Raw genomic sequence first — 115343 nt, 5'->3', positions numbered from 1 at the left:
TTTCATGTGGTTACTTTATAACTTTCAAAATCTTTATTCCACAATTTTTGCTTTTCCACTGCTTTATTTAATCATAATAAATTCGCAGTTTTCATTTAACCTTAATAATTATCTTTATCTTAGTAGGATACCTAATAGAAAATTTCTATTTATTTCAGATATCAATTTAGTTTTGAAAGTTACTTTTTATTATATGGCTGGGATTTTCTTCATAAGTTCAGTATTAGGAATCTATGAGTTGAGATTTAATAATAGTTGGAGTCCAGAATTAGTTACTTTTTTTAAAAATACGTTTCAAGCTATACCAAATACTAATTATTCTCCCGTATTTCAAACAGGGCTTGCCTTTCTATTTTTCTTTTTATACTTATTGACTATTGGGAATTTATTTAATTTTTTGTTTGTGTTACTAAAAAAGAAAGGAATTAGCTTTTTAATTATATTTGGAATGATTGGGCTGCAAGCGTACTTTTTTAAATCACCTACAAATAGCTTAATTAAAATTATGATGCCTATTAATCATTATTTGATTTATTTTGAAAGAGCAAATGGCCAGTTTATTTCAATTTCTATAAGTTTTTTGTATTGGCTATCCCTTTTAGTAGCTAACTATTCATCTCTATATATACTATACAAAAATACTAAACTAGGAGATTAAAATGCATAGCAATTTACGGTTTCAAAGAATCTATTTCGCACAATTAAATGGCAAAAAATTTATCGCATCAAGCATTATATTAATTTTAATTATTTATATTTCTACATTAATAGATGTCGGTGATCAACCAGATTTAATTTATAAGTCAATCATTAACGGTATTCCCTACCAAGATTTTTCTTTTTTAACAATTATAAGATTTTTAGTATTACATCTAACCTATGTTTATGGATTTTCGGCAGCGTCTAGTTTTAGTAACAATTCCTATTTGTATCTAGCCATTATCAGACTTAAGAGTCGATGTAATTTGTATTATAACTCTATTTTCTTTTCTTTAATTCTATCCGTACTATATTGGGGAATAGCAGTTACTATTCTTGTGGTTTATTTATCTGCTTTTACGCTTTTCAATAGCAGCCTATCCGAAATTTTTTTCTTATTAATTTCAAAAGAAACAATGCTATTTTGCCTATTAAATATGCTTACTAGTTTTAGTCTTATAAACATTTTTATTCTGGTTAAAGCTCAGTTAAGAAAAGAGACATTAGCGTTTGGAATCATTGTTTTTCTACTGATAATTTATATATATTCATTTTTCATTTTTGGAAAAAATCATTTTTTATTTCTTAACACAGGAATTTTAACTGTTTACAGAACTAATTTATTCTTATTGGAAAAAGAATCATTAGTGCCAAATCTTTTATGGTTTAGTATACAAAATTTAATCATAGGATATCTAAATTTGTTTAATCTGAAGAAATTAGGAGTGGAGTGATATTAGTGAAAACTATAGAAAGTGTAATACAATTAGACAATGTGAGTATGAAATTTAAGAAGCATATCATTTTCGAAGATTTATATTTCCAGTGTCAAGCTAAAGAGATAATTGGTATCGTTGGTGAAAATGGATCTGGAAAAAGTGTATTATTTAAACTTATTTCTGGATTTATTATTCCAGATAAAGGAAATATATCTGTGAATGGTATTAATATAACGAGAAATAATGCACTACCTGATAAATTAGGGGTACTTATAGAGGAACCACCTTTTTTAGAAGATATTACGGGATTTGAAAATCTTAAATTACTTTCTAGTATTAAAAATGAGATATCAGATGCAGATATATTTGAAGTACTAAAAGAAGTAGGACTAATCGATAGAAAAGATGAAAAAGTTAAACATTACTCTTTAGGAATGAAGAAAAAACTTGGGATTGCTCAAGCAATTATGGAAAAACAAGAAGTAATTTTATTGGATGAACCTATGAATGCTTTAGATGAGGAAAGTGTTGAAAAAATGCGTTCTTTATTTAAGAAAATAGCTACTAAAGGAGCTACTATATTAATAGCTAGTCATAATAAAGAAGATATAAATAAACTCTGCGATAAAGTTTATAGAATAAAGGATAATAAATTAGAGAACATAGAATTTAAAACTCAAATAGAAAATTAATCTTATTGTTTTGTATAGTCATTCAAATAGCATATCGTCTTCTTAGTTATTTAAATATTCGTAGAAAACGATATGCTTTTAATACTTAAAATAATATAATTTCTTTTCAACTGTTTCAGAAAATCTATTTGATAGAGTCTACTCATCTCTACCAAATTCAATGTTTTTTAAGCGTTAATTTGATGATAGCTTGCTTCAGCAATCGTATTATACATAAAGTTTTTTTATAATGAAAAAGTGGTAGGCGTGGTTATAAATGTTAGCTCTATATACACTTTTAATCGTTGTAATCTTAACTGTTTGGCTATAGTGATCTTTATCAGCAGCAGTGTCATTAACTTCATATGTATAAGTTGTTTTTTTCTACCCAAGCAACTAATGGCAAGGTACAATGGATTATAATAGATATTATCAAATATGTGTATTGGCTAGTGGTCGTTTTTATATTTTACAAATAGAGAATAATCGAAAAAAAGTTAAGGGGCTATCATGTTAGAATTAAGCAAATCAGAATATCAAATTCTTTACTATTTTTATGAATTCAATCAGGCTTTAACTAAACACGAACTATTAGAAAGACTTCCAGAACTAAACAAAAATACGACTGCTGCTGTGATAAGAAGCTTATTAAATAAAGGGTATTTAAAAGTAGAAGAGATTAAATATTCTCAGAACGTATTAGCACGGGCTTACAGGCCTAGTATTCCTTTTATAAATTTTATAAAAGAAGAGTATGGGGAAGTGGCTGTAGAAAAATTAGTTAATCATGCAGTAAACTCTTTAAAGACCAAAAAGCAAACCGAATACTTTTCCAATCTTATAATTGAAAGAAAAAATGCCATAAATAAGAATAGTTGAAAATTTCATATTTTGTAGACTATTCAGGGAATAAAAAAGGGTCAGAAACTTAAAAGTTTTTGACCTTTTTTCCTAAAGAACTCTTCAAACGTTTAGTCTGGAGACATAATTTATCGTTTCAAGAGCTTTAATTGCTTCAAAAACAGATCCGCTTGTTTGCAGTATAATTTTAGCTATTATTTTCTAACTAGCACTAAACTTTCTTCGAGCATGCTATTATAATCAATTTTCGTAGTAGAAAGTCTTGTATTTACATTGTTAAAAAATGTATTGACAATTTATATGCAATTAAATTATATTTAATTGACCTTCTGGCTTAACACTCAATTTAGAAGGATAATGTTTAGGGAGAGAGAATAGTGCAGGGAAAGAAGAATTATTTTAGAAAAGGGATCGTTGGTAGCGTCATCATTCTATTGACGGCTATTGTGATACCATCTACAATAGCTGTTGCTGAAAGTATCGGGGAAATAGATTCAAAATATATGGACTCTGAATATCCTTATTTAGTTGATTCTGAGGAACAAGTAGCTAGCCCTCAAGAGCCAACAGAAATTATAGAGGAAAGAACGGAAAATGAAGTCGTTTTAGACAATCATGATGGTACTTTCACAAAGAAAATCTATCAAGAACCCATTTATACAGAAGCTGAAAACAGCGGAAAGTTAGAGGAGGTACAGACCAATCTAATAATAGAAGATGGGGTTATTCAACCAGATAATGTGACAATACCAACAACGTTTCTTCCAAAAATGGAAAAAGGATTGTATCAGATTGTAGGAGACGGGAGCGAGAAGATCTCCTTTTCATTTAAAGGCGCTTCAGGAGTAGCCAAAGAAAGTAAAGAACAAACGAGTGAAAAGAATCAATTAATAGCAGATTCTTCAGGAGAGGTAATTGAAGATAGCTCAGCAGCAAACAGCCAGATGCATACGCAAGAAACAATAAATGATCAGGAAGAAAAACAAGAAAAAATATATGGTGAAGAAGTATCAATCGTCACAGAAGATCGGGATGTTGAAATTTCTGAAAACGAAGCTCTTTACAAAAATGTTTTGCCAGAAATTGATTTTCGTCAAATGGTGTTTAATCAGTCAGTAAAAGAAGATTTAATCATCCATAGTGTAAACGATTACCATAGTTATTATTTTGAAATCGAAACATCACTAAATCCAAAGGTAGAGGATACTGGAGAAGTAACATTTCGAACGAAAGACAACAAATTTATTTATGAGATTCCTCGGCCGACAATGACGGATTCAAATTTTGATGAGCAATTGGGGTCAGGCATATCAAATGAAAGTAATTATTTTGAAGTGATTCCGTTAACAAAAAACTTGTATCAGCTTGTACTTCGAGTAGATAGTGATTGGATTCAGTCCACGGAACGAGTATTTCCCATTTATATTGATCCAAGTATTACTTATAACAAGCTGCAAGATGCCAATGCTAGACAAGCGAATGGAGGTACAAACTATAGCGGAGCAAGTTTATGGCGCCCACAACTAAAAGCACACACTTTGTGGGTAGGAAAATATCAAGATACACAAGCGAATCAAGCTTATTTTAAAACAGATATGAGTAAGATTAATCAAGCAACCATTCAAAAAGCGCAGTTTAAAGTATATAATGTTTGGCATTCATATGATAACTTATCTAATGAGCTGTCTCTAAATGCTGTTAATCAAAATTGGGACCCAAAAAAAATTACCTGGAACAACAAACCTTCGCACACTTATATAACTAAAACAAATGTAAAAAAAGCTCAGTGGGCTACTTTTGATGTCACAACACTTGTTCAAGAATGGTCAACTGGAAAGCGAGTTAATTATGGGATCAGCTTAACTACTAAGAATCAAGATGATCATTGGAAACAAGTAGTTGCAGAAGAAAATAGTACGAATATTCCATATTTTGAGATTACTTATGCATATAATAAACCAGTAAAGCCTACTGTCAAAGGTATAGCACATGATAATCAGAAAACTGGACATTTAGAAATAAGTTGGCCAAAGATAAACGGTGCAACAAGTTATCAGATTATCTTATCAAGTGGAAAAGAAAATTTAGCGTTTCCTGTTGGTAATGTCACTTCTTTTTCAACTAAAGGGAAAGGAATTTTTCCCACTGATAAAGAAATTGCGGAAGGGATTTCTCGCTACCACACAGATGGAAAAGGGACTGATTTAGCTCTTGATCCGAGAGAATTTTATGAAAACGTAGATGCAGAAGGAGCTGCAAATAGTCTAAAAGGAATATCAGGATATGATGTGAGAATTGCTGCAGTCTACCCTGGAGGTATTAGTCCTCAATCTGATTATGTACGTACCTATCTTCCAATAGGAGCACCCAAAGGCCCCATTGCAAAAGCCTATAGTAATTTAACTGAAGAAAATAGTGGTTATGTTCAGTTAAGTTGGGAAGAGGTTCCTTTGGCGGATAGTTATGAAGTATTAGTTTTTAACGGAAAAGATTATCAAACTTTCGATGTAGGAAATACATTAACTTGGACAACACAAGGAAAAGGTATTTGGCCAACCAACGAAGAAATTGCTGTAGGAAAGTACCAACTTCATACCGATGGTAAAGGTTCCGAGTTAGCCAAAGATCCACGACCAGTGTATAAGAATGCCGGAACACAATATGCGGCGAAGACAAATTATTGGTTTCGAGTCAGAGGGTATCGTAAAGACAATAAACATGTAAAAAGTAATGACTCTGCAGCAGCAACGCCAAGCATACCAGATAGTCAGGCGGATAAGCTGGGTATGACTGATTTTTGGACAAGTATTCCAGTTCGTGGTGGTCAGATCAATGCAGTAAATGGAAATTTGCTTGTAACGGAAGAAGATTTTAACTTAGAAGGTCGTGGAATCTCGATTGGCTTAACTCGTACATTTAATAGTTTCAATCAAGAAATGGGTATATTTGGTAAAGGTTGGTCTTCAACTTTTGAAGAAAGACTGATTGATAATGTACAAAAAAATGAAATTTATTGGATGGAAGCGGATAATAAGCAACACGTTTTTAAGAAAAAAGAAGCTGCTTATCAAGCACCACCTGGACTTTTTTCTGAAATTAAAAAAGAAGCTGATGGAACTTATACGAAAACAGAAGAAGATAAATCAAAGACCATTTACTCTAAAACTGGAAAATTGGTCAAAGAAATTGATAAGAATCAAAATACCACGAATTACACCTACGATGCCGCAGACCGTCTGATAAAGATCAAAGATGCAAGTAATCGTGAGGTTATTCTAAACTACTCGAAAGATGGCTCTTTGGTAGAGAGCATCCAATTACCAGAAAGTAAGACTCTCTCATTTCGTTATGATAGCGAAGGGAAATTAATTGAATCAAAGACGGCCCGAGGGAAAACCTATGGTTATGGTTATAATGAGCAAAAGCAACTAATTTCATTGTACGAGCCAAAACATACAGATGAACATCCCCAAGAGACTAAATATGTTTATGAAGACAATAAAATCAAAGAGATAATTGATCCGGTACAAAAGAAAACGCAGATTGCTTATAATACAACTGAACATGTTACTACTGTCACTAATGAGAAAGGAAAAAAAACCGCTTATTATTATTCAAAGGCAGGAAATCCAGAGAAGACGATAGAAGATATCGAAGGATTAAAATTAACCACTTCCTATCAATACGAGTCCAATAACTTAATGAAAGAAATCAATCCAAAAGGACAAGCAGAAACGTATACTTACGATGGAGAAGGAAACATTCTTACCTTCACAGATGCGTATGGTACAGAGACGTACGCATATAATAAGAACAACGATATTGTTACAGAAACAGATACAGAAAATCGTAAAACTACTACTGCATATGATGGAGCAGATGCATTATCAGAAACGATAAATGATGCAAATACTTCCTCGTTCACAATGTATGATCGCTATGGGAACATCTTGAAAGAGAGTGCTTCTTTGGGAACGGGTGAAAACATGGTGAAAAATAGTGGGTTTGAATCCGGCAATACAGAAGAATGGTATCTTTCACAAGACAAAACCCGTGCCAAAGGATCGATGAGTATTGATACCAAAGAACGAGCACCTGGTTCGCTAAGCGGGAAATATGCAATCAAGATCCATTCTGAACCCGCAAATAATGATCGAAAAACACATAGCAGTACGTCTATCGCCCAACGATTTGATGTCGAACCAAATACCACGTATACGCTCAGTGCAGACATCAAAACAGCTAATATGAAAGCTTCTCAAGCCTTTTTAGATGTATGGTTTATTAAATCAGATAACCAAACTGGTGATGGGTGGCGGAATAACCGAGAAACGGCAATCCAAGGCAATAGCGATTGGGTTCGAAGACAAGTTACTTTTACTACCACAAAAGAGACACGACGTATCGGCATTTATTTGAAAAATGAGCAATTGGCTAATGAAGCTGGCAGCGGCGATGCCTGGTTTGATAATGTGCAGCTGGAAAAAGGCAGCACACATACTGGATATAACCCGGTACTAAATAGTGGGTTAGAGGAAGCAACAGGGTTACAAGAAATTCAGCATTTCTCTCTTTCTGGAACGAAAACGAACTTGCAGTTATCAGATGAAGCTTTCTCTGGAGAACAAGGATTTGAAATGACAAGAAAAAGCGGAACAGAAGGGAATGGCTATATTGCCCAATACGTCTCATTAAATCAACAGAAAGCTGAACCAATCACTATTTCTGCTTTATCTAAAGCCAAAAATGTGCAAGCCGGGGATAAAAGTGCTGCCCATCAAGACTACTCACTGTGGGCAGATATTATCTATCAAGATGGATCGAAAGAATTAAGACATGAGAAATTTCCGACAGGTAATCAAGATTGGAACCGTGCGGCTATTGCCGTACAACCAAAACAGCCAATCAAAGAAGTCAAATTATTGTTTATGTTCCGAAATCAGATGACTGGTACTGCGTATTTTGACAATCTTCGTATCATGGAAGGGAGCAGGCTAACTGAAAGTGAGTACGATGTTGCTGGAAATTATGTGGTTGCTCAATATGATGAAGAACTTAGAAAAACAAGTTTTACCTATGATACATTTGGAAATCGTTTAAGTGAAACAGATGAAAAAGGACAGCAAAAGAATTTTCAATACGATAAAGACAATCAATTGGTAGTTACTCGATTGGCGAACGGGACAGAAGTGAAGTATACGTATGATGATAACGGGAATATAACGAAACGAGAGATTGTTGCGAATGGCATAGCTCAAAGCCATGGGTATAGTTACGATGCTGATGATAAAACAACCTTGTATCAGGATCCATTAGGTCGCAAGATTTCTTATGAATATGATGCCAGCGGGAATGAAATTGGTGTGAACATGCCCAACGGTAATCAGATTAAGAATGAATATGATTCGGCAGACCGTCAAACAAAAGTTTTGTGGGGGGCTACTCCTGCTTATAGCTTTCAATATGATCCTAATGGGAATCAAACTAAGGTTACAGATCATCTCAATCAAGTAGTAACTGATAAAATATATGACGATGCAAATCGAATCACTAAGGTTCAAGAGCGCGGGGGAACCATCAGTTATCAGTACAAAGACAAGCCAACAAAAGATAATAAAGGAAAGACAGATAAAGTAGCCGATGTCACCATAAATAAGGGAGCGTATTCGAGCAAAGTTAGCTATGAGTACAATGCGTTGGATCAAAACACTAGTGTTAGTGATGGCGACAACAAGTATAGATTTGATTATGACGAGTTTGGAAATAAAACGCTCTACACCGCAGGAAATGGTTCTATGTCAAACTTTAGTTATGATCAAACGAATAAACTTACAGAAGTAGCAATCGGAACTAAAAACCATATTCAAGTGTTAAAAGAGAGTTACGCATATGATGCGACAAGTAATCGGACGAGTATCGTGCATACAGACGGGAAAAAGACAACATACAGTTACGATTCCACTAATCAATTGACTAAAGAAGTCTTACCTAACGGAGAATTACGGTCTTACACTTACGATGGATTTGGGAACCGAACAAGTGTAACTATCAACAACGCAACTCATCAAGCAACTTTTAATGCCGGAAACCAGTTGATTAGCTTCAATGGTCAAGCACTAACCTATGATGCAAATGGGAATCGTCTAAGTGATGAAAAATATAACTACGCTTGGGATCAAGCGGATCGCTTGGTAGGGGTGACGAAAAATGGAGAAAACCAACCATTTGTCACATACACTTACGACGAGGACAACCGACGATTGTCTAAGAAGGTTAATGGAAAGATAACGAACTACCATTATGATGGTGATAGTATTGATGTGCTGTATGAAACAGATACGAATGGGCAAGTTTTACGTCATTATATCTACTCTGATGATAATATTCGCTTAGCTATGAAGAGTGGGAAAAACACGGTATACTATCATTACAATGGGCATGGTGATGTGGTTGCATTGACGGACGAAAACGGCCAGCAAGTAGCCAGTTACACTTACGATGCGTGGGGAAACGTTCTAACCAGTGAAGCAAAAACGGAACTAGCGAAAAGCAATCCTTATGGTTATGCCGGATATACGTACGATGCTGAAATCCAACAGTATTATTTAATGGCACGGTATTATCATCCGGCTCATGGAGTTTTTACCTCTCTTGATCCTGATCCAGGGGACGAAGATGATCCATTGACCATGAATGGATATACTTACGCGGACAATAATCCGGTGATGAATGTTGACCCTGATGGGCATTGGGTTTGGTTTGCGGTTGGTGCTGGGTTTGCGGCTTATGATGCATATAAGACTTATAAAAAAACAAAATCATGGAAGAAAGCTGGCTGGGCAGCGGCGAAAAGTGCAGCGACTTCTGCGGCCTTTGGTGGTGCTTTCAAAGTTCTCGGGAGAGGTCTAAAGTTTGCTCGATCAGCTTCCAACCTAAGATGGTCTAACGTAACTAAACGAGGTTCTAGTGTTAAAAATATCAGAGTTAACAAATCTGTGAGAAGTTTTGGTAAAGCACTTAAGAAAAGTGGTTACAAACAAACAAAAACATATTCTAATGGGAAACGAGTAGTACATTATACAAAAAGTAATAAAAGATATGTTTATAGAGGGAAGGCAAAGTCAGGAGATCACACTTATGACTATTTTAGCGGAATAAAAAATGCCAAGGGTAAAAATAAAGTTATTAAAATTAGAGTCCGTAGGTGGTAATATGACAGATTATGAGTATATAAGAGAAAACCTTAATAAATTATTTAATCTAAAAAAAGATATGTATTCAAAATTTTTCCAACAAGAAAAATTTTATAATTTTTTTGGTGATTCAAATATTTCAATTGCAGATATAAATAAGATATTAAAATTGATTTTTAAAACTGAAGAAAATATTTATGTTTATTATGATGATTACTTCTTTAAATATAGTAAGAAGTGTTTTTTCGATAAAAAATTGTTAAAAAATTTCTTGGGGAATTATACAAATGATACAATGTATCCTTTTATGATATTCTCTGAAAATTTTGATAGATTCCTATATATGGACACAGTCTTTGAAGATATATTCCTTTTAAGTATAAAGTCTGAAAAGTTAAAAAATAGTATAGAAGATTTTCAGAATAACTATGATTTTATTTGGGTATCAAATATCAATAATCTAGATCTTCAACAGAGATTTGTTTCGGGATTATATATAACAAAAAAGAAATTAAAAAAATTAACAAGTATCTATTCTGATCAAGGTTTTTGAGGTTGTGTTGCAAAGCTTGAAAAATAAACGGACTTGCCTAATTTTCAACCAATGGATTATGCTGTTTTGAATGACCTTTCAATTTCATTCCAAGTAGAAAAGTCGAAGAGGGTAATTTCTCTTCGACTTTCTTTGTATAAAGCGGAAACCACTTCAATGCTTTTGGACTATAGATTTGAAAAAAATCATTACATTCGCTGTTCTTTGTATGATCTCACTTGCTTTGATAGGTGGAATCTTATTTAATGTGTCAAGTGAGCCTGAAGTTGTAAAATCAGCGGAAGTTCAGAATATTTCTGAAGCAGTTTTTAAATGGAAATCGGTTGTGCAAGAAGATGACATCAAATACTTAAGAAATGATAGTAGAGCTAAATTGGATTTTTTAGGAGTTGTACCGCGACTTCAGCTTTCAGCTTTCAGAGCAGTAGCTCATTTTATCGATGATAAAAATGTTTATTTTCAACTATTATCTGCTAAAAGAAAAAAAGGAGAGCAGGAAAATCTTAATGAAAATATACCAGACCAATACTTTTCAATTAGTTTGACTGATTTCAATAAACTACAGAAAGCAGGGGATATTACAATTGAACAAATTGTATTTTTAAATCGAAAAGATGAAGATTAGGAATTAAGTGTATTTTTGATCGTACCGCACTATTTGATTAATTTTTTGAAATTTAGATTGAGATCGAATCAAGCATACCTCTCACTTTAATATACCCCATAAAAATGATGATTTTGAATTATGATATTCTTTTTCATGAAACAGATTGAAGAGAGTTAATTATGCGAAAATCAATTCTTAGGGTTATGACGGATATGCGTGCCATTAAATACTATTGAAATCTAAAAGTAGTATTTAATGGCACTTTATTATATAGCTTGTAATGTTTGACTTTCTTGATCCTGATGGGCATTTTTCGATAGTAGCTGGCATAAGGATTTATATAAATGTAACAAGGTTGTCCGGAACAGGTATAGGTTATTATTTAAGCTTCTAATAAAATTAAAAAATCTACACCAAATCTTTCTTATAGCTCGTGAGGCCTTATAAAGGCATTAAGGGATGTAGAATAAAAACTATAACTATAACAAAAAAAAATCTCTATAAAAAATGATAGAATACACAAAACAATGTTTTTGATAAAGAAAAGAAGCCGCGTGTTGATATCGATTACAGTAATCACAGTAATGCTAAACGTCATCCCCATGTTCCACACAAGCACAGCTGGAACAATAGAAATGTAAATGGCCAAAAGTACCCAAGATATAATAAGAAATTTAATAAAAGGAGATAATGTGAATTGTGGAGTTATATAAATAATTCGGATGAAGTAGGATATTTGAATGAAAAGTATGGAAATTTTCATGATTCATTTGTTGAAAAAATGGAGTTTTACTCGGATATGATACTAAGTTTAGATGGATCGCTATCATATGCTAGTGTTAGTATGTTAACCAGTGAAGAAGGTATGGAAAGTGATATGTATGAAAACGCAAGTCTATTATTGTTATTGAGTTCTCTAGAAACATCTTCAAAGGTCGTCCTCAAATTTCAAGGAGTAATAGATTTTAATTATAATTTTTCATTTAGAAGCGATAATCTGCTAGATGAACCTACTTTAGATTTTAAAGGTTACAGATTTCATTTTAAAACTAATTTATTTAACGTATCTTCAAAAAATTTGGCGTACAAAATTATTTTATGACCTACTTAACTCACGGAATTTTTATCTAACTAAATATCGATTAAGAGAATCTATAATGTGTATGCCCACTTGGATAGTAATCCATTGAATAAATTTAATTCATATGGATAAATTCCGGTAACAATCACTACTTGGGTAGGATTTTTCGTTGCTATAAAAATTACTCGAATTGTTATAATATGGATTGTTGAGTTTCTTTATGTTTTCCGATTAGTTAAAAGAACGCGGGACGGTCACAGATCTTAGAGCTATCATCAACGACGAAAAAAAGTGCAGGTGCATATGATGAGAGAATTACCATTAAAAGATAACCTAACAATCTTAACTACACCCACAGAAAACAATTTATGTATATTTTCAAAAGAAAAATCTACTATTAAAATTTTTGAAGAAGATAAAATAATTCATACTTTTGAGCATGAACTGTTCGAACAAAAGGAAATTAAGATTCATGAGATTATGATGTATAAAAATGAGTGGTATCTATTTTTTTCGATGGTTGATGAAGAGGCTATCTTTATAAATAATTCTATTACTGTATTAGGAAATGGAATACTAAATATAGTGCCATCTCCAAGCGGAGTATTAGTTGCGTATAATGAAGAAGGAATACTATCCGCTGAAAACGATTGGGCTCACTATGGATTAGTAGAATTCAATATAGATTTAAATAGATTTAATGCGGTACTCCCTCATCATTTAACTTCGACATTCATTGATCTAGGGGCTATATCTACAATATCCGCTAATGGTGATATCTTTTTAATCGCATATACTGATGTAGAAACACAAATAATGATTAAATGTAATTTGTATAGCCATTTAACTGAAGTAAAAGAAATTGGGTGTGACGCTACTATATTTGAACTTCGACAATTTAATGATTATATTTGTGTTTTTGCAGAAGATTCCATCTACTTATTTGATAAAACTATGTGCTGTATTAAAAAAATAGATATTAGTGAAAAAGTAGGACACGAGATATATAATGTTTATTCTAGTAAAAACAATATTATTTTTGAAACAGAGGAAATGTATATTGTAGCCACTATGGGTGAACTGCTAAATAGCATAATATAGTCTAAAATGTTATCATCATTCTTTAATCATTGAATTTACCAATGAAACTGCAGCCTAATATGTGAGAGATTAAAGTCAGACCAAGAGTTAGATACAATGGATGATGACTAAATTATATGAAGAATATGGTGGGGTGCGTTGAAAAGTGCAGCAAATTATGTGGTTTATTTGTTAATAATATCCAAATGATTAAATCATCAAGGTGTTGAGGAATCTATTTAAAAGAGTGTTCAGAAAATAACTATTTTTTGAGCACTCTTTTTAGATACCATAATTGCAGTGAAGATTTTTATTTTTATGTCCTTAAACTTTTAAATTAAATGATTGTTCATTTGAAAATCATTTTTATAAGTATTTGGACAAATTCTTAACGGGGTCAGAAACTTAAGAGTTTTTAGTTATCAATCTTATATCAAAATTACAATGCTTGTGATTACATAGGGAAAAGTATCTTAACCCATATCGGTCAAGATACTTTTTTAGTTTAAAATAAGTTTGAGAGCGTTTGAATCATTCTCATTTTAAATATTTTTTCAATATCAATTGAAGCTCTTTCAAATAGCTGTCCTTTAACTCTTCAGGATATTCGACTGTTATACAATTACCAAAGCGTAATAGATAATGAGTCATATAAGGAAGTTCTTTTTGATTATATCCACCAACGATGTAAGAAATGCCATCCTTGATCTCTAAGGACATGTTAGGATAGTTGTGTTTATGAAAGATTTCTTTACCAAATGCCGTTAATCGACAACGAAAAGGTATATCATGAAAATTTTGTTCATATTTTTTTTGAATTTGGTTTAGTTCTTCAATAGAAAACGACTGATCAAATTCTTCTAAGATCTCACTCGCTACAACACAATCACTTCGGTAAGTTCCCCAATGGTGGGTCGTAAAATCGTAGGCACTAAAAAACCAAATCCCGTTTCGATAGAAAAGTTCATTACTTTGCAGTATTGTTTCAATTTCTTCAAACTGGGCATAGGTCACTTTTATCGCTTTTTCATTTAGGATAGAATCAAGTATTTTGGCTAGATTTGTTTGTGTTTTTAATGGCGCTGTATTGTAGTACTTTACAACAGTTAAAAGTGTTTCTATCTCTTTTTGCTGCTTGCTTGTTAAAGTAACCATGAGTTTTGATTGGATATGTGTATAGGATTTATCAAAAGGAGTGCTAGAAAGCAGTTCTAGTGCTTTCAAGGCAAAAAAAATCGCAAAAATTTCATTTTGATCAAAATAAATAGGCGTTAATAGTGACTGATCCATTAATTGATATCCGCCGCTTCTCCCATAATCGGAGTACAAAGCAAGCCCCATTTCTTCTAAAGATTCAATGTCACGTAAAGCAGTACTTTTAGAAATATTAAATTCTTCCATAAGATCTTTTAAGTTGAAAAAATTTTTGTTCTTTAAAAAAATCAATTCTTTATTTAGTCGCTCTGACTTTTTCATAGTCTCTCCTTAAACGGTATCATGTTCTGACACCTTTTCGTAGTATAGTAAGTATATCAAAAGAAAAGAGGTAATTACATGAAAACTTTACTAATTAATTCCCACCCTGAATTCAACAAAAAAACAACTTATTCAAGTAAGCTACAAGACTTATTTTTAGGTAAGTTTCATGAGCAATTTGATCCAAACCAAATCACTACTATCAACCTTTATGATATGGACATTCCAAGAGTTGAGCAAGGTCAATTATTAGCAATTTGGGAGAAAAAACGAGTTGGAGAGAGCTTAACGCAAGATGAAATAAAAATTGATGAGACTTCTACGACTCTGTTACAACAATTTAAAGATCATCATAGAATCGTGATTGTGTCCCCCCTTCATAATTTCAATGTGACGTCTCGTTTGAAAGACTATATGGATAATATCTTGATTGCTCGTGAGACATTTAAATATACCGAAACAGGATCTGTTGGTTTAATGGTCGATGATTATAAGATACTTTTCCTGCAAGCAAGCGGTAGTATTTACACAAATGATGACCGATATTCTAAAATGGACTTCTCATACAATTATCTCAAGCAGATGTTTGAGGAAATCATGGGGTTCTCTAGACTTGGGATTGTTAGAGCACAAGGAACAGCATTGTTGTCTGAGTCAGAAATTATGATGGAGGCTAAACAAATGCTGAATTATGAGTGGGATCTTTTTGTATAGACCTAACTGATCTAGTTCACAAATCTACTACTGAGATTGAGGAATAGTAATGATAAAATTGATTATTAGTGATATGGATGGAACTTTTTTGAATAGTGATAGTAAGTTCAATCAAGAATATTTTAAAAAGATTCATCAAGATATGAAGAGAATGTACATCACGTTTGCTGCATGTACAGGAAAACAATGTGAACGAGTAGAAAAAATTTTTGGTGAAGAATTATCAAGGGATATATGGATATTAGGTGATAGTGCAACACGGATAAAACATAAAGGAAACTATATCTATCAGTCATTGCTTCCTAATAAAATAGGTTTAGATATTATCGCTAAGTTAAACGAAATTGCAGACGACTATGTAATTATAGCCTGCACACCGACCGCCGCATACGTAAAAAATACGACAAGAGACCAAGATATCAAAAAGGCGAGAGGCTCATACGAGATCTTAGAAACCTTAGAAAATCTTGCTGATATAACAGAAAATTTCGTTAAAATTACTGTATACGATCCGCAATTACGCTCTTTTGAAACAGTGAAGGAATTGGCAATATTTCAGGATAGAGCCTATGTTGTTGCTTCAGAAGCAGCATGGATCGATATTTCGAACTTAAATGTTCATAAAGGAACAACAGTTGCCCAACTTCAATCGATTTTGAACATCGATAAATCTGAGACGATTGCATTTGGTGATGGGTTTAATGATATCGAACTATTTTCTCAAGCAGGTATCAGTGTTGCAATGAAAAATGCTTTTGAGGAAGTCAAAATACAAGCAGACTTCATTACTAAATCAAATGACGAAGATGGCGTATTACGTGCGATCGAAAAATTTATCACCCTCTAATAGTTTGTAATTTTTTAAATATCATTGTAAGACAAATTATCATATTTACTTTATAGAAATTAATTGGTTGATTTCGTCAATAGGAAGGAAGAAAGTGAAATGAAACAAAGAATTGATTATTATAAAACAGCACCTGATGGAATGAAACACTTGTTGGAAGTGGAAAAATACTTAAGTAAAACAGAGATTGATAAAAATCTACGAGAGCTTATTAAAATTCGTGCTTCTCAAATCAATGGCTGTGCTTTTTGTCTAAACCTCCATAGCAGCGATGCTCGAAAATTAGGGGAAACAGAACAAAGAATCTACTGTATAAGTGCTTGGAGAGAGTGTAATTTTTATACGGATGCAGAAAAGGTCGCTTTGGAGCTTACAGAAGCTATAACATTAATTTCAGATTTAAAAGTTCCTGAAGACTTGTATGCTCGTGTACGCGATTACTATGATGAAAAAGAATATGTTGATCTAGTATTATTAATTACTCAAATCAATAGTTGGAATAGAGTGTCCATTTCTATGGGGAATTTTGCGTCTAACCAAAAGTAAAATTATTATCAGAAGCCGAAGAGGATCTTTCCTCTCGGTTTTTTTTTATAGAACAAGAAAAGAGGGTCAGAAACTTAACATTTATATCTTTTTTTCGATACCATATAGAAATTGAGAATACGAATGTAATAAGATTAGTTAATTTAAAATAGAAAAGAAAGATTCGAGGTGAGAGAAAATAGCTAATAAAGTGTCAAAGCTTTTTTTAGGCAAAGAAGCAGTTACGTTACTGAAGTACAAAGTTATATTTCTAAAGAGAGTACTATAGCAAAGCAATACATTTATTTCTTTTTAGTTATTGTAGTTTTCTTCATATATATACTAATTAATAAAACGTTTAAACTGAAATCAATAGTCACGACATATATTTTTTTTGAGACGATATTGATGTTAAAACCTGTTACTAAGTTTATTTCTAAACATATTTACTTTAAATTTATCACAAAATTTAAAGTTGAGGATCTGGGTATAATTTACTTCTCATCATATCTAGAAAGAGCAACCTCTGCAGTGTTTAAAATTAGAAATACTCGATTTAAAAATAATTTATTTCGGGGATACGGGCTTTTAATTATTCTTATTCTCATATTTCTAAAAATTAAGTTATATTGCATTACTATGGTGCCTGTTTCTAAAACTGTTATAAAATTTTTCCCCAAAAAGATCCTTTTCATTTTATCAAATTTGCAACCAGATACTTTATTGATAATAGTCCAACTGGTATTAGCGACTTCAATAACCGTATATATAATATCTTATTATTCTAAAATATTCACAATAATTTCGTTGGTTGATTCTGAGTATAATCAACTTAGATGTTTAAATTAAGATTAATGATTTCCCTTTATTTTTAGTTTATATTATTACCTTATCTTTTTTTATAACTTTCAAAAGTGATAAAATAAATATATTTTAAAGATAGAACACATGTTGAAAATAGAAAATGGTCACATTCACGCTGAGATGAATGTGACCATTTTTCTGGTTCTACCAACACTAAATGTCAAAGAACAGGTTATTTAACTAATCAATTCGAGTAACCATCTGGGTATTTTTTTTGCCATCCCCAAGAATCAGAAATAATTTCCTCAATTCCACTATACTTAGGCTCCCATTCAAGAATAGTTTTAATTTTTTTGTTTGAAGCTATTAAAGAAGAAGCATCTCCAACGACACTCGTAACGATTTCAACTGGGATTTTTTTCCCTGTAACTTTTTCAGCTGCATTTATCACTTCTATATTAGAGTAACCTTTCGAGGATCCTAGATTAAAAATTTCACTCGCACCACCACATTTTAAATATTCCAAGGCTAATATGTGTGCTTCAACTAAATCTAAGACATGAATGTAGTCACGTACACAGGTACCGTCATGAGTAGTATAAGTGTTCCCAAAAATGGTTATCTTTTCTTGCCTTCTCTGAGCCACTTCTAGAATAATAGGAATCAGACGAGGACGCACTTCACCAAGTGTAAAATCCTTTTTAGCCCCAGCGACATTAAAATAGCGCATAGAAACAAATGTCATGTTGGATGATCGGCTAACCCAGTCCATCATTGTCTCCATAATTACTTTAGAGCATCCGTAGGGATTTATTGGTGCAGTAGGTATTAATTCATGAACAGGATTCATTTCTGTATTGCCATAGACTGAAGCAGACGAAGAGAAGACAATATATTTTATGTTAAATTCCTGCATGACTTCAAGAACAATCTGTGTTCCGTAAACATTATTGTTGAAATATTTTAAGGGCTGTTCGACAGATTCACGACCTAGAGATAAGGCAGCAAAATACATCACAGAGTCAATATTTTCAGTTTCAAAAACAGAACGCAGTAACTTTTTGTTTCGTATATCTATCTCGTAAAACTTTGCTCTGTCATGAACAGCTTCTTTAAATCCAGTACAAAGATTATCAACGACTACGACCTCATATCCCTGATTGATAAGCATATCCACTGCATTTGAACCAATGTAACCCGCACCGCCTAAAACTAAAACTGACATAAGGACCTCCAATGTAACACTATTTTTGTCAGCCAATCTGATTAATTGATTAACTGGATATCATTTATTTTAATTGACGAACATAATTTTAGACAATAACAATTAATGAAATGGGTAAAGTTTAAGTTTATAAAGAATTTGTATTTCATTATTTGAATATGTGATACTTATAGTTTAATTTTGACTACTTTTAAACGCTGCACGCTCTTGCTATTAACTCATGTTTGATGCCTTATATGTGGAGATCATTGATAAATGAACTTGAATAGAGATCACTTAAAGATTCGGTTGTAATTTGTGAGTATATGAAACTCGCCGCAAGCTTCAATTCTTAGAATATAGTTTTTTAAATCAAATTTACTCCGGATTGCTTTTCGATAGAAACTTATATTAGATAAATTAGTTGATATCCATTTTAAAACTCCAGTTACCTATATTTTGATTACCATCTTTAATTACCGATGAATCGAATTCAAAGAAACCATTTTTAGAATAGAATCGTCTGTTTCGTTCAGTATTAGTAAATGTGATGAAATACTCTGTTCTTTTTTGGGGCTTATTTTCTTTTATATATGGTAAAAGACAATCATTGATCATTTTACTTCCATAGTTTTTCCCTCGTTGGGAAGAGTCTACAGCCAATGATTCTAGCATCCACGTTTTTCCTGCAAAACTATTTACAGCTTTATGCCCGGTGCTTAACAGTTGTAATAGTGAGAAAATTTTGCTTATAGGAGCCATTGTTAATAGTTTTACTCCACCAGATGTCATATAATCAAAGAAATTTACTTTTTTATCACGAGGACTAACTAAGATAGCAAAAGATCTAATTTTATTGTTTTCAAAACCTAAAAAGACTGTATTTTTCTTACTATGAGCATAGATGTAAACTTTAAGAGCTTCAGTCAAAAAATCAATAAAAGCTTCGTTACTTTCAAATTCGTTGCGAATTTTACCCACAAGAGGGTAATCAGAAAAACTAATAGCATTCATTCTAGCTGCTTGATAAAGGTAGGATTTCTCCATTTTTTTATATTCTATCATTTTTGCCCTTCACTCCTAATCATAATTATGTAGTAAATATGTTTATAGTCATAAGTTTAATCTACTGATTTTTTCAATACAATATTCAATAAGTAGTACAAGTGTCGCTTAATAGACAATCTTTATATGTAGTGTACAATACTGAATAAAAAGCTTGTGAAAAGTATTTTCTTATATACATAATTATATTAGCGTTAATATTTATGCTGAATATTCCCATCGAATATATGTAAACAAATGGAGGTATATATGAAAAGCACTAATGAAGATCCTCGTGTTAGAAAAACTAAGAAAGCTTTACAAGAAGGTTTATCAGAAATCATGATACGCAAAGAGTTGAGGAAAATTACAGTTAAAGAATTGTGTATCAAATCGGATATTCATAGAGCTACATTTTACAGTCACTATAAAGATATATATGACTTATATGAACAAATTGAAGATAGTGTTGTGAAAGATTTGAAAGAGATAATGGATAAACAAAAAAATGGAATGACAGAATTTTTTAGGCATGTTGTTGAGTACATTATAAACAATAAATCAGTATGTAAAATGGTATTTAGAAACGATTACGACACAAAATTCTTCTCAGATTTAACCAATTTTTTGGAAAAATCTGTTTCAGATGAATGGAAAGAAGTATATGGAGACCATGCTGTGGGCTTTAAGATGAATCTGTATAGTGTTTATCATATAAGTGGCTTTCTTTCTATGATAAAATCTTGGATAGAATCCGAATTTAATTGTCCTAAGGAAGAGTTTATCGGTATGCTACTATCTATGGATATAAATTTTGAATACTATTTATCTAAAAATATTGCAACAGAGAAGCTATAATTTATTGTTCACCTATGGATAAACAATTACACTGATACAACGCTTTGACTGAACAAGGAAATTTAAATCTAGTGAAAGTGATACCGAATTCCACATTGACAGTTTTTGAGAACGAAAGATATTTAAGATAAGACTTTGATAAATTAGGGAAATTTGAAGAGTTGAATGATTGGATAGTGTAATTTTTATTAATCACAACCTGATTCTTAAAATCTGTAGTAACGAAAGATGTCCCTGGAAATACTATCGTTGGTGGCAATCCTGCTAGAGTAATTAGAGAAATAGATGGAGTAGATAAAGAGCTTTGGAACAGGAAATTAAAAGAATATCACTTAAATAAATCTAATTTTCAATAGATTTCAATTAAGTGTTTAGTATAAAAGTTGGTATGAAAGTAACTGTGTTTATATTATTTTATCGATTTGCTGAATCAATTCAGATACTAATTATTGAAGTTACAAAGATAAATAAGAGACGACGAATTTAAAGTGGATAATCCTGGTCTTGGTGATGAATAAAAATTTAGTTGTAAAAAATAAGTTAAAAAGTAATAACTTGATAATAATATATAGGTGATTGGTAAGTGTAAAAGAGAGTTCAGAAAATGCTTAATTTCTGAACTCATTTTTTATATAAAATAATTGAGATCAATCATTTTGTTTTGTGACCATAGAATCGTAAATCACTCATTTTTAGATTGAAAAATCATTTTATGGTTGATTGAATAATTATTTGATTGGGTCAGAAACTTAATAGTTTATGACCCTTTTTACGGATAACTCATAAACAGAATTATTTATAAAAGATCTATATTTAAGATATTTTAAATATGGCCAATAAGATGGTCTCAAATATAAGACCTAATGCAAATTTTATTTAAAGGAGACTATAATGAAAACTGCAAGATTAGTTTCAGAAAATTAGGAATGAATTTAAAAATGTTTTCGGTTGTGTTTTTTATCACAATGATGCTCAGCTGAAACATTTATTTAGAAATTTATAGGAGAGTAAATAATGAAAAAGAGAGTTATAACTACTACTTTAGCTGCGGGATTTATTCTAGTGTTTGCAGCGGAAGCTCATGCGGATACAATCAATGGTCATCATGTTACACGTTTAAGTGAAAGCCGAGCAGTTGATGATAAGGGAGATAGATGGTCTAAGGACGGCAATGTCTGGTTCAATGATGAAACAAGAGAATACGGCAAGATCGTCTCCGATTCATTAGAATCAATACAAGGCTCATCATATTACCCTGAACTAAAGGAACCTGACTCAGACAAACCGAACGAATTAGTTCAAATACAAGTACAAGATGAAGGAACATCGGTACACCAACAAATGTTAACAACAGTAGGTACCACAGAATCTAAATCAAACCAAACAAATGAATCAACAGTAGAAAGTCAAACGGGAATGACTGTTGGAGCAACTGTAGAACAACCAACAACAACAGATCCGACATTAGGAACAACAACGATTAAAAAAGGAGCCGTACCAACCACAACAGAAGCAACACAGCCCGAAGAAGATACAAGAATGGCTGGTACCACAAAGACAAGATCAAACCAAACAAATGAATCAACAATAGAAAGTCAAACGGGAATGACTGTTGGAGCAACTGTAGAACAACCAACAACAAAAGATCCGACATTAGGAACGACAACGATCACAAAAGAAGCTGTACCAACCACAACAGAAGCAACACAGCCCGAAGAAGATACAAGAATGGCTGGTACCACAAAGACAAGATCAAACCAAACAAATGAATCAACAATAGAAAGTCAAACGGGAATGACCGTTGAAGCAACTGTAGAACAACCAACAACAACAGATCCGACATTAGGAACGACAACGATCACAAAAGAAGCTGTACCAACCACAACAGAAGCAACACAGCCCGAAGAAGATACAAGAATGGCTGGTACCACAAAGACAAGATCAAACCAAACAAATGAATCAACAATAGAAAGTCAAACGGGAATGACCGTTGAAGCAACTGTAGAACAACCAACAACAAAAGATCCGACATTAGGAACGACAACGATTAAAAAAGGAGCCGTACCAACCACAACAGAAGCAACAAAGTCCGAAGAAGATACAAGGATAGCCGAAACTAGTGGAAAAGGATCGAACCGAACAAATGGATCAACATCAAAAGAAAAGACAAAAACGGATGTTGTAGCGAAACCTGTTAGGTTTTTAAGTTCAGCTAAAAAAAGCGTTCCCATGAGAGCTATCAAAAAAGACACTGCTTTTTCTAATATTTTATCTAAAAACAACGGTCATACTTTCCCAAAGACTGGTGAAAGTACGCTATTTTCCAATATTTTACAAGCTGTAGGTTTTTTAGTTATAAGTGTCCTAGGTGTAGTTAGCATAAGAGTGAAGAAAACAAAGAACTAATCAATTTAATTAATTGATTTGGATAATAATTTTCTCCAAACGTCATCTGCCGGGTACGCAGAAACTGTATAGAAATCAAAATAGGCAAAGACTGAAGCTATTGTGATCAGTCTTTGTCTAGATTCTCAGTGAAAGCATAATCTTTAGGTGCCATAGAACATCAAAAATAGAAAAGGAGAATAATTTATGAAATGGTTTTTTATGATATGCACTTTAGTATTACTCAGTTTTATTTAGAAATGTATCACGTTTTTAGAGAGGGATAATGCATGTTTGGAGAAACGATTAGAGAAATACGGCTAAAAAAAGGATTTAGTCAAAAAGAAGTCTATAGAAATATTATCTCAAAATCATATGCGATTGAATTTGAGAAAGGGAAACATAATATATCTTCTGATGTCCTTATTAAGATATTAGAAAACTTGTCTATGGATATTAGCGAGTTCTTGTTTATTGCCAATGGCTATAAATTAAATGAACAAAATCATTACACTTCTCATTACGCCAACCTATCTAATAAGCAAGACATAAAAGGATTAGCGTTACTTTTAAAAGAACTAGAAAGAAAATCAGGACAAATAAATGCGATCAGAGTGGCTGAGGTACGCTCGAGAATAAGAATTTTACAGCATTTAGAAGTTTATGGAGTATACAATACCGCTGTCGTTTTAGAAGAAGATAAGCAACTGATTTTGTCCTATTTAATGGGGATTGAAAGCTGGACGCTTCAAGAAATACATTTATTTGCCAATACACTAGATTTTTTAGATCACGAATTTATATTTATCTTTTTTAAAAGAGTTTCTAAACTGCTGGAGTATTATATTCAATTTGAGAAAGGCAGAGAAGTATATTGTGGTCTCCTGATTAATATTATTGAATATACATTTGTAAAAAATCAGTATGAGTTTGCAGAAGTTTTACTTACCCAATTGGGGTTGTTATCCACCAGTTTCCAAGACTTTTTTTCGAGAACGCTGTACAAATTTTTTGAAGGATTACTGATTATGAGGACAGTCAATGAGGAGCAGGGAAGAACAATGGCAACAAGAATGCTAGACATCATGGTTGAACTTGATCAAGCACCTTTATCAAAAATGTTCTCGTTATTGTTGGAGTAACATGCTGATTCCAGTGTATTAAATCTATGTTGAAGTTAGAAGCTACTAAATATAATTTTTAAGACAGCGCCATGCAAGGTGACTCATAGATAGGCGCTTTGTGTAAATATAGTTCAAAAAGTATAGGGGATTACAGAAGCAAAGGTTCAAAAAACTAAAACGTTTTTGAACTCTTTTTTTTATTGCTTATTTTCATAGGTTTATAAAAGGAAAGTGGAATTCAGCAAATCTGGAAAGTCCGAAATACCAGACCAAAATGATTCGAACAAACGAGGTTTGATAAACTATACATTGTGCTTAATGTCACAATAGTGTTCCGGCAGAACTGGTTTTCTGATGATTTACTTTGTAATCAAATCTAGGACATTGACATTGGCCATTTTTCAATTATGGATGGGATGGAGTCGATTTGTAACTGAGTTTATTTTCGTTGCTTTTCAACAAAGGGTAATGAGAGAGTGAGTAGCGACTATCATCGTCTAAGTTAGCAAACAATATAAAAAACTATCGAAAGATAGAAGTATAAATAATTAAAATGAGAGAGGGAAGAAGTGTATGAGAGAAAGAAGGAAACAAACAAGAATCGGAAGGTATATTGAAGAGCATAAGAAAGGGTGTGTCCTAGCTCTTGCTGCACTGGGAATGATCTTTTCATTTAGTGTGGGCGCCTATGCAGCGATTGCAACGACGTTTCATTTTTTGGGGACAAAAGATGATTCCATAAGAATTGCACAAGTTTTAAGCGCTTTGGGGATAGAGATTAAAGGTCAAAAAGCCCAAATAGCACAACTAGTCCAAGAAAAAGCGGAAGCTGAAGCAGCAAAAGCAAAAGCGGAAAGTGATTTACAAGCGGCCAATGAAACAATCGAAAACGTGCAAGCCCAAAATAGTGAAGCTTCTGCTGCTGTAAGTGGTGCGAACGCCAATGTTAATAAGGTAGCGCAATATGCAAAAGATTTAGAATCTGCAAATACGAAGCTAAAAGATTATGCGAACGCAGTTGCTGCGGACGCCGGTTTAAGCGATAGCTCCATAGACGTCGATAATACCAATGATGCGTTGAGTCAAGTGGACAGTGAACTGCAAGCCGCAATTAGTAAAGCTAATGACAGCAATGGAAGTAAGGAAAAAGCGCAACAAGCTGTCGATGAAGCAAACAAAGCAAAATAGCATAGAATCTCTAAGATAGATTCGGTTTTCCCTGCAATAGTCGTGCTGCTTGAATAATTTTTTGAGTGTATAATAGAAAAACGAGTGAACATACGCTTATATTTTAGGAGCAATGTTTCCTTTCGCTGGGAACTATTTATAAAGAAAGGTATCTAGAAAATGAATCCTCTCTAGATACCTTTTTTATGTACTTAAGTAGGAAGATCGTTTTTTATGGTAGATTCAATCAAAATTGTTAAGGAAATTCTCTTGTATCAATAATCATTTTTTACAAAATTAAAGAATTTACACCTTAGAGATTTTGGCAGTTCAAGGCTACTCGTTTATTTTCTGAACGAGTAGCTTATTTTTGTATCTATAGAATCAGATACAACTCATTATTCACTTAAAAATCAGATTTGTGAGTATTAGAACAGCTCATCAAAAGTGAACAGAAACTTAAAAGGTTTTGATCCTTTTTAGTTACTTATTTCATAACTCCTTAAGTAATTCAATAACTAGATCAAAAAGGTATTATTTCAGAGAACAGTAGAGTATACTCCATGGATTTTTTGCCGAATGAAATATACAAATCATTATTGGCAGCTAAATATGTTGCGCAAAAATAAATTTCGGATAATGGAATGTGCATTATGAAACTATTAAAAGAGTGTTCAGAAAATGACTAGTTTCTGGACCCTCTTTTTTTATGACAATTGAAGCACGTAGCTTTCGTTTTGTGTCTATTGATATACAAAATATTGTTCATTTAAAAAGAAAGTTTATAGAAATAGAGACACTTTAATTGTTGCGGAAAGAACATATGTAACAATACGTAACTACTGTTGCGTATTTTGTATTGTTTTTTGAACAAAATTCAACAAACGTAATGAAAGATGGGATTATCATTCAACCTATCGGTAAATCAAAAAGATCCTCTAGAAAAAAGTGGCGAGCGCTCGGATTATTTTTGACGGATTGCTAGAAGTTGATATTGAAAGCAATCAGAAAGTACATTGTACGTGTTAAGAGAGAAGGATTCTATAGAGCTGAGTTTATTAAATCAATTGTTCAATATATTTCAAGTGGGAAAGGAAATAATAAGACTGTTGATTATTATAAATGCTAATTTATAAAAATTAAGAAAAATCATTTTAATTTATTTTCCTGAAAACGCCTAATAAATCAGCATTTACAAGTCTGTTTTTGAATTTTTTTTATTTTGTAGTTTTTTTTTGAAAAAAAGGCATTGACCTTAAACCTGGTTTAACCCGTATATTAATTTGTGAATTAAATATTTAATAATGAACTATCTCACTTTTATGAAATGAGGAAATTATATTGAAAACAAAGAAAGAACGAAAGAAACACGCAATCCGATGGATTCTATTTACGGTAATCCTAAGTCTTGGTTTTTTTTATCAAACAGGCTATGCAGATGAGGTGAATAATTTTTCGATTCAAACGTTAGATGAGGATGGAAATGTAAATGCGCAAGGCTATTACCATTTCGACGGTCTGCCGGGAGAAAAACGTGAAGTTTCTATTAGGATTTATAATGCGTCTGATGTAGCAATTACGGTAAAAGCTGCGGTGAATCCCGCTTCCACCAATGAAAATGGTATCCCTGGTTATTTGGCAGAAGACACGTACGATGATTCATTAACGCATCGAATGGATCAATTGGTCAAGATTGACGAAGCAAAACGTACGATTCCAGCGTTAGGTTTTGTCACCATGAAAGTAGTAGTTTTATTCCCAGAAGAAGACTGGGCGGGAGACATTCTCGGAGGGATTCGGTTTACGGAAGAAGTTAAAAATATAAGCGAACAAACAGTAGTTCATGAAGTTGCGTACACCGTTGGTATTTTGTTAAACAAAAAAGACGGGGAAACAGTTGAAAATGACTTGCATTTACAAGACATTACAACAGGACAAAGAAATTATCGAAACTTTATTGAAGCTAACATTCAAAATAGTGCAGCATCGATTGTTCGCAATATGAGTGTTGAATCTACTGTGACTGAAAAAGGGGGGGAAGCAGCGATTTATACGTACGATGTCTACGATCTTCGCATGGCGCCCAATTCTAATTTTAATTTTGGTATACCAACGGGGGAACGACCCATAAAGGCTGGGGACTATGTTCTTAAAATGAGGGTAAAAGCAGATGGGAAGGAGTATCATTTTGAAGAAAATTTCACGATTGCCGCGTCAGAAGCCCGCCAGTTAAACCAAAGTGCAGTGAATATTGATGAGAGGACGCCTTATCTATCTTATCTGATTTTAGGGGGAATTGGACTTCTTATTCTCCTGATTATTGGCAGATGGATTAGAATTAATGGGAGAAAGAAGGCTGAATCGCTCTAAAAAAATGCTGGTTTATAGTGTTCATCCAGCTGAAACCGGAAGGGGAAAAATACTAAATCAATTGAGAATAAAGGAGAATAAGAAAGCAACACGTACGAACAAAACAAAGAAAAAACAAAAAAATTGGAGGATGAACAATGAAGAAAACAACAATCACAATAGCAGCAGCACTTTTAGCGGGAAGTATGGGACTAGGTACATTAATTAGTCAGGCAGCAGAAGTAGAGTATGAGGATGCGACGAACGCAAGGACAGAGGGAACGGTGATTATTTTAGAAAATGATTCATCTAATCCGGTGATTCCAGATCCAGAAAATCCAGGAGAAGAAGTAGATCCTGAAGTACCAGTTAACCCCCACCCAGGCCGACTAAGAATCAATTATGTTTCAAACTTTGATTTTGGTAAGATTCCGAATATTTCAAGTGAAATCGTTCAAGAGGCACGATTGGACCATGTATTTTCTGGTACATCAGAAGAAGGACGGGTACCATTTGTCGCAACAGAAGATCGTCGTGGGAGTGATCGATTAGGCTGGGAGCTGCAAGTTTCACAGCCTAAACAATTGAGTGATGCAAGCGGACATGAGCTGCAAGGAGCAACGATCACCTTGAGTGGTCTGCGTTATGTGAATCCCACATCAGCTACGCCCATTGCGAATCAAAACGAGATTGTATTAGGAGAAGCCGCACAAACTTTGGCAACCGCCAATGCTTCACAGGGTGCCGGTGCATGGACACTAGCTCTGGGGAATGCGAATGCAGAAGGACAGACTGATGGCGTTGTCTTACGTATTCCAGCCAATACCACAAAAAATGATACGGCTTACTCAACTGCACTAGTTTGGGAGTTGGTCGCGGATCCAACAAACGCATCTGGAGAATAAGGGGATGTCCCCTATTCTCCAGTACAGAAACCAAAGAGAAAGGGATAGTCCAATGAAAAAAGTCTTACTTGTTTTTGTGTTGAGCCTAGTTCTATCAACTCATTTTTTATTTCCCGCGATCGTTGTGGCCACTGTGATCGAAGAGTCTACGAGTGAATCTGATTACGAAGAAGAGATCCAAGAAACTAGTAATAATCAGGAGCAGCAGGGAGAAGAATCGGAGACAGAATCAGATGGATCCTCTGATCAAACAAGTGCAAAAAATCTGGAAGAGTCATCAATTGAAGATACTGTCGAGGGAGTTATTGAAGATCAATTGCAAAGAAATCAAAGATTAACTAGCATTGTCACTAGCACAATAAGTGATTGGCACATAGATGAACCAATTCTAATCGCTACTATTAATATGGAACTTACGACTGCGTTTAACGGAGTGAATCCCGGAGCGTACAATGTGGCACGTGTTTATGGAATCAGTAATCAGTTTTCAAGATTTAGTGTTCGAGCGGTTGATGCGCATGGAAATGATATCAGTGCTGCCTTTTTTACGGACATTAGGTCTGATTATGTAGATTTTCGAACGAGAGCAGATAGTTCTCCAGGAAATGGTTGGATTACTCTTGAAATTTTTGGTTTTGTTAATAAACATGCGCCTGTAGATATTATCTTTGACGGTTTAGGAGGATATTTCGATTTTGGGGAACTTACTTTCGGAATATTTGTCGTAAATATGCGTGGCGATACGGTTAGAAGAGAACCGGATGTGACATCCAGTACACGTTTAATGGCCTTGGGGGGAATACTCAATGTAACTCATATTGATGAGTCTGGAAAGGAGATAGGTGATGCTGAGTCAAATCTTGGGATGCCAGGGGCGGAATATACAACAGAGGCTTTAAATTTGGACGAATTTTATCTTCTAGAAATCAGAGGTGAAGCTTCTGGAAACTATATTTTAGGAAGAGTCATCGAAGTGACCTATGTTTATGCGAAGAGTGCATTGACAGCAGAAGTTGTGCCTCAAACAATTGATTTAGGTGGTCGATTGACGGAAAGTCAGCTTACCCAGGCCATAACCAATGTTTCGCTTAATGGAGGCTTGTTATCAAGTGATGAGTATACCCTTAATATAAATAAATCTCCAGATACGAGTATTGTCGGAACAACAACCAGTGCTTCTGTAGTATTAAACCACAACAGAACTAGTCAACAATTAATACTCGAGATACCAATTACAGTTACTTTCGGAAACGCCATAAGATTCAGTGGGTTTAATGACTATAGTGCTGGGATCTACACTTGGCATTCCGACATTGGAATTATCACTGCTCGAAGAGGAACGACAAGCACGACAGGAAATGTACACAACAATTTTTCTGGTATTTATTATAACTTTAGCATACATGATTTAGGTGATAACACGCGGCGTGTCATAGGCACTGATACGTTGACCTATTCGTATGATGTAAGAGGAACTCAAACGATTGCTTCAGCTGTTTCTGACTTTGGGAACGGTTTTGGGGAGACAAATGCTAAAGTTGGCGATATTGTCGAAGTCTATCATCGTGAACCTACACGACTCAGAAAATATGACGCCCCCCATTCTGAATCTGAAAGAGTAAATAGCTTGAATAATCGTGCATATTTTGAATTGACAAGTAATGGATACAGCCTATTGACATTTGATCGAGCACACCCAAATCCTACCACTATTCAGTTAGGAATGTCTGAAAAAGAATTGGAGGCAAACATATCAAAATATTTAGATCTTTCTGACACCAGTCATGTCTCGATTAGCGGTTTTCAAGAATATCCGGATACATCCAAAATCGGACAAGTAGTCGGAATTATTCGTGTTGAAGAACGTTTGAGTACTGGGAAATTTATTCTACGTGATTATGAAGTGCCTTTTACGGTTGAACCAGGTCGGCTGGAGCTGGCTAATGTAACGAATGGAAATTTTAATTTTGGAATCATTGAGCAATCAAGCCGCCATCAAGAGGTAGCGGCCAAGGGTGAACACGCACCAACCATTACGATTGATGATTACAGCAATACTACGCAATGGTCCATTTTTGTTTCTGCTAGTCCATTTGTGAATTCAGAAAAGCAAGTGTTGACTGGGGCAACGATGATACTCAAAGATTTAAGTGTCCAAGAAACGGTCCATACGGGGTTAACGGTTCCGTCAAAAGACATTGTATTGAGCCACACTCCGAAGTTAGTTGGGGCAATGAGCAATCCCAATGAATTATATGAAGGAGAACATGGTACAACAGAGATTCAAATTGGGGAAGTAATGAATGGATCTTTGACAGGCGTTCAATTGAGATTGCCGGCGAATACGCCAGTGGATGATGGGACGTATCGCTCAGTGATCACTTGGGAACTAGTGGGTGATCCTACGTTGGGAGGAAGCGAATGAAGAAAATACTAATCGCACTCTTTTTCAGTATAATTTCTCTTTATATGAATTATTCAAATTCTTTGCCAAGCGTAGAAGCATCTACTTATGAGAATCAAGCGGGGGTACAATTTTATCAGAGAGAAGAGACAGTAAGTTCTGAACAAAATGAATTAGATAGTCAACCATCAGAAATAGATATTCAGAAGAGTCTGCCACAAACAGGAGGAGTAATTTCTTCAATGAGCTTTTTGGGAGGCAGCGTAATCTTAATAGTTTGGTTAATAAAAAAGAAAGAAAAGACAAGTTGATTTTTTTCGGTACTATATGTTTTGGTGTTTAACAATATGAAAAAATATAATAGAAACATATAGTACCTTAATATCTTAATAATAAGCAATTAAAGTAACGTAGTAGTTTTAACATCATTTTATAAAGGAATATCTTGATAATCGAGAAATAATAGATTGCAAAAGTGTAGTGTTTAGGAAATCATTCCTACGATAAATAATACTACATACATGATGAAACTTTGGGAACGATTACTTAGAAAATGTTCATTTTAATCCCTCTGCTTTGATTGTTTTCATAGATAATGATCAGTTACAGAAGCCAAAAAAAGTAGTAGTCAATCGGCCGATTATTTTCTAAACCTCCGACGATGTACTGTGCGACTACACTGGAGTAATCGGCAGAATCTTGTATATCGTCCAATAACTGATTCAAGTTATTTTCATTATAGTCATATCTATCAACAGTTAGCACCCCACCAAAGTATAGTTCACTTGGTTCCGTAAGTTGATCCTTAGAAATAGTGTTATTGGGTATGTCTATAAAGCCAATTTCTTCTGTAATGGTATCAAAATGATCTCCAGTAAATAATAATAAAAAATTTGTTGGATTATTTAATAGCGAAGAAACGTGTTCTTTTTTGTAGAGATCAAGGGGTTCAAACTTCGAAAAAGGAAACCCTAAATTTAGCTTTTTCTCTCCGTTTAAACAATGATTGATATGAGCAATATCTTTTATTCTGGTATTAAGTACTTTTGATACAGCATTTAATTGTTTGATCCAGTTGTCAACGGTAATAAGAGTATTGTTTAATATTTGGTTTCTTTGATCCAAATCACCATTTAAATGAAGGGTTAGATCGGTAATGGGAATTTCTAAGTTTCTAAAAAAAGTAATATCAACTAACTGTAATATAGAATGAGCATCAAAATATCTGTAGTTATTCTCTTCGTCTCTACTCAACGAAATTAGTTGTTTTCTTTCCCAATACCTTATAGTTGACGGTTCAATATTGAATAGATTAGCAATTTCCGTAATCGTTCTCTTTTTATTTGAGATAACAATTCCTCCTCTTTTTTGTAACTTATAGTGATATATGAGTAGTAGAACACATCATCTTCGACTTTGAAATTTGATTAAAGTAATCTTAACTTTCTAAAATACTATAAACAAATAGACCATATTCTTCAACTCTATTTAAAAGAATAGTAATGCATTATTTTAATTCTATCAACTAATCAGTCAGGACATTATGAAAGTAAAAACGCAATTCTTCTATTTTGTATAAATCACCAACTGTTGATTTTGAAGGTTTAAAAAATCAACAAATTCGTATTTTGAAATAAAGCGAAGGGTAGTATTAATGAGGTATAGATTCAAGGGGAATTAATAAGCTGTAGTAGGAAATGAATAAAGAAACTCATTTTCTATAAAAAAAGCATTGTCATTGAATTGAGCTTTCTTACCTAAGGATAAATAAAAATTTACAAATACTTAAAGGTTCTTCCAATCCACTTAGATTATAGATCTTATAGTACTTGGCATTTGGATAACGAGTGAAATATCAATTATTTATTAAGAGGACGATTGCTTTTTAAAAACTAGACCTCAAACCAACTTTAATGTGTATAGTTCAGCGCAACAAACAACTTGCGTTTTTCTTTTAATTTTCAAATAGGTCATTGTTCACCTGTAAAGGAAGCATCTTCTTTCAGAGGCTTTCATCTAGGGAAAAACAATAAATGAAACCGGCTTATAGTATTGATTTCATTTTGGAAAGGACGAAAATTATGATCGAAATCAGTAATCTATCTGAATATATCAAAGAATTTCAATTTGAAGAAAAGCAGTTAAAAGCACATCCGTTGATAAAAAATTATATTGAAAATCAAGTTCAAAAATTAAAAGAATTGATAGAAGCATTAACGTCCGCGAATTTTTGGATTGATATTCCAATAATTATGGGAATAGATTCTAAGTTAGTATTATTACGAGAACTCATTATCACTATTGAAGATTTTGATTTTTCAGACGAAGAAGTGTTAAAAATAGTAGAACAAGATTATCCATACTACAATAAAGAATTATGTGGATATAAATTGAATGATGTAACTAGCCATTCACTAATTTTTAAAATAAAGTGATCTGGAAAAAGAATCAAGGAAAAGTAGTCTTTTATAATATATTTTGAAGTCAGGTATGGAATCCTATGAAGACGTAATAAAATTTCTAACCGAACGATAGAGGACAGACGTGAAAAATTGCGAGAAGCTAAACGTGCTTATTGAATCCTATGCACTTACCAACTATGACACGGGAAAAGCAGAATTGGTCAAAGGTAATGCAGAAATGATCTATCTTATCATGAATCTGGGCATCTCTTCGACGTTTGGTCCACATCGGGAAGACTTTCACTAACTATCATTTAACAAAGATAGAAACTTTCATTCTTTAAATTTTGTTCTGGGGTTGTTAAAAAACAAAGAGGAACTATTATTACATAATACCAAGTATCTTATAAAAATAATGATTATTTTTGGTTGAAGGAACTCTGTCCTTGCTTGAAAAGTATTTACTATAGAATACATTATTACTACAATAGATGAGATATAAAAATAGGTGGTTAAAAAAATACCACGATGGAGTTGGCAGATGAAAAAGAAAATTTTTTCCTACATATCTTTGGCAAGTTTAATAGTACCTTCTTTTTTTGTTCCCATTGTGAATGTTCGATCAGATGAGCAACAAGAAAGTGTAGCACAAGCAACTAATGAAGAATCTGAAAATATGAGTAATTCGATTACAACGCTGGATTCTTCAACAACGCAAAGTGAATCTTCTGATACTTCGACAGAAGATAATAATGAATCCACGGAAGAAACAACAACGCAAAGCTCTTCTAACAACGCAAAATATTCTGGCGAAGATCAGGGGAATAGCCAAGTTGAAAATGAGACGACAAGTCAAAGTTCTGCAAATCCATCTGAGGTCGCAGTAAATAATGATCAAGAAGATTTTGCAGCTTGGCTTCCGGATCCAGCACTACAATCCGTAGTTGCTAAATCTTTAGGTATAGATGTGTCCGAAATCACGAAGGAACAGATGAGCAAACTTCAGACTCTCTATATCTACGCTGCAGATTCCGCTATTGCTGATTTGACAGGCTTGGAATATGCAACAAATCTATCATCATTTTATATGAGCGGCCAAAATCAGGTTACTGACTTTTCCGTTCTCACTTCGTTAAATAACTTAGTTTATGTATATTTGATGGGTGCTAATGTAACGGATGATAATGTACCAAACTTTGGTGCCAATTTAACTAGATTAAATCTTAGTTCCGCAAATGTAACCGATGCTGTATTTTCAAAAATAGTTAATATGAAAGGACTAGAGTCGCTAAGTTTCGAGTCCAATATGAATATTACGACAATTGCACCTCTGGTTGCATTACCAAATCTAACAGAATTAAGAATACAGTTCTGTGGCGTGACAGATTTTACTGTGATAAATGAGTTTCCCAAATTATCAAACTTAGCTGCTTATGGCCAAAACACAGGAAGAAATGATGCGATTACTTCATTATCTGCAAAAGAGTTAAATTACGATCCCGATAATCAATCATTTTTTGTTCCATTTTCCATTATGCCTAATCGTTTAACAAATTTTGATGGATATCAGCCTCCTTTTACAAAATCGAATAGTACTAGTCAGACGTACTTTGATTTGAATGGTGTACAGGTACCCTCCTCAAGATTAAGTATTACAGAAGATGGGATTACTGTATCTGGGGTTACTCAAAGTGAATTTGAAAGTATCGAAACAATGGAGTATAACGCACGACTGAATAATCCTGCCGGATCCTATGCTCAACCAGATGGATATAGTTTTTACGCCATTTCTTCAGGAACCTATTTGCACCAATTTTCGATCAATCATCAAGAAGCCGCTGCAGATGTTACGGTGAGTTATATTGATACTGAAGGGAATGAATTGAAGCCTTCTCAAAAAATTAGCGGTAATATTGGTGAATCTTTTGATGCAACAACGCCAGAGTATAAGTTAGAAATAGACGGGTATACTATAAAAGAAGTTCAAGGTAATCCGACGGGAACCTTCAGTGATACAGCGCAAGAAGTGGTGTACGTATATGAACGCAGCGATGCAGCACCAGTCACGGTGAAATATCAAGATTCCGAAGGGAATCAGTTGGCAGACCCAACGGTATTAAGCGGAAAAGTAGGGTTACCATATACAATCGAAGCCAAAGAGATCCCAGGGTGGTATGTAGTAGAAACCCCAGATAATGCTTCAGGCACCTTCAGTGACACAGCGCAAGAAGTGGTGTACGTATATGAACGCAGCGATGCAGCACCAGTCACAGTGAAATATCAAGATTCCGAAGGGAATCAGTTGGCAGACCCAACGGTATTAAGCGGAAAAGTAGGGTTACCATATACAAGCGAAGCCAAAGAAATCCCAGGGTGGTATGTAGTAGAAACCCCAGATAATGCTTCCGGCACCTTCAGTGATACAGCGCAAGAAGTGGTGTACGTATATGAACGCAGCGATGCAGCACCAGTCACAGTGAAATATCAAGATTCCGAAGGGAATCAGTTGGCAGACCCAACGGTATTAAGCGGAAAAGTAGGGTTACCATACACAAGTGAAGCCAAAGAGATCCCTAGTTGGTACGTGGTAGAAACCCCAGATAATGCTTCAGGCACCTTCAGTGATACAGGGCAAGAAGTGGTGTACGTATATGAACGCAGCGATGCAGCACCAGTCACGGTGAAATATCAAGATTCCGAAGGGAATCAGTTGGCAGATCCAACGGTATTAAGCGGAAAAGTAGGGTTACCATATACAAGCGAAGCCAAAGAGATCCCAGGGTGGTATGTAGTAGAAACCCCAGATAATGCTTCCGGCACCTTCAGTGACACAGCGCAAGAAGTGGTGTACGTATATGAACGCAGCGATGCAGCACCAGTCACAGTGAAATATCAAGATTCCGAAGGAAATCAGTTGGCAGACCCAACGGTATTAAGCGGAAAAGTAGGGTTACCATATACAAGCGAAGCCAAAGAGATCTCAGGGTGGTATGTAGCACAAACACCGACAAATACTTCAGGCACGTTTAGCGACACAGCGCAAGAAGTGGTGTACGTATATGAACGCAGCGATGCAGCACCAGTCACGGTGAAATATCAAGATTCCGAAGGGAATCAGTTGGCAGACCCAACGGTATTAAGCGGAAAAGTAGGGTTACCATATACAAGCGAAGCCAAAGAGATCCCAGGGTGGTATGTAGCACAAACACCGACAAATACTTCAGGCACCTTCAGTGACACAGCGCAAGAAGTGGTGTACGTATATGAACGCAGCGATGCAGCACCAGTCACGGTGAAATATCAAGATTCCGAAGGGAATCAGTTGGCAGACCCAACGGTATTAAGCGGAAAAGTAGGGTTACCATATACAAGCGAAGCCAAAGAAATCCCAGGGTGGTATGTAGTAGAAACCCCAGATAATGCTTCCGGCACCTTCAGTGATACAGGGCAAGAAGTGGTGTACGTGTACGAACGCAGCGATGCAGCACCAGTCACGGTGAAATATCAAGATTCCGAAGGGAATCAGTTGGCAGACCCAACGGTATTAAGCGGAAAAGTAGGGTTACCATATACAAGCGAAGCCAAAGAGATCCCAGGGTGGTATGTAGTAGAAACCCCAGATAATGCTTCAGGCACCTTCAGTGATACAGGACAAGAAGTGGTGTACGTATATAACACTAAAGCGCATAATCCTAAGAACAATGGTAATTCAAATAATCATTTACCAAAAACTGGACAACAGATTAAAGGACAACTGATTTTAAGTAGTGTCGGAGCTTTGTTAGTCACACTCGTATTTGTAGCAATTAAAAAACGTAAAAGAAGTAATCGATAAGAGGAAGAAAGAGTGTTCAGAAAATGATCGTTTCTGGACACTCTTTTTGAATCAAATTTCTAATAATACTATTCGATATTGTGTATAGAAACCTACAATGAAATCTATGTCTAGATAAAATAGGAGTCGCTAAATATAAGAATAATTCATTTAAGGAATTGCAAACTTTAAAGTTCTTGATTCATTAATGTTTCACCTGTTTTTCATTTTTGATTAGGCTCTTTTTATTATGTTCATTTAAGCTAACGGTATAATTTTTTTGGAGGCTGATTTTTCATTGATAATTAAAATTTATTTATTGTGAATGATTATAAAAAGTTCTGAAAATACTAAAATAATAAAGGGAGTTTGTCAAATAATATAGAGAAGATAGCTCATTAATCAATCTGAAAAACACCTCTAGGCTAGAGATATAGCTTAGAGGTATTTTTATGACTAATTATGGTAAGATTATTAAATAAAAGTTGTCTTCATTTCAAATCGCATCGAATCCTCAAGTGGGGGAGATTAGTGAATGAAAAGGTCCATTTGGGGTGAGCTAATCTTTACAAGAAAAGAAGATTGATTTAGATAATGAAAGAACGGGGAGAAGAAATGAAAAAGAAACATAAAGTGATACAAATGTTGGGTGGGGCTACACTCTTATACATCTTAGCGGTCCTGTTTATAGGTGGCGCAACACTATTGCTGTTCAAAAATCTTACCTTTTTGATTGAGCCAGTAGTTAAAGTATTTCAGGTGGTTCTTCCTCCGTTAACTATGACGCTCGTTTTATATTTTGTACTTAAACCAGTTGTAAAGTTTTTGGTAGGGCTAGGACTTTCAAAAGTACTGAGTATTATTATTACATTATGCACACTTACTGCTGCCTTCATCTTGTCAACTGCCCTCGCACTGCCGTTACTTATCCAACAATTTGAACGATTGATCGAAAACTTCCCAAATTATTTGATTGAAGCTGAACGAGTAATAGAAACTTTTATACAAAATACTAGATATGAACAAGCATATCATGAGGGACTCGAGGTTCTGGCGAATTGGATAAATCAAGTTTCTAATAATGTGGGCGTATATCTGGGCAATATTATTTTCGGTGCTTCACAAGTGTTTTCAACGATTACCCATGTCCTATTGTTGTTATTGACAGTGCCGATCATCACGTTCTTTTTATTGAAAAATGACCGTCAATTTGTAGAGTATTCTTTAGGTATCTTCCCCCCTAGATTACGTCATGAAGTCAAAGAAATCATTCGGACAATGGAAAATCAGGTGGGCGCCTATCTAAAGGGCCAACTAGTCGTTTGTGTGATCATAGGAACATTGACTTTTATTGGCTTCTTAATTATCGACATGCCTTTTTCTGGAAGCTTAGCATTTCTTGTTGGCGCAACAGCTATCGTTCCTTATATCGGACCGGTTGTCGCCTTTTTCCCTTGTGCAATCATTGCAATCATGACGTCTCCTACGATGTTCATTCAGTTGTGCATTGTCTGGATCGTTGTTCAATTATTAAATGGGGAGCTGATCGAACCTCAGGTCATGGGAAAACATATGGTGATCCATCCAGTAACAATTATTTTTGTGCTATGGATAATGGGTGAACTTTTCGGCATGTTTGGGTTGATTTTCGGTATACCACTTTATGCAATCGTGAAAGTGTTAGTGGTGTTTGGGTTTCGAAAATTTAAGCAGCGATACAATCGCATATATGCGGAAGATGTTCCTTATGAAGAAACTGAATTTAGTTTAGAATCATACACTAAGAAAAGCAGCCATGGTTAACGAGGGAAACCTGTTGAACAAATGAATTCAAGTACGCATGTCCTGCTCAAATTGATCGTTTGAGTTAAATCATTTGCTTTGATAGTGAAAGAAAGAATTTTAATACATAGAGTGCTTGGAAATATCTATTTTCTGAGTACTCTATTTTTAGTTTGGGCCGATGAATTTCCGATAATTAAGTTTTCCAGTGTCAGAAATTCATTGGATCATGACTCCTTTTTAGCCATTCCAATAACTTGTCGTTTTTCTACGAAAGAGGCTGCTTGACTAAGCAGGAATCAACGCACAACAATGATAAGCGCCAGATGGATAGACTACCTATTTGACATCTGATTTCCCAAATGATATAGTTTCCAAATAGAAATCAATTTGAGGGGAAGTTTTCAATGAATAATTTAGAAGAGGTATTAGTAAACTTACAATGTGAATTGGTGGCGGAAAGAACCAGACTAAATCCTAAAACAATTAGTTGGCTTCAATATGATATTTTAAATATTCTAAATTCTGAAACTGAGATGCGCCCGTCAAAAATGAGTGTTTTGCTAGGAATTAGTAGGACAAAACTTTCAAAGGCGTTAAAAGAGCTAAAATTAATGAATTATATTCAACAGAAACCCAATGATGCAGATGGTCGAGAACTACTCACTTTTTTGACAATAGAGGGAAGTCATTTATTAACAACTATTGATAATGGACATACGCACTTATCTGAAATCGCAAATGCAGTTTTTAATCGGAAGGAAAAAGAGCAGTTCGCTGAACTAGCAAAGAAATATTTAGAAGCGCTTAAAACGGAAAGGCTGAGGTATGATGAATGATCTCATTTCTATCGAAGGAGCTAAAACAAACAATTTAAAAAATCTTTCTTTGAAACTTTCTAAGTATCAAGTAACTGTCGTAACAGGTGTTTCAGGCTCGGGAAAATCTTCTTTGGTATTTGATACCTTAGCAGCTGGATCCCAACGATTACTAAACGAGACCTATTCGAGTTATATCCAACAGCTACTACCTCACTATTCTCAACCAATCGTTGATAAAATAGAAAATCTACCAGTGTCTATTGTGATTAATCAGAAGAAACTAGGAGGAAATGCACGTTCCACAGTTGGAACTGTAACAGATATATATTCAAGTTTAAGGCTGCTATTCTCGAGGGTTGCAACCCCTTTTATTGGATATTCTATGAATTATTCGTTTAATAATCCCAAGGGCATGTGTGAAGTTTGTAAGGGATTAGGTGAGGTCAAAGAGATTGATGTCGATAAGTTAATCGATTTTGACAAATCTTTATCAGAGGGAGCTATTCAATTTCCTACTTTTCAACCGGGAGGATGGCGCCTGTCTAGGTATACAGAATCTGGTAATTTCGATAACAATAAAAAAATTAAAGATTACCTAGCAGAAGAATTGGACCGTTTACTAAATGATCTCGGCAGCACTCCAAGTAATCCTACGAATAAATGGCCAAAAACTGCACGTTATGAAGGGATCATTCCCAGAATTACCAAAAATTTTATCGAAAAAGAAAGCACGCAATATAGTGCACCATTAAATCACATTCTGCAAGTGAAAGAATGTCCCAATTGTCAAGGCACTAGAGTAAGTAAACTCGTTCGCTCTGCAAAGATAAATGGAAAATCGATCGCAGACTGTGTGAGGATGCCTATTCCTGAACTAAACAAATTTATTAAAGAGATTCATTCTTCTGCTGTTCAGGTGATTTTGAAAGATTTAAGTAAGAAACTACAGAGTTTGGAGGAGGTTGGCCTAGGCTATTTGTTTCTTAACCGTCCAACAGCAACATTATCTGGTGGAGAATCTCAAAGAATAAAAATGGTTAAACATCTTAACAGTGCACTTAGTGATATTCTATACATTTTTGATGAGCCTAGTATTGGACTCCATCCAGAAGATATTCAAAAAATAGCAAAGATAATTAGGGGGTTAAAAGATAAAGGAAATACTGTTGTTCTTGTTGACCATGATCCGGATATTATACAAATTGCAGACCATATCATTGAGATCGGTCCAGGATCCGGGGATAGCGGTGGAAAAATCACCTTTGAAGGAACCTATGATGAACTACTGAAGTCGAACACCATCACTGGAAGAGCGTTGGCAGATCAGTTGAACGTTAATACACAAAGACAACAATTTTCTTCCTATTACGAATTAAATGAGGTTAGTTTGCACAATGTTGTAAACGCTTCTGTGGTGTTGCCAAAACAAGCATTAACGGTTGTAACCGGAGTCGCTGGTTCTGGGAAGAGCACACTCATTCGCTATCTTTTTAAAAAAAAATATCCTGAAGCAAGTATATTAGACCAGAGTCAGATAAATGGCAACATTCGCTCAAATGTTCTCACGTATCTAAATGTCTTTGATAAAATTCGGAGCATCTACGCGCAATGTTCTGGTAAAAGTGCCTCTCTTTTCAGCTATAACGGTAAAGGAGCATGTCCTCTGTGCAAAGGCAAAGGAGTGATAAAAATGGATTTGGCTTTTATGGGGGATGCAGAGCAAGTTTGTGAGAAATGCCGAGGAAAAAGATATAACGATGAAGCCTTATCTATTTTATGGCATGGTTTCACTATTTACGATATTTTACAATTATCAGTTCGAAAAGCAGTAGATTTGTTTGATGATCGCTTATTGATCAGAACGATGCAAATTCTCATGGATGTTCATCTAGAGTATATGAAGTTGGGGCAGTCGCTAGATACATTTTCTGGTGGAGAACTTCAGCGTTTAAAGATAGCAAAAATAATTGCTCAAGATACTTCTAACTGTCTAATATTAGATGAACCATCTACCGGCCTTCATGAGGCGGATATTGACAAGTTGTTATTATTGTTAAATAAACTTTTGCAAAAAGGAAATACATTGATTGTTCTAGAGCACAATCTCAAAATAATTAGTCAGGCTCAATGGCTTATCGAAATGGGACCTGGCGGGGGGAACTTTGGAGGTAAAGTATTGTTTCAAGGGTACCCAATAGACTTATTAACGTTAGAAGATTCATACACAGCAAAACATCTGAAAAGATATACAAAAAACAACAATTAAAAAAGGTGTTTATAAGAATTTCAGTTCATGATTTTTTTAACAGCTATGTGATGGGCAGAAATTTAATAGCTTTTGATCTTCTTAATTTTTCGACAAAGAGTGTTAAGAAAGTGACGAATTTCTGGACACTCTTTTTAGATACAATAATTTATATGTGTCACTCTATTTTTGTGTTCATAAACTCGTAACTAAATCATTGTTCAATGAAAATTTAGATTTATGAGTATTTGGACAAACCTTGGATGTGGTCAGATACTTAATAGTATTTGATACCTTGCTCATAGTGATGGTTATTTTTTATTGTAAGTAACTATACAGATATAGTTTGAAAATAGAATTTCTTATTTTCCATACTCACAAAAAATGCTTTTAATTCAGTGATTGAATTAAAAGAATTCTCATTTTACCAATTATATTTTGTTGTTAATGTTACAGTGTTGTAGCCTGATTTTTTAAACTGATGATACCCTAAAGATTTAGGGCTAGTGTGCAGTATACCAAACGTTGCTTGTGCGCTTCCATATTTGCTATTTTTTACTGTATTCTGATCGCTGTTTATGAGTTTTTTTCCAGATGTATAAGACTCACATTTCGACCAGATAGAATCTTGTGTTTGACTAGCAGTTGAAGTAGCCACAAAAACTAGATTAGATTTTGATAGATTTCCTTTTACTGAAATAGAAGAGCGTGTGAGTGCATTCGACATTGTTGCTTCGTTTGAGTCAACAACTTCAAGTAGATTTCCTTGTTCGCTTGCAAGGGCTGTCGTCGAGACATTGAATCCTAAGATGCTTAGCAAGAATGTAAAAAGTATAATTTTTCTTTTCATTATTGATTCTCCTTTACTGATTCGCTCTAACTTCATGAGTGACCGTTGAATAACCTGATTTCTTAAATGTTGAATTTGCATAGGTATAGTTTTTTGACACACTTACTGGGGCATGATTTGTTTTAACAGAATTATACGCTGTTTTTGTTTTAGTAGAAGACTTATCATTTTTCAGTACACCGTTTGAATTGTAGAGCCGTGATCGTACAAAGATACTGTCCATCATTTTAGCCGCTTCTCCAGTTGCAGAGGACGCTGCACTTATTGGAGCGAGTGTGTAATGGATTGTAGCAGTCGTAGTACATTTGATGGAAGACCGTGAAACCCCATCTGTCATGGAGCTAGAATCACTATTCGAGATGACTATTTCTTCTAAAATTGGATCTTCTTGAATATTTCCACCTTCTTCAGAGGCGTATGCAAAACCTGGTAGTGTTGTAAGTGGTAAGAGACCCAGTACCCCCATTTTATATAGTGCTTTTTTCATTGTGATGACCTTCTTTCTTTTTATTTTCAAAGTTACCCTTCAAGATGAAAACAATAAATAATACTGCTTTCACGAAAGAGAAACTGTGATTTACTGTATCCAGAGGAACCTCTTTTGCTAACAATAACTGGAAAATAAACGGAACAACTATTGGCGAGATTATGACGTATATACAATATACGAAATATGCGAAAATTAAGTTATTTACGAGATTTGCTGTTTTTTTCATATTTTTCCACCTACTTACTATTTTTTATGAGTACAGGATTTGAGAAATCAATTTCAGTAATAGAATATATCCCATCGTCCATTTGATATGGCGACAGAACATCAACTAATTGAAAAATACTGTTTTCTTTTTTTGTGACGGGAATTTTAATCGGAATCCTATACAATTTATTATCAGAGATTTCATACACGGTGTTTGGAGGCAGTTCATTTTTTTCTATGAGAGAGCCATTTATAAAGGGAAGAATTGAGTGTCTGCTGTTCTCATTACTAGTTTGTCCCAAAAGAAGCTCCACACTGTCATTAGATCTTTTTTCAAGTTCGAGGATCGCTTCATTTGAAGATTGAACATTTACCATTGAAATTCTGGCGTTGTAATCGTTCGTATCATTATCATTAAGAAATTTAATGGACTGAGGATAGGTACTGTTGTTAGTCAAATTGAATCTTAGTCCCATAACTGAGTATTCTAAACTTCTTTCTAAGGTCATCGAGTCGTTCGATTTCGGATATTTAAAAAGTAAAATCATTAGTTCGTTTCCCTCAGAAATATTGTCTATTGAAAGGTCTATATTTATTTTCTGTTTATTGGTCAATGAAAATATGTTTGCCGAAGTAACTTCTTCTCCATTAACTTCATAGGGAATTTCATGCAAGTCCTTTAATATGTTTAAGTAATAAAGGTATTGTCCCTCCATATCTTGGATAATTTCAAGATCCCCTGAAAATGAAGATGAGCCACTTTGGTTTATTTGTGTACCTACATCAACTATCTGACCATTACTATCACGTAATCCATAACTTATGGTGTTTTCGAAAACAATAGTTTGAGTTTCTTCGGACTTAGGATTAGTTAATAAGAGGCCGGGCAAAACTAAAAAAATAATTATGGATAATGCAACTGTTGAAAGTATGGCAAATAATAATGGTGTTTTTTTATTTTTAAATATTCTCTTTCTCATCATTCACACTCCTTTTCCATTTACATTTTCATAATGACACATATCTATTTACTTTAAAGGACTAATCTGTTTACATTTCAGGTTTACGAAGGGATGTAAACCTGAAGTTTACGTAGTGTAAATAGAACGATACTTATAAATACCATTATTACAATGTATACTAAGAGAAAAATTTAGAATAGGAGAACGAAATGAAAAAAATATTTACGTTATTTATATTAGGAGTAGGTATTCTTTTTTTTCCAGCAACGGGACTTGCGCACGAAAATGAGGAGTTAGTATTTGACCTTGATTCAACAACTATTAGAAGCGAGTCATCGTATATAGATGACTCGGGAGAAACTATTGAACTAATGATTGAAAATATTTCATCCGGTACTAGGGTAGGTAAAGGGACATACAAAGTCTCGAAAAAAAGCACGGGTAATTGGTTAGTATCGTACAATGTGACTGTCAACTCGAACAAACAATTTACAGCTGCAACTAATTTAAATATGACCACTTATCAAGGGAGTATTACTTCAAGTTCTTTGAGTAGCAATTCATCAAGAGCTATCTGTAACTTCAAACACAAGATTGGAACAATGACTTCTAATGCGAGCGTGACGACGACTATTTCAAATGGTAAACTGGTTGTAAAATAATAAGTAGGTGTATTTAATGATGGAACTCGGGGAAAAACTTAAGTCACATCGGGAAAACAAAGGATTCTCACAAGTGTTTGTAGCTGAAAAGCTTAATGTTTCAAGACAATCTATTTCAAAATGGGAAAATGACCGAGGCTACCCTGACTACGACAACTTAATTCTACTGAGCCAACTTTATGAAGTTTCTATTGGAGAGCTACTCGATGAGAATGAAAAGTTGAAGAAAAAAATTGAACATAATAATGAAGATATTGCCAGCAAGAAACAGAAGCTCCAACTTTTACGAAATACGCTGGGAAAAGATGAAAGTCTGGTTTTAATTGGTCTTTCAGCGCTAGCATCGTTCATATTTCCAGTGGGCATTATTGTGTGTATGTTCGTATTTGTCAGAAATAAGCGCTGTAATTCATACTATAAATTAATTTGGCTTATCAGCATTTTAGCACTGGCGTTAAATTTATATGCTGGATACGGACACTTAGCAAATTATATGGGGTGGGGATCAGTTTCGATCGAACAGATTGAATAACGTCAAAATCAGTAGGAGTAAGAATGAAAAAACGAAATTTACTTACTGTTTGTAATGAAAGAAGAAGCGTCAATCAGCAAAAATTAAACTATGCGGAAGAATTTCTGCTATTTAGGGGTAAAATTCAGGAAGAACTGTATTCTGATAAAATATTTCTGACACTGATTGATAAAGAAAAGGGATTAGTTCAAGAAAGAGATAAACTATTAAATGAGTAGTACCATTCTATGGTGAAGACAATTTTAATTCTGAAGGTGTAATAGTAACTACTAAAAGTAAACTTTTCGTTTACCTTTAGTAGTAAACCGATGATGTAAACTTCTCGTTTCTTTCATTTTTTCATATTTCAAGGATACTTAGTGTATAAAAAATGAAAGAGGGATCAAAATGAAAAAATCTATCGTAACAACTATGTTAACAGCAATAGTTGCAACCACTGTATTTACAGCTTTTGGTGGTGCAGTAACTTATGCTAAAGCAGAAACAATGGAAGAAACTAATGAACTTATTCTTCCTGACGAAAATGCACCAATTTTTTCGGACGAAGGAGCAGAGTACTTAAACGTTCCTGAAATTAATCTTGATAATGATACAAACTTGTACTCGGAAGGCATACAAGTAAATACTAGAGTAGCTCAATATAGAATGTGGAGAATTGAATCGAAAACATCAGCTGGTACATCTTATGGCGCATGGAGAAATGGACCATCTGGAAAGGGAAAAGCAACATTGTCAGCCACTAACTCAAATACTTCTAGTAGATCTGTTTCGTCTTCGATTTCAGGTAGTTATCCAATTGGTGCCGATAAAATCGGAGCATCGTTGGGAATTACAATTGGGCAATCAAAGACTTACGGAGTATCTTATTCTATAAATATCCCCGCAGGTAAAAGACAACAAATAATTTTTAGACCAGTGTACAAATCTACAAAAGTAGTACAGCGTGAGTATATAAGTGGAGTCAAAACAAAGACAGCTAGAACCGCTACTGTAAAAACCTTTAGTCATTGGGATTACTCATTTAAAAACCTATAAGGAGAAAAAGATGGAGAAACAATACATTTATAGTTTATTTATCGGATTCATTTTATTATTTCAATTACAATTGATCAGTTACTGTAACTATCTTTTGGTTAAACAAGGTACAATCAATGGTGTTTTAGATCCTTATTTATTACTAAAAACGCCATTAGTCGTTATCCCCGTCTTGTTTATTTTATATTGTGCATACGGCATTTATAAAACGATTAAGAAACGATAAAAAATTAGTGCGCGTGTTAATTCTTCCCCAAATTAACATAATCTCGATATGGATTTCTAAATTAAGAAAAAACTATAAAAATGTGGTCACCATTAAAATCACTCAAAAATGATTGAGTGATTTTTTCAGTTTTCATTATATGGAGTGTTCAGAAAATGACGATTTCCTGAACACTCTTTTTAAATGCCATAATTGAAATTTATTGCTCTATTCTTGTGTACATAAACTCGTAACTAAATCATTGTTCAATTAAAAATTAGATTTATGATTATTAGGACAATTAATATAAAGGGACAGAAACATTAAAAATCAGTAATCAAATGGAATGAGATATGAGTGAAACAAGAGGACACTTTCTACAGTTTTAATAGTCAGACTACTCATTAGTATCAAAAGAAAAAACGTTGATTCTCTCTCATTTTCGCATCAAAATTCTTCAGTAATTGACCTGAAGGAAAAACACTTTATTCTTGTACAATTTGCTTAAAGCAGTTAGACTTATCCGGCCCTAAAATTTAGAAGCTTCGTTCTAACTCTCTGAGCCCGATCATTCGTAATCGGGTATTTTTGTTCTGCAAATATTATTAATAAATATAAAACTGATTTATAGGAAAGCCGAAGACATTTTAAAAGTTTATTATCTTTATAATAACAATTCGGAGCGTAAGGTAATGCCTCGCTAAAAAATAACTTATAATTCTTGAGAAGGAAAAACCAAAGAAATAAGCTAAACGAAAAAAAAAATTTAGACATATATTAATTTTTGTATAAATAAAACACTTAATAACGTGGATTATTAAGTGTTCTCATTTTTTGTTTAAAAAACTATTCTCCTAACAAATGAATAGATTACTTACGTGGAAGGAGGCCTAAAGGGAAAAAATGGCTATTTGTCAATAAGGACTGATGAGTTGTGCAAAATCAAATCTGGGTCAGAATGAACCTCATTCTGGCTCAGATTTTTTGTTATCTCACTTTGATTAATTGACTGATCAAAAAGATTCTAATTCTCATGTTCTCGAATGATTTAAATCTGTAGGATACTCGTTTCATTGTCTTTATGTGGGTATTCTTCGCTTCTATTTTTCCATTGGAATAAGGATAGATCATTGCGTTGGTGATGCCTTCTTCATAGGTCAGAAGGTTTTGAAGCTTCTCCCGAAAGCTGTCATCTAACGTTTCGGGAAGTTCTGTCAATAAGGAGAAAAATAAGTCAGGGTCTTTGTCTCGAAAGGCTTCAACTAATTCATGAAAAAAGGGATACGCCTCCTTCAGGGGCGTAGAAAACTCAAGCAATCGATCAATCATCATTGCTTCAGTAAGAAATGGGTATTTTGGTGCTCGGAAACTTTTCCATGTTTTGTATTCATAATGGTTGATGTTTGCACGATTTTTTAGCAAAAAGCGCCAGTTCTTTTTCAGTTTTTCTGCCTGGCTTTTCTGTCCGGCTTTACGAAGTTCATTCATTTCACGGATACGCAACTCATTGAACGCTTGATTCATGTGTTTGACAATATGAAACCGATCAATCACTACTTTCGCATTTGGCAGAACACGTTTGGTGAGCTGGAAGTAGGCGGCGTTCATGTCTGTCACCAAGAATTCTACTTCTTCTGGATTGGTACACCCTAAGAAATAGCTTGTTAATCGAGGTAATTTACGCGTAGGCAAAACATCTATTAATTTTCCTGTTTCGCCATCTGCGCAAATAAAGCTCATTTTATCTTCTATGGAAGCATGCGAACGAAATTCATCAACCATCAATACTCTGGGGAGAATCTTCTTAGATTGCTTTGGTAAATAGCTTTTAAACTCTTTCAATGTACGAATAACGGTGGTCAAAGATACCTGACAGCTTTTCGCAATAAAAGATAAAGATACTTTTTCAGTCAGTAAAGAAGCAATTTTATATCTAACATGATTTGCGATTGAATGTCTGGGTTGGACAAAATAACTTTGAGCAGTCCAATGGGTTCGGCAGTTTTTACAGGTATAGCGCTGCTTTTTTAGGCGCATAACCAAAGGCATATGATTGTATTGTTCAAAACGGACAATCGTTTCCTTCTTCCCATTTTTCACTATAATTGTTTTCCCGTTTCCATCTACCACAGTAGAACCACAACTTCTACAAGCACGAGGAGTAGGCGAGAGAACAGCATCGACGACCAACGTCTTTTTCTTCTGAAGGGTCTCGTAAGAGATCTCTGTAATCATCAAATCTTTCTCTGTTATTCTCAACATTTTTTTGATAGAATCATTCATATAGCATATCGTCCTCTCAGTTGTTTATTTTGTGGTGATTTAATCATACTAGAGAACGATATGTTTTTTAATACCTAAAATGAAAATGGGGCTGAAGAATCAATTCTGATTCATCAGTCCCATAAATTATAGAGCCAGAATTTTTTCTCTGTATTCTCCTGCTTTTTTTGAGAACAGAAACAACAAGCTTATTCCATGCACCCATTTTCTAAGAGTGAGTAATAAAGTAAATCAAGCCCATTATTGTTGCATGTGCAACAATAATGGGCTATTATAGTGCTAGATAGGGAGGGGATAGTTCGTGGAGGATATACTTCGTGAGATAGGTTCGATCAGTAGAATGTTGGAATCCATTGCTAATATTGAATTTAAAGAGGTTCAACTCAGTAAAGGACAATACATTTACTTAGTTCGTATATTTGAAAATGAAGGAATTATTCCTGAACGATTAGCCGAACGGATCAAAGTTGATCGCACGACTTTGTCCCGGGCGGTAAAAAAGTTAGAGGAAAATGGGTTTATTCTAAAAGAGTCAGACAAAGAAAATAAAAAAATCAAACACTTATACACAACCGCCAAAGGGAAACAAGCGGTTCAATTAATCATAAGAGAAAATAACTATTCAAATAAAGTAGCGATTCAACAGTTATCTGCTTTAGAAAGAAAAAATCTTGCGGAAATGCTGAAAAAAATAAAATCTTCGGTAGAAGTTGATTGGGTCAACGTCAAGAATGGGATCAAAAGAGACTATTAAACGAATAACGCCGCTGGGGAGATTGGATCTGATTGAATGTACATTCATGCTACCTAGGGTAGGAAGCACAGGTAGCTGATATTTGGTTAAAAAGGATATAGCTCGGCTGTCTGCTGAAAAAACAGAGATCCTGAAAAATAAAGGACATGAATTTGTTCAAATAAACTAAACAGGAGTGTAGAGAAAGTGAAGAAAATAATGATCGATCAAGAATTTTGGGCACTATTTCCAGAAGCACAAATCAACTGCCTTGTTGTAAAAAATATAAACAATGTTGCCGATGCTGCACACGAAACGTTTTTTACTGACTTGCTAAAAAGTAGTAAAGAACAAGCAAAGCGCTACTTAACAACCGACACCTTCAGTGAAAACCAAGTGATCCAAGAATGGCGAAGTGCTTTTCAGCAATTTAAAACGAAAAAAGGGGTACGCGCTTCCATCGAAGCACTGTTGAAACGGGTGAATCAAGACAGAGAATTTTCTCCCATCAATCCTTTAGTAGATATTTATAATAGTATTTCCTTGAAATATGGTGTCCCTTTAGGCGGAGAAGACCTCGATACAATCGTTGGCGACCTTCATTTAGGCGTTGCAAAAGGTGGCGAATCTTTCTTTCCCTTAGGTGCAGATACTGATTCCCCAGCCTTGGAAAAGGAAGTCATTTACTATGATGAGAAAGGTGCAATCTGTCGATGCTTAAATTGGCGGGAAGCTCAACGTACGATGCTAACAGAAGAGACCACCAATGCTGTTTTATTCATTGAATCGATCAATGAAACGCAACGGGCTCGGGCGAATGAAGCAATCAAAGAGTTAAGTCAGTTGGTTCAAGAGTATTTTAAAGTAGCAGGTAATGATTATGTGCTAAGTAAAGAAAGTCCTGAAATCATTTTGCAAGGGCGAGCTTCTTGTCTATAGGATAAGGATGTACACGTACTTTTTCTCGATTTTGCATACCATTCTCTCATTTTGATTGATCGGTCATCGTGAAAATCTTGACCCAAATATTCGGATGTGCAATAATTAGGTGGAATTTAAATAATGACATTAGATTTGTTCGCCGGAATAAATCTTATTGAAGTCAGAAAAACTAACCTTAGGCTTTTATGGTTAGTTTGTCTGACTTCTTTTTTGTTTTAGGAGGTATAGGCAGATGTTAAAAGAACAATTGAAAGAAAAAGGAAAGAGCCCTAACCAGTCGGGACTTTCCAGTAAAGAAGCAGAAATGAAGCTAGAAAAATATGGGTTTAATTCCATAGAAAGCAAAGACGAGAAGCATTTTTATGACTATTTGAAAGAGTCGATGAAGGATATTACCATCTTGATTTTAATCGTTGCAACGCTCTTATCTAGTTACGTTGCATTTCAAAACCACCCTGATGATTTTACGGAACCAATAGTCATCTTTTCAATTGTCATTCTTAATCTATATTTGTCGATTCGACAGCAAAAACATGCGGAAAAATCAATAAGTGAATTAAATAAGATAAGTGTTCCCGTAAGTAAAGTATTCAGAGATGGGGCGTTAAAAGAGATTGAAAGTTTGAACATTGTTCCTGGTGATATTGTTCAGTTGGCATTAGGGGACCGTATTCCAGCAGATGCTAAACTTTTAACTAGTAGTAATTTCTTTGTTGATGAATCGTTTCTAACTGGTGAAAGTGAACCAAGTGAAAAAGATCCCACCTATATTTCTTCTAAAGAAGATTCTTTAGGGGACAGAAAAGACTTGGTTTTTTCTGGCTCATTAGTAGTCACAGGAAAAGCAAACGTTCGAGTTGAAAAGACAGGAATGAATACGGAAATTGGTAAAATATCGAGCTTATTAAGCAAGGAAGAAACAACCATAGCACCTCTACAAATAAAAATGCAAAAACTTGGGAAAGTTCTAGGACTAATCGCTATTCTCTCTGGCTTTCTAGCGATTGCTATAGGAATCAGCAAAGGATTGTCTTTAGAGACCAGTATCATGACCGCAATATCCATGGCTGTTGCTGCTATTCCAGAGGTTTTGCCAGTCGTAGTAACAATCTCTCTAGCGGTTGGGATGAGAAATATGGCACTGAAGAAAACCATCGTTAGGACTCCTTCAACAGTAGAAACCGTTGGAGGTGTTTCAATCATCTGCTCAGATAAAACTGGAACGATTACGGAAAATAAGATGATCGTGAAAGAAGTTATTATCATGAAGGATAGACTGACTTCCTGCTTAGAAATAACAGAAGAGAAGGATAAAAATCTCTTATTTCTCTTCTATCTTGCTAGTTCGATGGAAGAAAATACAACAGTAACTAGTAATCCAACAGAGTTGGCGATCAGAAAAAAACTGGCATCGCTCTTCACTAAAGAGGAACTAGGTAAAGTCGCTTCAACCTTTGAACAGATTCATGAAGTTCCTTTTGATTCAAAACGAAAAAGAATGACTGTCTTATATAAAGTAAACAACCAATATGTTTCTGTCACAAAAGGGGCTTTTGATCGCTTGGATCTCATTGATGCGAACAACCCCACCTACGTGAGCAAGCATGATGAGTTGGCCAATCAAGCATACCGTGTTTTGGGCGTTGCTTATAAAAGATACGATGAAAAACCTACACGTCTTACTGAAGAAATTCTTGAAAGTCAGTTAGAGTTTGCAGGATTTGTTGGGATTATCGACCCAGCTCGGCCCGAAAGCTATACGGCTGTTTCTATTGCAAAACAAGCAGGGATTCAAACCGTAATGATCACAGGGGACCACTTACTAACAGCAAAAAAAATCGCAGAAGATGTAGGAATTCTCACCGATGGGAAAAAAGCAATGATCGGCGCGGATTTACATGAAATGAGCGATGAAAAATTAGCCCATGTGATTGATGACTATCGAGTCTTTGCCCGTACTTCCCCAGAAGATAAAATTCGAATCGTAAAAGCATTTCAAAAAAATGATGAGATTGTCGCTATGACTGGCGATGGTGTCAATGATGCACCTGCATTAAAAGCAGCTGATGTAGGGATCGCAATGGGAGGTGGCACAGAAGTAGCAAAGGAAGCTTCTGATATGGTTTTAGTAGACGATAATTTTGCGACGATTGTTCAGGCGGTTGAAGAAGGACGACGGGTATACAGCAATATCAGAAAATCATTATACGCGATGCTTGGTTGCAATATTTCTGCACTGACGATCGTTTTAATTTCCTTGCTCGTTGGGTGGGGAGCACCTGTTACAGCGGTTCAATTGTTAATCATAAAAGTAGTTGCAGATGGAATCCCAGGAATGAGTCTTAGCATTGAACCAGTCGATAAAAAAGCAATGATGGAAGCCCCGATCGCTAAATACACGAGCATTTTTGCGCAAGGATTATTGGTAAAAATTGTAGAAATCTCAATTGTTTTTACAGGCGTCACATTAGGCGCGATTCTAATTGGACGTCTAGAATCGATAGAGGTTTCGCAGACAATGACATTTATTGTATTGGGATTATCAACTATTGTGCATATGTTTAATTGTAGAAGTAAAGAATCTATTCTGAAGCTGCGTTTTTTGAGCAATCCGTTGTTAGTAATGACAACCTTCATAGGTGCATTGATCATTATCTTGTTAGTAACGATTCCATTCATGCAAACTATTTTTGGCTTTGTTTCTCTTCGTGCAGTTGACTGGCTATGGGTAATCGGCTTATCCATTTTTCCTTTAGTGTATATTGAAGTGAAAAAATACTTTGGTTTCTTCTAATAAGAATGATAAATAGAAAATCCTCTGTTAACAAATTTTCTTGAGAAATGAGGGAGGGCAAAAACTGGGAAGTTTTTGCGTCTCCTTTAATTATTTACAGACGCTTATGATTTCTGGTTTGATATTATTTAGAAGATATCAGAATGCATAGCAACTATTGTTGAAAGGAAGGAATCGGTAGTATGTTTCAGGAAAATCACCAGAAGTAGCTAAAAAAATCCCCTCTATTCTACTCTCTTTTTCAAGAATTCCTGTTAAATGGTAGGTTTTATGTCAAAATGAAAGGTAGAAATCGATGAGGAGTTGTTGAAATGAAGGAAACAATATTAGCAATGAAGCTGAAAGAATATAGAGAAAAAAACAAGCTAACACAAAGTATGCTAGCAGAATTATTAGAAGTAAGTGACAAGACAATCTCAAAATGGGAGTTAGGTGCTACGTACCCTAGCAAAAAAAATATGATCAAAATAGCCGAAGAATTGGATATCTCATTAGAAACATTACTTTTGGAAGAAACTAAGAAAGACAATGATGATTTAAAAGTAAGTATCAAGTATGGGGTGATTAGTTTTTGCTTGCTCTTTTTTGTCACGATGATCGTTACTTCGTTCAATCAAGACTTCAGCACGATTATGAATCTTTCTATTCAAGAAAAATTTGGTGTACTTTTAAACACTGCTTTAAAATTATTGAGCATCTCGGTGCCGCCAGCGATCATCATTGGCTCCGTGTTTTATTTTTATATCTTCCCTAAAAATAAAAAAGAGAACGAACCATTTCCACGGTTTCGACAGAAATGGTAGATTAGAGTATAGGAATCAAGTCATGGACAGAAAAACGCATTTTAGATAAAAAGAATGCTCAGTCTGGCTAGTGTGAAAAGCGCATAAATTTTATAAGAAGGGGAGAACAGGGTGGGATTCTTTGGTAAAAAGAAAGAAGTCAGAAATTTAACGAAGGAAGAAGAAGCAGAGATCAAAGAAGAAATGGCACGACAAATTCTTTCGAAAAACGAAAATGATATTGGCATGGTCAAGAAAATTAAAGTCCTGACAAACATGCGTACAGGACAAGCGAAAGACCTATTCCTGAAATTTAGGGATGAGTTAACCGAGAATTAATCGGATAGGGAATCAGATAGCGATTGCCCTTCAAGAAGGCGATATTTTGCTTATTATGTTTCTTTCAAAATTGAGATGAATAGAAAGGGAGAATAGATATGAAGAAAAAAAACTCTGAAAAATGGTATTTTTGGGTACTTGTTGTCATAATGGTTGTTGTCTTTTTCTATCTTACTAAGTAAAGAGAATGAATTTTCTTGAAAATAAACACTTACTAAGAATGACTATTTTTTAAGTTATGAATGGATGATGATTTTATGAAAAACGAATATGGATTTACCTTGATTTCAGTTTTAACTATGTTATCCATTAGATTATTATATTGATGAATGAAGCATCCAGAGACCCATTGTTTTCTGAATGCTTTTTTCATCTACAAATCATTCTTTGAGAATCCGGCTGTTGCGAAAAATCAGTGATAGTGTATTAGAATATATGATGAATTCTGTTGAAGGGTGCGTTCATTAAATGGCTCGGGCGATTAATTCCCTGTAGGGTTTCCATTAAAAGGACCACTTACAACGACTTTTCCCAACATATGGCCACTTTCGACATCTCTCGTTGCGCGCTTCAAATTTGCCGCGTTGATTCCATCCGAATAGACTTTGCTTAAGGTTGTTTTTAGTGTCCCTTCATTTGCTAAATCAGCAATCACTTTTAGCGCTTGTCCTTGTGTCTCGATTTGATAGTCGTGGTCTGTTTTAGCGAACATATACTCCCAATCAAAGCTAACAGAAAGGTTTTTCCATACACTTAAATCAAGGGGCTCGTGAAGGCCAACGATCGTGCCCACATGACCATAAGGTTTTACCAAATGGCTGATTTGATCAAAGTATTGGGTGATGTCAAACAAGACAGCGATATAGTCAACATTCGGAACGCCTAATTCTCGAAAGCTGTCCCTTAGGTCGTGATGGTAGTCTAAAGGGTGGTCAACCCCGGTTTTTTGAAGCCAGTCAAAATTTTTTGAACTAGCGGTAGCATACACTTCTAGACCTGCCCAATGAGCCAACTGATTCAGTATCGATCCGACGCCACCCGCACCATTGATGACGAGAATACTTTTCCCTTGATTGGCGTTTTCTTTAGGAATCAAGCCGAATTTTTCAAACAGCAATTCATAAGCGGTTAATGCAGTCAATGGGAATGCAGCAGCCTCTTCATCTGTTAAATTTTTAGGGGCTAGGGCAACGATCCGTTCATCGACTGCTTGATATTCTTGATTGCTTCCTGATCGAGTGGTGGTTCCTGCATAAAAGACCCGATCACCAACAGTAAATTTCATGACATCTTTTCCGACAGCGACCACTTCTCCGACCGCATCAAAACCTAAGATACGCAGGGCATTTCGCTTGCGAGTCGTTTGCCGTAATTTGGTGTCGACTGGATTGACCGAAACGGCTTTGATTTTTACTAATAAATCACGAGGGCCTGGAACAGGGATTCCTTCTTTTTGGTCAATAAAACTATGCGTAGATTCAATTGGCAGGCCTTCGAAAAAGCCTATTACATTCATCGTTTTCTGTTCTGACATTTTCATTCCTCCTTTTCTGGATAGAAAATCGCATTAGTTCTTTTACGTATTGCCCTCCCTTTGGATCAAGACCGGTTAGTTTGCTTTCGCAGGATTTTTTCCGATAAAAATGCGGAACAGACTGTAAGGCTTCTCTATCAGGTCTTCTCCTTTGTGAAAACTAGCCTGCCGTTGCAGCTGGTTGGCGTTAAAATATAAGTATTGATCTGGTCCAATAGATAAAGTATCTGGCCATAAAATACGCGGATCGTGAGCCAAAGTCTCCATAGTACCATCCGTGTGAATCACACGAATGCTGTTGTTTTCATAGTCGCCAGCATAGATCGTTCCATCTTCTGCCGTAATCATGCCATCAGAGGCGCCTTTTTCGCCCCAATCTTTAACATGTGCTTCTAATGCGTGATCATCAATTTCTTTGTTGAAAATTTTATCGGTTTCAATTGAGTATAAATGTCGACTGGATAAAGGACTAAAAAACAAGGTTTTTCCGTCGGGAGAAATCGCTAGGCCGTCAGCTGCCACTTGCCAATGCGAAGTTGTTCCATCAGCCGAGCGATTTAACAAAATCTCGCCTTCAACTTTAGGAATAAAGGCTGGATCAACCGCGGTGGAGGGCGTGCCATCTAAAATACGGAATGCATCGCCAGTACCTAAATCGAGTACGATCAACGCACCAGGACCGGTAATAGAAGAATCGGTTATATAGGCTACCCCTTCAGAACCGCGGCGTAAATCAATTCGAACATCATTCAAATACGTAGAGTCTAGGACGACATCCGGTGAAAAAGTATAGACTTTGCGAATTTGATTAGTACTTAAATCCACAGCAACCAGTTTTGCCCCACCCTTAACAGGAACGGTGAATTTGGGTGCAGCGGTATCCAATACCCACAAAGTACCAGCACCATCAGCAACGATACTTTGTACACTTAGAAATCCGTTTTCCGGTTTTTGAGGATCAAATGTATTCGCTTCTTGGCTAGGATAAGGAATTAATTTGCCGTCTACTCGTTCAACGACTGTCGCGGTTACTTGGTCTCCCCATTCAGGAAAATTAATAAAGATTCTCCCGGTTTCCGATAAGCTAACGCCGGTAGGCATCGCATCATAAAATTCATGGACTTGTTCTAGTTTGCCAAAATAGTTTTCTTTTGCAGCATTCATTACGTATCTTCCTCTCTGAGCTTTCCCTATTTCACTTCGACTTCAAAGTTCACAACACCACGAGCTAGGACATGTCCAAAGGTATTAAAAATGAAAAAAGCTGGGGTAGAATCCTCAGGAATTTCAACTTTCTCAATAGCCAATGCCCAAACCGTTAAGAAGTAGTGATGAACACCATGACCTTTGGGCGGCGCAGCACCAATATATTTTTTCATGCGGGCATCATTTGGTAATTGAACGGCTCCCGGTGGCAGCTTTGCGTTATCGCTACTGCCGGCTCCTTGTGATAATTCCTCTACAGAAGCGGGGATATTCATGACTGCCCAATGCCAAAATCCTGATCCAGTTGGTGCATCAGGGTCGTATAAGGTAACCGCATAGCTTTTCGTATTGCTTGGTGCACCGGTCCAGTGAAGCTCTGGTGAAATATCTTGTCCATCCTCAATCCCAAAATCACCAGACATAAATTTTTTATCCATAAGTTTCCCGTCAACAATGTCCTTACTGGTCACGTGAAACGCTGGCACGTCTTGTAATCCTAAAAATGGATCGTTCATACTATCTCCTCCTTGAAACGTGTTTTTGTAACAAGGATAGCGTAATCCTCGGTCAATGAAATGTAAATTAGGGAATTTTTTTATACCACAATTAGAGGTGAACGAGTGTAAACTGACTTAAGAAGCCTGCTTGCCAGTCTTTATCCGATTTCAAATGGACTTGACCGTAATCAACTAGCCAACCATGAAAGTTTTGAGCTTGTTCATTGGTAAATGTATCTGGTAATTCGATCATATTTTGAAGGGTGAGGTAAGTAAGCGGCTCATTTAGGCCTAAGCGACTAAAAATTCGTTGTGCGTATTTATCAGCGATAAACACGACCTTATTAAACACAAAAACCATTAGTACATCTGCCGTTTCATAGCCAACACCATAGATAGCTAGCAACTCTTTTCGTAACTCAGCCTGTTCTTTTTTCTGTAGAATACCGATATCATAGTTGTAGCGCTGAAACCAAGAAAAGATTTCTTTTATCGCGCGGGATTTATTTTTGTAGAAACCACTGGGCCGAATCAGATCCTGAAGAAGGAACTGATCAATTTCTGCCAATCTTTTCGGAGAAAATCCAATCTCTCTTCTGATGTTTGCTAAGGAATAGGCCACATTTTTCCAATTGGTATTTTGAACCAAAATTGATCCGACAACGATTTCCCATGGATTTTCTGTATCCCACCACGTTGAATGTTCCATTGATGTGCTTAATGCTTCATATAATTCTTCAATATTTTCAATCTTTTTCACGTTAAAAACCTCATTTTTACTAGCAGTCGCGATCAATTGCAAGTTAAACATTCTTCTTCAAGTAATCCCGCGTTTTTGTGATTAAAATCTTCGCCCCAGCGATACAATAATTCAATGATCTCTTTTAAAGAGTAGCCATAATCGGTCATTCCATACACAACCTGTAATGGTTTTTCCTGAACGACCTTACGATAGATCAATCCATCCTTTTCTAAATCTTTCAACTGCAAAGAGACCATTCTTCTAGTGATGCCAGGAATCAGCTTTTGTAGTTCGTTATAGCGAAGTGACCCATCAAACATCAAATGATATAAGATAACGCTTTTCCAACGACCTGAAATCATTTGTAAAGTCGATTCGACCGCGCAGCCATGTTCGCAATTGTATATTTTTCTTGTCATCTTCCGTTGTCTCCTTTTCCGTATGTCTGAGAGTATCATAAGGATTTACTTACTATTTGTAAAACAATTCATCTCCTAATCGTAAGAAGGCAATAAGAAATAGACGTATAAAAAAATTCCCTAATGTACAACTCTTTCTTTTGAATCTATAGTACACGAGTAAGCAAATTTATTACCTTTACAGTTATCTCAAGTAATCCTAATAAACAACTTGCAAAAAACATTTAGGAGAGATTTATTATGAATAAGAACGGTGCAGACTTGATTGTAGATACATTGATTAAAAATGGTGTGGAATATGTCTTTCAATTGCCAGGCGGCAAGTTGGGTCCGTTATTAATGGCTTTGAAAAAACGTGAAGAGATTAAAGTTGTTACGGTAAGACATGAACAAAATGCTGGTTTCATGGCACAAGGAATTGGGCGCATGACTGGTAAACCTGGTGTAGTGATGACTACGTCAGGACCGGGGGCTTTGAATTTGGTCACGCCCTTAGCTACGGCGACTTCTGATGGTGACCCGGTATTGGCTATTGCCGGACAAGTTCCACAAGCGAAGTTAGTAACACCGTATCCTCAAAATCCTAATATTTCTGGCGTAATGAATGATTCAACGATTACTAAATATGCCAAGGAAATTCAGCATACCGATGCCCTTGCGGATGAAGTAGCGAATGCGTATGTCTCAAGTATCAATGGCAATCCCGGGGCCGTTTTTATGGATATTCCAGGTAATATTCTGTTAGCTGAGACCACTAAATCTGGTTTGGCTTTTTCGACCTTAGTGAATCAATTGGACAATACGATTAGTGACGAAGCTGCCATTCTTAGTGCAGTTGAGAAAATCAAAGCGGCAAAACGCCCAGTTATTATCGTTGGTGCTCGGGCAGCCGATGATAATGCGGCGGCTGCCATTCAAGGGTTCGTTAAAAAAACGGGAATTCCGGTCGTGGAGACGTTCGAAGCTACAGGTCTATTGACGCATGAGTTTTCCCAAAACTATGTGGGTCGAGTGGGGCTGTTTAATAACCTGCCTGGGGATGAACTGGTTTTTAACAGTGATTTAGTGATTACATTGGGATTAAATTTGGTTGAATACTGGGCTTCTGTTTGGAATACCGATAACAAGCGCATTATTGATATTGATACTGTAGTGGATCATTTAGATGAAACTTATCTCCCTGACACCATCCTCTTAGGCAATATCGCAAAAAATCTAAAAAATATTACCAATAGCATAACGGAACAAGCCATTACGGATGAGTGGAAAATGGTGGTTCATGACTTGCAAGAAAAATTGACAGCGAAGAAAAAAGTACCCAGCCAAACACCTGAGGATGCACTACATCCATTGGAAATTGTTGACTCTTTGCAAAAAATAATCGAGGCTCATCCAAATACGACCGTTGTTATGGATGGAGGAAGTCATGAAGTGTGGCTGGGTTCGTACCTAAATGTGTATCGGCCAAAACATTTCTTAATGTCTGATGGGGAACAAACCTTAGGCGTCGGTCTTCCTTGGGCGATTTCAGCAGCACTGTTACGTCCAGAGGAAAAGATTTTGTCTTCAGGTGGGGATGGCAGCTTTATGTTTTCCTCACAAGAATTAGCTACAGTAGCCCATTACAATTTGAATATTGTGCAAGTAATCTGGGTGGATAAAGAATACAACATGGTTGAATTCCAACAAGAACTAGACTATAACGGACAAAAAGAAGGGGTCGATATCGATTATATTGGGTATAAAGAAATGGCTGAAAGCTACGGTATTAAAGCAGTTCGTGTACGTTCCAAAGAAGCTTTAGATGCTGCGCTGAAGGAAGCGTACGCTACGAGTGAACCAAGAGTGATTGAAATGATCGAAGACAATCATGAGAATATTCATTTACGAGATAAAGAACCGTTTAAAAAGTACTGAGTCTTTCTACTATGGGCCACAAAACATGTGTTAGAAAAGAATGGCAATGCACCTTTACTACGTTAAAGAAAAGAAAGTTCTTTTTACAATAAAAACAGTGCCTGACTAAAAATATGAAGTGGAATTTTTAGAGAATCCAGGACAGAAGTCTTTAATAAAATGCCGTTGGTAAGGACGATGATTCGTTTGCTGCTAGCGGTATTTTTGTTAGCATCTCCTCTGATTTTTTCGGAGAAAAGGTCTGCCAATTCGGCACTGTCTTAAAAAAGCACATCGATACTCTAAATACGGTGGATAGCGGTGATTTGGATACGTGTTTCTAGTCTTCATAGAGGCAGATTTCAAGTAAGTCGAATGAAGGAAATTAAGCACTTCCTATGTTGTTTGATGGAAGAATTATTAGTGAGGAGACTCCTTTTTCCAGCTAAGGAATGACTTCTATAGGATGGTTTCCTTGTTAATTGTTGTAAGTATAATGTGTAAAAATATTTTAAGTTTCTTTTTTTAATTATTGATATGTATAATAAGATGGTAAAGCAATAAAGTGTATGCTGAAAAGAGGTCTCTTATGAAAAAATTTGCACTCGGCGTTTTTTGTTTCAGTCTTTTTATCACGGTCGTTGGCTTTTTTTTACAAACGATTTTGATTCCTATTCAAGATTTTGACACAATAAGCCAAGAAGAGCTTAAGAATATCCAACTTGATCTTGCTATTAATTATCCATTAGGAACTGGTATGCTCTATGTCGGACTTCCTTTGTTAGTATGCTCGAGTGGTTATTTGGTTTATTGTTATTTTAGAGATAGGAAGAACTGAAAGAAGAGTAAAACTATCTGGAGTATAAAGCTTTCGTTCATTAGGAGGGATAAGTTGAAAAGAGGGTTATTTTTATTGTTTTATGTCCTATGGAAGGGGCTAGCAATACGTGGCATTCCTTCTTTTTATGCAAGATATTTGATGAGTTATAATCATTTCGGAGTAAAACTATTGTTCGTTTTACTTGGTATCCTTCTTTTCCGTAACTATTTAGTAGAGAGTTATAAAAAGATAAATAAAATTGCGCTAATAAAAATCGGTCTCATCGTACCTACTAGTATTATCCTCACTATCGGTTTAATTAATATTCTTTTATTTCGTGATCTCAATGCGTTGATTTTTGTTTATCTCTCCGATCAAAGAACCCTTCCATTTGTATTCGATGTACTTTTGCTAGCACCTGTTTTCGAGGAAATGCTTTATCGCTATACACTGATTTATGTTGGAGAAAAACGATGGTTGAGAATCATCACTGCTGTCGGAAGCCTCTTGCTTTTTACTGAAAGTCATATCGTAAATGTGAACGGGAATCTTTTTGCTCTTTTTCCCTACTTTGTCATAGGGTTTTATTTGACGATCACCTATTTACGTAGGGGAAATATTTGGGAATCCATTTTTGCACATAGCTTCTATAATTTCGTTGTGATGGCAGCAGCTATCTTGATCTAAAGATTTCTTCTTAATGTTTCCTCTTAATAGTAGAAGAATTGGGGGCAATTTATCTATTATGTACGTATAGAATCTCTAAAACATATTTGGTGAAAGTACATTTGAGAGGTCAGAGAAGCGTCTTAGGCATGTTGTTTTGTACAGTTCTTATCTACGAATGTCTGTCCTTCGTCATTTTTTAGATCATCATTTAGGTTCCACTGCTAAATATGAAAAGCAACTCCTTGTTCAAAGATGACTCACTGGCCCTATTTCCAAGAACATTGTCATACTGACAAAGAAAAGTGACGACATACAATTCAGTAAGAACTAATACAAGTCCGCTTCCTTTTGCAATGTGAGCGGACTTGTATTGGTTTTCTTCAATAAAAACCTATTAACTTTCAGTATCTAACATCCGCTCCATAAACCATTCCACTTGTTGGGGGGCATCGTGGTCAAAGAATGCGGACTCTTTTTTATCTAAAGCGGCTATTTTTTCAATGTCTTCTTGGGAAAGCTCAAAGTCAAAAATAGCAATGTTTTCAGCCATCCGTTCTGGACGAACTGTTTTTGCTAAAGCGACAATCCCTCTTTGCATCAACCAGCGAAGAACAACTTGACCAACCGTTTTGCCATATTGCTTGCCAATTTCTGCTAATGTCGGATTGGTAAATAGGTCATGGCGTCCTTCTGCAAAGGGAGCCCAAGCTTCAACTTGGACGTCATATTTTTCATGCCATTCCTGATCTTCCGCTCGTTGATTCCAAGGGTTCACTTCGATTTGATTGATTTGAGGTTTCGCCTCATTCAAGCCGACAAACTCGATCATCTTAGCTGATTTGAAATTTGAAACGCCAATTGCACGTAATTTTCCTGTTTTTTGAGCAGCAACCATTGAGCGCCAAGCACCATAAATATCTCCATATGGTTGGTGAATAAGGTAGAGATCAAGATAAGTTAATCCCATTGTTTCAAGCGAATGTTCAATCGTTTCTTTCGCTTTATCTTCGGAAGCTTGGAGAATAAATAATTTAGAGGTAACAAAAAGTTCTTCTCGAGTGACTAGACCTTCAGTGATGGCGCGCTTGATTCCCTCGCCTGTTTCTGTTTCATTTCCATAAATAGAAGCAGTGTCGATCAGTCGATACCCAGCTTTGATTGCTTGGTAAACAGCTTCTGCTGTTTCTTCCAAAGGTATTTGATAAACGCCAAATCCTAGTTGCGGCATGGTGACACCATTATTGAGTGTGATTGTTTGCATAATGTTTCCTCCTCTAATTTTCATTGCATGTTCTATCCTAAACCTTGGAGTTAAGTCCATAGCAAGTGAAAGATGTTACTTTTTTCGTTCCCATAATTTTTCCACTTTATCAGGGGTCATATTTCCTGCTTTAAATTTTGCGATATGCTCATCATACGTTTCTATCTTATAAATAAGTAGGTCTCTTACTTCCTGCATTGCTGCTAACTTTTTCTCTAATTCTTCGAGTTGATCGGCTAAAATCTGTTTCTGAGCTGTTTCGACGTTTTGACTTTCACGTACTTGTGCCAATTGAGCAAATTCAATTAGCGATTCGATCGACAATCCTGCATTTCGTAAATGTTTTGCTAAATAGATCCAGTTTAGATCATTTGTTGTGTACACCCGATAGCCACTCTCATTGCGTTGGACAGGTGGAATCACACCGACTCGTTCATAATAGCGCAATGTGTCTACGCTCAAATCAAACATTTCCGCTGCTTTTTTTATATTCATCGTTGGTTCTCCTTATCTTTTCTATAAGTAATCATAAACCCTGAAGTGGACTCTAGGGCAAGTGGTTTAAAATCGTTTATTGAAAAGAATATATTTTGTTCGTTATGGCGACTATTCGGGAAGAAAAAGCTACAAGCATTTTTATTTCAACAGAATGATTTGAGAAATCATCAGTATTGAAAGCTCCTTTCTTAGTGTGTTTCAAAGCAAGTCATACTCTCTTAGAATTGATTGTTTCGTTATCTATTTGAGCGAGGCAGTTTTTATCCATAGATTTTAAATAAATCCATCTCATGTTATGATGATGTTGAAAATTCTTAACTTGGATCAATGAAACAGCGATTCTTGTTATGAAAAACGAAAATAAGCTGATGAGAGTGTGACTATCCATGAATATAAAAGAAGTAAGTAGTATGAATCAAAAGTTAGAGCAACAATTAATTGAAGTATGGGAGAGTTCTGTTAAGGCGACGCACACCTTTTTGTCAGAGACCGAAATCCAAGCCATTAAGCAATACATTCCAGAGGCATTGCATCATGTGCCACATTTGATTATCGTAGAAAGTGAAAATGGAGAGCCAGCTGGCTTCATGGGGATCTCGGATCGAAATCTTGAAATGCTTTTTATAGCAAATGAACAAAGAGGCAAGGGACTAGGAAGAAAACTCTTGGCATACGGGATGGAAAACTATTCTGTAAATGAACTGGGAGTAAATGAACAGAATCCTCAGGCGAAAGGATTTTATGAGCATATGGGATTTGAGGTATACAAAAGAAGCGAGTTAGACGAACAAGGAAACCCTTATCCAATTCTTTATATGAAGAAAGTTGATAACAAGTAGCTGTTAAAAATTATTTGCGTTTGCGGGAAATATGTAAGAAGGAGTCGAGACATATATAGCTAGTCACGACCCCTTCTTTGATTGCTATTATCCTTATTAATAAGTAAAGTAAGGATCAAATGATTTTCTCTTAACTAGCTTTCTCTTCTTTTTTTATCTCTTCTTTTTTCTGATTTGAAAATGGTGTATCAGTCTCTTCAGGTAAGATGATTGGTGGATGATGGGAATGCTGATTACTTCCACACATGGTGATGATTTGTTCTTTTGAAGCTTCAGAGATTACTTTCATTGTATACCTCTCCTTTCTTTTATATTTCCAGATGACATAAGGTAGGCCTATATCATCTAAATTCATGATTTATTTAACTGAATTAGCTCATCAAATGAACCTAGAAATTCCTGATTTGTTGAGTGAGTAACGACAATGATTATTTTATCTGTAAGTGAGCAGATTAAGTCACTGATAATCATCTCGTTTATACTGTCTAGACCAGATGTTGGTTCGTCAAAAAGAATAACATCGGAATCTTTAAAGATTGCCCGAGCAATCTCAAGCCGTCTAAGCTCGCCGCCAGAAAGAAAGTTTATCCATGTATTATCTTGCGTATCGGTTAAATCATTGTTATCAAAGCGATCATCTAATCCACTTCGTTTTAAAACATCAACGATTTTTTCAAGTTCGTATTCACTAAAAATAGAAACGTTGTAAGCAATACTCGTCTGGAAGATAGCAGTTTTTTGTTGGACAAGTGCAACTTTCTCATAAAGGGAGTCTCTAGATAGCTGATTCATCTCTTGCTGGTCAACCAATACTTGATGATCGTCGATAGGGTAAATTCCCGCTAAAATATTCAATAGTGTCGACTTCCCGCTACCGCTTGCGCCAGTGATAGCATATTTTTTTCCACGCTCAAATGTTTGAGTAAAACCATTAAAAATCAAACGATTTCCATGATGGAAATGCAGATTTTCAATCGATAAAGTATTTATTGGTTCTGCAAGTTCAAGTGAGCGATTGGGCTCATCATCATCGGTACCATCAATGAAAGCTATAAGATCGTCCGCGACCTTCTTGCTCGCTAAAATATCTGTAACTGAAGTACTGAAATACTCTAACGGACCGGCAATCGTACTCATTAGTGTAGTCATCGCAATAAGATCGGGAATGGTGATTATTTTGGCAGCAACAAAGAAACCACCAACGATCCATGTCCCTGAATAGGCAAGATCCCCAAGTCCAAAAGAAATTGCATAAGTCAGTCCTTGTAAGGTTTCAAAAGTGATACTTTCCTTTTTTAATCGTTCACTACTGTTAGTAAAAATTTTCGTATATGTTGGAAAACCTTTGCCGACACGTAAGGTCAGGTATCCTGAGAGAAGTTGGTCAAATAAACTAAGTGTACGATCTTGCTCCAGAACAACGGACTTGCGACGATCACTAAGGATTCGCTTAGCGAAATAAGGGGCTAGCAAAGGACTAAAAGCTAAGAGCAGCATAATCAATGAAAAAGAAGTGTTTAATTTTAGTGTGAATAAAAGAGAGAATAGAAAGGTAAAAATGCTTAAAATCAGTCCAAATCCGGGCTTTAAAAATTCTAATTCAACGACTTTCATTTCATTTGCCAACTTTGAGAGATACTCGTTTTTCTCATTTTTAAGAAATAGTACCGGATTCATTCGAACGATTTTCTGCGAGAGACTCTCTCTCAGTTGATTCATTATTGATTGAACTAAGACGGATTTACTTCTTCTTGGAATAAAATCGCTCATCGTGTTCAATAAGATGTAAAAGAAGGCGAATATACCAATAAATAAAAGTCTTTTTACATCTCCTGACATAGCAACCTCGGTGATTTGTCTATACACCAAAGCAACCCCAACTTGAATGAGCGCTGCCATTGCGCATAAAATCACATGCAAAAAGAAAAGTGGTTGGTTTCTTTTTAATATTTTTTTCATTCTCTCCCTCCTATGTAAAAACTATATCACAAATTAAAAAAAAATTGAAATATTATTTTGTGAAATGTATAATTATTGAAAAAGGGGGTTAGGTGATGCGTTTTTCACGGTATGTCGATATCATTGAGAACGGTAACGAGACTATTCTTTGCAATACATTAACGCAAGAAATAGTTACTATTGATTCAAAAAAAATGAAAAGTAAAACGGAGATTTCGAGCGAAATAAGTGAAGGTGAACGAAAATATTTATTTGAAAATGGATTTATACACGGTGATTTGGAAAGTTATAAACAGAAAACAATCAATTTAAAGAGAGACTTAGTTACTATCACTATAAATATCACAGAAGATTGCAACTTTTCGTGTACTTATTGTTACCAGAATGATTTCCTTTCTAAAAATGTTATTACTGATCAGACGATAAATAATATAATGCAATACATTTTAGACATTGCTCAGCTAGGCGTTCGGAGACTATATATCTATTTTTTCGGGGGCGAGCCACTTCTTTATAAAAAAAGAATTCTCGCAATTAAAAGTAAGATTGATCAAATTGCGTCAGAGAAATCACTCTCAATTTCTTATGGTTTAGGAACAAACGCCTATCTACTCACTCCAGATTTTATAAATCATTTTGATTCTTTAATTGTCGATACTACACTAACATCTAGAAAAGATCATGATAGAAATAGATCTCTTAAGAGTGGAAGCGGAACGTATGATAAGATTTTTGAAAATCTAGCGGTAGCATCTAAGAGCGGACGTGTTAAAATCCATATTGGTTATAATACATCTGATAAAAATACAGAAGAGTTTCAGTCTTTTCTCGTTACGATCCGCCAAAGTGATATCAAAGCCCATATCAATTGCTATTACATTAATAACTATGAGTTTAATGAAAATTATTTCAATGCATTATCCTATGAAAAATATCTAAAGTGGGTATCTTCAACTGCAATTGATCACCTAATTGAAAACGGTTTCCTGGTGAATGTCTCTCCATTTTCTTCGTATCGCTTTGAGTGCGATGCGTATAATCCTTGGTCTGTAAAGTTTTTCTCTGATGGATCTATAGGGTTATGTAATGCAACAAATTTTTATGAACGTAGAATAATAAAAAGTTTTACAGAATCATCTTCTTTTGCAGAAGATGTTCAATATAGCCTTTATGACCAAAAGAGTGTTCTTCCGAAAAGCAACAATCAGTGTAATTCATGTGAATTAATTGCAGTGTGTCGAGGAAAGGTACAGTGTGATACTTCATGTAACCCCAACTATTCAATTGATAGAGAAACATTCATACGTTCTTTTGTAAAGCATACAAATCTAGGTAACAGAAAATTTTTTACCCAATTTAATTAGGAGTGATTTTATGAAATTATCGCAATATACGATTGTTGAAGAAGTGGATAATGAAATACTTTTGTACAATTCGGTATACTCTGCTATCGTTTTACTAACTCAAAGCGAGTTCCATGATCTACAGACTTTTATTAATAACGATAACTTTGAGAAAACAGAATTATTCTCTTATTTAGAAAATCAAAATATCATTGTTTCCGATGAGATTGATGAAGAAGCAAGATTAGTGTCTGTGGCAAATGAAAAACGATATAATCCTAGTCAAGTAACTTTCACAATTGCCCCTACGATGAACTGTAATTTTTCCTGTTTTTATTGTTACGAGCAAGGGTTTAGACAACATACTATGACTACTGAAACTGCTAAGAAAACAGCTGAGTTTATTCTTAAAAATGTATTACCCCATCAGTCATTGAAAGTAATTTGGTATGGAGGAGAGCCTTTGATGGGATTGAACTCTATTAAAGTTATAAGTGAAATAATAATGAAAAACGAAAAAAAATATAAAAATTTCAACGCAGAAATTGTATCCAATGGTTATTTGCTAACAGAAAAAGTTGCACAACTTTTAAAAAGTTATCACGTTAATTATGCTCAAATTACTCTGGATGGGGATCAGATAAATCATGATTCTAGAAGATGTTTAACAAATGGGAAAGGGACATTTGCAAGAATATTACAGAATATAGTTAAAACTCTAAAATATATTCCAGTAACTGTAAGAGTAAATATAGATAGGGAGAATAATCATGAAGATGTTATTCGTTTGATGAACTCGCTGGATAATTTTAATTTACTTAAGAAAGTTGGCTTTTATCTTGCGCCGGTAGAGGATTTTGATACCTACAAAACACCCACATGTTATACATCCCAAGAGTTTTCGAAAGAAGAAATAATGGTTTATAAAAGTCTTTTGGAAAGAGGGATAAATATTGTTGCCATACCACGGACAACGATTGGGTTCTGCGAAGCTATCAATCGAGATGACTATGTAATCGACCCTAATGGATTTTTATATAAATGCTGGGTTCATATTGGTAAAACGATTGGACGAGTTGGAGATATCTATACAGGAATACAATTGAACAGTGTGCATAAAACATTTACAGAGTACAAATTTTTTTCGAAAGCGAAATGTTCAAGTTGTAAAGTTCAACCTTTGTGTTTAGGAGGCTGTCCGTTAATTCGAATGAATACAGGTGAGTCGAAGTGCGTTAGCTATAAGTACAATATTGAAGAGCATATAAAAATGGCTTCGGCAAGACTAATATAATCTGGTGGAATATTTTTGCTTCAGAAGATTGATAAGGTCTTCTTAAAAAAATAGCTTAGTTAAATAAGGTTACTATGTTACATTGTGAATAGAATCTATACTTACTTATGAAAATAGAAAGCGTAACTCAATTTTCTCATTCATATTGTAATAAATGATTTCTCATATTAAAATTTTTATAAGAAAACTAAATAGTGAGCAAAGCTCACCCCAAGCAGCCTCCGAAACTGTTTTCGGGGGCTGCTTGAGGTTTGGGGGGCTTAGCTAGCTAAGTAATGATCGATCACTAAAAAAATGATCAAAACAGAATAGGCAATTTTTTCTTTTCAATCAAAAAATTTTGATCATTTTATCAAGCAGAGGATGGCACAAGTAAGTGGAAAGTAGGTAGTGGCTATTTTTTTGTTCAGGATGGGGAAGTAGATTTGTCTAGGATACGCCGGAGGATAAACGTTTTGAGGATCATTTGTTTTTGACTTACCTATGTGCCATCACTGCGGAAACCCTGTGGATGAAGGCGTCATGTACGACACCAGATACTCGGATGAGAGCTAAGGACGTTTGATTGCCGTGCCTGACACGCTTTTTCTAACCGCAAAGTCGTAGGGGCTAAAGAGCTACAGCGCTGAGACAGATGACTGCCCCGTGCGATTTTGGGTGTTTTTGGAACCCTACAAGCTGCTATTGCTACGCGTCTATTCGTCGCAAGCTTGGAAGGTCTTCTCATAAAATGCCCGTCAGCTGTCAACAGGCTGCCTTTTGCATCAGGAAGCATCAGCGTTCCAACAAATCTTTTTGATCCAGTAGTCGCCCACTCATTTTGGGCAACTTCTATCCGAGAAAACATTGCGTTAGAAGTATGTCTGTCCGTCTTTTCCAGATAAAAGTCAGCTGAAAGAGGGCTGATACTTAACAAAACGGCAGTTAGGACGACCACAAGCGCTCTCAAAAAAACTCAGTCCTTTCTTTTCAATGGTCATTGTTCTTATCTGCACTTCATGATAGCATCGAAACGCGAATTATTTTTCGCGTTTTTTTGTTTTTAAAATAAAAAATTAGGTATTCGCTTTTTTGGGTTAAATGGTATACCTGAGATGGAATAAAAATAATAAAAGAAAGGACAGGATTTACAATGAAGAAAACATCATTAGTTGCAGGTTTCGTTTTAGGTGTAGGCGTTTTGTTTACTCTAGGTGCATGCTCAACAGTGGAAGAATCAGGGGAAGTGGTCTCTGGGTCTGGAACGGAAACGTTGATCAGCGATTCGTCAGATGAAGTAGTTGTGGGAAGTGAAAAATTGAGTGATGACGGGTATTTTGAAGAAATCGTAACTAAGGGAATCGATCCGAAAATCAAAGACGTCGTTTGGTATGAAACGAATTATGAAAATGCTGGTTGGGATCACATTCGCTTTTTAGTGAATCATGTAAAAATCGTGAATGTAGAAGAATTCAAAGACAAAGACAAAGAATACAAAACATTGCTCTCACTGAAATATCAATTGTTTAATGAAGATTCGAAAGACAAAAAAATCAAACCTGACAAAGCCTATTTGGTGTTGAATGATGGCAAAAAAGTAGAAGCGGAAGTGTTTGTGGACTACTTAGATGATGAGATTTTGACCCATGACAAACATAAAGATGGCTTTATTCATTTTAAAGTGGCGCAAGAACAAAGTTTGCCAGCGATCAAAGCGGTCGAAATCGAATTTAAAGCAGATGGAGATTTGACACATACGTACCATATTGATCTATCTTCCGCTGCTGAAAAATAGTATCTAACGATAGGAGGTAAAAAAAATGGATACTAGCAAGAAAAAACTATCATTGTTGAGTTTTTTTGCAATAACTGCTTCAATGGTGATGACGGTATATGAGTATCCAACCTTTGCGACATCGAAGATGAATTTAGTTTTTTATTTACTCGTCGGCGGTTTCCTCTGGTTTATCCCTGTAGCCCTTTGCTCTGCGGAGATGGCTACTGTAAAGGGATGGGAAAAAGGGGGACTCTATACCTGGGTCTCAAAAACATTAGGGAGAAAATGGGGCTTTGCTGCCATTTTCTTCCAATGGTTCCAAATCACGGTAGGCTTTATTACGATGATTTACTTTATTGTCGGGGCGCTTTCCTATGCCCTAAATTGGCCGGCTCTTAATACGAATGTTTGGCTGAAGCTGATTGCCACTTTAGTGATCTTTTGGCTGATCACGATCTCGCAATTTGGCGGAACAAAAAATACTGCGAAGATTGCCAAAGTAGGGTTCTTTGTGGGGATCGTCGCAACAGGGATCATTCTTTTTATCTTAGGAATTGTCTACATTGCTCAAGGGAATCCCGTCAAAGTTTCTTTTGGATCAGGCGCTTGGATTCCTGATTTCACGAAAATCAATACGCTGGTCGTTTTTGTTTCCTTTATTTTAGCCTATGCAGGGGTTGAATCTTCTGCCAGTCACGTAAAAGATATGGACAATCCTGGAAAGAATTACCCGAAAGCTATTTTGATTTTAGTTGTAGCAACGATTCTTTTGGATACGTTAGGTGGGGCAACGGTGGCTGCCACGATTCCCCAAAATCAATTGTCTCTTGATACTGGCGTGATTCAAGCCTATTCTTATTTGATCCATCATTTTGGCGGCGGAGAATGGCTGGTTCGTTTGATTGCCGTGGTCATCTGTTTAGGTGTCATTGCAGAAATTGCTGCTTGGGTGGTCGGCCCATCGACTGCGATGCTTGAAGCAGCTGAAAATGGCTTGCTGCCAAAACAAATGGCCAAAGTCAATCAACACAATGTCCCAATCAATATCGTTTTGGTACAAGGCATCATTGTTTCCATTTGGGCGGTTGTCTTGACATTAGGCGGTGGAGGCGCCAATCTATCCTTCTTCGTTGCGATGGCGTTGACGGTCTGCATCTATCTGGTGGCTTATGTCCTCTTGTTTCTTTCCTATATTAAATTAGTCAAAGAAAAAGACGACTTAACAAGAACGTATCATATTCCTGGTGGGAAAAATGTGAAAATTGGTGTTGCGATGGTTGGTTTGCTTGTTTCTATTTTTTCTTTCTTTATTTCCTTCTTTCCACCGAGCGATATCGGCACCGGAAAGGGCGGAACCTATTTAGCCATCTTGATCATCAGTTGGCTGATTATTGTCGTGATACCGTTTGTCATCTATAAATATGTAGGTGAAAAAGCAAGCGATAAAAAATAAAAAGCACAACCTATGAGGAGGAGAGCTGCATGTTATTTAGTAAAAAAAATCGAAAAGAAGCCCAATATTTGGAGCCTATCTATGGGAATGAGGCAATGGATCAAGCGATCCCTATGTACAAATTACCAAAAGAGTCCTTGGTACCGCGGGATGCCTATGAATTAGTCAAAGATCAATTGATCGATGAAGGGGTCTCAAGACAAAATTTGGCGACGTTCTGTCAAACCTACATGGAACCAGAAGCAGTCAAAATTATGAGTGAAACCCTTGATAAAAACGCCATCGATAAAACCGAGTACCCACGGACAGCAGAAATTGAAAACCGCTGTGTCAATATGATCGCTGATTTATGGCATGCCCCAGAAGCGTCCGATTTTATCGGTACATCAACGGTAGGCTCAAGTGAAGCGTGTATGTTAGGTGGATTGGCCTTAAAATTTGCTTGGCGCAATCGGGCAAAAAAACTTGGCTTAGATATCAATAAACAAAAACCAAACTTAGTGATTTCTTCTGCCTATCAAGTCGTTTGGGAAAAATTCTGTGTCTACTGGGACATTGAAATGCGAACGATCCCTATCGATGAAGAACATGGCAGCATTAATGTTGAAAAGGTCACGGACTATTTAGATGAATATACGATCGGGGTCGTTGGTATTTTAGGAATCACTTACACTGGACGATACGATGATATCAAAGCACTAGACAAGAAATTAGAGGAATACAACAAACACACCGACTACAAAGTCTACATCCACGTGGATGCGGCTAGTGGGGGATTGTACACGCCATTTATGGAACCAGAACTTGAATGGGATTTCCGTTTGAAAAACGTTCGTTCCATCAGTACGTCTGGACATAAATATGGGTTAGTCTACCCTGGTATCGGTTGGGTGCTTTGGAAAGAAAAAGATTTCTTACCAGAAGAGTTGGTCTTTAAAGTAAGTTATCTTGGCGGTGAAATGCCAACGATGGCCATCAACTTTTCAAGAAGCGCCAGCCAAATCATCGGACAATATTACACCTTTATCCGCAATGGGTTTGAAGGCTACCGCTTGATCCACAAAAAGACCAGCGATGTTGCCCAATATTTAGCAAAAGAGATTGAAAACATGGGTTACTTCGATATTTATAATGATGGTTCACGGTTGCCGATCGTCTGCTACAAATTAAAAGAAGATGCCGATATTTCTTGGAATCTGTATGATTTGACGGATGAATTTGCGATGAAAGGTTGGCAAGTCCCTACCTATCCATTACCTGATAATCTATCACATATCAATATCCAACGCTTTGTCTGTCGGGCAGATTTAAGTATGCAAATGGCAATGGATCTGGTGCAAGACATGAAAGAAGGAATCGAGCGCTTGAACAAGCGACCAAGCCGTCATGTTTCATCCGATCAAACCTATGGCTTTTCACATTAAGAAACGGTATCGCTAGAAACCCTTTCATTGCTTTTTTCAATGAATAAAAAGTCCCTTTATGAAACGTTTTTTGCAAGACTGAATGAACATTGGTTTATAGAAAAATCAAAGGCGGTTGCATCGACTGCCTTTGATTTTTTTGTTTGTAAGAACGGGTAAGCACTTGATAGTGTCGTTTTTTAAGAGTAAGTAAAAAAATGGCGCTTGATAATTTCATTTATTGACATTTCTGGCTTGTGATAGTATTAATTATTATGGTCTAAATATATTTTTTTAGAGAAGAACGTTTTACATAAACAAAAAGGAAATCTTGAACGTTGTCGTGAGGGAATTCTTAGGGAAATTCGTCTTGCATCGAGGGTTTTTGTTTGTCAGTCATGGTTTGTTGGGGAGTAAGTGAAGGAAAAGTATGTGTAGAAAGGGCCTGTTTTTACTGCGCTTGTTTGTTTCATAAGTAACGTACTGCTATCTTTTTCTGTAAATTGGTTGTAACTATTCTGAATGAATATAGATTTACACTGGAGGAAAAACAGTCATGTATAAAGAAGACTTACTGGATAAGGACTTAAAATTAGAGTATATCTTGCTCAAATTTTTGTATTTATCGACCGGTCATATCAAAAAAAGTGATGCGTGTCGGGAATTAGATATTACGATGCCGACCTTGACGAAATTATCAGAGAGCCTTCAACGGCAACTAAAAAATGAGAAGGTCTCATTTATCATCAATCGTTATACGTTGGAACTGCAAGTAACCGATAGTGTCTCACTGGATGATTTGACCGACACGCTATTGAAAAAATCTGCTAAATATCAAATCATCCATTATTTGTTTCAACATGCAGGCTATGATGCCTTCGTCTTGGCTGATGAATTAAACATAAGTGTGGGGACCCTCAATCGATTGATTGCTGAGTGCAATCAGTTGTTGCAGCATTTTGAATTAAAGATCAGAAACAAAAAACTAGTTGGAACGATGACACAACGCATTTATTTTTACTATAATTTTTTCAAAATGGGTGCAACAACGATCGATTCTGTTTTGATCGATGACCTGGTTGCGGAGTTAGCGAAAAAAATAACCTTATCGATTGCCCAACAAAAGCAGCTGAAGATCTGGTTGTATGTGATTATGAAAAAAGTCACGTCTCACACGACCTTGGGAAGTTTAAGTCCGGAAGAACAAACCAAAATCGAGCGTTGCCAAGAGATGCCCCTCTGTCACTTTATTCGACAGATCTATGCTTCTAAAAAATGTATCTGCTCAGTAGATGAAGCGAAGATCGTGCCATTCTTTATCTGTCTCTTCCTCATTACGGTGGGCGGGATTCCTTACGAGGAACTTCGCTTAGGACTGTACACTAATAAAAATCCCGTCTTTGAGATCACCGATGAAGTCATGGCAGCAATCCAGTCCATTTATCGTCTTGATGCCTCGCATACGACGATCGATATCAAAGCCAATGTCTTTTCCTTAATCGCACAAGTTTATTACTTTCATGGAGTGAATTATTCCATCGATCGAGTCACGCTAAATTATTACCACAAAATGTTTCACAATTCCTTGCGGGATCAAGTGATCTCAGACATTCTGGAACACATTATTGCACCGACCAACTTGTTTACGCCCACGAAACTCAACTATCTCAAGAAACGCCTAGTCTTTTTAATTTATATGTTATCGCCTAAAGAAGAATATCGGGTACGGATCGGGGTCTTAAATATGTGCTCTAGTCTTTTGGCGGATGCTTCGATATACTTGTTAAAAAATGAACTAAAAGGCAAGCAAAATGTTGTTGTTTTACCCTATACTCCGGACGAGACATTTGACTTGTTGATTTCCAATGCCAATCTCCCCCAATTAGGGAACAATTATGACCAATTTTATCAAGTGACCGCCATTGGTGCCGATTTAGATGTCAATCAGGTTTCTGCGATCGTCGATCAAATTGCTTATTCTAAGTATCATTCTTTTGTGGTGTGAGCCATCACTTGTTAGTTAAAAAGCAGCGAGTCAACGGATAGGTGATTCGCTGCTTTTTCAATTATCTGCGAAGTAGGGAAAGGAAAAGGCGCTTGAATTGCTCTTATCATTGATGACGGAATGAAAACAGGGATCAGTCAAGCAGCTTTCTGCTAGATAATGTGTCCAGTATCCTTGTATAACGTATCGCAACAGAGCAGAAGACATCAAGCGTGAAAATAACAGAAGGGATTCAAAATGCTGGTTTTGGAAGGATGTAAAAAAAAGACCCACATAATGATGTGAGTCTGCAATCGTTAGTTCTGATTTTCTAATTTTTCTAGAACCTTTTTGGGAATTGCATCTTTTTCAACGCTATTCGGGCCTTTTATTGTGCGCTTTTCACTGATCACCGCTTTTACATAAGAATTTGGGGTTAAGGGTTTTGCGTTATCTTCTGATAATGAAACCTCGAGTGTTTGTGTGCTGCCATCTTCTTTTACAAAGTTTAACGTGTAATCGTAAGAATACCAAGGCGACTGGTCGCCGATGCCACTTTTACTTTCATGTTCTACCTTAGGGGGAATCTCAGATGGGACATACGCGTAAGCTGTTTGTCCTGAGTAGGTGGATTGATAATACTCATAGCCTTTGTATCCGGCAAACCCTAAAAGTACGACTAAGACGAATCCGATTATTTTTTTCATATAAACCATCCTTATCCTCAAATATGGAGCTATTATAACAGAATGGTTCTATAGATGACCTTTCATCAGACGAACAGTTTTGCAAGGAGAAATGTTACTAGCCAGTCGTGGAAAAGTGGGGAACGCCGCTAATAAAGGGTTCTATCTATAAATCGTCAGGGTATTGTTGCTTAGAGTGACTAGAAATAAGTGCGGAATCAGGCGAAAAAACCTTAATAAAAAAACGCAGCATGGAAAATGTTTCTTTTTTGTATGCTCACCAGCAGACTATTTGATAAGACGTGTCGTTGTTTTTTTCACTATAGAAAGATGAAAAACGGCGCATCAGTTTAATAAAAAACCAGCAAAGACGAGCTCTTACGGAGCGTCTTTGCTGTTTTTTTTCTACTGAAAATGTTTGAGCGCAGGCCATGACAGCTGCTTACGGCTCGATTTTACTATACAAATCGAGGGCTCTTTTCCTGGCTTCGTTATGGTCGACTATAGGCAACGGATAGTCGGTGCCTAAAACTACCTTTAGGTCGGCTTGTTCTTCGTCAGTCATCAGGTAAGGTTCGTGGATGAATTTTAGCGGCAACTGGGCGAGTTCGGGAACAAATTGTTTGATATACGTCCCCTCTTTGTCGAATTTTTTCCCCTGAGTGATGGGGTTGAAAATTCGAAAGTAAGGAACCGCATCGGTGCCAGTCGAAGCTGCCCACTGCCAGCCGCCGATATTGCTGGCAGCGTCGTAGTCGATCAATTGTCGAGCAAAATAGGCTTCTCCTTGCCGCCAGTCGATCAATAAATCTTTGGTTAGAAAGGAAGCGACGATCATCCGTAGACGGTTATGCATCCAACCGGTTTGATTCAGCTGCCGCATCGCGGCATCAATGATCGGATAGCCGGTTTGTCCTGCTTGCCATTTGTTAAAGGCCTCTTCATCCTTTTGCCAATCCATATTTCGATATTTCTCAATGAGTTCATAGTTTTTTTGCTCCGGATGAGTGAAGTAGATCATATGATAAAAATCTCGCCAAGCCAGTTCTTTTAAAAAGGTCGCTTTGCCAGTGCTGGGTGGCATTCCTTGGCAAGCGGCCCAAACCTTCCGAATAGAGATTTGTCCAAAAGACAAGAAAGGGGACAGGCGGCTGGTTCCTTTGATTGAAGGGAGATCTCGGTCTTTTTCATAGGCAGCCAAACGCTTTTGCACAAAGGCCTGCAATTGTTTATGCGCATAGTCTTCCCCAACGATCGTTGAAAAATCGGTCTTTCTATTGTTTAGCACCTCAGCAAGCAGCGCTGTCCCTGCTTTGAAGTGAGGGGCATCATTAAAATGAGCGGCTTTTTCAAAATCAAGGGCCTGCTTTTGATACACCGGTTTGGGCAGTTGGATCCATTTCTTATAATAGGGCGTAAATTTTTTGTAATACGTCCTGTCCTCTTTGGTGACTTCCGTTGGTTGGTGTAGATGATGTTCTTCAAAGGAATGGACAGTGACGCCTTTTTTCTCGACCAATTCTTTTATGTAGAGGTCGCGTTTACGACCATATCCACGGTTATCAAAGTTGAAGTAAAGCTGGCTCCATTCTGGATAGCAAGCGAACAACTGATCAAAGGCTTCTGTCAACGTTCCCGTCAAGAGGTGGATCGTCAGATTTTGCTTTTTGACAGCCTCGATAAAGTGAGCAACCGCGCTAAAAAAGTAATCATGGCTTGGTGCATCGGGGAGAAACTGCTTTTCATTGAGATGAAACACACACAACAATTGGTCGTTTGCTTGAAGAGACAAAAGCGCCTCAGTAAGCGCCGTATTGTCCTCTAAGCGCAGATCCTTTCTAAACCACATCACATGAATTGCCATAACAACCTCCTTGATAGTATAACCGTGCTAAAAAAACGATCGGATTTCGTTCATAGTAAAGGAAAGATGGGATTTATTCAAATTTGGCGATTGCGTAAGGAAAATTGCTGTTTCAGCAAGTCGAGGGATGCTTACAGGGTTTGTTTTAATTGGTACACCGATTTGAATAGGCGCTTGTCATTTACCGTTTCGTTTCTGCAAATCGTCTCTTCTTAATAAATAATAGGTAAAAAATGAGTAGTAGGGGATGAAATGAGTTACATTTGCGTAACGAGAACGTATATAATCATAGTATATAGTGAGGCTTTTTACTTTAGCGTTTATTAATAAGCGCATATTTGGATGGAGTGAAGGATGATCAAAAACAAATTACAGCAATACAAAATTTTAACGCTTTTACTGATACTTGTGACGGTTGGATTAATTTTCTTTTTAAATCAGATGATTTATGCTTGGCAGGCCATTGAAATTTTGGCGATTCTTCTTTGTGGCTACTTAGTGGTTTTTGATCAAAGGGATGGAACTTCGAAGATTGCTTGGATCTTAGCTTTATTGTTTTTACCGATTGTAGGAGTCATGTTGTATTATTTAATTGGTCGTGAACCTCGATTAAGGAAGTTGCCCAAACAGCAGATACAAAATGAACGGGAAGTGCAGCGAACGGTTTCGGCTATTTTGCAAGAACATTCAGAGGTCATTCATGGGAAACATGATCTCTCCACTGAGATTTTTCATCTTTCAGGCAAATATCCCACAATCAATAATCATCTGACTGTATTAAATGAAGGCGCTGAGGCGTTCGCTTCTTTGCTAGAAGATATCAAGAAAGCCAAGCATCATGTGCATGTGTTTTTTTATATCGTTAAAGGGGATGAAACAGGGGAGGAGCTGACAAATGTTCTGGTCGAAAAGGCCAAACAAGGGGTGGAAGTTCGGTTTATGTACGATAGCGTGGGGTCGATCGCCTTTCCTAATCAATTATTATTATTGATGAGAAAGAATGGGGTAGAGGTACGCACGTATGATTTGTTGAACTCGCCTTGGCTAAGTAATAAAGCGAACTGGCGCAATCACCGTAAAATGGTCGTTATTGATGGTGAGATTGCACATACAGGAGGCATGAATATTGGAAATGAATATAGTGGGCGAGGCAGTAAGTTTTCTTATTGGCGAGACACAAACATCCGGATAGAAGGACCTGCTGTTCTAGAAGTACAAGAGTGCTTTATTTATGATTGGCTCTTTCTTGATGAAACGGAAGAAACGGTCACTCATTTTTTGACACAGACAGCTACGTATTTTCCGTTGAAGACCGACGTTCAAAGCGGTTCGGAAATCGTTCAGGTAATCTACGGCGGACCCTATGATAGCGAGCGAATCATTAAGGATTCCTTTAATGACCTCATTGGAAAGGCAACGGATTCGATTAAGATCGCAATGCCTTACTTTATTCCTGATGAAGAAAGTTTAGGTGCGCTTAGAAGAGCAGCACGGTGTGGGATCAACGTACAATTGATTGTGCCGGGAAAAGGGGATCGAGGAATTTCTTTTCATGGCACGAATTCGTTTATTGATGAATTATTATCTGCCGGCGTCGAAGTCTACACCTATGATGAGACTGCTTTTATTCACTGTAAATATATGATCGTCGATGAGTTTGCTGCAACGATCGGGTCAACAAATTTTGATATTCGTAGTTTTTACCTTAACCATGAGTTATCTATGTTCATCTATGGGCCGTCGAAAATAATCACAGAGTTAAATCAGCAATTTATGGAAGACTTAGCTCATGCAAAATTAGTAGAAAAAGAAGAATGGCAAGCCAGAAGCCTTTTGACGAAAACAAAAGAAAAAATCAGTGGCTTGTTTGTTCCGATTCTTTGAAGGAAGATAGTGAACAAAGGAATGAAATATTCTGATCCATCAGTCTCATATATGATTGTCCTATGATTCCTAGCTGATAGCATCTTCTCAGCTAGGGATCATTTTTTGTTTGTGCTAATCTATTGGCTGCATGGATGGAGAGTCTAGCGAATTGCTAGGATTTGTAGTGATTAAGCGATGGGGGTGAGTGAGACGGTGCGTTCACCTGAATCTGTCCACGATCATTCGATTTTTGTGTGTAATGCCCCGTTTTTATGTGAGGAGGGAATGCTAGGAGCTGCTCGTGTCTTCAGAAGATCGTTTTTGAAGAAGCGGGGAACAATGAGACCTCTTTTTCATGTTCCGCGCTATTTCATGACGAATCGTGAAACAAACGTCTCAGTTTCAGTCCTTCCTATTGAAATAAGCAATAAATTACGAGATATTGAAATCGGTTACAATAGTTTTATCCGGAGAAACTTGATGTGATTGAAAGCCAATTTCTTTCAGGGAGGAAAAATATGAGTGAATCAAAATCTATCATCAATGATCGAATAATGCCTGTAATGGGGAAAATTAGTCAGATAAAAGCGATTCGAGCGATTCAATATGGGGCGATGTCTACCATGCCATTGACATTGGGGGTCAGTCTGATCGCTATTTTAGTCAATCTGCCAGTTGAGCCTTGGTTGGCTTGGTTAGCGCAAACTGGGATCGATGAACATATGCGTGCCACCATCAAGGTGACAATGGAAATTACTGCGTTGTATATGACGTTTATGATTGGTTATCATAATACCAATGAAAGAAATTCAAGTCCTGTGACCGGTGGGATATTATCTTTGGCCTCGTTTTTCGTTTTGATGCCGCAAGTGATTCCCTATGATGGGGGCGAAGTAGCCGGACTAAATTTTGGCTATATCGGCAGTAATGGTATTTTCGGCGGGATGATCGTAGCGCTATTGGTGTCTAGTCTATATTGTGTATTGGACAAAAAAGGCTTGGTCGTTAAACTGCCAAACTCGGTGCCGCCAATGGTTGCGCAGTCGCTTTCGCCGACCTTTATTGCCATTATTATATTTGTACTTGTTTGCTTAGCTCGCATCGGCTTTAGTCTAACTGCGTGGGGCGATTATTTTGATTTTATCAATGGCGTGGTCGGAGCACCGATTATGAACTTGGGGGCAACACCGATTTCGGCGATTATTTTTATGATCACTATTTCGATCTTCTGGTTTTTTGGGATCCATCCCAATACGATCCTCAGTATTTACTTGCCGGTCTTAATGGCTACAGGGGTTGCCAATCTTACTGCTTTTATGGATGGGGAGCCGATGCCGCATTTGGCATTTTCGGCGGTGATGGCTTTTTATTCACTTGGAGGAGCCGGCAATACCTTAGGAATCTCGTTGTTGATTCCCTTTATTTCAAAATCACAGCGCTATAAAACCCTCGGAAAACTCAGCTTGGCACCAGCGATCTTTAACATCAATGAGCCGTTAGTGTTTGGTTTGCCGCTGATGTTAAATCCGATCTTCTTTATTCCGATGGTCAGTACTTCTTTGGTAAATGGGATTATAGGGATCATCGGCTACAATCTTGGGGTGTATGACACACTGAACCCTTCGATCTCACTGCCTTGGATCATGCCAGCCTTCATTGGACCGATCTTGACCATCGGGATCAAAGGTGTGATTGCGGTAGTCATTGCGATTTGTATCAATGGGTTGATCTACTTGCCGTTTTTCTTAAAAGCCGACAAGCTGGCATTGGCGGAAGAGCAAGCGCTTGAAGCTGAGGTTATGGCAGAGAAAGTCACAGAGGCGGTCTAAAGAAAGACAGGAGGATCAGTCAATAACATGAGTTTACCAGAAGGATTTTTATGGGGCGGCGCTACCGCCGCCAATCAATATGAGGGGGGCTTTGATCAAGGCGGCAGAGGACTATCTACATTGGATATTGTTACCAGCGGCAGTCAGGAACAGCCCCGTCAACTTACTGTGAAAGATGCGCAAGGAAAAATCCGCAACATTTCTATGTATGAAGGAATGCCAGCGGATTGCCAAGGATACTTAGACGAAAATCAGTATTATCCTAGCCATCGCGCCACAGATTTTTACCATCATTGGCAAGAAGACATTGCTTTATTTGCTGAACAAGGCTACAAGGCTTATCGGATGTCGATCAGCTGGACACGGATTTTTCCTGATGGAACGAAAGAATCGCTTAATGAAGAAGGAATTCTCTTCTATGAAAGGATCTTCAATGAACTGCTCAAATACGGCATTGAACCAATCGTTACCTTAAATCATTTTGATATGCCGCTGGCTTTAGCCGAAAGTCGTGAAGGATGGCTGGATCGGTGCACGATTGAAGATTTTCTCGATTATGCAGTCTTGTTGTTCGAGCGTTTTAAAGAGCAAGTGAAGTACTGGATCACCTTCAATGAAATCAATTTTTTGAATGGCTATGTTTTTTTAGGGATCAAAGGAAAAGACTTAGGAAAAAGGGCGCAAGCATTGCATCATGTCTTTCTTGCTAGTGCCCGCTGCGTGATGGAAGGGAAAAAAATCAATCCCGATTTTCAAATTGGAATGATGCTTGCCAGTGCTGGTATGTACCCAGAAACCTGTAATCCCAACGACAGTATGCGGGAAATCGAAGTTTCTAGAATGTTCAAGTATCTGTATAGCGATGTTCAGTGCCGTGGCTATTACCCTGAATATGCCTTGAAGGAGTATGAACGAAACGGCTGGCAGCTGGTCATGGAATCAGATGATCTTGCTCTTTTACGCAAAGGAACGGTCGATTTTCTTTCTTTCAGCTACTACAATTCAGCGGTCATCTCCACAAAAGAACAAGAAAAAACGAGCCGTGGCAATATGATGGAAGCGGTAAAGAATCCCTACTTAGAGGAATCGGAGTGGGGTTGGCCGATTGATCCGACAGGTTTGCGGATCGTATTGAACCAATTGTATGATCGCTACCAGCTGCCGTTGTTTATTGTAGAAAACGGCTTAGGCGCACTTGACACTTTTAACGAACAAAAAGAGATCATTGACGATGCGCGTATCGCTTACCTCAGTGCCCATATTGAGCAGATGATCAAAGCGGTTGTACATGATGGCGTGAAACTAATGGGCTATACACCGTGGGGCTGTATTGATATCATATCGGCAGGAACTGGGGAAATGAAAAAACGTTATGGGTTCATTTATGTAGACTTGGATGATGCTGGAAAAGGGACTTTTGCCCGCAAAAAGAAAAAATCCTTTTATTGGTACAAAAAAGTGATTGAATCTAATGGCACCTCAATCCAAGCAAAGTCTTGATTCAACCTGGAGGTTTTTTATGACAAAGACAGAGACTGATACACCTACCCAGATCACGTATTCCGTCCATTGCCAAGGATACGATTGGGGACCGGCAAACCATAAAATTGTGATTGATTTTGGACAAATGATCGATGAGCAAGTAGATGCCTCGTTTTTTGAAGTACTAGGAGAAAAAGAAGGCTTTGATTGGTCGACGAAAATGCCAAAGCAGATAAAAGGCAAGATTGAACTCAAAGAGGCTTATTTATCTGATTCGACAGGACAAAAGCAACCCGTCGATCTGCCGACGACGTGCGTTACATTGGCGTTGCAGGTTCATCCCGATGCCCCTTTGACATCACCCTTTGTCTTTAATCCACAGCTGTTTTTGAATCAAAAGCGACAGACGATGTATACGATTACGCTAAAGAAGCCAATGTGTATTAATGGTTCTTCTTTGAACGACCTCGTTTTGACGAACCAACAGTTTGAAGAAACCGTTTATGAAGGGACCGAGCAATTTCTGCAAAAAGAATTTCTTTATGTAGATGCTGAGTTTGGTGAGATCACTTTACACCATGCACTTTTTGAACCGAAAGATAAAGGTAAGCATCCCCTAATCATTCTTTTGCACGGTGCGGGCGAAGGCGGAATCGATCCTGAAATTGCGCTTTTGGGCAATAAAGTGGTTGCTTGGTCTGATCCCGAAGTACAAGCGATGTTTGGTGGCGCCTATCTTCTGGTTCCTCAAGTGCCAGATATGTGGATGAACGATGGAAGCGGCGGTTACACTCAAGATGGCACCAGCAAGTATACCCGAGCTGTCAGCCGTTTGATTGATGAAACAGTTCAGACCTTTGAAACGATCGATCCAACGCGGATCTATTTAGGCGGCGGCTCCAATGGCGGCTTTATGACCATCAATCTGCTTTTAAGAAAGCCCAATTTTTTCGCGGCAGCTTTTCCTATTTGTCAGGCCTATAAGACAGAATGGCTCGATCAAAGACAACTTGAAGGCCTCAAGGAGGTCCCACTTTGGTTGACTCATGGCATTCACGATCAAGTCGTTTCCTTTAACGAGCATAGTCAGTCATTATATGAAATGCTAAAAGCGATGAACCATCCTGAGCTTCACTTGACTGCTCTGGATGCGATAACAGACGAAACAGGCTACTATCAGGACGATACGGGCGAACCATATCACTACAATGATCATTGGGCATGGATTCCAGTTTATAATGGTGAGATTGCGAATGAAACCCAGTCGTTGTTTCACTGGTTAGCAAAGCAAAAACGATAATGGGTTATCACCTCGGAAGATACCATATATTCCGAGGTGAAATATTTTTTGAGAAAGTTGGGTAAACAATGAATTATCTTGTTTATGATATAGGAGGCAGTTACATCAAATACTGTTTAATGACGGGGGATCGTGAGATTTTCTTCAAAGGGAAAGTAAAAACACCTCTTGAAGAGAAAGCCTGCTTTTTAGTCGCTGTCGAAGAAATTTTTCGGCAATTCGAAGGGCAAGTCGATGGTATCGCCATCAGTATGCCGGGGAAAATTGATGTTTTCAACGGTTATGCCCATACCGCTGGTGTGCTGACCTTTTTAGAACAGACAAACATCGTTGATCTCTTTCATACATTCACTGATTTGCCGATCTCGGTAGAAAATGACGGCAAATGCGCGGCATTGGCAGAATCGTGGGTCGGAGCGCTGGCGCATACAGATCATGGCATCGTCTTGGTCTTTGGCACTGGTGTCGGCGGTGGACTGATCATCAATAATCGCCTACATCGCGGCAGCAGCGGGATCGCTGGCGAGTTTAGTTTTGTCCAGCAAACCGATGCGTACCATCAACCAGCCGCTTATTTCGGTGCTTCTGGCAGTGTTCTGTCGCTGGTTAGTGAAGGAGAACGAGTCAAAGGGATGGAAAAAGGCACGCTCAGTGGTGAGTTGCTGTTTCAACTGATTGAAGAAGGCGACAAAGAACTGCAAGGCGTTCTAGAAAAGTATTGTGATACGATCGCTCTTCATTTGTTCAACCTGCAGTATATTTTTGATCCCGAGACATTTGCTATCGGGGGCGGAATCAGTGAGCAAAAACGATTTATCCAAGAAATCGAAAAAAGCATTGATCGGTTGAAAGAGAAACACACATATCATCTTGCAGTGCCGAAGATCGTTCCGTGCAAGTTTCGAAATGACGCGAATTTGATCGGCGCCTTGATGAATCATCATTTAAATAAAGTGAAAAAAGTAAAACACAACCTTATATGAGCATGGGAGACACTCTGCGTTTAGAAAAAGACCAGAAATCGTTCGGTGCAAAATCGTTTGGGAGATATAGTCATGAATTTATTTGCAAAACTGAATTGTGTTAAATATTTGTCTGATACAGAACACAACATTATTGATTTGATTAATAAGGACCCAGTTGCTTTTACACAGATGACCATTCGTGAGATCAGTTCATTGGCATTTGTTTCTAAAGCTACCATCTATCGTTTTTGCAAAAAGTTGGGGTATTCCGGGTTGAATGAATTGAAATTAATGGTCACTGCCTCTTATGCCGATCAATTACAGCATGCAGATAAAAAAGTAGATTTGAATATTCCATTTGGAAAAACAGATTCTGCGTTTACCGTCATCTCAAATTTAAGAGATTTGTACGAGCGCTCGTTATTTTTGGCAACGACTTTTATCAGTGTCAAGGATCTGCAACAGATTGCCGTGGACTTGATCCATGCTGTCAATATTATTGTGTTTGTCGATGATGAACAGCTGCATGTAGCAAAAATTTTTAAAGATCGAATGGAAAGCTGTGGTGCCAGAGTCACAGTTCCTGCAAATCTCTATCAAAAAATTTCACTTGCACAATCGGCAGGCACCCAAGACATTGCGATATATGCTTCCTATCATCCTGTTCAAAAGCGTCACTTGGAGCTAGCAAAGATTTTAAAAGGCAATCAAGTGAAAATGGTCGTCATCAGCTCATCTGATGACCACTTACTCAATCATCATGGCGATCGCAACCTCGTAGTAGGCCCGATCGATCATGAAAAAGACAAGATCGCTGATTTTGCGATCACGATCATTTTTCAATTTTTGTTTGATTCCATCTACTCTGTTTTCTTTAAAGAGCATTATGAAGAAAACATTGAAAACTTACGTGCCTCTTACTTGAAATATCGGAATATCTGAAAGAGGATCTTGTGCTTGGAAATTGGGTTTTTAAGCGGTGAATAGCTAACTGTGGGACTATTTTCGTTTAGGGGTGGATTATCCGTTAGAGTCTGGAAATGCTGCTTGGCTAAGGGATAGTGTTCATTGAAGGGACTATTCTTTATTAAACAAAAGTTAAAAACTCGATTCCATCATCTGGGATCGAGTTTTTTTGCGTTATTTTCTTCTAGCAGCTCGAAAATAATTGATCCCGGTTCCCGCAAATACTACGAAACTAGCCAATAGGAACAAAAATCCTACGGGGATTAGATAGAAATTTTCATGTAAAATGCCGGATTGATCGATGTATTCCACGGAGCTTGCTTTGATGAAGAAGCAGGCAAAGCCGAATAGTAGTAAAAATGTTCCGATCAAGGTCGTGATCAAATTGAGTTTGGCGCGTCGAGTCTCGCTGCCGTCTTTGATTAGTTTTTCAGTGATCTTGTTCACTTGAGTTCCTCCTAAAATCAATTCATCAAGCGAGAGTTGAAAAATCGTGGCGATGGCAATCAGCATTTCTAAATCTGGTAGATTGCGATTGTTTTCCCAGTTCGAAACGGCTTGTCTCGTCACGTGTAATTGAGTGGCAAATTGTTCTTGGGTCAAGTTATTTCTTGTGCGTACTTCTTTGATTTTTTCGCCAAATTCCATCTTTTTTTCCTTTCGCTGATGTGACTTAAGCATAGTCGAAACCCACGCTGATTCCAAGAAAGCAGGGCTTGCTTCTTGATAAATCAAGGGAAAGTGGTGCTTGCGTCGTTTTTTATCTGCTGTTTTTTTGAGAGGAGCATCGTTTTTATTCTGAGGTCGTGAAAAACGTCTTTGACGAAGTGACCTTGTAGTGTGTTATTTTTTACTGCATATCTTTTTGTTTATTATAGCACTGAGGCTGAGGGGAAGGAAATATGTGGCTTTTTTTCCTCTTGCTTGATTGGTACATGTCCGATACATGACAGTTTATCGAGTGGGGAGCAACGCAACAGCAAGTTTCTTTTCTTAAAGAAAATCACTTAGTTGACAAATAGGGAAACATCTTGTTTAATATACCCCGAGGGGTATAAGAAAGGAGCAAGAAATGTTTTCATTATTTAAACGCATACCAAGTATGTCAACAGCAGATTTACAAAAAGAAGGAGCCAAAGAATGGACGGTTCTGGATGTTCGCACGCCGGCGGAGTACCGTAGCGGGCACATTGCCTACGCCAAAAATGTACCGTTAAACAAGATTGCGGGCTTCACTAAAAAAGGTGACAAGAAACTGGCAGTCATTTGCCAATCAGGGATGCGAAGCAAACAAGCAGCCAAAATCCTAAATAAAAAGGGGTTTGATGTGGTCAATGTTCGCGGTGGCATGAATCAATGGCGGGGAACAACCAAAGGAGGAAAGTAACGATGGAAAAAATAGTTATTGTCGGTGGGGTAGCAGGAGGAATGTCTGCAGCAACGCGCTTACGTCGGCTTAAAGAAGTAGCGGAGATCATTATTTTTGAAAAAGGTCCTTTTGTCTCTTTTGCGAATTGTGGACTGCCGTATGCCATTTCTGGTGAGATCGAAGAGCGAGACGCCTTATTGGTCCAAACACCTGAGGCATTAAAAAAACGGTTTAACCTAGATGTGCGGCCTCTTCATGAAGTGCTGGCGATCGATCCGGAGGAGAAAACGGTCACGGTCAAACATGGCGAACAGGTCTTCACGGAATCTTATGATGCGTTGATTTTATCACCGGGGGCAAAACCGCTAGTACCAGCGATCAAAGGGCTAGAAGAAGCAACCAACGCCTTTTCTTTGCGCAATGTTCCTGACTTAGACCAAATCATGACACATCTTGAAGACAAAAAGCCTCAAAAAGCGACGATCATTGGCGCTGGGTTTATTGGGTTAGAAGTCGCTGAAAATTTACATAAAAAAGGCCTACAAGTAACGATCGTGGAAAAAGCACCCCACGTATTGCCACCTTTGGATGAAGAAATGGCGGTGTATGTCAAAAATGAATTGATCAAGCAAGGGGTCAATGTTTTGACCTCGCAGTCAGCGACCGCTTTTGAAAAAGCAGGGCAAGAAATCGTTCTGGAGGATGGAACGGTTCTGGCTTCAGACATCACGATTCTTTCGGTGGGTGTCCAACCAGAAACGGATTTGGCGAAACGTGCTGGTATCCAATTAGGACACCGGGGGGGTATCCTGGTAGATGAGCAATACCAAACCAGCAAGAAAGACATTTACGCGGTGGGAGATGCCATCGTTGTGAAACAACAAATCACTAACGAAGACACGCTGATCTCCTTGGCGTCACCAGCCAATCGCCAAGGTCGGCAAGTGGCTGATGTATTGGGAGGACTGACTCGCAAAAACAAAGGCAGTATTGGGACGGCGATCGTGCGCGTATTCGATCTTGCCGCAGCGTCCACTGGGTTGAGTGAGCGCAGTGCCAAACTGGCGGGGCTAAATCCTCAGGTGGTTCATCTTTCAGGCAAAGACCATGCTGGGTATTATCCTGATGCGACGGATATTTATTTGAAGCTGATTTTTGATGCTGACACTGGAAACATCTATGGTGCGCAAGGCATCGGTGCCAAAGGGGTCGATAAACGGATCGATATTTTGGCAACAGCGATCAAAGGCGGCTTAACGATCTTTGACTTGCCTGAACTGGAATTCACCTACGCGCCGCCTTTTGGCTCAGCGAAAGATCCAGTGAATATGATTGGCTATGCAGCGATCAATCTGGCAGAAGGAATCAGTGAGAATATCCAATGGCACGAATTGACGGAGGCCTTAGAAAACGGTAAGCAGTTGTTGGATGTTCGTTCAGAGATGGAATTAGCCAATAATGGGCGTTTTCAAGAGGCGCTCCACATTCCGTTAGATGAATTGAGAGATCGGTTGTCTGAATTGGATCCAAGTGTTTCGTATGTTGTTACGTGTCATAGCGGATTGAGAAGCTACATTGCCGAACGCATCTTAAAACAAGCGGGCATCAATTGTCAAAACCTCGATGGTGCCTTTTCGTTGTATAATACTATTAAGCCGGAGATGATTATTCATGATTAAAGCCATATCTATGGAGGAATTTACCCAAAAAGAAAAACGTGAGGCGCTTGAGATCCTTGATGTCAGAGAAGTTGATGAGTTTGCACAAGGACACATCAAAACAGCACAAAACCTACCGTTGAGCGAGCTTACGGAACAAATCAGCAACTTAAAGAAGGATAAAAATTACTATGTCATCTGTCATTCAGGGGCTCGTTCGCAAATGGCGTCTGAGTTTTTGAACCAGCAAGGGTTTCAAGTGACCAATGTCCTCGGCGGCATGTCAGCATGGAGAGGAGAAATCAAACGATGACCGCATGCAACAAAGATATTTTGAATCGGTTAAAACGAACCGAAGGCCAGTTGCGGGGGATTCAAAAAATGATCGAAGACGAGAAAGAATGCGTCGATGTCATCACGCAATTGTCCGCCGTCAGTTCCAGCGTCAACCGTATTATGGGGATCATTGTCGCTGAGAATTTGAAAAATTGTTTGGAAAATCCAGACAGCGACACGGAAACCCAAAAGCAGAAAATCGATCAAGCCGTTCAGCTGATCGTGAAGAAATAGCGGGATTTTTGACAGTGTTACGACTTAGTTTTGTTTGAAAGAGTCTGTTTGTCATCTAGATGTAAGATTCGAAGCTGACCGCAAAAGAAGGGAAATACCTATTTTGCGGTTTTTTGTACATAAAAAAATGATTGCGTTTTCTTTTTTTGGATGCTATGATTAATTTAAGAAATAAATAGTGATTTTTTTTATGTGTATGTGACTGTACGGCAGGCAAGGCATAATAAAATCAATTTTGCGAAGGTTCGCAGATTTGATTTTATTATGCCTTTTTTTACGCTCAGAAAGGAGGAAGGAGAAGAATACATGTATTTGATTAAGAAGGTTTTGAATGTAAACGTTATTATTGTTGAGAAAGACAACAAAGATGTTATTGCTTTTGGCAAGGGTATCGGTTATCAGCAAAAGAAAGGTCAATTGATTTCGGAAGAGAAAATCTCTAAATTTTATCTTCCGATTGAAGATAATCGAATGGAGTCCTTGATCACTTTTATGAACAATGTACCTGTAAAGTATATCGAGCTAGCGTATGAAGTCATCCAAGAAGCGGAGAAATATCTAGATACGGAGTTATCTGCTAATACACTCTTTTCACTGACCGATCATATTTATTTTACTGTCGAGAGGATCAGAGACAATGTCATTATGACTTCTTCAATGTATTGGGAGTTCAAACGATTTTATCCTGAAGAATTTCAGGCTGCTCAAAAAGGTGTTGCCATTATTGAAAAAGCACTTGGTGTTTCTTTGAATGAACAAGAAGCAGCGAACATTACTTTCCATATCATTAACGGAAATAGTCGCTCAGCAATTCATGCCAATGCTATCCAAATCACAAAAATCGTGACAAATATTTTAAAGTCTGTACAAATGTTGGTGAAGAAAAAATTGGATAGCCACAGTCTGCACTATGAGCGTCTGGTTACACATGCCAAATTTTTTGCAGAACGCTATTTAACGAACACGATGTTAAACAATGATGCAGTTTTAATAAAGACAGTCTCTACGCTGTATCAAGAACCGATGGCCTATAGTCAGCGAATAAAACGGACTTTAGAAGAAATCTATGAGAAACCAATCACTGAAGAAGAAATTGCATATTTAGCTATTCATATTAATAGACTATTACTATCACAAAATGAGGAGTGAACCAAATGGTTGATAAAAAGAAAGAATCAGTAGACAAAATCATTCAATCGATCGGTGGAGAGAAAAATATTAACGCGGTCTATCATTGTGCAACTCGCCTTCGCTTCCAGTTAAAAGATACCACGCAATTCAATCAAGCACAGGCGAAGGAAATTCCAGGAGTACTAGGGACCAAATTGACTGGAGATGAAGTACAATTTGTGATTGGCGGAGAAGTAGGAAATTACTATTCGACTGTAATCAATCAGTATAAAATCACGGAAAAAAACAGTGATGAAGCTGCAGATACACCTAAAAACGGACTTGTGAAACGAATCGTCGAAAACATTGTTGGTGTAATGGCGCCAATCATTACAGCATTGATCGGATTTGGTTTAATTCGGGCGGTTTTAGCTTTACTGGTCCTTTTGGGATTGAGTAGAGAAAGTTTAAATTATCAAATCATCAATATGATTGGAGACGCCGCCTTTTACTTTTTGCCTTTTTTAATTGCGGCCAGTGCGGCACGGCAATTTAAAACCAATCTTTATTTAGCATTGGGGATCACAGGTGTCTTATTACATCCAACATTTCAGAGTCTGGTTGCCTCGGATGTTTCTATGCAGCTGTTTGGGCTTCCGATACGTGAAGCCGCTTATTCAGGAACGGTTATCCCAATCATCTTGATCGTCTGGGTTATGAGTTATGTTGATCGTTTATCTGAAAAGATCATTCCAAGTGTTTTAAAAACCATGTTGAAGCCGCTTTTTATCGTGATCATCATGGCTCCGCTCGCACTGATGATCTTAGGACCCATCGGCGCGATTTTTGGAGATGGATTGTTCTTTGTTGTGGATTATCTGCGAGTGACTGTTCCATGGCTCGTGCCGACACTGATGGGCATCTTCACGCCTTTATTAGTAATGGTTGGTATGCACACGGCTTTGACTCCGATTGCGCAAGTCTCCTTTTCAACCGTAGGCTTTGAAATCGTCCAAGGACCAGGTATGTTAGCAAGCAACATTTCGCAAGCGGGTGCCGCCTTTGGGGTATTTGTTAAAACCAAAGACAAACAGATGAAACAAATTGCTTTTTCCAGCGGCATCACGGCGCTGTCTGGTATCACGGAACCTGCGCTGTACGGGGTTAACTTGAAACTGAAAAAACCACTGATTTATGTGATGATCTCAGGTGGAATTGCTGGTTTTTATGCGGGTATCAGCGGACTAGTCCGCTATTCATTCGGATCGCCAGGGCTTTTGACCTTGCCGGTATTTTTCGGAGAGGATGCCTCTAATATTGTAAAAGCAGCCATAACATTGGCGTTAGCTTTTTCGATATCATTTGTTTTGACAGTCATTTTTGGTTTTGAAGAGAGTATTGAAGAAGATATGAAAAAGTTGGAGAAGCCTTCACCGATTGTTTTAGAAAAACGGACAGCGGCTGAAGAAGCATTGATTCAAGGCTTTGTCCGCGGCAGCGTTTTGCCGTTGAGTGAAGTAGCTGATGAGGTTTTTGCCACCGAACAAATGGGTCCAGGGCTAGCGATCGATCCTGTGTCGGGAGAATTCCATTCACCGATTGAAGGCACGATAACAACTGTCTTTCCAACAAAACATGCCATCGGGTTGCGGCATGATAATGGATTAGAAATGTTACTGCATATTGGATTAGATACAGTGAAACTGGATGGAGAGGGATTTGAACTTTTTATTGAGGAAGGTCAGCGAGTAAAGGCGGGTGATTTGCTAGCCCGTGTTGATATTGATTTTATCAAGTCTAAAGGCTACGATCCAACTTCTGTTTTGATTTTTATGAACAATCAGAATGAACCGGTATTTTTTGAGCACGATGAATTGATTGATTACTCGAATAAATTAGTAACAATTATTTAGAAGAAAGAAGGGGAAAAAATGAAAGCAAAATTTCCAGATGGATTTTATTGGGGTGGGGCGACAGCTGCTAATCAATTAGAAGGAGCGTATCAAGCGAACGGCAAAGGAATGTCAATTAGTGATCTGCTTCTGGGAGGCGATGTGAAAACGCCTCGGCGAATCACCACAGAAATTGAAGAAGGTGCTTTTTATCCAAGTCATGAGGCGATTGATCATTTTCATCGATACAAAGAGGATATTGCTTTATTTGCAGAGATGGGATTTAAGCTGTATCGCTTTTCTATCGCATGGACTCGTATTTTTCCGACCGGTTTAGAGAAAGTACCAAATGAAGAAGGGTTAAAGTTTTACGACGATTTGATCGCAGAATTAAAGAAATACGAGATAGAGCCGATGGTCTCATTGTCTCATTATGAATCACCGATAGAAATGACAAAGCAGTTTAATGGCTGGGAAAGCAGAGAAATGATTGAAGCGTATGAAAGATTCGCCAAGACGGTCATTGATCGCTATCAAGATGATGTGAGATATTGGCTGACGTTCAATGAAATCAATATTTTATCCAGAGATGTAGGGGTGGGTACGTATTTAGGAGGAGGAATGTATCCAAAGGATATTGATGATTTTTTGAATACTAAAAATATCGATAACAGCAAGCAGCGGTTTCAGGCGCTCCACCACCAATTCGTTGCAAGTGCCCGAGTGATCAAGTACGCAAAAAGTCTACACAAAAATTTGCACATGGGCTGTATGATTGCCTATCGAATGATTTATCCGTTGTCTTCTCATCCAGAGGATATTCGTTTCGCACAAGAGATGACTAATATCAGTAATTTTTACTGTGGTGATGTTCAAGTGAAAGGTCGCTATCCATATTTTGCTAAAAAGTTTTGGCAAGATAGAGGGATCGATCTTACTATCGAAGCAGGAGATTTAGAAGTACTGAAAGAGGGCACTGTTGATTTCTATACGTTTTCTTACTACCAATCTTCTACTGTGACTAAAGTAAATGATCAAGCCGAAAAGCAAACGGGGAATTTTTTCAATGGAGTTAAAAATCCGCATCTTACAGCGAGTGAATGGGGCTGGGAAATCGATCCATTAGGATTGCGCATCGCGTTAAATCAAATTTATGAACGCTATGAAATTCCCTTGATGGTGGTCGAAAATGGGTTAGGTGCAATAGATACCCTCATTGAAAAAAATGGTGAATATACAGTCGAGGATGATTATCGTATCGACTATTTACGAAGACATATTAAGGCAATGGCTGATGCTATTGCAGATGGCGTCGATCTTATCGGATATACTTCTTGGGGGCCCATCGACCTTGTTTCAGCAGGAACTGGACAAATGGCAAAACGCTATGGGTTTATTTATGTAGACAAGCACGACAATGGGACTGGCTCGTTGGCTCGCTATAAGAAAAAGTCCTTTTATTGGTACAAAAAAGTGATTCAATCAAATGGTGAAGGAATTAATTAAGATAATCGAAAATTCATTTTTTTACAGAAAAAACGAAGGCCCAACTGTGCCTTCGCTTTTTGTCACCCGGAATTGGATCGGGGAATGGGGGATTAATTTTGGGTGACTTCTTCGTAAAATATAGCATTGCGTTCTGCAATCAGTTGGGTTTCCCTTCGCTCTAATTCGAGAAAGGTTTCGTCTGCCAGCAATTCGGCCGCGGAGTAGCCGGCCGCCAAGAAGTTTTCTGCATAGGTCAATTTCTGATTCGTGATGTTTCTTCGTTGCTCGGCAATGACGAGCAGCTGTTTCACATTCATACACTCACTCCATTCTTTTATAAAAAGCAAGTACTAAAAGAGGACAGCTAATAATACTTGCAAGTCAACGGTGAAGGCGGGATATCAATCATGCTCGGCTATTCATAAATAAGAGAAATACGGTAGGTTCGTTTCTGATTGGTCGTTTTATACGGAAGCTGCTTTGTACTAAGTATAAAAAAATTTCCCCCGTAGCAACAGAACCTAGTCGTTTACATTAAGCAACGATTGGTTTACATTACTCGGACAAGTGGGTGTTACAAGAAAAACAAGTAATTTTTTCCAGGGAAACGGCGGGATTTGACGACAAAAAAACCTGCGATCGCCTCAGGCGGGTAGCAGGTTTCACGGGCTAGTAGAAATAGCTTAAACGGTTTGTTTTGCTGGGCGCAGCAAGACTTCGCTGATCGCCACATGTTTGGGCTGTTGAATGGCATAAACCACGGCATTTGCTACATCTTCTGGCGTTAGGCTGTTGCCTTCTACGCGAGAGGTTTCTTTCAAGGCTGCTTCTAGTTGAGCATTACCTACGGTTTCAAACAATTCCGTGGAGACCATTCCCGGAGAGACGATGGTGGAACGAATGCCATGTTCACGTTCTTCTTGGCGCAAACCTTCCATGATTGCACGAACCGCAAACTTTGTCCCGTTGTACACGGCAGATCCCGGGTAAATGACATGTCCAGCAACTGAGTCAGTGGCGATGATCAAGCCGTCTTGTTGTTTTTGCATGATGGGCAGCACAGCGCCGATCCCGTTCAATACCCCCATGATATTGATATCCAGCATTTTTTGCCAGCTGTCATAGTTCAACTCTGCCAAGTTTCCTTGAGGCATGATGCCAGCATTATTGAAAAGGACATCAATCCGACCAAAGGAGGTCATGGCTAAATCAATGACTTGTTGGACTTGTTCGCGATTCGTGACATCGGCTGTTTGATACAAGACATTTTCTCCTAGTTTTTCAGCCAGTGCTTTGATGCGCTCTTCACGGCGGGCGGCGATTACTACTTTTGCCCCTTGTTCGGCTAGCTTAACGGCGGTTGCTTCCCCAATTCCTGAAGAGGCTCCCATAATTACGATAACTTTTTCTTTGATTTCTGTCATTTGTCTTTCCTCCAGTGAATGATTTTTTCATCGAATCCTGCTGCTGCCAAACCCAAACCTGCGAGATGACGGGTGATTGACAGTACAGTGCTTGCGGTGTATTTTTATTGTAGAACCTGAAGTTAGGTTTAGGTCAAGCGATAAACAAAACTTTTTTAGGAGCGATGCAAGTGAGTTACTCGATTGGTGAAGTATCAAAAACGACTAACATCCCCATCTCGACACTACGTTACTACGATCGAGAAGGAATGTTTCCGAATATGGCCCGTAGCAATGGCGGCATTCGGGTGTTTTCAGAAAAAGAAGTGGCGACGATCAAAGTGATCGATTGTTTGAAGAATACCGGCATGCCCATCAAAGACATCAAGAATTTCTTGGATTGGGGCGAAGAAGGCGATGCGTCTTTGCAGAAACGACAGCAGCTGTTTCATGAACGTTTGGAAGAAGTCACCAAGCAAATGGCAGCCTTGCAAGAAACGATGAATACGATCAAATACAAATGCTGGTACTACGATACAGCGATGGCAGCAGGTACCGAGGCGGTAGTAAAAGAGTTGCCGCTAGAAGAAATACCAGAAGAAGTCCGATCATACAAACTGTAAGTCCATCGAAAAACCACCTGCTGTTTTTGCAGGTGGTTTTTCGATTGTACTAGTTTTGCTGGGAAAATAAACCTTGCCAGTTGCCGTTTTCTAATGAAAGACTGACAATCCTACGAAAATGGGCTCTGTTATTCAGTAGCGCTACTCAATAACCCCCACTGGAATCAAATAGCGGGGTTCATTTTCCGTCGGCAGTTGTAATAATTCTTTGAGTTCATGATCCGTGAAGGCGCCGATCGGCACAGCGCCTAAGCCTAACGCTTGGGCTTGTAAAAGGACGTTTTGGGCTGAATGACCGACTTCGATATAGGCATAGCGTTCGATTCCTCGGTCCCCATAGCGCTCAATCAGTCGTTCATAAACCACTGTATAAAGCAATGTGGCAGGTGCCCGTTGGATCGCTTGCTGATCCAACGAACCTTCCGCCAATGCGGTCCGAAAATCGCCGGCAAGAACTTTTGCTAAGGTATGCTGCTCAGGTTGATACAGATAAAGCCCTGGCTCAAGCCCTGTTACCTGTGTAACCACGACATAGAGGTCTAAGGGATACAAGGCACCAGCCGAAGGCGCTGTCCGGCGACCATCTTCTGTAGTGACACCGGCAGCGGCCCATAAAAGCTGTGCCAGCTGTTCTTGTGTTAGCTCGGTGTCTTGAAAATCCCGTTGCGAGCGCCGATTGAAGAGAGCTTCCGCCACACTGGTTTCCCCATCTAAGATCGGTTGCGGCAATGGAAAAGTTTCATAGGAAACCGCTGGTTCAAAAGGAGTGACCGTGTCAGTAGTCGGTTGTTCTTCAATTGGTGCCGTATCCGCACTGCAGCCAGTGAGGAGTAAGCCCAACACCAAAAAAGCGCCTAAATGAACAAAGCGAAATCGTTTGTAACGGATCATGAGGATTCCTCCTTTTTACTATGGACTTCGTGTTATTTATAAGTATAACAAGGATTGCTTTTCCATGCGCTTTTATTCACAAATGTGAGAGCTGTGGCACCCGCATCAGCTCAATCAGGTCATAGGGAAAGCAGACTTTTTAATATTTTCTAAAGGCTTTAAAAGTATTGCCATCGAGAAATCGTCTAGATTTTGTTCTGGCTCTTTCAATCAATGATCATTGGAAAAGAGTGTAGCAAATGCCAGAATGTTATCTAAAGGAAGACAAGCATCATAATATGGGGAACAACCCTTCGAGGAGCTTTCTGGAATCAATAAAGCCCCCTTGTCTCTTGCGACAAAGGGGGCGGGACTAACTATTCATTTCTGCGACTTCTTCCTCCATATCAAATTCTAACTGTTTGGCAGCATTGAGCTGGTCGCTATAGTAGCTGGCAAGCTCTTCAGCAGATTGCGGTGTTAGATTGTTGAAGGCAAAAGTTACATAGGAGCCATGATCCTCTAGACAAATCGAATTGATAGTGAAGCGACGCTTATCATCGTAAAAGACGTAACTTTCACCTGGTACGAAGGTTTGCTCGGGATGAGTCCGGACACGGAAGCCATTGAAACTCATTTGATACATTTCGAACGTCTTCGCATCATAAGAAAGCTGACGATTGATGGCGATACTCAAGGCTTCACTATCACTTTCGATAAAACGGTTTTTCCCGATCAAAATGGCATAAAACAAGCCATAGAGGTTATAGATCGACCAAATCAAGGTCACGATATAGCCGAATTCATAGCCTTCTCCTCGGTACAAACGATACCCAGCTACCAGACAGGCAAAGGAAATCCAAGTAAAGAGGATGATGTGGGGCAAGACGGTTCGCCAATCAAAGGCGTTGCTGCCGACGATCTCTTTTTTGGTCACGTTGAATTTTTTCTGTGATTTCATAAATTCTTTGATCAATGCCCCAGTGTGGATAGGAGCGACAAAGCAATCATAGATGTGGGAACTTGTCAGGTTCCTGATCTTAGGGACATACAGCCGAAACGACAGGGAAATCATAATGAAAGGCGGTAAAAAGAACAACAATAATTGGTGATTGTTGCTTCTGACGATAAAGATATCAAAAACCATAAATAAGGTTGGTGCCAATAAAAAGATGATTTTTTGGAAAGAGGTAAACCAATACAAATAGGAGTTGTAATAACAAAGTTTTTGCATAAAAGACAACCCTTTTAACCGGCGCGGTTTGAAGTGGTCAAAAATTTGTTTCGTTCCTTGCGCCCACCGAGTCCGTTGTGAGGTCAGCTCTTTGGCAGTGTAAGGAGTGATCCCCAAGGCATAGGCTTTATTGATAAAAATCGTTTCATAGCCGGCGTCTTGTAAAAGCATCCCGGTCGCCATATCTTCGGTGATACTGCTGGTAGGAACACCGCCGATCTCTTCAAGGGCACTGCGACGAATGATGGCATTGGTACCGATATGGATCAAAGCATTCTCACGAGAAAGTGCTGGTTCTAGAAAGCGCATGAATAATTCCTGTTCGTTGTACATGGATTTGCGCAGTAATTGAAAGGGATCTTTGTTATAAAATGTTTGTGGATATTGCACCAATGCGACTTTAGGATTGCGGAAATAGTCGACAGCTTCAAAAATAATGTTCTTTTTGACGATAAAGTCAGCATCCAGAAGCAAAATCAAGTCACTGCTGGTTTGGGACAAGGCATAGTTGATATTCCCAGCTTTGGCATTGGCATTTCCTTCGCGGGTCAAATAGCCGAGATTCATTCGCTCGGCCATTTCTTTTAGTTCTTCTCGATGGCCATCATCGCAGATATAGATTTTTTTATTAGGGTATTTCAAGGCTTTGACAGCTAGTGCCGTGGCGATCACCAGCTTGATGTCTTCATTGTAAGTACAAATAAAAGCGGCGACACTTGGCAAGAATTCTTCTGCTTCATCCCCCTCGTAGCGGTATTCTTTTGAGAGCTTATTGGAAAAAAGGTAAACAAAAAAGCCATAGACAAATAAACCAATGACTTCCGCAATATAGAGAATGATCCCAAATACTAGTGAAGCAGAACTATCAATCGGGATCGTGAAAAATAAACGCCAAACCAAGTAAATAAACAGAAAAGTAATCGTGATCTTCGAAAACAGCTGTTTGATGCGATTATTTTTCTTTGCCAGGAAATACAACAAGAAAATGACCAAAAACAACCCAGATAAATAAACCAATTCCAAACCAATCTCCTCCTTTGTTATACTAAAATAGTAATAAGTTTTTAAAAATAAATCAAAGTAAACGATTGCATGTTTTTTAACATGTAAGAAAGAAGAAGGAGGACAAGTATGAAGAAGCGAAAAAAAGGCCATAAAAAAACCCTCCAGCAACGAATTGCTGGAGGGTTTCATTTAATTGGCAGCTGCCAATGCTGCTTGGTTTTGTTTGGCATGATAGGCTTCCACCTCTAGGATTGCCTGTTTAAACATTTCTCGCGTGATCTCATAAGGCACGTGGACGATGTCATTGGTGGTCATTGCTTTGTCTAAGATCGCCTCAAGGTCGCTGGTGTCGTTAAGGCCCATATCCGCTAGGCAAACCGGCAGTTTATTTTCCTTCATAAAGGCGTAGATGCGTTGGAAGAGGGCATCTTGCTGATCGAGCTGCAACAAGGCCAAAACGCCGTAACTAACGGAAGCACCATGTAAATAGTCTTCCATTTTTTCCAAAACGGTCGTTCCGTAGTAAAAGGAATGGGCAAGGGCAGAGTTGTAATCATTGATGACTAAGACGGAAACTAAGCCGGTGGTCACGATGATATCCAAGACGACTTGCTCAATGGCATAAGATGGCTGATTGGCGGCACTGTCTTTCAAGGCTTGTGTGCCGTATTGCAATAAGCGTTCCGTGCACATTTTGCCGATTTGGATGCCTAACCCATCGGTGTAGTCTAACTCATCGCCCCGCGCTGAAAACGTCGATTCGATCTCTTTGGAGAGGGCATCGCCGATTCCTGCCCATAAGTACTTGTCGGGGGCCTGGGCGATGATCTCACTGTCGATAAAGGCATGGGTCGGTGGTTGCGAAGGGAAAAACAGCCCTTGCATCTCGCCGTTTTCTTTATAGATGACACAGACCGCGGTGACTGGTGAGCAGTTGGAGCCGATCGTTGGAAAGGTGAAGACTGGTTTGCCTGCTTTTTCTCCAACCACTTTGACGGTATCGCAAACGCGGCCGCCGCCAACGGCGAATAGAACATCGGCGGCTTGGACGCTTGGATTGGCTAACAGCTGATCGACGTTTTCATAGGTCGAGTTGCCGCCGTACCACAAGGTATCCGTCACTTTGACTTCTGACGTTAAACCGGCTTTGATCTTGTCTTCGGCTTTTTCAAGGGCGGTTTTTCCGCCGATGATCACGGCATTGGTGCCGTATGGTTTTACGATGTCATTTACTTTTTCGTAGGCGTCCGCCCCGATTGTGTAGTTTGGCAAAAAGATACTTTGACTCATACTGTTTTCCTTCTTTCTTGGCCACGAGATTGGCTAAAATTGGTCCGGTAATTTGATGGATCACCATGCCGACTGCGGCAGGGGTAACGGCTGCAGCAATGGCGGCAAAGTGGGCATTGGCTAACGAGATCGCTAGGCCGGTATTTTTCATTCCTAATTGAAACATGATGGATTTGGCTTGGGTGGCACTGACGCCCATCACACGGCTCAGACCATAGCCTGCACCGTAGCCAATCAAGTTATGGAGCAAGACTAAGAAAATCACGATCAAGCCAGATTGGACGATGACGGCACCGTTGCGAGCGACAGTTCCGGCAACGATCAATAAGATACTAACGGAAGAAATCAACACAAATGATTGCAGAAATCGCTCGATGTGCTTGGCAATGAGTTTGTGGACGATCACCCCTAAAATGATCGGCAAAAGCACCATCTGCAAGACAGACAAGAGCATTTCCCAGAAGGAGATCTCAGTATACTGACCAGCCAAGATGTAAACCAAAAAGGGGGTAACGACGGTCGCTAACAAGGTCGATACCGTGGTCATGGAAACGGTGAGGGCGACATCGCCTTTGCCGATAAAGGTCATGACATTGCTGGCGGTTCCACCAGAAACGCAACCCAGTAGGACAAACCCGATGATCAAACCGGAAGAAAGACCAAACAGCTGCGCTAAGCCGTAAGCCACCAAAGGACTGATGGTGAACTGGAAAAGCACCCCTAAGATGAATGCTTTAGGCTGTAAGACGACCATTTTAAAAGCAGCAACGTTTAAAGTCATCCCCATACAAAACATGATGATGCTCAAAAGAATCGTTGTACGAGGCGGAATCCATAAGAAGGGTTGCGGGAAAAAATAAGAGACGATCATCAATAAAATCATGATATAGATCAAATACTTGTTTACAAAAGCAGCGATCGTGTTGACGGTTTTCATAAGAAAAATCATCCTTCCTTTTTCTGCTTGACCAATCAAGTGTTCAAACAGAAGGGGTCTTTAGAATAAGTGCAGTGCATAACCGCGGGGAATCGGCAGCAGTTGTTCAACGAGCGTTTTGGATCTATCTGACATCAATGTGTCAGTTTGCAAAAGGCCGCTTCCTTGAAAATGGGTATAAAAAAACACTCCATCTCAAGAAGTTGATCTTCTTTTTGGATGCAATGTGAATAGGGACTCTTTGAATGTATAAATCAAACAGTCCCGGCTATAATAATAAAATAATTCGTTTGCTAACATTGGTGCAGGTCATATACGCCACCGTCCTTTTCTTTATTTGGAATTTTCTAAATATTTAAATTATTTCTACCTAGTCTACAAAAGAGTCAAGGCTTTGTCAATCGTTTGAGAAAATTTTTTCATTTTTTTGGGTGTTTTTTTAAAAACATGGGTTTCTATGGGGAAAAATAGCAAGAATTGGTTTGTGCTGTGCCTTTTTCTCCTTCCTTTAGAAACAGAATAGTTGTTGGATCTAGGTTTTTGTCCTACGATGATACTAGAAAGAGTTGGAAAAAGAATCGAGAGGAGTAAAGAAAATGAAAATTTTTGTCGTTGGTGCTACCGGACGGGTGGGCCAAAAATTGATCGCCTTTCTAGAAAAACAAGGACACATCGTTTATGCTGGTGCGCGCAGCAGTGAGAAAATCACAGAAACGGAGAATATCAAGCCCGTGTTCTTTGATTTACACACGGAACCGGAAGAGATGGCGGCCAAATTCGCAGATGCGGAAGCGGTATACTTCGTGGCGGGTTCCCGAGGCAAAGACTTGCTGCAATCTGATCTGTATGGTGCGGTCAAAGTGATGCAAGCCGCTGAATCAAAAGGAATCAAGCGCTACATCCACCTTAGCTCAGCCTATGCCTTAGAACCTGAACAGTGGCAAAGGGAAGGCATGGCGTCATTGATGGATTACACGATCGCCAAATTTTTCTCTGATCGCTGGCTGATCGACAATACCTCACTAGACTATACGATTTTGCAGCCGGGTGCGTTGAAAGAAACACCAGGATCTAGTTTGATCGAGATCAGTGAAACGACCTCTGGTGCGATCCCCATCGAGGATGTCGCCGTATTGTTAGGTGAAATGCTGGAACGTCCAGCAACTTATCAAAAAGTCATCAAAGTCCAAGCAGGAGAAACACCGATCAGCGAGGCACTGGATCAGCTTTAAGGCGTGCCTTTGGGCTTGAAGAGAATGTACTGAAGGAACTGCACGGCAGCGAATCGTTGTCGTGCGGCTTTTTTTCGTAAAACTTTGAGATGCCCCTTCATTGCTATGAAAGCGATGACTCTTGACTTTGGAAAAATAGTTTGTTACGCTTATTGCTAACTTTAGAGGGGGTGGTAAACGAATGTCAAGCGACTCGAGTGACGGTGAGCAGAAACACTATTTTGACTTGCCTTACTTTTTAATTGAATAGGAGACCAACAACAGCGCGTTATTTAGGAGTAGTTTCTAAATAAGGGGCTTATTTGCGTTATCCATCAATGAAAAAAGAAAAGGAAGAAGAATAAATGAATAAAAAAGAGTTTCAATTATCAGTGTCAGAAACAATCGAACAGTATCAGGTGCCCTCTATCGATCAGGGATTGACTGAGGCGCAAGTAACCGAGCGGTTAGAAACCTACGGATTGAATCAATTAGCGGTCAAAAAAACCGCCAAGTGGCGTTTGCTGCTGCGACAATTCCATAACACGATCATCTACATTTTGATTTTCTCCGCCATCTTAACGCTGCTGATGGGGCATTTCTCTGATGCCGTGATTATTGGCATCGTCGTACTGGTCAATGCGTTGATCGGTTATTACCAAGAAGCCAATGCTTCCGATGCGTTAGAGCGGATCAAAGAGATGCTATCAGCAGAAGCCACGGTCTATCGGAATGGGATTCGTCAAGATATTCCAGCTGCCGAAGTCGTTCCGGGGGATGTCGTATTCTTAGAAGCCGGCGACAATGTGCCTGCGGATCTGCGGATCATCGAAGCCGATAACTTGCGTATCCAAGAATCCGCCTTGACTGGTGAAGCCGATTCGGTGGAAAAAATAACAGATGCCTTAGTGGATGAAGCAACCCCATTAGCAGAACAACGGAATTTGGCGTTTGCTTCAACTTCCGTGACGTCAGGAAGCGGGAAAGGGATCGTGATCGCTACCGGCGCCACGACTGAGATCGGGAAAATCTCCACAGAAGTCAACCAAACAGAAGAACGAAAAACGCCGTTAATGAAAGAGATCGATGGACTGGGGAAAGGCATCACCTATGTGATCATGGGCGTGGCAGTCTTGCTGTTTATCGTCAGTTTGTTCCAGCAAACCTATGCGATCTCTGTCTTGTCCTTAGCCGTCGTCACCATGATCGTCGGTTCGATCCCAGAAGGATTGCCCGCAACGACCTCGGTGGTTTTGGCGATGGGTGTCAGTGATATGGCAAAAAACAAGCACACCATCATCAAAACACTGCCAGCGGTTGAAACGCTAGGCTCAGTGGATGTGATCGCGACGGATAAGACCGGTACCCTGACCAAAAATGAAATGACAGTTAAAGACATCGTATTGGCTGAGCAGGAATACGAAGTGACGGGTGACGGCTATGCGCCGGTGGGCGTGATTCGTCCAAAGCAGGAGGACGTTCGCACGCAAGACATCTTGCAGTTGTTTTTGGAAGCTGGCTACGAAGCCAACGATACGGTATTGGTGCCAGAAGGAAATCACTGGACGATCAATGGGGAACCAACAGACGGCTCCTTTTTGACGCTGTATCATAAGCAATTTGCCTATCCGCAAGCACCCGCTTACCAAGAACTGGATATGCTACCCTTTGATTCGGACAACCGCTACATGGCGAAACTAGTGGCAAACCCTGCGGGGGAACGCTTGTTATTTGTTAAAGGCTCCCCAGATAAATTGTTTGAAATGGTGCAAAAACAAGCGGCACCTTTTGATGAAGCCTATTGGACAGGCCATGTCCGCCGCTTGTCGGCAGAAGGCAAACGAGTGGTAGCGGTGGGCTATCAGAAAGTTTCGATTGATCACATTGATGAAACGATTTTTGAGCAAGGGCTGCAGTTACTAGGGATCGCCGGGATCATCGATCCGCCGCGAGAAGAAGTGATTGCCTCCCTGAAGGAAATGAACCAAGCCGGTGTTCAAGTGAAAATGATCACTGGGGATCACCCTCTGACCGCCAAAGCGATTGGGGAAAAGCTTGGCTTAGCGGATGAGATTCACGTCGTGACTGGTGCCGAGTTGGATCAGATGAGTGAAGCCGAATTTCAAGATGCTGCCTTGACGAATCAAGTCTTTGCACGAACCACACCGAAAAATAAATTGGACATTATCAAAGCGCTACAAGCCAAAGGCAAAGTCACGGCGATGACAGGGGACGGTGTTAACGATGCCCCTGCGTTGAAGCGGGCGGATATCGGTGTAGCGATGGGGATCAGCGGCACGGATGTAGCCAAAGATTCTGCTGATATGATCTTGACTGATGACAATTTCGGTACCATGTCCTTAGCGATTCGCGAAGGACGGAGGATCTATGACAACATCAAAAAGAGCATTCTGTTTCTGTTGCCGACATCTTTTGCCGAAGGGCTGATCATTGCCTTTACGATCATGATGCAAAAAGAATTGCCGTTGCAGGCGACACAACTGCTGTGGATCAACATGGTTTCTGCTATTACGATCCAGTTTGCGTTTATCTTTGAACCAGCAGAGTCTGGGATCATGAGCCGCAAACCGCGAAAGACAGGCAATAAATTGTTGAATCGCCACGATATTTGGCAGATGGCGTATGTATCGATCTTGATGGCAGTCATCAGTTTGATCGCTCATGACTGGCTCTTGCTGCAAGGCGTCAGCGAAGCCGTTGCTAGTACCATGATGGTCAATATCGTGGTCTTAAGTAAGATTTTTTATTTGTTCAACATCCGTACCAGTGCACCAGCGTTTTCTAAAGCTTCCTTCACCAATCCAAAAGCGTTCGTGATCATTGGTGTGATGCTGGTTCTGCAACTGTTATTGACCTATGTTCCATTTATGCAAAGCGCCTTTCATACGGAGGACATGTCCTTGATCGGCTGGGTCATCTCAGCAGCTTCCGGGATGGTCGTCTTACTCGTGACGGAGTTCGATAAATGGCTTCGCTCAAGAAAAAATATTTAACCTAGGTTTTCTTGTATTTTTTTTCAGGCAAAATCGCCTTGCTGCAGCTTAGGAAAATGGCGGAACGACAAGGGATTTCTGCTGTCGTTGTTTTGGGGTTGCCAAAAGAAAAAACCAAGAGGAATTCCTATTGGCTTGTAATCAGGCCTATTGACAAACAAAAATGGTCAGGCTAAAATGCACATGAATTGAATAGTATTCTTCGGGGCAGGGTGTAATTCCCGACCGACGGTGACAAGTGCAATGCTTGAAGTCCGTGACCCGCATAGCTATGCGGTGGAGCCAGTGTGAATCTGGCACCGACAGTGAAAGTCTGGATGGGAGAAGAAAAACCACAAAATTTCAAGGGGCGCAGTGCGTCTAAAATTGATTTTTGCCGGTCTTGTTTGTCTATGCCTCGTGAGATTCTCACGAGGCATTTTTTTATTGAAAGGAGGAAGGAAGATGCATAACGAATACATGCGTTTGGCGATCGCAGAAGCCAAAAAAGGGCGTTACCAAACCTTTACCAATCCGCTAGTGGGCGCTGTGATCGTCAAAGAGCAACGGGTCATTGCCAAAGGGGCTCACTTAGTCTATGGGCAGCCCCATGCGGAACGAAACGCCATCGAACAATGCCATTCCTCCGAAGACCTAATCAATTCGACTTTATACGTGACGTTAGAACCTTGCAACCATCAAGGAAAACAGCCGCCTTGCACCCAGCTGATCATCGACAGCGGCATCAAAAAAGTAGTCGTCGGCCAGTTAGACCCTAACCCGATCGTGGCTGGACAAGGCAAGCGCTTTTTAGAAAATCAGGGCATCGACGTGTTGGTGGGTATCGAAGAAACAGAAGTGCGCCGTTTGAATCCACACTATAATTTTTACCATCAGCATCAGCTACCTTACGTGGCATTGAAGCAAGCGATCACTTTAGATGGTCGGATCGCTCATGATGCGCAGACCCGCAGTGCGATCACTGGTTCAGCGGTTTGGCAAAACGTTCATCAAGAACGTGGGGACTACCAAGGGATCTTAGTGGGCAGTCAGACGGTGTTGACGGATGATCCCACCTTATTGACCACGATTGAAACCAGCTTTCCGCCGATTCGCATCGTGGTAGACCGTCGGGGACGAACGCTGTCGCAACCCCAATTGGCACTGTTTGCCGACGATTCGGCACCTGTGTGGATTTTTACGCAGCAGGCAGCTGTCAGTGATTTGCCAGCGCATGTCTCAGTGATCCAGCTGGAAGAGTTGACGATCGCTGCATTGTTGAAGGAGCTTGCCACACGACAGGTCCAATCGCTTTACGTGGAGGGAGGCGCTGCGATCCATGATGCCTTTTTAGCCAGCGGACTGTGGCAAGAAAGCATTACCTATGTGGCGCCAAAGTTTCTTGGGGGCAATAGTCTCGCAAGTTTTACCAGTGAACGTACCCCGAAACAGCTGCAGCAGCTAACAGAGGTGACGGTGACAGCAGTTGGGGAAGATGTTTGCATCCGAGGAAGGAGACAAGAGGAATGTTCACAGGATTGATTCAGGAAAAAGGCCGCATCAAAGAGATCCGCAAGCAAAGCCGCACGATCCAGCTAACCTGCAGTGCGTCGGAAGGCTTGCTGGCGGATTACCAGATCGGAGACAGCATGGCGATCAACGGTACGTGTTTGACGGCGATCGCCAAACAAGCGATGACGTTTACGGTGGATATCATGCCGGAAACCTTTCAACGAACGACCTTTAAACAACTCTCGGTGGGTGCCGAAGTCAATTTGGAGCGAGCGATGGCAGCGACGCAGCGTTTTGAAGGCCACTTTGTCGCAGGCCACATTGATGTAACGACCCGTTTGATCCAGAAAAAGCAGTTGGAAAATGCCTTGATCTTGACGTTTGCTTATCCTGTCAGTGTGCAAGGGGAAATCATTCCGCAAGGGTCGATTGCGATCAATGGCGTCAGTTTGACGGTCACCCAGACGACGGCACAGGCCTTTTCCGTTAGCTTGATCCCCCATTCCAAAGACCAGACGACGCTGGGGCAGTTGAAACAAGGGGAGTGGGTCAATATCGAGACGGATATGATTGGGAAATATGTCAAATACCAACGAAAATGAAAGAAGGCAGACGATGCATAAAGTAGAACAAGCAGTGGAATGGTTAAAAAAAGGCGGCTTAGTGATTGTCGCCGATGATGAAAATCGGGAATCAGAAGGAGATTTGATTGGGATTGCTGAATACGCAACGCCAGAAGCCGTCAATTTTATGGCGACTTATGGCCGCGGCTTGATCTGTGCACCCCTCTCACAAGCGATCGCTGAAAAGCTGGCATTGCCTGCGATGACCGCCAATAATACGGATGCCTTTGGTACCGCGTTTACCATCAGTGTCGATCACGTGATGACGAGTACGGGAATTTCTGCGAAAGACCGGGCAGTGACGATTGAAAAGTTGGCTGATCCTGCGTCACAGGCTGCGGATTTTTATCGCCCTGGACATATCTTCCCATTGACCGCTCAACCTGGCGGCGTGTTGGAACGCAGAGGACATACAGAAGCGGCTGTGGATTTAGCGAAGCTTGCTGGCAGCGTGGAAGCAGCCTACATTTGTGAGATTTTAAATGAAGATGGCACGATGGCTCGGGTCCCAGAATTGAAAAAATTAGCAGAAAAATGGCAGCTGCCGTTTTTGACCATTGATGAGTTGGCGGAATATCTACGAGGAACTGCACCTATCACGGTGGATCTGCCAACGGCTTATGGGGCGTTCCAATTGACCTTATTTGAAGATGAATTCGGCAATGAACACCTTTTACTAGCCAAAGGCGAGATTCAACATACTACCGAGCCGCTGTTACTACGGATCCATTCAGAGTGTTTAACAGGCGATGTCTTCGGCTCTCATCGCTGTGATTGTGGCGAACAGCTGCAAGAAGCTATGCGGCAGATCGAAGCAAAAGGCCGTGGTGCGATTTTGTATCTACGCCAAGAAGGCCGCGGTATTGGCTTGCGGAACAAGCTCCGTGCCTACCAGTTGCAGGAACAAGGATTGGATACGTATGAAGCAAATATTGCATTGGGTTTTGCAGCAGATGCTCGTCATTACACGTTTGCTGCCGATGTTTTACGTTCCTTAGAAGTGCAGGAGATTCAACTGATGACCAACAACCCTGACAAAGTGAAGGAATTAGAAAGCTTAGGGATCAAGGTAGTAGCACGGGTACCGCTGGAGATGCCTGTGCATAAAGAAAACAGCAGCTATTTGAAAACGAAGAAAGAAAAGTTTCACCATTACCTATCTATTTAATCAACCAAAGGAGAATGAGCGATGACAGTATTTGAAGGAACGTTTCAGGGAGAGGCAGTCAAAGTAGGGATCGTGGTTTCACGATTCAACGAGTTTATCACTTCCAAGTTAGTGGAAGGCGCCAAAGACAATTTGGTGCGTCATGGAGTCAAAGCAGAAAACATCGATGTGTATTGGGTACCAGGTGCTTATGAGATTCCGTATATTACCAAAAAAATCGTTGACCACAAACAATACGATGGGATCGTGACATTAGGTGCCTTGATTCGCGGAGCAACGACCCACTATGAATTGATCTCAAATGAAGTGGCGAAAGGCGTAGCCCAAATTGGTCTGAATGCCGACATTCCGATCATGTTTGGTGTATTGACGACTGAAACGATTGAACAAGCCGTTGAACGAGCGGGAACCAAAGCCGGCAATAAAGGCAGTGAAGCCGCTCAAGGTCTTTTGGAGATGATTTCGTTGAATCAGCAAATCCTTGGCAACGCATAGGTTTCACGTTCGAACAAAGGGAAGCTAGCAAGAAAAAGCCTGCCTAAGCATAGGCATTAGACTGGAGACAGACTTCGTACAAAATGAAGTCTGTCTTTTTTCATCATTAAAAAAACTGGATTATTTTGCCGAAGAATTTGCTTCTTCACGGATACCGTGTTTTCGATAGGTCAATGAAGAGAAAAACGCCCAATCAATTACGAACATTAGAATAACTCTTATTTAAGGAAATTTTCAGAAAATTATTTACATTTCACAAAAGGTTCCTTATAATGACTCTATTCATTGAGAGTGATTCTCATTTGCAAATAGATGTCAAAGCAGCATATGGCTTTGGCGCTTTTCATGAGAAGAACTGTTATAAGCGAAAAAACGCACAGATGCTCCTTTTACGATGGCGGCGAGGCAACGGTCAAGGTTGTTTTTGCTGTGAAATCAGGAGGGTTCGTGCTGAATAAAGGAGAATCACATGTCGGTAGGGTTGATTAAATCAAATCGTTGGATGGTTTCGACAATCATTTGCTGTGTTTTAGTTGTCGCCATTCTCTTATCTGCAGGAGTTGCTTTGGCAAACGGACAAGCCAATATCACCCTTGGCGAAGTTTACCAAATTCTCTTCTATAAAATCAGCCATGGATTGGTTGGTGATCTTTCAGGTATTTCAGACGCAAACATCAATATCGTCTGGTTTGTTCGGGCACCGCGGGTCTTGCTCTCTATTTTTGTGGGTATGGGGTTAGCGATCAGTGGGGCGGTGATGCAGGCAGTGGTCCAAAATCCGCTGGCAGATCCCTATATCCTAGGAATCTCTTCTGGCGCATCCCTAGGGGCGACCTTCGCCATCTTAGTCGGTTTTGGCGGCTCGGCGCTAGTCTTCCAGCTGGGCTTATCGTTTGGTGCCTTTGCAGGAGCGGGGATTGCCACCATTTTGGTGCTGCTGCTTGCCAGTATTGGTGGGAAAATGACTTCCACAAAACTTGTGCTGTCGGGGACGATCGTCAGTGCCTTATGCAGCTCTGTTTCAAACTTGATCATCTATCTGGCTAGCAATGCAGAAGGGATGAAGACCGTAGCATTTTGGTCGATGGGCAGCCTAGCCTCGGCTTCTTGGAACAAATTGGGCTTTATCGTGGTTCTGGTTTCTTTGATCACGCTCTTCTTCCTGACGCAATACCGTGTTTTGAATACGCTTTTGCTGGGGGATGAAGTTGCCTCCACCTTAGGGGTCAAGCTGACCTTCTATCGGCGTTTTTACATGCTGCTAGCAGCGCTATTAACTAGTATCATCGTGGCGAATTCTGGGATGATCGGCTTTGTCGGCTTGATCATTCCTCATATCGTACGTGGAGTCAGCGGCTCGGATCATCGCCTGTTGATGCCTTTGACCGCTTTGACAGGCGCGTTGTTTTTGATTTGGGCGGATGTGATCGCCCGCTCGACCCTGCAAGGAGTCGAACTGCCGATCGGGATCATTACAGCGCTGATTGGCGCACCGATCTTTATCTATATCATTGTCAAACGACAATACAACTTTGGGGGGTGACGAGATGAAATTGGCAGTTGAAAAGCTCAATCTGACGATCGGGGATCAGCAGATTCTAAAAGACATCTCCGTCCAAACCGCACAGGGGCAATTTGTCGGCTTGATTGGTTCTAATGGCAGTGGTAAGTCCACGTTGTTAAAAGCCATCTACAAAACGTTGAAACCTGACAGCGGCGACATTTATTTGGGTGAGATGAATATTTTGAAAAGTTCTGAAAAAAAAGTCGCCCAGCAAGTCAGCGTCGTCAGTCAGTTCAATGAGTTGAGCTTTGATTTAACAGTAGAACAGATGGTGCTTTTAGGCCGCACGCCCCACAAGGGGTTGTTGGAACAAGACACCAAAGCCGATCATGAGCTGGTCACCGAAGCCTTAGCCAAAACAGGGCTAAGTGCCTACAGAAAACGCAGCTACCTCTCATTATCAGGAGGCGAAAAACAGCGGGTCGTCCTTGCTCGTGCCATCACCCAAGAACCGAAATTTATGATTCTCGATGAGCCGACCAATCATTTGGATATCCGTTACCAGCTGGAAATCTTAGAGACCGTCAAGCATCTGAAAATTGGCTTGTTGGCGGCGCTGCATAATTTGGAACAAGCTGCCAATTATTGCGACATTATCTATGCCTTAAAAGATGGGCGGGTCATAGGTTATGGCGAACCAGAAACGCTGCTGACAGAAGACCTGATCGAAGAGGTCTATGGCGTGAAATGCAGTATTTACCATCATCCGATCACAGGCGGATTAGGGTTTCATTATTATTTTGAAAAGGAGCAAACAGATGAATAAATGGGGAAAAATGATTGGGGTAGGATTGGCAGTCTTTACATTAAGCGCTTGCGGCAATACGAAGGATGAAGGAACTTCGGCTTCTTCCTCACAGGCAGAAAGTACGTATCCCTTAACCATCAGCAACTACACCAAAGCAGAAGGCGGCACGCAATGGACCGCCAAGGATCAAACCTTTGATGAGGCACCAAAAAAAGTCGTAGCCAACACACGACCAGCAGCGGAATTGCTGCTGCATCTCGGCCTCAAGGATCAGATTGCGGGTGTCGGTGCAACCTTTGGTGCCGCCGATGAGGAAGTTGCTGCTGATTATGCAGAACTCAACGACCTGGGCAGCGACTATATCAGTAAAGAAACAGCCTTAAGTGTGGATCCAGATTTGATTTTTGGCCGCGGGGGACTTTTCGATAATCAAGATTGGGGCGTCGGCACCGTTGATTCCTTGAACGAGATGGGCATTCCGACTTACGTCCAAGAAACCTCTGTCACTGGGGCGACGTTTGATTCTGTTTATCAAGACATTGAAAACCTTGGTAAGCTCTTCAATGTCCCTGAGGCAGCCGCTGCTTTTGAAAAAGAATTAAAGGATCGTCAGAGTGCCTTGGAAGAAAAAGTAGCAGACAAAGAAGAGCAAACCTTTGCCCATCTCTTTATGTCTGATCCAAGTGTGGTCAGTGTCTATGCCGCTCAGGACGAGTCTTTTTTCAATAGCAACTTTGATATGATCAAACTGAACAATGTGTTTCAAGACTATTCAGGAGAAGTCAGTGTCGAAACCTTGATCGAAACGGATCCCGATGTCTTGATCGTCGGCGACTGGTCAACGATCGAAGGCAGTGTTTCCGGTCAAGAAATCATTGAAGGCTTATACAAAAACGACAAACTCTCTAGCATGAAAGCCATCAAAAACAAACAAGTCTACAGCATGGACTACAATTATCTCTTTGGCTACGGCTACCAAGCCTTGACTGGTTTGGAAGAACTGGTAGAGCAAATGGCACAATAAACACCTCCTATTCCCATAAAAAGGAGAACCAACTTTTTATATAATAGAAGAAAATCAACGTTTCACTGGCCGATTGACCACAGAAACGTTGGTTTTTTGTATTTGGGAAAAGCAACCTTTGCCGCTGCCCGTTATGCAACAAGTCGCCCGTTAGCTGTTTTTTTCTGTCTCTTGGTTCATTTGATAGCGAGACAAAAGCTTTTCTTTGTGTTTTTGCATGATTGTTTCCAGAGAAATATCGTATTTATCGGCGAGAATAAATAAGTTATCCAGTACATCGCCCAATTCTTCCGTCAGATTTGCCAGTTTTTCTTCCGGCAAGCCTTCTTGTTCATCGGGACGGTCACGACCGATTTCCAATGTCCGAATGGCACGGCTCACTTCCCCGACTTCCTCTGCTAAAAAATTCGCCCGAATAAACGGATCGTACTGATACCAATTGCGGGCTTTGTAGAAGTCACTGATAAATCGTTGATACTCCTCAATGTTCATAAATTTTTTTCCATCCTTTCCCAGAACCTTTATCAGAATCATGATATACTATTTCAAAATGATTGAGAAGGATGATGGAGAGTTTTATGAAAATTGCAGTCTATTGTGGTGCCAGTGTCGGTAATGAACCTAGTTTTGCAACAGCCGCCCAAGAATTGGGGCAGTGGATCGCCTCACGGCAAAATACACTGGTTTATGGCGGCGGAAAAGCGGGCTTGATGGGCGTATTGGCAGATGCTGTCTTAGAAAATGGCGGTCAGGTGATCGGGGTGATCCCAACATTTTTAAAAGATCGGGAACTAGCACATCCTGGATTGACCGAACTCCATGTCGTCGAGACGATGTCAGAAAGAAAACGAAAAATGTTCGAATTGTCGCAGGCG

At 38.3% G+C, this 115343-nt stretch carries 96 protein-coding genes, 1 pseudogene and 1 riboswitch (2 of these 98 running past the window's edge); of the genes and pseudogenes, 69 read left to right on the top strand and 28 right to left on the bottom strand.

Annotated features, from left to right (window positions below; genetic code table 11):
- The 6 genes from IGJ42_RS15980 to IGJ42_RS15955 form a co-directional block, all read left to right on the top strand.
- Positions 1-658, top strand: the 3' portion of a protein-coding gene (locus tag IGJ42_RS15980) for a hypothetical protein (RefSeq protein ID WP_429946874.1). 131 nt of this gene lie to the left of the window's left edge; 658 of the gene's 789 nt are visible here — the last part of the coding sequence; its start codon lies beyond the left edge, outside the window; it ends in the stop codon at positions 656-658.
- A 1-nt stretch (position 659) separates the two neighbouring features.
- Positions 660-1433 carry a hypothetical protein gene (locus IGJ42_RS15975; RefSeq protein ID WP_005233111.1) on the top strand — a complete coding sequence of 258 codons (774 nt, stop codon included), beginning with the start codon at positions 660-662 and terminating at the stop codon, positions 1431-1433.
- Between the two features lie 14 nt (positions 1434-1447).
- Positions 1448-2110: an ABC transporter ATP-binding protein gene (locus IGJ42_RS15970; RefSeq protein ID WP_172634725.1), complete on the top strand. Its 663-nt coding sequence runs from the start codon at positions 1448-1450 to the stop codon at positions 2108-2110.
- Positions 2111-2599: 489 nt separating this feature from the next.
- The gene (locus tag IGJ42_RS15965; protein ID WP_005233113.1) at positions 2600-2968 is read left to right on the top strand and encodes a BlaI/MecI/CopY family transcriptional regulator; all 369 of its coding nucleotides are present in this window, start codon (positions 2600-2602) and stop codon (positions 2966-2968) included.
- Positions 2969-3327: 359 nt separating this feature from the next.
- Positions 3328-10161 carry a DNRLRE domain-containing protein gene (locus IGJ42_RS15960; RefSeq protein ID WP_429946873.1) on the top strand — a complete coding sequence of 2278 codons (6834 nt, stop codon included), beginning with the start codon at positions 3328-3330 and terminating at the stop codon, positions 10159-10161.
- Position 10162: 1 nt separating this feature from the next.
- The gene (locus IGJ42_RS15955) at positions 10163-10696 is read left to right on the top strand and encodes a hypothetical protein (RefSeq protein WP_086332771.1); all 534 of its coding nucleotides are present in this window, start codon (positions 10163-10165) and stop codon (positions 10694-10696) included.
- 56 nt (positions 10697-10752) lie between these two features.
- Here the strand turns inward: IGJ42_RS15955 and IGJ42_RS15950 are convergent.
- Positions 10753-10860: pseudogene (locus IGJ42_RS15950) on the bottom strand (IS6 family transposase); the annotation flags it as partial.
- An 11-nt stretch (positions 10861-10871) separates the two neighbouring features.
- On the opposite strand from IGJ42_RS15950, the gene IGJ42_RS15945 reads away from it, so the two are divergent.
- The 3 genes from IGJ42_RS15945 (at position 10872) to IGJ42_RS15935 (ending at position 13485) form a co-directional block, all read left to right on the top strand.
- On the top strand, positions 10872-11321 hold the full coding sequence (locus IGJ42_RS15945; RefSeq protein WP_139843215.1) for a hypothetical protein: 450 nt from the start codon (positions 10872-10874) through the stop codon (positions 11319-11321).
- Between the two features lie 679 nt (positions 11322-12000).
- Entirely contained in the window at positions 12001-12405 is a 405-nt protein-coding gene (locus IGJ42_RS15940) for a hypothetical protein (protein WP_086332769.1), read from the top strand.
- Positions 12406-12690: 285 nt separating this feature from the next.
- On the top strand, positions 12691-13485 hold the full coding sequence (locus tag IGJ42_RS15935; protein WP_223347138.1) for a SufE protein: 795 nt from the start codon (positions 12691-12693) through the stop codon (positions 13483-13485).
- 516 nt (positions 13486-14001) lie between these two features.
- On the opposite strand, the gene IGJ42_RS15930 is transcribed toward IGJ42_RS15935, so the two are convergent.
- Complete coding sequence (locus IGJ42_RS15930; RefSeq protein ID WP_086332768.1) at positions 14002-14940, bottom strand: helix-turn-helix transcriptional regulator; 939 nt, start codon at positions 14938-14940, stop codon at positions 14002-14004.
- Positions 14941-15018: 78 nt separating this feature from the next.
- Here IGJ42_RS15930 and IGJ42_RS15925 point away from each other — a divergent pair, with 78 nt between their 5' ends.
- The 3 genes from IGJ42_RS15925 (at position 15019) to IGJ42_RS15915 (ending at position 17047) form a co-directional block, all read left to right on the top strand.
- Complete coding sequence (locus IGJ42_RS15925) at positions 15019-15654, top strand: FMN-dependent NADH-azoreductase (RefSeq protein WP_429946872.1); 636 nt, start codon at positions 15019-15021, stop codon at positions 15652-15654.
- A gap of 49 nt (positions 15655-15703) precedes the next feature.
- Positions 15704-16501 carry an HAD-IIB family hydrolase gene (locus IGJ42_RS15920; RefSeq protein WP_016612631.1) on the top strand — a complete coding sequence of 266 codons (798 nt, stop codon included), beginning with the start codon at positions 15704-15706 and terminating at the stop codon, positions 16499-16501.
- Positions 16502-16600: 99 nt separating this feature from the next.
- Positions 16601-17047: a carboxymuconolactone decarboxylase family protein gene (locus tag IGJ42_RS15915; RefSeq protein ID WP_034872048.1), complete on the top strand. Its 447-nt coding sequence runs from the start codon at positions 16601-16603 to the stop codon at positions 17045-17047.
- Between the two features lie 1027 nt (positions 17048-18074).
- Here the strand turns inward: IGJ42_RS15915 and galE are convergent.
- Together galE and IGJ42_RS15905 are read right to left on the bottom strand one after the other, a co-directional pair.
- Complete coding sequence (gene galE, locus IGJ42_RS15910; protein WP_429946871.1) at positions 18075-19055, bottom strand: UDP-glucose 4-epimerase GalE; 981 nt, start codon at positions 19053-19055, stop codon at positions 18075-18077.
- A gap of 399 nt (positions 19056-19454) precedes the next feature.
- Positions 19455-20099 carry a GNAT family N-acetyltransferase gene (locus tag IGJ42_RS15905; protein ID WP_016612626.1) on the bottom strand — a complete coding sequence of 215 codons (645 nt, stop codon included), beginning with the start codon at positions 20097-20099 and terminating at the stop codon, positions 19455-19457.
- Between the two features lie 249 nt (positions 20100-20348).
- Between IGJ42_RS15905 and IGJ42_RS15900 the strand changes: the two genes are divergently transcribed.
- From IGJ42_RS15900 to IGJ42_RS15865, 8 genes are all read left to right on the top strand, one after another.
- Positions 20349-20936 carry a TetR/AcrR family transcriptional regulator gene (locus IGJ42_RS15900; RefSeq protein WP_051154589.1) on the top strand — a complete coding sequence of 196 codons (588 nt, stop codon included), beginning with the start codon at positions 20349-20351 and terminating at the stop codon, positions 20934-20936.
- 1014 nt (positions 20937-21950) lie between these two features.
- Positions 21951-23342: a hypothetical protein gene (locus IGJ42_RS15895; RefSeq protein ID WP_429946870.1), complete on the top strand. Its 1392-nt coding sequence runs from the start codon at positions 21951-21953 to the stop codon at positions 23340-23342.
- Between the two features lie 269 nt (positions 23343-23611).
- The gene (locus IGJ42_RS15890) at positions 23612-24463 is read left to right on the top strand and encodes a helix-turn-helix domain-containing protein (protein ID WP_139960577.1); all 852 of its coding nucleotides are present in this window, start codon (positions 23612-23614) and stop codon (positions 24461-24463) included.
- Positions 24464-25018: 555 nt separating this feature from the next.
- Positions 25019-25633: a hypothetical protein gene (locus tag IGJ42_RS15885; RefSeq protein WP_008381639.1), complete on the top strand. Its 615-nt coding sequence runs from the start codon at positions 25019-25021 to the stop codon at positions 25631-25633.
- 1320 nt (positions 25634-26953) lie between these two features.
- The gene (locus IGJ42_RS15880; RefSeq protein WP_429946868.1) at positions 26954-27982 is read left to right on the top strand and encodes a DUF916 and DUF3324 domain-containing protein; all 1029 of its coding nucleotides are present in this window, start codon (positions 26954-26956) and stop codon (positions 27980-27982) included.
- A 137-nt stretch (positions 27983-28119) separates the two neighbouring features.
- On the top strand, positions 28120-28866 hold the full coding sequence (locus IGJ42_RS15875) for a WxL domain-containing protein (RefSeq protein WP_008381643.1): 747 nt from the start codon (positions 28120-28122) through the stop codon (positions 28864-28866).
- Between the two features lie 52 nt (positions 28867-28918).
- Positions 28919-31291, top strand: a complete 2373-nt coding sequence (locus tag IGJ42_RS15870; protein ID WP_223347137.1) for a WxL domain-containing protein — start codon at positions 28919-28921, stop codon at positions 31289-31291.
- The gene (locus tag IGJ42_RS15865) at positions 31288-31581 is read left to right on the top strand and encodes an LPXTG cell wall anchor domain-containing protein (protein WP_008381647.1); all 294 of its coding nucleotides are present in this window, start codon (positions 31288-31290) and stop codon (positions 31579-31581) included. Before IGJ42_RS15870 ends, IGJ42_RS15865 begins: the two co-directional genes overlap by 4 nt.
- Positions 31582-31873: 292 nt before the next feature.
- On the opposite strand, the gene IGJ42_RS15860 is transcribed toward IGJ42_RS15865, so the two are convergent.
- Positions 31874-32590, bottom strand: coding sequence for a MerR family transcriptional regulator (locus tag IGJ42_RS15860; protein ID WP_429947042.1), 717 nt, complete (start codon positions 32588-32590; stop codon positions 31874-31876).
- A gap of 761 nt (positions 32591-33351) precedes the next feature.
- On the opposite strand from IGJ42_RS15860, the gene IGJ42_RS15855 reads away from it, so the two are divergent.
- The 6 genes from IGJ42_RS15855 to IGJ42_RS15830 all read left to right on the top strand — a co-directional run bounded on the left by IGJ42_RS15855 (position 33352) and on the right by IGJ42_RS15830 (position 42355).
- Complete coding sequence (locus IGJ42_RS15855; protein WP_008381652.1) at positions 33352-33705, top strand: DUF7006 family protein; 354 nt, start codon at positions 33352-33354, stop codon at positions 33703-33705.
- 109 nt (positions 33706-33814) lie between these two features.
- Positions 33815-33979 carry an N-acetylmuramoyl-L-alanine amidase gene (locus IGJ42_RS15850; protein ID WP_223347136.1) on the top strand — a complete coding sequence of 55 codons (165 nt, stop codon included), beginning with the start codon at positions 33815-33817 and terminating at the stop codon, positions 33977-33979.
- A gap of 234 nt (positions 33980-34213) precedes the next feature.
- Positions 34214-37507 (top strand): MucBP domain-containing protein, encoded by a 3294-nt coding sequence (locus IGJ42_RS15845; protein WP_429946506.1) that lies wholly within the window; start codon positions 34214-34216, stop codon positions 37505-37507.
- 594 nt (positions 37508-38101) lie between these two features.
- On the top strand, positions 38102-39289 hold the full coding sequence (locus tag IGJ42_RS15840; protein WP_034872249.1) for an AI-2E family transporter: 1188 nt from the start codon (positions 38102-38104) through the stop codon (positions 39287-39289).
- 386 nt (positions 39290-39675) lie between these two features.
- Positions 39676-40107, top strand: a complete 432-nt coding sequence (locus IGJ42_RS15835) for a MarR family winged helix-turn-helix transcriptional regulator (protein ID WP_016612169.1) — start codon at positions 39676-39678, stop codon at positions 40105-40107.
- A complete protein-coding gene (locus tag IGJ42_RS15830) occupies positions 40100-42355 on the top strand; it encodes an ATP-binding cassette domain-containing protein (protein WP_430616157.1) in 2256 nt (751 codons plus the stop codon). The genes IGJ42_RS15835 and IGJ42_RS15830 overlap by 8 nt, the downstream gene beginning before the upstream one ends.
- A gap of 403 nt (positions 42356-42758) precedes the next feature.
- Here IGJ42_RS15830 and IGJ42_RS15825 read toward each other — a convergent pair whose 3' ends face one another.
- The 3 genes from IGJ42_RS15825 to IGJ42_RS15815 all read right to left on the bottom strand — a co-directional run bounded on the left by IGJ42_RS15825 (position 42759) and on the right by IGJ42_RS15815 (position 44861).
- Positions 42759-43184 carry a hypothetical protein gene (locus tag IGJ42_RS15825; RefSeq protein WP_086372436.1) on the bottom strand — a complete coding sequence of 142 codons (426 nt, stop codon included), beginning with the start codon at positions 43182-43184 and terminating at the stop codon, positions 42759-42761.
- A 13-nt stretch (positions 43185-43197) separates the two neighbouring features.
- Positions 43198-43671, bottom strand: a complete 474-nt coding sequence (locus IGJ42_RS15820) for a hypothetical protein (protein ID WP_086298851.1) — start codon at positions 43669-43671, stop codon at positions 43198-43200.
- Between the two features lie 239 nt (positions 43672-43910).
- Positions 43911-44861: a hypothetical protein gene (locus tag IGJ42_RS15815; protein WP_086332761.1), complete on the bottom strand. Its 951-nt coding sequence runs from the start codon at positions 44859-44861 to the stop codon at positions 43911-43913.
- A gap of 191 nt (positions 44862-45052) precedes the next feature.
- Between IGJ42_RS15815 and IGJ42_RS15810 the strand changes: the two genes are divergently transcribed.
- The 4 genes from IGJ42_RS15810 (at position 45053) to IGJ42_RS15795 (ending at position 47072) form a co-directional block, all read left to right on the top strand.
- Positions 45053-45505 carry a DUF5626 family protein gene (locus tag IGJ42_RS15810; RefSeq protein WP_086372435.1) on the top strand — a complete coding sequence of 151 codons (453 nt, stop codon included), beginning with the start codon at positions 45053-45055 and terminating at the stop codon, positions 45503-45505.
- Between the two features lie 16 nt (positions 45506-45521).
- Entirely contained in the window at positions 45522-46037 is a 516-nt protein-coding gene (locus IGJ42_RS15805) for a helix-turn-helix domain-containing protein (protein WP_218568917.1), read from the top strand.
- Between the two features lie 23 nt (positions 46038-46060).
- Complete coding sequence (locus tag IGJ42_RS15800) at positions 46061-46255, top strand: hypothetical protein (RefSeq protein WP_086332758.1); 195 nt, start codon at positions 46061-46063, stop codon at positions 46253-46255.
- A 169-nt stretch (positions 46256-46424) separates the two neighbouring features.
- Entirely contained in the window at positions 46425-47072 is a 648-nt protein-coding gene (locus tag IGJ42_RS15795; RefSeq protein ID WP_086332757.1) for a hypothetical protein, read from the top strand.
- Between the two features lie 1192 nt (positions 47073-48264).
- On the opposite strand, the gene IGJ42_RS15790 is transcribed toward IGJ42_RS15795, so the two are convergent.
- Positions 48265-49560: an ISL3-like element ISEfa11 family transposase gene (locus IGJ42_RS15790; protein WP_086332755.1), complete on the bottom strand. Its 1296-nt coding sequence runs from the start codon at positions 49558-49560 to the stop codon at positions 48265-48267.
- A 301-nt stretch (positions 49561-49861) separates the two neighbouring features.
- On the opposite strand from IGJ42_RS15790, the gene IGJ42_RS15785 reads away from it, so the two are divergent.
- The 5 genes from IGJ42_RS15785 (at position 49862) to IGJ42_RS15765 (ending at position 55150) form a co-directional block, all read left to right on the top strand.
- The gene (locus IGJ42_RS15785; RefSeq protein WP_086332754.1) at positions 49862-50314 is read left to right on the top strand and encodes a MarR family winged helix-turn-helix transcriptional regulator; all 453 of its coding nucleotides are present in this window, start codon (positions 49862-49864) and stop codon (positions 50312-50314) included.
- 198 nt (positions 50315-50512) lie between these two features.
- Positions 50513-51232, top strand: coding sequence for a B3/B4 domain-containing protein (locus IGJ42_RS15780; protein ID WP_086298847.1), 720 nt, complete (start codon positions 50513-50515; stop codon positions 51230-51232).
- Positions 51233-51467: 235 nt separating this feature from the next.
- Positions 51468-54029, top strand: coding sequence for a cation-translocating P-type ATPase (locus IGJ42_RS15775; RefSeq protein WP_430615795.1), 2562 nt, complete (start codon positions 51468-51470; stop codon positions 54027-54029).
- A 311-nt stretch (positions 54030-54340) separates the two neighbouring features.
- Positions 54341-54832, top strand: coding sequence for a helix-turn-helix domain-containing protein (locus IGJ42_RS15770; protein ID WP_005233169.1), 492 nt, complete (start codon positions 54341-54343; stop codon positions 54830-54832).
- Between the two features lie 111 nt (positions 54833-54943).
- Positions 54944-55150, top strand: a complete 207-nt coding sequence (locus IGJ42_RS15765) for a hypothetical protein (protein ID WP_005233172.1) — start codon at positions 54944-54946, stop codon at positions 55148-55150.
- A 481-nt stretch (positions 55151-55631) separates the two neighbouring features.
- Here the strand turns inward: IGJ42_RS15765 and IGJ42_RS15760 are convergent, their stop codons facing one another.
- The 5 genes from IGJ42_RS15760 to IGJ42_RS15740 all read right to left on the bottom strand — a co-directional run bounded on the left by IGJ42_RS15760 (position 55632) and on the right by IGJ42_RS15740 (position 59548).
- Positions 55632-56684 carry a zinc-binding alcohol dehydrogenase family protein gene (locus IGJ42_RS15760; protein ID WP_008380297.1) on the bottom strand — a complete coding sequence of 351 codons (1053 nt, stop codon included), beginning with the start codon at positions 56682-56684 and terminating at the stop codon, positions 55632-55634.
- 75 nt (positions 56685-56759) lie between these two features.
- Positions 56760-57848, bottom strand: a complete 1089-nt coding sequence (locus IGJ42_RS15755) for an L-dopachrome tautomerase-related protein (RefSeq protein ID WP_430615794.1) — start codon at positions 57846-57848, stop codon at positions 56760-56762.
- A 26-nt stretch (positions 57849-57874) separates the two neighbouring features.
- A complete protein-coding gene (locus IGJ42_RS15750) occupies positions 57875-58405 on the bottom strand; it encodes a YbhB/YbcL family Raf kinase inhibitor-like protein (protein WP_005233187.1) in 531 nt (176 codons plus the stop codon).
- Positions 58406-58496: 91 nt separating this feature from the next.
- Positions 58497-59198, bottom strand: a complete 702-nt coding sequence (locus IGJ42_RS15745; RefSeq protein WP_005233189.1) for an endonuclease III domain-containing protein — start codon at positions 59196-59198, stop codon at positions 58497-58499.
- Positions 59180-59548, bottom strand: a complete 369-nt coding sequence (locus tag IGJ42_RS15740) for a winged helix-turn-helix transcriptional regulator (protein ID WP_008380292.1) — start codon at positions 59546-59548, stop codon at positions 59180-59182. Before IGJ42_RS15740 ends, IGJ42_RS15745 begins: the two co-directional genes overlap by 19 nt.
- A 240-nt stretch (positions 59549-59788) precedes the next feature.
- Here IGJ42_RS15740 and alsS point away from each other — a divergent pair, with 240 nt between their 5' ends.
- The 3 genes from alsS to IGJ42_RS15725 all read left to right on the top strand — a co-directional run bounded on the left by alsS (position 59789) and on the right by IGJ42_RS15725 (position 62951).
- The gene (gene alsS, locus IGJ42_RS15735) at positions 59789-61465 is read left to right on the top strand and encodes an acetolactate synthase AlsS (RefSeq protein ID WP_008380291.1); all 1677 of its coding nucleotides are present in this window, start codon (positions 59789-59791) and stop codon (positions 61463-61465) included.
- A 568-nt stretch (positions 61466-62033) separates the two neighbouring features.
- Positions 62034-62282 carry a hypothetical protein gene (locus tag IGJ42_RS15730; RefSeq protein ID WP_008380289.1) on the top strand — a complete coding sequence of 83 codons (249 nt, stop codon included), beginning with the start codon at positions 62034-62036 and terminating at the stop codon, positions 62280-62282.
- Between the two features lie 54 nt (positions 62283-62336).
- Positions 62337-62951, top strand: coding sequence for a CPBP family intramembrane glutamic endopeptidase (locus tag IGJ42_RS15725; RefSeq protein ID WP_008380288.1), 615 nt, complete (start codon positions 62337-62339; stop codon positions 62949-62951).
- Positions 62952-63327: 376 nt separating this feature from the next.
- Here IGJ42_RS15725 and IGJ42_RS15720 read toward each other — a convergent pair whose 3' ends face one another.
- Both IGJ42_RS15720 and IGJ42_RS15715 read right to left on the bottom strand, forming a co-directional pair.
- Positions 63328-64194, bottom strand: a complete 867-nt coding sequence (locus IGJ42_RS15720; RefSeq protein WP_008380285.1) for an aldo/keto reductase — start codon at positions 64192-64194, stop codon at positions 63328-63330.
- A 75-nt stretch (positions 64195-64269) separates the two neighbouring features.
- Entirely contained in the window at positions 64270-64689 is a 420-nt protein-coding gene (locus IGJ42_RS15715; protein ID WP_005233209.1) for a MerR family transcriptional regulator, read from the bottom strand.
- 389 nt (positions 64690-65078) lie between these two features.
- On the opposite strand from IGJ42_RS15715, the gene IGJ42_RS15710 reads away from it, so the two are divergent.
- On the top strand, positions 65079-65531 hold the full coding sequence (locus IGJ42_RS15710) for a GNAT family N-acetyltransferase (RefSeq protein ID WP_005230546.1): 453 nt from the start codon (positions 65079-65081) through the stop codon (positions 65529-65531).
- 130 nt (positions 65532-65661) lie between these two features.
- Here IGJ42_RS15710 and IGJ42_RS15705 read toward each other — a convergent pair whose 3' ends face one another.
- Both IGJ42_RS15705 and IGJ42_RS15700 read right to left on the bottom strand, forming a co-directional pair.
- Positions 65662-65820 carry a hypothetical protein gene (locus IGJ42_RS15705; protein ID WP_008380281.1) on the bottom strand — a complete coding sequence of 53 codons (159 nt, stop codon included), beginning with the start codon at positions 65818-65820 and terminating at the stop codon, positions 65662-65664.
- 62 nt (positions 65821-65882) lie between these two features.
- The gene (locus IGJ42_RS15700) at positions 65883-67490 is read right to left on the bottom strand and encodes an ATP-binding cassette domain-containing protein (RefSeq protein ID WP_005233211.1); all 1608 of its coding nucleotides are present in this window, start codon (positions 67488-67490) and stop codon (positions 65883-65885) included.
- A 95-nt stretch (positions 67491-67585) separates the two neighbouring features.
- Here IGJ42_RS15700 and IGJ42_RS15695 point away from each other — a divergent pair, with 95 nt between their 5' ends.
- The 6 genes from IGJ42_RS15695 to IGJ42_RS15670 all read left to right on the top strand — a co-directional run bounded on the left by IGJ42_RS15695 (position 67586) and on the right by IGJ42_RS15670 (position 76744).
- The gene (locus IGJ42_RS15695; protein ID WP_005230552.1) at positions 67586-68854 is read left to right on the top strand and encodes a radical SAM protein; all 1269 of its coding nucleotides are present in this window, start codon (positions 67586-67588) and stop codon (positions 68852-68854) included.
- A gap of 10 nt (positions 68855-68864) precedes the next feature.
- Positions 68865-70127 (top strand): radical SAM/SPASM domain-containing protein, encoded by a 1263-nt coding sequence (locus tag IGJ42_RS15690; RefSeq protein WP_005233213.1) that lies wholly within the window; start codon positions 68865-68867, stop codon positions 70125-70127.
- A 1132-nt stretch (positions 70128-71259) separates the two neighbouring features.
- Positions 71260-71901 (top strand): hypothetical protein, encoded by a 642-nt coding sequence (locus IGJ42_RS15685; protein ID WP_005230557.1) that lies wholly within the window; start codon positions 71260-71262, stop codon positions 71899-71901.
- Positions 71902-71926: 25 nt separating this feature from the next.
- A complete protein-coding gene (locus tag IGJ42_RS15680; RefSeq protein ID WP_005230559.1) occupies positions 71927-73336 on the top strand; it encodes an amino acid permease in 1410 nt (469 codons plus the stop codon).
- Between the two features lie 29 nt (positions 73337-73365).
- Complete coding sequence (locus IGJ42_RS15675; RefSeq protein WP_005233215.1) at positions 73366-74760, top strand: glutamate decarboxylase; 1395 nt, start codon at positions 73366-73368, stop codon at positions 74758-74760.
- Positions 74761-75295: 535 nt separating this feature from the next.
- A complete protein-coding gene (locus IGJ42_RS15670; protein WP_008380272.1) occupies positions 75296-76744 on the top strand; it encodes a helix-turn-helix domain-containing protein in 1449 nt (482 codons plus the stop codon).
- Between the two features lie 296 nt (positions 76745-77040).
- Here IGJ42_RS15670 and IGJ42_RS15665 read toward each other — a convergent pair whose 3' ends face one another.
- Both IGJ42_RS15665 and IGJ42_RS15660 read right to left on the bottom strand, forming a co-directional pair.
- On the bottom strand, positions 77041-77430 hold the full coding sequence (locus IGJ42_RS15665) for a YxeA family protein (RefSeq protein ID WP_034871925.1): 390 nt from the start codon (positions 77428-77430) through the stop codon (positions 77041-77043).
- 421 nt (positions 77431-77851) lie between these two features.
- A complete protein-coding gene (locus IGJ42_RS15660) occupies positions 77852-79273 on the bottom strand; it encodes a cryptochrome/photolyase family protein (RefSeq protein WP_142437241.1) in 1422 nt (473 codons plus the stop codon).
- 354 nt (positions 79274-79627) lie between these two features.
- Here IGJ42_RS15660 and cls point away from each other — a divergent pair, with 354 nt between their 5' ends.
- From cls to IGJ42_RS15630, 6 genes are all read left to right on the top strand, one after another.
- On the top strand, positions 79628-81157 hold the full coding sequence (cls, locus tag IGJ42_RS15655; RefSeq protein ID WP_430615792.1) for a cardiolipin synthase: 1530 nt from the start codon (positions 79628-79630) through the stop codon (positions 81155-81157).
- A 500-nt stretch (positions 81158-81657) separates the two neighbouring features.
- A complete protein-coding gene (locus tag IGJ42_RS15650) occupies positions 81658-82968 on the top strand; it encodes a PTS sugar transporter subunit IIC (RefSeq protein WP_429946865.1) in 1311 nt (436 codons plus the stop codon).
- A 27-nt stretch (positions 82969-82995) separates the two neighbouring features.
- Entirely contained in the window at positions 82996-84468 is a 1473-nt protein-coding gene (locus tag IGJ42_RS15645) for a glycoside hydrolase family 1 protein (protein ID WP_429946864.1), read from the top strand.
- 19 nt (positions 84469-84487) lie between these two features.
- On the top strand, positions 84488-85750 hold the full coding sequence (locus IGJ42_RS15640; protein WP_430615791.1) for a prolyl oligopeptidase family serine peptidase: 1263 nt from the start codon (positions 84488-84490) through the stop codon (positions 85748-85750).
- Positions 85751-85818: 68 nt separating this feature from the next.
- Positions 85819-86733, top strand: a complete 915-nt coding sequence (locus IGJ42_RS15635) for an ROK family protein (RefSeq protein ID WP_016620279.1) — start codon at positions 85819-85821, stop codon at positions 86731-86733.
- 72 nt (positions 86734-86805) lie between these two features.
- Positions 86806-87657, top strand: coding sequence for a MurR/RpiR family transcriptional regulator (locus tag IGJ42_RS15630; RefSeq protein WP_042890882.1), 852 nt, complete (start codon positions 86806-86808; stop codon positions 87655-87657).
- A 198-nt stretch (positions 87658-87855) separates the two neighbouring features.
- Here IGJ42_RS15630 and IGJ42_RS15625 read toward each other — a convergent pair whose 3' ends face one another.
- Positions 87856-88329, bottom strand: a complete 474-nt coding sequence (locus IGJ42_RS15625) for a DUF3955 domain-containing protein (protein WP_052533231.1) — start codon at positions 88327-88329, stop codon at positions 87856-87858.
- Positions 88330-88753: 424 nt separating this feature from the next.
- Between IGJ42_RS15625 and IGJ42_RS15620 the strand changes: the two genes are divergently transcribed.
- The 7 genes from IGJ42_RS15620 (at position 88754) to IGJ42_RS15590 (ending at position 95786) form a co-directional block, all read left to right on the top strand.
- Positions 88754-89068: a rhodanese-like domain-containing protein gene (locus IGJ42_RS15620; protein WP_086316654.1), complete on the top strand. Its 315-nt coding sequence runs from the start codon at positions 88754-88756 to the stop codon at positions 89066-89068.
- A gap of 2 nt (positions 89069-89070) precedes the next feature.
- Positions 89071-90729, top strand: coding sequence for an FAD-dependent oxidoreductase (locus tag IGJ42_RS15615; protein ID WP_086332749.1), 1659 nt, complete (start codon positions 89071-89073; stop codon positions 90727-90729).
- Positions 90722-91021, top strand: coding sequence for a rhodanese-like domain-containing protein (locus tag IGJ42_RS15610; protein ID WP_086332748.1), 300 nt, complete (start codon positions 90722-90724; stop codon positions 91019-91021). Before IGJ42_RS15615 ends, IGJ42_RS15610 begins: the two co-directional genes overlap by 8 nt.
- Positions 91018-91278 carry a metal-sensitive transcriptional regulator gene (locus IGJ42_RS15605; RefSeq protein WP_005230585.1) on the top strand — a complete coding sequence of 87 codons (261 nt, stop codon included), beginning with the start codon at positions 91018-91020 and terminating at the stop codon, positions 91276-91278. The genes IGJ42_RS15610 and IGJ42_RS15605 overlap by 4 nt, the downstream gene beginning before the upstream one ends.
- A gap of 306 nt (positions 91279-91584) precedes the next feature.
- Positions 91585-92427 carry a PRD domain-containing protein gene (locus IGJ42_RS15600; RefSeq protein ID WP_042890884.1) on the top strand — a complete coding sequence of 281 codons (843 nt, stop codon included), beginning with the start codon at positions 91585-91587 and terminating at the stop codon, positions 92425-92427.
- Positions 92428-92432: 5 nt separating this feature from the next.
- The gene (locus tag IGJ42_RS15595; protein ID WP_042890886.1) at positions 92433-94301 is read left to right on the top strand and encodes a beta-glucoside-specific PTS transporter subunit IIABC; all 1869 of its coding nucleotides are present in this window, start codon (positions 92433-92435) and stop codon (positions 94299-94301) included.
- A gap of 18 nt (positions 94302-94319) precedes the next feature.
- Entirely contained in the window at positions 94320-95786 is a 1467-nt protein-coding gene (locus IGJ42_RS15590) for a glycoside hydrolase family 1 protein (RefSeq protein ID WP_140966170.1), read from the top strand.
- 92 nt (positions 95787-95878) lie between these two features.
- On the opposite strand, the gene IGJ42_RS15585 is transcribed toward IGJ42_RS15590, so the two are convergent.
- On the bottom strand, positions 95879-96085 hold the full coding sequence (locus IGJ42_RS15585) for a hypothetical protein (protein WP_016620287.1): 207 nt from the start codon (positions 96083-96085) through the stop codon (positions 95879-95881).
- A 366-nt stretch (positions 96086-96451) separates the two neighbouring features.
- Positions 96452-97192 (bottom strand): SDR family oxidoreductase, encoded by a 741-nt coding sequence (locus IGJ42_RS15580; RefSeq protein ID WP_008380252.1) that lies wholly within the window; start codon positions 97190-97192, stop codon positions 96452-96454.
- Between the two features lie 164 nt (positions 97193-97356).
- On the opposite strand from IGJ42_RS15580, the gene IGJ42_RS15575 reads away from it, so the two are divergent.
- Positions 97357-97794, top strand: a complete 438-nt coding sequence (locus IGJ42_RS15575) for a MerR family transcriptional regulator (protein WP_086298802.1) — start codon at positions 97357-97359, stop codon at positions 97792-97794.
- A 141-nt stretch (positions 97795-97935) separates the two neighbouring features.
- Here the strand turns inward: IGJ42_RS15575 and IGJ42_RS15570 are convergent, their stop codons facing one another.
- The 4 genes from IGJ42_RS15570 to IGJ42_RS15555 form a co-directional block, all read right to left on the bottom strand.
- Positions 97936-98685: a SagB/ThcOx family dehydrogenase gene (locus tag IGJ42_RS15570; protein ID WP_429946861.1), complete on the bottom strand. Its 750-nt coding sequence runs from the start codon at positions 98683-98685 to the stop codon at positions 97936-97938.
- A 352-nt stretch (positions 98686-99037) separates the two neighbouring features.
- Complete coding sequence (locus tag IGJ42_RS15565) at positions 99038-100921, bottom strand: glycosyltransferase family 2 protein (RefSeq protein WP_196044159.1); 1884 nt, start codon at positions 100919-100921, stop codon at positions 99038-99040.
- Between the two features lie 171 nt (positions 100922-101092).
- Positions 101093-102193: an iron-containing alcohol dehydrogenase family protein gene (locus IGJ42_RS15560; protein WP_429946860.1), complete on the bottom strand. Its 1101-nt coding sequence runs from the start codon at positions 102191-102193 to the stop codon at positions 101093-101095.
- Positions 102129-103130, bottom strand: a complete 1002-nt coding sequence (locus tag IGJ42_RS15555) for a bile acid:sodium symporter family protein (RefSeq protein WP_005233246.1) — start codon at positions 103128-103130, stop codon at positions 102129-102131. Before IGJ42_RS15555 ends, IGJ42_RS15560 begins: the two co-directional genes overlap by 65 nt.
- 596 nt (positions 103131-103726) lie before the next feature.
- On the opposite strand from IGJ42_RS15555, the gene IGJ42_RS15550 reads away from it, so the two are divergent.
- The 9 genes from IGJ42_RS15550 to IGJ42_RS15510 all read left to right on the top strand — a co-directional run bounded on the left by IGJ42_RS15550 (position 103727) and on the right by IGJ42_RS15510 (position 114468).
- Positions 103727-104362: an NAD(P)H-binding protein gene (locus IGJ42_RS15550; RefSeq protein WP_005233250.1), complete on the top strand. Its 636-nt coding sequence runs from the start codon at positions 103727-103729 to the stop codon at positions 104360-104362.
- A 344-nt stretch (positions 104363-104706) separates the two neighbouring features.
- The gene (locus IGJ42_RS15545; RefSeq protein ID WP_429946858.1) at positions 104707-107355 is read left to right on the top strand and encodes an HAD-IC family P-type ATPase; all 2649 of its coding nucleotides are present in this window, start codon (positions 104707-104709) and stop codon (positions 107353-107355) included.
- 194 nt (positions 107356-107549) lie between these two features.
- Positions 107550-107688: riboswitch (FMN riboswitch) on the top strand.
- A gap of 111 nt (positions 107689-107799) precedes the next feature.
- A complete protein-coding gene (gene ribD / locus IGJ42_RS15540) occupies positions 107800-108876 on the top strand; it encodes a bifunctional diaminohydroxyphosphoribosylaminopyrimidine deaminase/5-amino-6-(5-phosphoribosylamino)uracil reductase RibD (protein WP_429946857.1) in 1077 nt (358 codons plus the stop codon).
- A complete protein-coding gene (locus IGJ42_RS15535; RefSeq protein WP_005233260.1) occupies positions 108861-109448 on the top strand; it encodes a riboflavin synthase in 588 nt (195 codons plus the stop codon). The genes ribD and IGJ42_RS15535 overlap by 16 nt, the downstream gene beginning before the upstream one ends.
- Positions 109426-110637: a 3,4-dihydroxy-2-butanone-4-phosphate synthase gene (gene ribB / locus IGJ42_RS15530; protein WP_429946856.1), complete on the top strand. Its 1212-nt coding sequence runs from the start codon at positions 109426-109428 to the stop codon at positions 110635-110637. Before IGJ42_RS15535 ends, ribB begins: the two co-directional genes overlap by 23 nt.
- A gap of 21 nt (positions 110638-110658) precedes the next feature.
- On the top strand, positions 110659-111132 hold the full coding sequence (ribH, locus tag IGJ42_RS15525) for a 6,7-dimethyl-8-ribityllumazine synthase (protein WP_005233264.1): 474 nt from the start codon (positions 110659-110661) through the stop codon (positions 111130-111132).
- A 469-nt stretch (positions 111133-111601) separates the two neighbouring features.
- Entirely contained in the window at positions 111602-112675 is a 1074-nt protein-coding gene (locus tag IGJ42_RS15520; RefSeq protein WP_429946855.1) for a FecCD family ABC transporter permease, read from the top strand.
- A 4-nt stretch (positions 112676-112679) separates the two neighbouring features.
- A complete protein-coding gene (locus tag IGJ42_RS15515; protein ID WP_429946854.1) occupies positions 112680-113462 on the top strand; it encodes an ABC transporter ATP-binding protein in 783 nt (260 codons plus the stop codon).
- On the top strand, positions 113455-114468 hold the full coding sequence (locus tag IGJ42_RS15510) for an ABC transporter substrate-binding protein (protein WP_429946853.1): 1014 nt from the start codon (positions 113455-113457) through the stop codon (positions 114466-114468). Before IGJ42_RS15515 ends, IGJ42_RS15510 begins: the two co-directional genes overlap by 8 nt.
- A 150-nt stretch (positions 114469-114618) precedes the next feature.
- Here the strand turns inward: IGJ42_RS15510 and IGJ42_RS15505 are convergent, their stop codons facing one another.
- On the bottom strand, positions 114619-114960 hold the full coding sequence (locus IGJ42_RS15505) for a MazG nucleotide pyrophosphohydrolase domain-containing protein (RefSeq protein WP_034872892.1): 342 nt from the start codon (positions 114958-114960) through the stop codon (positions 114619-114621).
- A gap of 86 nt (positions 114961-115046) precedes the next feature.
- Between IGJ42_RS15505 and IGJ42_RS15500 the strand changes: the two genes are divergently transcribed.
- Positions 115047-115343, top strand: the 5' portion of a protein-coding gene (locus tag IGJ42_RS15500; RefSeq protein WP_429946851.1) for a TIGR00730 family Rossman fold protein. 264 nt of this gene lie beyond the right edge of the window; the window shows 297 of its 561 coding nt (coding positions 1-297); the start codon lies at positions 115047-115049; its stop codon lies beyond the right edge, outside the window.

This window comes from Enterococcus sp. DIV1067f (genome assembly GCF_050543505.1).
Lineage (GTDB): Bacteria > Bacillota > Bacilli > Lactobacillales > Enterococcaceae > Enterococcus_D > Enterococcus_D entomosocium.
This window is presented reverse-complemented; position numbering and strand designations above follow the sequence as displayed.

Coding starts and splice junctions, on each gene's coding strand:
- IGJ42_RS15975 (WP_005233111.1), top strand. CDS start 660: ATGCATAGCAATTTACGGTTTCAAAGAATCTATTTCGCACAATTAAAT.
- IGJ42_RS15965 (WP_005233113.1), top strand. CDS start 2,600: ATGTTAGAATTAAGCAAATCAGAATATCAAATTCTTTACTATTTTTAT.
- IGJ42_RS15955 (WP_086332771.1), top strand. CDS start 10,163: ATGACAGATTATGAGTATATAAGAGAAAACCTTAATAAATTATTTAAT.
- IGJ42_RS15935 (WP_223347138.1), top strand. CDS start 12,691: ATGAGAGAATTACCATTAAAAGATAACCTAACAATCTTAACTACACCC.
- IGJ42_RS15930 (WP_086332768.1), bottom strand. CDS start 14,940: ATGAAAAAGTCAGAGCGACTAAATAAAGAATTGATTTTTTTAAAGAAC.
- IGJ42_RS15925 (WP_429946872.1), top strand. CDS start 15,019: ATGAAAACTTTACTAATTAATTCCCACCCTGAATTCAACAAAAAAACA.
- IGJ42_RS15920 (WP_016612631.1), top strand. CDS start 15,704: ATGATAAAATTGATTATTAGTGATATGGATGGAACTTTTTTGAATAGT.
- IGJ42_RS15915 (WP_034872048.1), top strand. CDS start 16,601: ATGAAACAAAGAATTGATTATTATAAAACAGCACCTGATGGAATGAAA.
- galE (WP_429946871.1), bottom strand. CDS start 19,055: ATGTCAGTTTTAGTTTTAGGCGGTGCGGGTTACATTGGTTCAAATGCA.
- IGJ42_RS15905 (WP_016612626.1), bottom strand. CDS start 20,099: ATGATAGAATATAAAAAAATGGAGAAATCCTACCTTTATCAAGCAGCT.
- IGJ42_RS15900 (WP_051154589.1), top strand. CDS start 20,349: ATGAAAAGCACTAATGAAGATCCTCGTGTTAGAAAAACTAAGAAAGCT.
- IGJ42_RS15895 (WP_429946870.1), top strand. CDS start 21,951: ATGAAAAAGAGAGTTATAACTACTACTTTAGCTGCGGGATTTATTCTA.
- IGJ42_RS15890 (WP_139960577.1), top strand. CDS start 23,612: ATGTTTGGAGAAACGATTAGAGAAATACGGCTAAAAAAAGGATTTAGT.
- IGJ42_RS15885 (WP_008381639.1), top strand. CDS start 25,019: ATGAGAGAAAGAAGGAAACAAACAAGAATCGGAAGGTATATTGAAGAG.
- IGJ42_RS15875 (WP_008381643.1), top strand. CDS start 28,120: ATGAAGAAAACAACAATCACAATAGCAGCAGCACTTTTAGCGGGAAGT.
- IGJ42_RS15870 (WP_223347137.1), top strand. CDS start 28,919: ATGAAAAAAGTCTTACTTGTTTTTGTGTTGAGCCTAGTTCTATCAACT.
- IGJ42_RS15865 (WP_008381647.1), top strand. CDS start 31,288: ATGAAGAAAATACTAATCGCACTCTTTTTCAGTATAATTTCTCTTTAT.
- IGJ42_RS15855 (WP_008381652.1), top strand. CDS start 33,352: ATGATCGAAATCAGTAATCTATCTGAATATATCAAAGAATTTCAATTT.
- IGJ42_RS15845 (WP_429946506.1), top strand. CDS start 34,214: ATGAAAAAGAAAATTTTTTCCTACATATCTTTGGCAAGTTTAATAGTA.
- IGJ42_RS15840 (WP_034872249.1), top strand. CDS start 38,102: ATGAAAAAGAAACATAAAGTGATACAAATGTTGGGTGGGGCTACACTC.
- IGJ42_RS15835 (WP_016612169.1), top strand. CDS start 39,676: ATGAATAATTTAGAAGAGGTATTAGTAAACTTACAATGTGAATTGGTG.
- IGJ42_RS15830 (WP_430616157.1), top strand. CDS start 40,100: ATGAATGATCTCATTTCTATCGAAGGAGCTAAAACAAACAATTTAAAA.
- IGJ42_RS15825 (WP_086372436.1), bottom strand. CDS start 43,184: ATGAAAAGAAAAATTATACTTTTTACATTCTTGCTAAGCATCTTAGGA.
- IGJ42_RS15820 (WP_086298851.1), bottom strand. CDS start 43,671: ATGAAAAAAGCACTATATAAAATGGGGGTACTGGGTCTCTTACCACTT.
- IGJ42_RS15815 (WP_086332761.1), bottom strand. CDS start 44,861: ATGAGAAAGAGAATATTTAAAAATAAAAAAACACCATTATTATTTGCC.
- IGJ42_RS15810 (WP_086372435.1), top strand. CDS start 45,053: ATGAAAAAAATATTTACGTTATTTATATTAGGAGTAGGTATTCTTTTT.
- IGJ42_RS15805 (WP_218568917.1), top strand. CDS start 45,522: ATGATGGAACTCGGGGAAAAACTTAAGTCACATCGGGAAAACAAAGGA.
- IGJ42_RS15800 (WP_086332758.1), top strand. CDS start 46,061: ATGAAAAAACGAAATTTACTTACTGTTTGTAATGAAAGAAGAAGCGTC.
- IGJ42_RS15795 (WP_086332757.1), top strand. CDS start 46,425: ATGAAAAAATCTATCGTAACAACTATGTTAACAGCAATAGTTGCAACC.
- IGJ42_RS15790 (WP_086332755.1), bottom strand. CDS start 49,560: ATGAATGATTCTATCAAAAAAATGTTGAGAATAACAGAGAAAGATTTG.
- IGJ42_RS15780 (WP_086298847.1), top strand. CDS start 50,513: ATGATCGATCAAGAATTTTGGGCACTATTTCCAGAAGCACAAATCAAC.
- IGJ42_RS15775 (WP_430615795.1), top strand. CDS start 51,468: ATGTTAAAAGAACAATTGAAAGAAAAAGGAAAGAGCCCTAACCAGTCG.
- IGJ42_RS15770 (WP_005233169.1), top strand. CDS start 54,341: ATGAAGGAAACAATATTAGCAATGAAGCTGAAAGAATATAGAGAAAAA.
- IGJ42_RS15760 (WP_008380297.1), bottom strand. CDS start 56,684: ATGTCAGAACAGAAAACGATGAATGTAATAGGCTTTTTCGAAGGCCTG.
- IGJ42_RS15755 (WP_430615794.1), bottom strand. CDS start 57,848: ATGAATGCTGCAAAAGAAAACTATTTTGGCAAACTAGAACAAGTCCAT.
- IGJ42_RS15750 (WP_005233187.1), bottom strand. CDS start 58,405: ATGAACGATCCATTTTTAGGATTACAAGACGTGCCAGCGTTTCACGTG.
- IGJ42_RS15745 (WP_005233189.1), bottom strand. CDS start 59,198: ATGTTTAACTTGCAATTGATCGCGACTGCTAGTAAAAATGAGGTTTTT.
- IGJ42_RS15740 (WP_008380292.1), bottom strand. CDS start 59,548: ATGACAAGAAAAATATACAATTGCGAACATGGCTGCGCGGTCGAATCG.
- alsS (WP_008380291.1), top strand. CDS start 59,789: ATGAATAAGAACGGTGCAGACTTGATTGTAGATACATTGATTAAAAAT.
- IGJ42_RS15730 (WP_008380289.1), top strand. CDS start 62,034: ATGAAAAAATTTGCACTCGGCGTTTTTTGTTTCAGTCTTTTTATCACG.
- IGJ42_RS15720 (WP_008380285.1), bottom strand. CDS start 64,194: ATGCAAACAATCACACTCAATAATGGTGTCACCATGCCGCAACTAGGA.
- IGJ42_RS15715 (WP_005233209.1), bottom strand. CDS start 64,689: ATGAATATAAAAAAAGCAGCGGAAATGTTTGATTTGAGCGTAGACACA.
- IGJ42_RS15710 (WP_005230546.1), top strand. CDS start 65,079: ATGAATATAAAAGAAGTAAGTAGTATGAATCAAAAGTTAGAGCAACAA.
- IGJ42_RS15705 (WP_008380281.1), bottom strand. CDS start 65,820: ATGAAAGTAATCTCTGAAGCTTCAAAAGAACAAATCATCACCATGTGT.
- IGJ42_RS15700 (WP_005233211.1), bottom strand. CDS start 67,490: ATGAAAAAAATATTAAAAAGAAACCAACCACTTTTCTTTTTGCATGTG.
- IGJ42_RS15695 (WP_005230552.1), top strand. CDS start 67,586: ATGCGTTTTTCACGGTATGTCGATATCATTGAGAACGGTAACGAGACT.
- IGJ42_RS15690 (WP_005233213.1), top strand. CDS start 68,865: ATGAAATTATCGCAATATACGATTGTTGAAGAAGTGGATAATGAAATA.
- IGJ42_RS15685 (WP_005230557.1), top strand. CDS start 71,260: ATGAAGAAAACATCATTAGTTGCAGGTTTCGTTTTAGGTGTAGGCGTT.
- IGJ42_RS15680 (WP_005230559.1), top strand. CDS start 71,927: ATGGATACTAGCAAGAAAAAACTATCATTGTTGAGTTTTTTTGCAATA.
- IGJ42_RS15675 (WP_005233215.1), top strand. CDS start 73,366: ATGTTATTTAGTAAAAAAAATCGAAAAGAAGCCCAATATTTGGAGCCT.
- IGJ42_RS15670 (WP_008380272.1), top strand. CDS start 75,296: ATGTATAAAGAAGACTTACTGGATAAGGACTTAAAATTAGAGTATATC.
- IGJ42_RS15665 (WP_034871925.1), bottom strand. CDS start 77,430: ATGAAAAAAATAATCGGATTCGTCTTAGTCGTACTTTTAGGGTTTGCC.
- IGJ42_RS15660 (WP_142437241.1), bottom strand. CDS start 79,273: ATGGCAATTCATGTGATGTGGTTTAGAAAGGATCTGCGCTTAGAGGAC.
- cls (WP_430615792.1), top strand. CDS start 79,628: ATGATCAAAAACAAATTACAGCAATACAAAATTTTAACGCTTTTACTG.
- IGJ42_RS15650 (WP_429946865.1), top strand. CDS start 81,658: ATGAGTGAATCAAAATCTATCATCAATGATCGAATAATGCCTGTAATG.
- IGJ42_RS15645 (WP_429946864.1), top strand. CDS start 82,996: ATGAGTTTACCAGAAGGATTTTTATGGGGCGGCGCTACCGCCGCCAAT.
- IGJ42_RS15640 (WP_430615791.1), top strand. CDS start 84,488: ATGACAAAGACAGAGACTGATACACCTACCCAGATCACGTATTCCGTC.
- IGJ42_RS15635 (WP_016620279.1), top strand. CDS start 85,819: ATGAATTATCTTGTTTATGATATAGGAGGCAGTTACATCAAATACTGT.
- IGJ42_RS15630 (WP_042890882.1), top strand. CDS start 86,806: ATGAATTTATTTGCAAAACTGAATTGTGTTAAATATTTGTCTGATACA.
- IGJ42_RS15625 (WP_052533231.1), bottom strand. CDS start 88,329: ATGGAATTTGGCGAAAAAATCAAAGAAGTACGCACAAGAAATAACTTG.
- IGJ42_RS15620 (WP_086316654.1), top strand. CDS start 88,754: ATGTTTTCATTATTTAAACGCATACCAAGTATGTCAACAGCAGATTTA.
- IGJ42_RS15615 (WP_086332749.1), top strand. CDS start 89,071: ATGGAAAAAATAGTTATTGTCGGTGGGGTAGCAGGAGGAATGTCTGCA.
- IGJ42_RS15610 (WP_086332748.1), top strand. CDS start 90,722: ATGATTAAAGCCATATCTATGGAGGAATTTACCCAAAAAGAAAAACGT.
- IGJ42_RS15605 (WP_005230585.1), top strand. CDS start 91,018: ATGACCGCATGCAACAAAGATATTTTGAATCGGTTAAAACGAACCGAA.
- IGJ42_RS15600 (WP_042890884.1), top strand. CDS start 91,585: ATGTATTTGATTAAGAAGGTTTTGAATGTAAACGTTATTATTGTTGAG.
- IGJ42_RS15595 (WP_042890886.1), top strand. CDS start 92,433: ATGGTTGATAAAAAGAAAGAATCAGTAGACAAAATCATTCAATCGATC.
- IGJ42_RS15590 (WP_140966170.1), top strand. CDS start 94,320: ATGAAAGCAAAATTTCCAGATGGATTTTATTGGGGTGGGGCGACAGCT.
- IGJ42_RS15585 (WP_016620287.1), bottom strand. CDS start 96,085: ATGAATGTGAAACAGCTGCTCGTCATTGCCGAGCAACGAAGAAACATC.
- IGJ42_RS15580 (WP_008380252.1), bottom strand. CDS start 97,192: ATGACAGAAATCAAAGAAAAAGTTATCGTAATTATGGGAGCCTCTTCA.
- IGJ42_RS15575 (WP_086298802.1), top strand. CDS start 97,357: ATGCAAGTGAGTTACTCGATTGGTGAAGTATCAAAAACGACTAACATC.
- IGJ42_RS15570 (WP_429946861.1), bottom strand. CDS start 98,685: ATGATCCGTTACAAACGATTTCGCTTTGTTCATTTAGGCGCTTTTTTG.
- IGJ42_RS15560 (WP_429946860.1), bottom strand. CDS start 102,193: ATGAGTCAAAGTATCTTTTTGCCAAACTACACAATCGGGGCGGACGCC.
- IGJ42_RS15555 (WP_005233246.1), bottom strand. CDS start 103,130: ATGAAAACCGTCAACACGATCGCTGCTTTTGTAAACAAGTATTTGATC.
- IGJ42_RS15550 (WP_005233250.1), top strand. CDS start 103,727: ATGAAAATTTTTGTCGTTGGTGCTACCGGACGGGTGGGCCAAAAATTG.
- IGJ42_RS15545 (WP_429946858.1), top strand. CDS start 104,707: ATGAATAAAAAAGAGTTTCAATTATCAGTGTCAGAAACAATCGAACAG.
- ribD (WP_429946857.1), top strand. CDS start 107,800: ATGCATAACGAATACATGCGTTTGGCGATCGCAGAAGCCAAAAAAGGG.
- IGJ42_RS15535 (WP_005233260.1), top strand. CDS start 108,861: ATGTTCACAGGATTGATTCAGGAAAAAGGCCGCATCAAAGAGATCCGC.
- ribB (WP_429946856.1), top strand. CDS start 109,426: ATGTCAAATACCAACGAAAATGAAAGAAGGCAGACGATGCATAAAGTA.
- ribH (WP_005233264.1), top strand. CDS start 110,659: ATGACAGTATTTGAAGGAACGTTTCAGGGAGAGGCAGTCAAAGTAGGG.
- IGJ42_RS15520 (WP_429946855.1), top strand. CDS start 111,602: ATGTCGGTAGGGTTGATTAAATCAAATCGTTGGATGGTTTCGACAATC.
- IGJ42_RS15515 (WP_429946854.1), top strand. CDS start 112,680: ATGAAATTGGCAGTTGAAAAGCTCAATCTGACGATCGGGGATCAGCAG.
- IGJ42_RS15510 (WP_429946853.1), top strand. CDS start 113,455: ATGAATAAATGGGGAAAAATGATTGGGGTAGGATTGGCAGTCTTTACA.
- IGJ42_RS15505 (WP_034872892.1), bottom strand. CDS start 114,960: ATGAACATTGAGGAGTATCAACGATTTATCAGTGACTTCTACAAAGCC.